The sequence below is a fragment of the Streptomyces sp. NPDC058697 genome (genome assembly GCF_042715345.1).
GTDB classification, from domain to species: domain Bacteria; phylum Actinomycetota; class Actinomycetes; order Streptomycetales; family Streptomycetaceae; genus Streptomyces; species Streptomyces liliifuscus.
Genome location: NZ_JBHXSU010000012.1, coordinates 170,773 through 284,370, shown reverse-complemented (window position 1 = coordinate 284,370; position 113,598 = coordinate 170,773). Strand labels below are relative to the sequence as shown.

The window sequence follows — 113,598 nt, the reverse complement described above, 5'->3', positions numbered from 1 at the left end:
CCTTAAAGGGGCGCGGGGAACTGCGCGACAAGCCCCCACCCACCCGCACCCGACAACGCACCTCCCGGGGTCTGGGGCGGAGCCCCAGGGGACGGGAATGGGTAGGGGCGGCGGGGGCGAGAAAACGCCCCGGCACGCGGACGCCCCCCGCCCTTCGTATATTCACCGGTAGCAGAGAAACCCGGCAAAACCCCCGGAGGGCCCCGTGGAGATCCTCGCCTTCGGCGTCCAAGCAGACGAGAAACCCCTCCTGGAGAAGGCCTTCCGGGCAGAGGGGAACCACGAGGTCCGCTGTCTGGACGTCTTCCTCAACGAGGACACCGCCCCCATCGCCACCGGCTACGAGACCGTCTCCACCAGCGTCAACTGCGAACTGGGCAACCACGTCCTGCAGACCCTCACGGCCGGCGGCACCCAGATGTTCGCCCAGCGCTCCACCGGCTTCAACAACATCGACCTCAAGGTCGCCGAACGACTGGCCCTGACGGTCGCCCGCGTCTCGTACTACTCCCCCCACTCCGTCGCCGAGTTCGCGTGGACCCTCGCGATGGCCGTCAACCGCAACATCGTCCGGGCCTCCATCCGCACCCGCGACTTCGACTTCCGTCTCGACGGCCTGATGGGCCGGGACATGCACGGCTGCACCGCCGGCATCCTGGGCACCGGAAAGATCGGCGAGGCGTTCACCCGTATCGCGCACGGCTTCGGCATGAACCTGCTCGGCTGGGACGTCGCCGAGAACCCCGCCTGCCTGGAACTGGGCATGAAGTACGTCCCCAAGCAGCAGCTCCTCGCCGAGTCCGACCTGGTCAGCCTGCACGTACCGCTGCTCCCGCAGACCCGGCACCTCCTCGACGCCGCGGCCCTGCGCACGATGAAGGACGACGCGATCCTGGTGAACTCCAGCCGCGGCGGCCTCGTCGACTCCCGGGCCCTCGTCGCCGAGCTGCGCGAGGGCCGCTTCACGGGCGTCGGCCTCGACGTGTACGAGGCGGAGGCCGGACTCTTCTTCCTCGACAAGTCCCTGGAGGTCGTGGACGACGACACCCTGGCCCGCCTCGTCACGTTCCCGAACGTCGTCGTCACGTCCCACCAGGCGTACTACACCGTGGACGCGGTGGAGGAGATCATCGACACCACGGTGCGGAACGTCCTCGACTACACGGCGGGCCGCCGCTCCGAGAACGTGCTGGTGCCCGCCCCCGCGACCACCTGAGCCACCAGTTCCCGTACGACGTCCGTGCCGCGCAGCGTCAGCACCGACTCCGGGTGGAACTGGACCCCGGCGAAGCCCGGCCCGCGCAGCGCGTGCACCTCGCCGGCCCCGCTGCGGCTGACCTCGACCCCGTGGGCCGCCAGCTCCACCGCCGCCTCGTCGTCGCACCGCGCCACGAAGCTGTTGTAGAAGCCGACGGTCTCCGTCCGCCCGAAGAGGTCGATGTCCGTCTGGGCGCCCTGGTAGGGGATCTCCTTGCGGACGGTCTCCAGGCCCAGCTCCGCCGCGATCAGCTCATGCCCGAGGCAGACCCCCAGCACGCCGTGCCGGTGGCTCCGGATCACCTGCGCGGTCAGACCGCGCAGGAAGGCCATCTTTGGGTCCGTCGTGTCCGAGGGGTCGCCCGGACCCGGCCCCAGCACCAGCGGACCCTGGTGCGCGAGCACCGCCTCCCGCAGCCCCGGCTCGTCGTACCGCCGGACGGTCACCTCAAGCCCCGACGAGCGCAGCAGATGCGCGAGCATCGCCGTGAAGGTGTCCTCCCCGTCCACGACCATCGCATGGCCCTCCAGCTCGGCCGACCGCTCCTGCATCCGCAGCCAGAACGGCGCCAGCGCCGCCCGCCGCCCGTCCAGCGCCGCCCGCACCCGCGGGTCGTCCGCGAGACTCACCCGTACGTCCGTGTTCCGCGGCCGGCCGGGGCGTACCCCCAGAGCCGCCAGCACCCCGGCCGCCTTCGCGTGTGTCTCGGCGACCTCGCTCGCCGGGTCCGACCCCCGTACGAGCGTCGCGCCGACCGGGACCCGCAGCCGGCCGCCCCCGTCGATGTCGGCGGTCCGGATGAGGATGGGGGAGTCCAGGGTCTGGGCCCCGCCCGAGTCGCGTCCGACGAGGGCCAGGGCCCCCGCGTAGTAGCCGCGCCCGCCGACCTCGTGCCGTTCGATCACCCGGCACGCGTTCTGCACCGGCGACCCGGTGACCGTCGCCGCGAACATGGTCTCCTTCAGCACCTCCCGCACATCCAGCGACGACCTGCCCCGCAACTCGTACTCGGTGTGCGCGAGATGGGCCATCTCCTTCAGCCGCGGCCCGATCACGACGCCGCCCATGTCACCGACCGTGCACATCATCTTGAGCTCCTCGTCGACGACCATCGACAGCTCCTCGACCTCCTTGCCGTCGGCCAGGAACTCCAGCAGGTCCTCGGGCGTGGGCCCCTCGGCGGGATAGCGGTACGTTCCGCTGATCGGGTTCATCACGACGGTCCCGCCGGACATCCGGACATGCACCTCCGGGCTCGCCCCGACCAGCGTCCGCTCTCCCGTGTGCACGACGAACGTCCAGTACGCGCCCCGCTCACCGACCAGCAGCCGCCGGAAGAGTGCCAGCGCGTCGGCCCGTCCGAACCCCGGGATCCCGCCCTCGTACGTCCGCCGGATGACGAAGTTCGCGCCCTCGCCCCGCCCGATCTCCTCGCGCAGCACCCGCCCGACGATCTCCGCGTACGCCTCGTCCTCGACGTCGAAGCCACCGTCCTCGACCCGCACCTCGTGCGCGGGCAGTTCCGACAGGGCCTGCTCCAGGGGGAGTTCGTACGACTCCTCGGGGGTGAGCACGGCGAGCGGGGTGCCGTCGTCGCGGACGTCGAAGCCGCGCTCCCGGATCTGGCGGTACGGGACGAGGGCGAGGCCCTCGGGGATGTCGGCCAGCCGCTCGTACTCGGTGACCGGGCCGAGCAGCAGCTCGACGGTGTCGTGATCATGGCCGGGCGTGCGGCGGCGCAGCAGGGCGAACGGGCGGGGATCGTCAAGCAGGTCGAGCAGATTCATGGGTCCGGGTTCCTTCTCGGCGTCTCGTGGGAGAGGAGTGGCGAGGAACGGTCCCGGTCGCGAAAACACCGAAGGCCGCCCCTCGGGCGGCCTTCGCGAAGTCTTGCGTACGCGCAGTCAGTGGGCCGCCGGATGAGCGGTCCACCACCAGTTCTGGATCGAGTGCGCGAACATGCGCCGCACCATACCCCATGCGAAACCCTGTGTGACGGCGTACATACGGCGTACGCGTCGGGGCTTTCGATCGAGCGCACCCTGTCTCAATTGATGAGCATGGGGATGGACGCCCGACATGACCCCGTAATGTTGAGGTCGTGACCGTGAACGCTAAGTCCAGCGCAAGCGCTGGCAACACCTGGCGAGACCTGCCCGCGGCGCAGCAGCCCGAGTACCCCGATGCCGAGGCTCTGCGCGATGTGATCGCGGACCTCGAGTCGTATCCGCCGCTCGTCTTCGCCGGCGAGTGCGACCAGCTGCGCGCCCGGCTGGGAGCCGTCGCCAAGGGCGAGGCGTTCCTGCTTCAGGGCGGCGACTGCGCCGAGGCCTTCGACGCCGTGTCCGCCGACCAGATCCGCAACAAGCTCAAGACCCTGCTCCAGATGGGGGCCGTCCTCACGTACGCGGCGTCCGTGCCGGTCGTGAAGGTCGGCCGCATCGCCGGCCAGTACTCCAAGCCGCGCTCCAAGGGCACCGAGACCCGTGACGGCGTGACCCTGCCGACCTACCGCGGCGACTCGGTCAACGGCTTCGAGTTCAACGAGAAGGCCCGCATCCCGGACCCCGAGCGCCTGAAGCGGATGTACAACGCCTCCGCCTCCACGCTCAACCTGGTGCGCGCCTTCGCCACCGGCGGCTACGCCGACCTGCGCCAGGTGCACGCCTGGAACCAGGACTTCGTGAAGACCTCGCCGTCGGGGCAGCGCTACGAACAGCTGGCGCGCGAGATCGACCAGGCGCTGAACTTCATGCACGCCTGCGGGGCGGACCCGGAGGAGTTCAAGACCGTCGAGTTCTACGCCTCCCACGAGGCGCTGCTCCTGGACTACGAATCGGCGCTGACCAGGGTCGACTCCCGTACGGGCCATCTGTACGACGTCTCCGGGCACATGGTGTGGATCGGTGAGCGCACCCGTCAGCTGGACGGGGCGCACATCGAGTTCGCCTCGAAGATCCGCAACCCGATCGGCATCAAGCTGGGCCCGACGACGACGGCCGAGGACGCGCTGCAGTACATCGAGCGCCTCGACCCGGACCGTGAGCCCGGCCGGCTGACCTTCATCGTCCGCATGGGCGCCGACAAGGTCCGCGACAAGCTGCCCGAGCTGGTCGAGAAGGTCACCGCCTCGGGCGCGACCGTCGCCTGGATCACCGACCCGATGCACGGCAACACGTACGAGGCGGCCTCCGGCCACAAGACCCGCCGCTTCGACGACGTGCTCGACGAGGTCAAGGGCTTCTTCGAGGTCCACAAGGGCCTGGGCACCCACCCGGGCGGCATCCACGTCGAGCTCACCGGTGACGACGTCACCGAGTGCGTGGGCGGCGGCGACGAGATCTTCGTCGACGATCTGCACCAGCGCTACGAGACGGCCTGCGACCCGCGCCTGAACCGCAGCCAGTCCCTGGACCTGGCGTTCCTGGTGGCGGAGATGTACCGGGACCAGTAGGAGATCAGCAGCCGTTTCGGTTGTTACAAGAGCGTGTATTGGGGCGCGGATCACATACGATCCGCGCCCCATCGCACTTTTGCGGCTCCGGCCCGGCGGGTAAGGTTAGGTTAGCCTCACCGATTATCGGGATGGCACGACGACCCAACGAATCCCGTCGGGAGGTGAACCGCGTGTACGTCTGCAACTGCTTCGGGGTGACCGAGGCGCAGGTGAAGAAGCACGCGGAGGGCGGTGCCTGTACTCCTCGGCAGATAGCGTCGGCCTGCAAGGCGGGCACCGACTGCGGCTCATGCGTACGACGCATTCAGGCACTGCTGGGCAGGGGTGACTGCCCCCGGCGTGAGCAGGCCGACCAGGGCATGCCCGTGCTCTCCGAAGTGGAAGCGCTGGAAGAGGCCGCTTAGCCGTCCGGCCGGTTCAGCTGTCCGGCTGCTCGATGAGCTGCGCGATGTAGAGCGCCTCGCCGAGCTTCTCCACCAGCTCCAGCTGGGTGTCCAGATAGTCGATGTGGTGCTCCTCGTCCTCGAGGATCGACTCGAAGATGTTCGCGGACGTGATGTCGCCCTTGGTCCGCATCACCTCGATACCGCGCTTGAGCCGGTCGATCGCCTCTACCTCGACCTGCCGGTCCGCCTGGAACATCTCCGTGACCGTCTGCCCGACGCGGACGTGGAACAGCCGCTGGTAGTTCGGCAGGCCGTCCAGGAAGAGGATGCGGTCGGTCAGGATCTCCGCGTGCTTCATCTCGTCGATGGACTCGTGCCGCGTGTACTTCGCCAGCTTCGTCCAACCGAAGTTCTCCTGCATCTTCGCGTGCAGGAAGTACTGGTTGATCGCGGTGAGTTCGGCGGTCAGCTGCTCGTTGAGGAATTCGATGACCTCGGGGTCGCCCTGCATCGCAGAGGCTCCTTCCAAGCGGGGGGAACTGGCAGGTTGCGCCGCATGATTGCACCGGCGTAGAAGATCGTCCAGTAAGTGCATGCTTAGTAAGTAAGTACTTGCTTAGTCCTGGTTGTACCGAGTTGTCAGAGTCGGTGCGTACCTGGTCATGCCCATCCTCCGGGGTCTGTCAGGATGGAGTCATGGGTCAGCCGGTGGGTCGTGAATCTGGAGAAGCAGCGCAGTCGGAGCTTCCGCCGGGGCAGCGACTTCAGCGGGGCTGGCCGGTCACGCACTACGGGCCCGTACCGAAGTTCCGTCCCGAGCGCTGGGAGTTCAGGGTCTTCGGCGCCACCGCCGACAGCGAGAAGCACTGCTGGACCCACGAGGAGTTCACCGCCCTGCCGTACGCCACGGTCGTGGCCGATCTGCACTGCGTCACCAAGTTCAGCATGATCGGTGCGGAGTGGGGCGGCATCCCGGCCCGGACGATCCTGGAGATCGCCCCGCCCGCGCCCACCGTCACCCATGTGATGGTCTGGGCCGAGTACGGCTTCAGCTCGAATCTGCGCCTCGACGACTTCGCGTCCGACCGCTCGATCTTCGCCACCCACAAGGATGGCGAACTGCTCACCGCGGAACACGGCTTCCCGCTGCGTCTCGTCGTGCCCCAGCTGTACGCGTGGAAGGGCCCCAAGTGGGTCCGCGGCGTCGAGTACATGACGGCCGACCGCCGCGGCTTCTGGGAGGAGCGCGGCTACCACAACGTCGGCGACCCCTGGCGCGAGCAGCGCTACTCGTACCAGGAGGTGCCCGGGGACGGGCCAGAGCTCTGAGCCCAGCCTCCTGAGCTGAGCTTCTGGAGGTTTCGCTCAGCCGGTTCCGGAGCTGCTCAGCCGTCCCGGAGCTTCTTCAGCCGCTCCACGTCCGCCGCGTGCCCCTCCTTGCCGCCGGGCGTCTCGATGATCAGCGGTACGCTCTCGGTGGCGGGGTGGGTCATCAGCGCACGGAACGGGTCCTCGCCGATGTGCCCGGCCCCGATGTTCTCGTGGCGGTCCTTGTGGGCGCCGGCCACGTCCTTGGAGTCGTTGGCGTGGATCAGTTTCAGCCGGCCCTCGCCGACCGTGTCCACCAGCAGGTCGAGCGTCTGGTGCATCCCGCTGGGCCCGGTGAGGTCGTGGCCCGCCGCGAAGATGTGGCAGGTGTCCAGGCAGACGCCCAGCTTCGGATGGGCGTCGAGCGCCTCGAAGTACGGTCCGAAGTCCCAGGTCCGTGAGCAGAGCGAAGAGCCCTGTCCGGCGGTCGACTCCAGCAGCAGGAACGGGTCGTCGTCGTGGGTCAGCTCGTCCAGCAGCGGCAGCAGGTGCTCGCGGACCTGCTTCAGCGCGACCGACCGCTCCCGGCCGCCCGTCGCCGACCCCGTGTGCACGACAACGCCCAGCGCCCCGATCGCCCGCCCGCGCCGCAGCGAATGCCGCAGCGACTCCACCGACTTCTCCACGGTCGCCTCGGTGTGCGAGCCGAAGTTGATCAGGTAGGGCGCGTGGACGTACGCGGGGATCGACTCGGCGGCGCAGGCCGCGCGGAACTCCTCGTCCTGGAGCGGGTTTCCGGGCGGAGTCGCCCAGCCGCGCGGGTTGGCGACGAAGACCTGGACGGTCTCTGCGGCAAGCTCGCGCGCGTACGAGAGGCCGACGGAGGCGAGGCCTCCGGCGACGGGGACATGGCCGCCGACGGGGTTGCGGGACTGCTGAGTGCTCACCCCTTCAGGGTGTCACGCGGTCCCGGTGGCCCGGTCGGCGGCCATGTTCCTGCGGGTGCCTGGGCGCGCCCGTCTGCGTCAGCGTCAGCGGATCTCGATCGTGATCGTCGATCCCTCGGGTGCCGTGTCGCCGCCGTCCACGGACTGGCTCTTCACCGTGTCGCCGAAGAGGCCGAGCAGGCCGCGGTCCACCTCGACCGTGAAACCGGCCGCTTCCAGCTCCTGCTTCGCGTCGTCGACGTTGTCGCCCACGACGTCCGGGACCTCGATCATCTCCGGGCCCTTGGACACCGTCAGCGTGACGGTGTCGCCGCCGCCCGCCTTGGTGTCGGGGTCCGGTGACTGCTTGGCGACCTGACCGGCCTCGTACTCGGACGTGACCTGCTCGGAGGCGACCTCCACCGTCAGGCCGGCGTCCTCCAGCTCCTGCTTCGCGTCATCGAGGTCGTCACCCACGACGTCGGGCACGTCCACCGGGCTGCCCTTGCTGACGGTGAGCGCGATCGCCGAACCGCCGCGGCGCTCGGTGCCCGCCCCCGGTTCCGTGCGGATCACGAAGCCCACCGGTACGTCTTCGCTGAAGCCCTTGGTGACCATGCCTGCCACCAGGCCCTCGTTCTTCAGGCGCTGCTTGGCCTTGTCCAGGGAGTAGCCCTCCAGGTCCGGCACGCGCACGATCTCCGGGCCCTTGGAGACCGTCAGTGTCACGGAGTCGTTGTCCCGGATCCGGGCGCCGGGCTTCGGGTCGCTGCTGATGACCCGGCCGGGCTTGACGGTGTCGCTGAAGCCGCGCTTGACGTTCTTCACATCGAGACCGGCGTCCGTGAGCTGTTTCCTGGCCTGTGCCTCGGTCTTCGAGAGCACCGCCGGGACATTGGTGAACTGGCCGGAGTTGATGTACCAGACGCCCGCGCCGAGGCCGAGGGCCAGCAGCACCACGGCGATGATCGCGAGCAGGCCGCGGCGGGGTGCCATCGAACGGCCGCCACGGCCGCGGCGCGGCGGTTCGGGCGGCGGGGACGGCAGGTAGCTCGTGCGGTGCAACTCGGCGTCGTCGTCGTTCACCGGGAGCGGCCGCTGCACCGACAGCGAGAGCGGGATCACGCTCGTACGGTCGTCCGCGTTCTGGTGGTCCGTGGTGACCGCCTGCGGCGGGACGGCGTCCAGCTGGTCGGCGCTCAGCGCGTTCCGGGCGTCCAGGACCTGCGAGAGCAGCGCCACGGCGTCGTACGGACGGAGGGCGGGGTTGCGTGCGGTGGCCGTCGTGACCAGCTCGTCGAGCTCGTAGGCCAGGCCCGGCACGGACGCGGACGGCTGGGGCACGTCCTCGTGGAGGTGCTTGTACAGCACCGTGGCGGGTGAGTCCCCGTAGTGCGGGCGGTCGCCGGTCAGCATCTCGAAGAGGAGGATGCCGCAGGCGTACACGTCGACCCGGGGATCGGTCGTGCCGTTCTCTATCTGCTCCGGCGCGAGATACGACACCGTGCCGAGGACGGCCCCCGTCGTGCTGGTGACCGTGTCCACGGCCCGTACGAGACCGAAGTCCGCCACCTTCACCCGGCCGTCGTCCCCTATCAGGACGTTCTCCGGCTTCATGTCGCGGTGTACGAACCCGGCGCGGTGCGCGGCGCCGAGGGCGGCGAGGACCGGCTCCAGGACGTCGAGCGCGGCCCGTGGCTGCAGCGCCCCGCGCTCGCGCAGCACGTCGCGCAGGGTGCATCCGGCCACGTACTCCATCGCCAGGTAGACGTAGCTGCCGTCCGTGCCCTGGTCGAATACCTGCACCACGTTCGGGTGGGCGAGCCTGGCCACCGACTTGGCCTCGCGGATGAAGCGGTCGACGAACGTGGCGTCGGCCGCCAGCGTCGGGTGCATCACCTTGAGCGCGAGCACCCGGTCCAGGCGGGTGTCCACGGCCCGGTAGACCGTGGCCATCCCGCCGACCGCGATGCGCGCGTCGACGCGGTAGCGGCCGTCGAGCACGTGCCCGACGAGCGGGTCCTGAAGGGTCGTATCCACGCAGGTGAGTGTACGAGCCGACACTGTCAACGCCGCCCGCACGGGCGAATCCGGGGCGGTACTGCAGCCGAGCTGTGACGGACGTCGCACGGTGGCCGATACCGTGCGGCGCCTGGATTCAGACAGGTGTTCAGGCCAAAAGTCAGAAAGCGGGCCTTTCCGGGTCCAATCGGGCGACACCCTCGACGGGGGACGACGCCTCGGCGAAATGGCGGCGCGGGATGCGCCCCGCGCGGTACGCGAGCCGGCCCGCCTCGACCGCGTGCCGCATGCCCTCGGCCATGAGCACCGGCTCCTGCGCCCGGGTCACGGCCGAGGCGAGCATCACACCCGCACACCCCAGCTCCATGGCGAGCGCCGCGTCCGACGCCGTACCGGCACCGGCGTCCAGGATCACCGGCACGCGCGCGTGCTCCACGATCAGCTGGAAGTTGTGCGGGTTGCGGATGCCGAGCCCGGACCCGATCGGCGACCCGAGCGGCATGACCGCGGCGCACCCCACATCCTCCAGTTTGCGGGCGAGCACCGGGTCGTCGTTCGTGTAGGGGAGGACCGTGAAGCCGTCGTCGACCAGGGTCTCGGCGGCGTCGAGCAGCTCTATCGGGTCGGGCAGCAGTGTGCGTTCGTCGGCGATGACCTCCAGCTTCACGAGGTCCGTGCCGAGCGCCTCACGCGCGAGCCGGGCCGTCAGGACGGCCTCCCCGGCGGTGAAACAGCCCGCCGTGTTGGGCAGCACGCGGATGCCCAGCCGTTCGAGCACGGACAGGACCGAGCCGTGGGCCTTGGGGTTCACGCGCCGCATCGCGACCGTCGTCAGCTCGGTGCCGGACGCGACGAGCGAGCGCTCCAGGACGTCGAGGCTGGGCGCGCCGCCGGTGCCCATGATCAGACGGGACGTGAAGGACGTACCGCCGAGGACGAAGGGATCGTCGGCCATGGGTCAGCCTCCTTGGATGGCGGTGAGGACTTCGACGCGGTCTCCCTCGGAGAGGAGCGTTTTCGACCACTGCGCGCGTGGGACGACGGTTTCGTTGAGTGCGGCGGCGACCCCGGAGGGAGCCGCGGTGAGCGCGGCGACGAGGGTGTCGAGGGCGGTGTCCGGGGCCAGCTGCCGCCGCTCCCCGTTGACGAAGATGCTCATGCTCATGCGCGCTGCTCCGAGAGTGCGGCGGCGCCGAACCGCCTGGGTGTGAAGGGGCGGGCCACGTCCGGGAGTTCACCGGTGGTCAGGGTGTGCGCCATGACGTCCCCGGTGACCGGCGTGAGGAGTACGCCGTTGCGGTAGTGGCCGGTCGCCAGCAGCAACCCGGGGAGCGCGGTCGGGCCGAGCAGGGGCGCGTTGTCGGGGGAGCCCGGGCGCAGTCCGGCACGCGTCTCGGTCAGCGGCAGCTCGGTGATGCCGGGGACGAGTTCGTGGGCGTCCCGCAGCAGCTCGTACACACCGCCGGCGGTCACCGTGGTGTCCCAGCCCAGCTCCTCGCTGGTCGCGCCGACGACCAGTTCGCCGCTCTCCCGCGGTACCAGATAGATGTGGCTGCCGCGCACGACCGCCCGCACGCTGCGGCTCAGGAAGGGCGCGAACCGCTTCGGCACGGTCAGCCGCAGCACCTGCCCCTTCACGGGACGCACCGGCGGCAGTACGTCGTCGGGGACGCCCGTCAGACGCCCGCTGAGGCTGCCCCCGGCGAGCACGACCCGGCCCGCCGAGAGCTCGGTGCCGTCCGCCGTCACGACTCCGGTGGCCCGGTCCCGTACGACGGTCAGGCGGTCCGCCCATGTCCGGTGGAAGGTCACTCCGGCCCGCTCGCAGGCCGTGACCAGGGCAGCTGAGAGGCGCCGCGGATCGACCTGGTGGTCGCTGTCGACCCGGAGCCCGCCGCGCACGCCCGGCGCGAGCATCGGCTCCAGCCGTCGGCACTCACGGCCGCTGAGCCACTCCGACTCCAGGCCCGACCGGAGTTGCAGGGCGTGAACTTCGCGCAGATGGGCGCGGTCGTCGGCGTCGAGCGCGACGGCCAGTGCGCCGCACCGCCGGTATCCGATGTCCTGGCCGGCCGCCTCGGTCAGCTCGGCCGCGAAGTCCGGATAGCGGCGCGCCGAGGCCAGGTTGAGGCCGAGCAGGGTCTGCTCGCCGTAGTGGAGTTCGGTGACGGCGGCCAGCATCCCGGCCGCGACCTGCGCGGCCCCGCCGCCGGGCTCCGGGTCCACGAGCGCGGTCGTGAACCCGCGCTGCGCGGCCCGCCAGGCCGTGACGAGGCCGATGATCCCGCCTCCGACGACCAGGACGTCCGAGGTGCGCGGGATATCGGGTGATGTGCGCGGTGCATCGGGTGCAACGGGTGTCTCCGGTGTACGCGACATGGGCGTCCAGCCCCTCCCTTCGCCGGCATGACCCGGATCAGGTTCGTACGGTCGGAGGCCGTTCCAGCCTCCCTCTCAGCCCGGTGCGTCCGGACTCCCGCGAGTGCTTTACGTTGGCCACCCTAGCCCTTCGCCCCAACAGCCTGTAAGGGAGCCTTCACGCATGGCCCGCTCGCTCGACGGTCTCCTCCTCTCGCCGGTCGCCGACCAGGCGCCGGGCCAGGTGGGCACCCGCACCCGGTTCGCCTATCACGAGAAGGACGGCGAGATCTGGGCCGAGTACGCGGGCGGCGACGTCGTGCGCGGCCACCTCGTGGGCACGCGCGAGGGCGACCGGCTCGACTTCCGGTACGTGCAGCTGAAGGTGGACGGCACCACCTCGTCCGGGCACTGCGTCTCCCTGGTCGTCGAACTGACCGACGGGCGGGTGCGCCTGGAGGAGACCTGGGAGTGGGAGTCCCAGGAGGGCAGCGGGACAAGTGTGGTCGAAGAGGTCAACAAGGGCTGACGCTGTGCAACAGCTCACCGATCGCGCCCCCTGACCGACGATTTCACCAGTGTCTATGGTGATCGTGTGAGTGAGCAGACGCAGGGACGGAGCCCGGCGGCGCGACGGAGCGCCGTGATCGTCGGGGCGGGCATGGCGGGCGTACAGACGGCCGTCGCCCTGCGGGAGCGGGGCTTCACCGGAAGCGTGACCCTGATCGGCGCGGAGCCCCACCAGCCGTACGACCGGCCCCCGCTGTCCAAAGCCGTGCTGCTGGGCAAGGCGGAGGGCTCCGCCTTCGACGTCGACTTCGAAGCGCTCGACGTGGAGCTCCGCCTGGGGCTCGAAGTGACCGGCGTGCACCCCTCGCGGCACGAACTCGACACGGTCGACGGCCCGGTTCCGTACGACGTCCTCGTCATCGCCACCGGCGCCGAGCCGGTCCAACTGCCGGGCGCCCAGGGCGTACCCGGTGTCCATCTGCTGCGCACCCTCGACGACGCCGAACGGCTGCGCCCCGTCCTCGCGCGGCAGCACGACATCGTGGTGGTGGGCGCGGGCTGGATCGGCGCCGAGTTCGCCACGGCGGCGCGCGAGGCGGGCTGCGCGGTGACCGTCGTGGAGGCCGCCGGCCGGCCGCTCGCCGGCGTGCTGCCCGCGGAGGTGGCCGCTCCGATGACCGCCTGGTACGCGGACAGCGGGGCGGTGTTGCGCACCCACGCGCGCGTGGAGCACGTCGAGCCCGGCGAGGTGGTGCTCGACGACGGCTCGCGGCTGCCCGCGGGCGCCGTCGTCGTCGGCATCGGGGCGCGGCCCGCGACGGCGTGGCTGGCCGGTTCGGGGATCGAACTCGGCGCCCGTCGGGAGGTGCTAGCGGACGACCATCTGCGCACCTCGGCCCCGGACGTGTATGCGGTCGGCGACTGCGCCTCGTTCCCGTCCGGCCGCTATGGCGAGCGCCTGCTGGTCCACCACTGGGACAACGCCCTCCAGGGCCCGCGCACGGTCGCCGCGAACATCGTCGGCGAGACGTCCGCCGCGTACGACCCCGTGCCGTACTTCTGGTCCGAGCAGTTCGGCCGCTTCGTCCAGTATGCGGGCCATCACGCGTCCGCCGACGCCATGGTGTGGCGCGGTGACCCGGCCGGACCGTCCTGGTCGGTGTGCTGGCTCCGCGGGGGCCGCCTGGTCGCGGTCCTGGCGGTGGGACGGCCTCGGGACCTGGCGCAGGGGAAGCGGCTGATCGAGGCGGGCACGGCGATGGACTCGGGGCTTCTGTCCGACCCCGCGTTGCCGCTCAAGAGCGCGATCGCGTAGACGCTCCGCCGGGCCGCACGGTCGGAGGTCATCCGGTGTCTGCGGGCCGTCCGTGGCCGGTCGCGCAGTTCCCCGCGTCCCTGACGGGTGCGGGCCTGCGTGAGGGGGCCTGCGTGACACGGTCGCACCGGCCCGGGTACCGACTGTCAGTCCGAGATGGCAGGCTTGTGCTCGTGACCGAGATTGACGCAAAGATCGATGCTCTCGTCCCCGCCTGGCTCACCCTCCCCGACATCGCCGAACAGCTCGGCGTCGAGGTGACCCGCGTCCGGCAGTTGGTCAAGGAAGGCCAGCTCATCGCCGTACGCCGTGGTGAGAACCGCGCGCTGCACGTCCCCGCCGCTTTCATCGACGGGGCCGAGCAGAAGGTCGTCAAGGGCCTGACCGGCACCCTGACGCTCCTGCGGGACGACGGCTTCACCGACGAAGAGATGCTCGAGTGGCTCTTCACCCCCGACGAGAGCCTGCCCGGTACGCCCGCGCAGGCTCTGAGCGAGAATCGCGGCACGGAGGTGAAGCGTCGCGCCCAGGCGCTCGCCGTCTGACCTGATCACGCCGTCCGGCGTACGGGCCGCGATCCTCACGGCCCGTACGCCACCGATACGACACGGGGGACCCACGCATGCCCGAATCCACCGCACGCGCCCGGCTCGCCGACGCCCGGGTGTACCTCTGCACGGACGCCCGCAAGCGCCAGGGCGACCTCGCCGAATTCCTGGACGCGGTCCTGGCGAACGGCGTGGACATCGTGCAGCTGAGGGACAAGGGCATGGAGGCGGCCGAGGAGCTGGAGCACCTCGCCGTCCTCGCGGACGCCTGCCGTCGGCACGGCACGCTGCTCGCGGTGAACGACCGGGCGGACGTCGCCCACGCCATCGGCGCGGACGTGCTGCACCTGGGCCAGAGCGACCTTCCGGTGCCCGCCGCCCGGGCGATCCTCGGCGACGACGTCCTGATCGGCCGCTCCACGCACGCCGACGCGGAGGCCGCTGCCGCCGCCGTCCAGGAGGGCGTGGACTACTTCTGCACCGGCCCCTGCTGGCCGACCCCCACCAAGCCCGGCCGCCACGCGCCGGGCCTCGAACTGGTCCGGTACACGGCAGCGTCGGCCACCGACCGCCCCTGGTTCGCCATCGGCGGCATCGACCTCGGCAACCTCGACGAGGTGCTCGAAGCGGGCGCCCGCCGCGTCGTCGTCGTACGGGCGATCACCGAGGCCGACGATCCGGCCGCGGCGGCGGCGGAGTTCGCGAAGCGCCTGCGTCACGCGTAGGTGCCCCGGGGTCGCAGTTGTCCGAGTGGTGGACAACAAATCGACAAAACGGGCAAATTTCCCGGATCCGGTTGGGGGACCGTCGCCCCCTGACTAACCTGCGGGTATGGCCCTCGGATCTGCTTCCACCAGGACGGACCGCGCACGCACGGTGCGTGACATGCTCGCGACCGGCAAGGCGACGTACTCGTTCGAGTTCTCCGCGCCGAAGACCCCGAAGGGCGAGCGGAACCTGTGGAACGCGCTGCGCCGGGTCGAGGCCGTGGCCCCCGACTTCGTGTCGGTGACGTACGGCGCGGGCGGTTCGACCCGGGCGGGCACGGTCAGGGAGACCCAGCAGATCGTCGCCGACACGACCCTGACCCCGGTCGCCCACCTCACCGCGGTCGACCATTCCATCGCCGAGCTGCGCAACATCATCGGCCAGTTCGCGGACGCCGGGATCCGCAACATGCTCGCAGTGCGCGGCGACCCGCCCGGCGACCCGATGGCCGACTGGGTGGCACACCCCCAGGGCCTGACGTACGCGGCCGAACTCGTCCGGCTCATCAAGGAGTCCGGCGACTTCTGCGTGGGCGTCGCGGCCTTCCCCGAGATGCACCCGCGCTCGACCGACTGGGACCGTGATGTCGCGCACTTCGTCGACAAGTGCCGGGCCGGCGCGGACTACGCGATCACGCAGATGTTCTTCCAGCCGGAGTCGTATCTGAGGCTGCGTGACCGGGTCGACTCGGCGGGCTGCGAGACCCCGGTCATCCCCGAGGTCATGCCGGTGACCAGCGTGAAGATGCTGGAACGGTTGCCCAGGCTGAGCAACGCCTCGTTCCCGGACGCCCTGAAAGAGCGGATCCTCACAGCCAAAGACGATCCGGCGGCTGTACGCTCCATTGGCATTGAGTTCGCCACGGAGTTCTGCGCGGGGCTGCTGGCCGAGGGAGTCCCCGGACTGCATTTCATTACGCTGAACAACTCCACCGCGACGCTGGAAATCTACGAGAACCTGGGCCTGCATCACCCACAGCAGGCCTAGACCGGTCGCATCGTCGTACGACACACTGCGTAGCGGCCACCTGGGAGAGGGGCGTACATGGGCTGGACGGTCCTCTACATCGCATTCGGCATCGTCGCGCTATGGCTGCTCGGCGAGGTACTGCTGCAGTACAAGGCGCGGCTGCGCTGGCGGCTGCTGGCCTTCGCCGGCTTCCTCGGGGTGGTCCTCGGTGTCCTGATTCCGAACGTACTGGTCATCGGCCTGGGTGCCGCGGCCTTCGCCGTCGGGCAGACGTACGTCACGCTCTCGTTCCGCAGCGGCTTCGCGGCCGGCTGGGCCGTCAACGGCCTCGGCGGCGGCCGCACGGGCGGGAGCAAGCGCCGCCGCGGCGAGGAGCGCAAGGACCCGACGCTGGAGGTCACCGACCTCCACGCCGCGGAGACCACGACGTTTCCCAGCCAGGACTTCGGCCAGGACGACCCCTACGGACGCGACGACTCGGTCTTCGGACAACGCCCCGAGACCGCAGCCGAGTCGACCTCCGTCTACGAACCGCAGCCGCTGCCCGACGACACGGGTCAGTACGGCGTCTACAGCGACGCGGCCTACGCCGCCGCCACCGACCCGGCGTACGCGGCTGCCGCACAGGCTCAGGGACAGCAGGCCCAGGGACAGCAGGGCCAGGACCCGCTCGGCCAGAACTACGCGTACGACGGCTACTCCGGCTACGACCAGCAGCAGTACGGCTACGACACCGGGCAGCAGCAGTACGCCGCCTACTCCGACCCGTACATCGGCACGCAGGCCTATGACGCCGCGTCGTACGGCCAGCCCTACGACGCCTCGCAGCAGCAGTACACGCAGCAGGGCTACACCCAGGACCCGTACGCCACCAACGGCGGTTACGCCCCCGAGACCCCGGCCGGCGGAGTCTGGGTGCCGCAGCAGCGCAACACCGAGGACCCGTACGGCGGCGAACTCCCGCCGGAGCAGTCGTATCCGTACGACGGCAACGGGAACAACAACGGCACCAACGGCACCAATGGCGGCAACGGACAGCAGGGCGGCGGCGGGTACGACGAGCAGTACCGGTTCTGAGTGAGCCGGTGCCGACCGGGGCTCAACGCGCCCCGGTCGTCGCCCTGTCACTGTCACTCACTGCGAGCCGCGGAAGTCCGGCCCCTCCACGACGAGTCCGGCGACCAGAGCGCCGGACATCCCCGCGTGCGGCAGTCCGCCGCCGGGGTGCGCCCAGCCGCCGACCGTGAACAGACCCGGTACGCGCGTGCTGTTGGCGGGCCGCAGCAGCGTGCCGTCCACACCGGCCAGCGCGGGAGCGGGCACGGCGCCGTCCTCGGCACCGGTCTCCCTCTCCGTGTCCACCGGGGTGCGGACCTCGCGCCACAGCACGCGCTCGCGCAGGCCCGGTATCGCCCGCTCGGCGGCCGCGACCATGCGGTCGGCGAAGGCGTCGGCGGCGCCCTCGGCGGTCCAGTCGTGGTGTGCCAGGGACGGCACCGTCGCCGTGAGCACCACTGACTCGTGGTCGTCGTCCGGGCGCAGCAGCGGATCGTCCGGCCGGTCCACCCACACGGTGGGCCGCTCCGCCGGCTTCCCGGCCCCGAAGAGGTTCCGCTCGTCGGCGGGGTCCGTCGTGTGAACCACCGTGCGGTGTACGGCGCCTGGCTCGCGCGGGCCGCGCAGGGCGAGGCAGACGACGACCTTGCCGCAGGTCAGGGACGCGGGGTGTGACTCGGGCACGTCACCCTCGTACAGACTGTCGCGACCCGTCAAGGTCTCCAGCAGCTCCGGCGGGCCGCCCACGACGAAGTCCGCCTCGGCGACGGTCCCGTCGCGCAGTTCCACGCCCGCCGCCCGGCCGTCCTTCTCCGTGACCGAGACGACCTCGGCGTCGAAGACGAACTCCACCCGGCGGGCCAGGCACCGCTCGTACACCGCGCGCGCCAACTCCCGGATTCCGCCGCGCAGATACCAGGCGCCGAAGGCGTGCTCCATGTACGGCAGGACCGCCGCGCTCGCCGGGGCGGTGTGCGGGTCGAGGCCGTACGCGAGCGCGTGGCTCTCCAGGAGGGCGGCGAGACGGGAGTCGGCCAGCTCCCACGCGCCTACCTCCGCGAGGGTTCGTGCCGTGCGGGTGCGCAGCAGCCGGCGCTGCCTCAGGGCCGGGTAGGGCTCGCGCTCGGCCAGCACCTGCCAGTTGGGCCACAGCGGCTCCTCCAGGAGCGGGCGGCGCGTCCGGTCCCAGGCCTCGCGCGCCCGGACCAGGAAGTCGCCCCAGCGCTCGCCCGCGCCCGACCCGAGGGCCTCGTCCAGGGCCGAGACGACCCCCGCGCGGGAGGCGTTGGGCAGCGAGACCTCCGTGCCGTCGGCGAAGACGTGCCGTGCCGCCGGGTCGACCTGGACCAGGTCGACGCAGGCCTCCAGGGGCTCCTTGCCCGTCTTGACGAACAGGTCGCGGTAGACCGCGGGCAGTTGGAGCAGCCCCGGGCCGGTGTCGAAGGCGAAGCCGTCACGCTCGAAGCGGCCCACCGCCCCGCCGTACGTCGCCGCGCGCTCGTACACCACCACCCGGTGGCCCGCGACGGCCAGCCGGGCGGCGGCCGCCATCGCGCCCATGCCTGCGCCGATCACCGCAATTCGTGCCATGCCAGGGACTTTATCGGCCGCCACTGACAGCCGGTCTCCGGGCCTGGGCGGCAGGGGTACGCCGACCGGTCGGCCAAGGGGCGACCGGGGCCATCCAGAGGCGACCGGGGCCCGCCAGGAGTCGGCTGGGGCCGACCAGGAGCCGCTGGGGTCGACCGAGAGCCGCTGGGGTCGACCGGGAGCGGGCTGGGGCCTGGAGCCGACGAGGAGTCGCAGGGGGCCGGTCAGGGCTGCCAGGTCCGCCGCCGGTCAGCCGCCCGGTGGGCGCCCACCCGTTCCGCGAGCCGTTTCTCCTCGCGGCGCTGGGCCCTGCGGCGCAGGAACCGTCTGATCCGCGAGACCAGGAAGCAGAGCACCACCAGACCGGTCACCAGCAGGACGCCCGCGATGATCGCCGCGGCCTGCGGGTTGAACATCGCGAAGGTGATGATCCCGGCGACCCCGAGATCCTCGGCGGTGCTCAGCACGAAGTTGCTGAACGGCTCCGGCGAGGTGTTGACCGCCATCCGCGTCCCGGCCTTGACGACATGGCTGGCCAGCGCCGACGAGCCGCCGATCGCCCCGGCCGCCAGCTCCGACAGCGAACCGCTCTGCCCGGCGAGCAGCGCCGCGACGACGGCCCCCGACACCGGGCGGATCACGGTGTGGACGCTGTCCCACACCGAGTCCACGTACGGGATCTTGTCGGCGACGGCCTCGCAGGCGAACAGGACGCCCGCCGCGATGAGGACGTCGGGGCGCTGCAGGGACTCGGGCACCTCGTCGGTCAGTCCGGTCGCGCCGAAGACGCCGAGGAGCAGCACCACCGCGTACGCGTTGACACCGCTGGCCCAGCCGCTGGTGAAGACCAGGGGGAGTACGGACACGGAGGCGATCGTAACCAGTCGGCAACGGCGCGTCCTGGGCCTGAGTGCGTACGGCTGAGTATCCGTACCTAGGGGGTGAGTTGAGTACGCGCACGGATGGGTGCCGACCTGCGTGAACGAGAGAGTAGAGGCACGGAAAGGGGCGCGGCTCCGGTACCGCCGACACGGGGCGGCGGAACGGTGCAGCGCCCTTGTCCGCTCCTTCCGCCGAGAAACTCGGCGGGAGCGAGACACGGGGGGACCCGGGGGAGACCGGAACGGGGGAACCAACGGGGAGTACGGGGAAACACGGGGGAGCACAAAAGGGGCGCCGGTCCGGCGTGGCCCGCGGGGGACGCGGCCACTTCGGACCGGCGCTTCACTTGTGTCCGAGCCCGTCCCCGCTGACCCTTCCCTGGAGCAGCCGGGACAGCGCCGAGTGGACGTCGTCCAGGGAGCGCTCCGGCTGGAACGCCTGCCAGTCCAGGGCTGCCACGAGCACCATGCCGACCAGCGCCGACGCCGTAAGCGGGGTGTCGATCTCGTCGCTCAGCTCGCCGTTGGCGATCCCGTCGCGCAGGACGTTCTCGACGACCGCGACGGCCTCCTGACGGACCACCAGCAGGGTGGACTGCCAGGCCCGGTTGGTGCGCCACAGCTCCGCCACGTACAGCTGCGTGAAGGCCGGGTAGCGGTCGATGAAGACGAGGCCCGCGCGGATCATCGCGTCCAGTGCGTCGACCTTGCTGCCGCCGTCCCGGGCGGTCTTCTCGGCCGCCTCCCGGAGGGAGGCGGTGAGGAGTCCCACTCCGTGCCGGAGGAGCTCTTCGAAGAGGACGGACTTGCTCGCGAAGTTGTAGTAGACGGTGCCCTTGGCCACGCCGGCGCGTTCGGCGATCTCGTCGACCGTCGTGGCCGAGAAGCCCTGTTCCGCGATGAGGGTCACCGCCGCCTCGTAGAGCTTCTGCCGGGTCGCCTGTCTCCGGCCGCCGCCGCTGTCCACCGTCCTGCTGCTTTCCATGGCCCCGATTGTCACAGGCTCAGCTCCGGGTGCAGCCGGTCGAGGGTCCATACCTGCCGTCGCCGCGCGGACACGGCGGTGAGCGCGAGGGCGCCGGCGGTGAACGCGGCGAGGACTGCGCACGCCTGCCAGACCGGGCCGAGGCCGCCGCCCGTGATGAGCCTCCTGAGGGCGTCGACCACGTAACTCATCGGCATGAAGGGGTGGATCGCGTTGAAGAACCCCGGACTGGTCTGCACGGGATACGTGCCGCCGGCCGACGTCAGCTGCAGCATGAGGAAGGCGAGGACGAGGATCCGGCCGGCCGCTCCGAAGCGGGCGTTCAGCCACTGCACGATCGCCGCGAAGCAGGCCGTCACCAGGAACAGGAAGCCCACCGTCCCGGCCGTCCGCGCCATTTCCAGTCCGATTCCCCAGTGCAGCACGGACATCAGCGCGACCGTCTGGAGTACTCCCAGGGCGGCCACCGGCAGCCAGCCCGCCAGCGCGATGCGCCAGGCGGAGGAGCCCGCCGCGAGCGCGCGCCGGTTGAGCGGCGGAATCAGCATGTAGGCCACCATCGCGCCCACCCACAGGGAGAGCGGAATGAAGTACGGGGCGAAACCGGTGCCGTAGTTGGGCGCCTTGTGCAGGTCCTTCGAGGCGAGCTGTACGGGGTCGGCCATGACCTCCGTGCGCTGGTCGCGGTCGCTCTTGTCGTAGTCGGGGATCCGGCCGGCGCCGTCGTGCAGTCCGCCGGCGAGCTTGCCCGAGCCGTCGACGAGCTTGTACATGCCCCCTTCGAGGTCACCCGCTCCCGTACTGAGTTCGCCGACACCGGTGTCCAGGTCTGCCGCGCCGGACTTGGCCGTGCCGAGCCCCGTGTGCAGTGTCTTCGCCCCCTTGGCGACCTTTCCGGCCCCCTTGTTGAGCGCGTTGACCTTGGAGACGGTCGTGGCGAGGTCCTCGGAGAGGTGCGGCGAGCGGTCGGCCAGCGCCTGGGCCTGCTTCTCCAGGGCGGCCAGATGCTTGTCGAGCGTGTCCAGGTCGCCGTCCTGGCCGGCCACCAGCGTGTTGACGTCGTCGGCGACCTTCGCCACGTCGGCGGCGGCCTCCTTCGCCTTCTTCAGCTCCGGGCAGGCGGCGTCGGGCAGCGGCAGGGTCTCGCAGCGCGCTTTGTAGACGCCGTTCAGTGTGTCGGAGGCCGTGCGGGCGTCCGTTGCGGCGGTCGGGGCCGTCTTCACCAGCGTGTCGAGGTTGCGGCGGATGGCCGCGGCGGAGTCCGCGACGAGCTGAGCCGTGTCGCCGATCTCCTTCTCGTTGCCCTTGAGGAAGGGCCCCACCTTGTCCGCGACGCCGTTGACCTTGTCCGCGAGCGTCTGCGTCCCCTCCGAGACCTGCCGCGAACCGTCCTCGAGATCGCCCGCGCCCTTGTCGAGCTTCTTCAGGCCGGCGGAGAGCTTGCCGCTGCCCGCCTCCGCGTCCTTGAGTCCGTCCGCCAGGTCCTTCGAGCCCTTCTTGGCCTTCCCGATCCCGCCCTTGAGCGTGTCGGCCCCCTTCGCGGCCTTCGCGGTCTCCCCGTGGATGTCGGAGAACGAGACGAAGATCTTGTCGAGGAACGACCGCGACGCCTTGGTCGAGGCGGCCGTACGCACCTCCGCGAAGACCGTCCGGGAGATCTGCCCGACGATGTAGTTGTTCGCGTCGTTCGTACGCACCTGGAGGGAGCCCGTCTCCGGCGAGTCGCCCGAACTGGACGCGATCCGCTTGCTGAAGTCGGACGGCATGGTCAGCGACAGGTAGTAACTGCCGTCCTCGACGCCCTCGCGGGCTTCGGAGGCGCTCACCTCGTGCCACTCGAAGGTCTTGCTGTCGCGCAGCCCCTTGGTGATCTCGTCACCCATCACGATCTTCTTGTCGGCCGCCGTCGCCCCCTTGTCGTCGTTCACGAGCGCCACGGGGATGCGGTCGAGACGGCCGTACGGGTCCCAGAACGACCACAGGTAGAGGGCGCCGTACAGCAGGGGCAGCAGCAGGAGCGCGACCAGGGCCGCGCGCGGGAGCCTTCCCCTGCCGAAGCGCCTGAGCTCAAGCGCGGCCAGCTTCGGCGAGCGCATCCGCGGTCTCCTTGTCGTCCTTGTGGTCCGTGTCGTCCTGGTCGTGCCGGTCCTTCTGGACCTTCCCGGCCTTCCGGGTCTTGCGGTCTTCTTCGCGGGCCGGTTCGTCGGCGGGCACCGTGGACACCACGACCGCGTCCTCGGGCGCCTCGCTGCACACCGCCACGACCGTGGTCCCGGCCTCGGTCAGGGAGCGCAACAGCGCCCAGACCTCGGCCCGTTCGGCCCCCGAGAGCTTCAGATCGGTGTCGTCGATGCCCAGCAGCCGGGGACGGCCGATCAGGGCGAGCGCCACGGACAGCCGCAGCGCCTCGACGCGTTCCAGGTCGCGCACCGCGGTACGGGACCCCTTGGGCAGGGCCTCCCGGTCGAGCCCGGCGGCGGCCAGCGCGCCGTCGACGCGCAGCCGCGCCTCCGTCACCCGCTCCGAGCGCGGCCGCAGCAGCCCGCGTACGGAACCGCCGAACCGCCGCTGGAGCAGGGCCCGTTCCCGCAGGTGCTCGGCGACGGACAGGGCGGGCTCCAGGTCGGTGACACCGGGCACGTGGGCCAGCGCGCTGAACCGGCGGACGGCCGCCATCTGCTTCGGCAACTCCGACTGCCCGACCCGCGCGTGCCCCTCGGTGGGCCTCATCCGCCCGGTGAGCGCGAGCAGCAGACACGTACGCCCCGAGCCAGACGGCCCCTCGATCGCGATCAGCGAGCCGGGCTCCGCGTCGACGCCGACACCGCGGAACGCCCACCCTCGGGGCCCCTTGAGCCCGAAGTCCTCGGCCCTTACGCCGAGTCCGTGCGGACCGTCCACAACTTCCCCCACCCTCCGAGTCCTTGAGCCGACCGGGTTTTTGAACTGACTGGTCAGTGCAAAAGCTATACCGAACCTCTGATCGAGGCAAAAGCCCAGGTCAGAACGGATTGTCAGTGGCATACCTCACGATGGACACATACGGCCACAGAGCCGTCACACAGACGACAGGAGGTTCGTCATGGCCACCTACCCCGCAGCCGCCGCCCGTCGGCGACGCGTCACCGGCCCTGCCCCCTCACTGACCGGCCCGGCGAGCGACGTGCACCCCGTGCTCCGCCGGGCCACGGCCCCGCCCGCCGCCCTCGACCTGCTAGCCCAGGCCCGTGCCGGACTCGACGAGGCAGCCCTGCTGGAAACGCCCAACGAGCGGTATGCCACGGCCCATCTCGCCGCCCTGCGCACCGCCGCCGCCGTGCTCGCCGCCCGCGGGCGCCCGGAGCCCAGCGCGAGGCGCCGGGCCAAGATCCGGAGCGCCTGGGAAGTGCTCCCCGAGATAGCACCCGAACTGGCCGAGTGGAGCGCGCTGTTCGCCGCCGGTGCCCGCCGCCGCGCCCGCGCGGAGGCCGGCATCCAGGGCGCGGCGACCACCCGTGACGCCGACGACCTGCTGCGTGACGTGGCGATGTTCCTCCGCCTCGTCGAGCGCATGCTGGTGCTCCAGCCGGTCCTGCCGCAGCCACGGCAGGAGCCCGAGCAGGAGTCCGACCGGGGGGCACCGGACGTGCCGGACGTGCCGGACGCGGGATGAACGGCGTCCGGGACCGCGGTCGAGGTGTCGCCGGGAGCCGCCGGAGACCGGGCCGGGTGGGCCTGTACAGGCCGTGTACGGGCCTGTACGGGCCTGTACAGGCCTTGTGGCCGGTCGGGGGTGCCCGGGGGTCCCCGGGCGGTCCCGGGCCGGTGTCGCGGCGCCGGCCCGGGACCGCCCAGGCCGTCCGGTGCGGCTCCCGTCCGGCGCGGCGCGGCTGCCCGCCGTGGCGCTCGCCGCCGGGCAGGCCGCCGCCCGGCAGGTCCGCCGGTTCGCCCGGCAGGGCGGGGCCGCAGGCGGGAGGCGTCCGGCGCGCGAGACGGAGGGCCGGTGACGGGGCGCGAGGCAATAGGGTTGGGACGCCTGCATCTCCCCGGCACCGGACAGGGCGGGGGAGAAATCCCCATCGCCCCATCGCTCCGCCGTACGCAAGGGCGGCGGCCGTGCCGAGGAGTCAACTGCCGTGTCGGACCCGATGCGCCCGCCCGCCTCCCACCACCGCCCCCAGCCGACATCGCTGCGCTCCGACCCCTCACGCCCCCGCGCCTCGCTCCGTACCGCCGTGGTCTGGGACGTTCTGAAGGACGCCCTCGACCGCCGGGTCAAGGCCGCGGGCCGGGAGTCGCTGGACGTCCTCGACACCGGAGGCGGCAGCGGCAACTTCGCGGTGCCCGTCGCCCGCCTCGGCCACCGCGTCACCGTCGTGGACCCCAGCCCGAACGCGCTGTTCGCGCTGGAGCGCCGGGCCGCCGAGGCCGGCGTCGCCGACCGCGTCCAGGGCGTCCAGGGCGACGCCCACGGCCTCTTCGACGTCGTCGAGCGCGGCGGCTACGACGCGGTGCTCTGCCACGGCGTACTGGAGTACGTGGACGACCCCGCCGAGGGTCTGCGCAACGCGGTCGGGGCCCTGCGCCCCGGGGGCGTGCTCAGCCTGCTCGCCGCCGGACTCGGCGGCGCGGTGCTCGCGCGCGCCCTCGCCGGCCACTTCACGGAGGCCCGGCACGCCCTCGGTGACCCGGACGGCCGCTGGGGCGAGGGTGATCCTGTACCGCGGCGCTTCACGGCCGACCAGCTCACCGATCTGGTCGAGGGCGCGGGCCTGCGCGTCGGTGCCGTGCACGGCGTACGGATCTTCGCGGACCTGGTGCCCGGCGTCCTCGTCGACACGGAACCCGGGGCCCTGGACGCCCTGCTCAAGCTGGAGGCCGCAGCGGCCGAACTCGCGGCCTTCCACTCCGTGGCGACGCAGCTCCATGTGCTCGGTGAGACTCGCGAGTCCAGCGAGACCTGAGCCGTCTCCCGTGAGGGAGCTGTGGAGGCGCGCCGCTGATCAGGGGCGCGACGGCAGATGGAGTACGCCACAGGCCCCCCGATCGGGCGCTCGGAGCCGTATGATCGAGGGAGACCGTCCGGCATGACGGGCCGGTCGCTGGGGAATCTACGCCTCAGTGGATCGGAACGCCATGGCGGGTTCCGGTTGGCGAATTGGCGCAGAGGGGCGGGTTTCACGGGGGCGATTCCCTGCCTATCCTGAAGGGGACCCCCGGTCGCCCCGGCGACTGCACGATGAGGAGGACGCCGTGCCGCTCTCGGAGCACGAGCAGCGAATGCTCGAGCAGATGGAGCGAGCGCTGTACGCCGAAGATCCCAAGTTCGCGACAGCGCTTGAGGGAAGCGGGCTGCGTACGTACACCCGGCGACGGGTCTACCAGGCGGTCGCCGGCTTCCTCGTAGGTATTGCGCTTCTCATGGCCGGAATGGTCGCACAGCAGATCTGGGTCAGCGTGGTGGGTTTTCTCGTCATGCTGGGCTGCGCGGTGCTCGCCGTCACCGGTTGGCGCAAGGCCCCCAAGCCGGGCGAACAGCCCGCCGCGGGTGCGCCGGGTGCGCCAAGCGCTCCGCAGGCCCGTCGTCAGGGCCGGCAGCGGCGCTCCATGATGGATCGCATCGAACAGCGCTGGCAGAAGCGCCGTGACGAAGGCGGCCAGTAAGCCTCCGGGCCCGGGCCGACAGACGCACACACGTAAGGGGTGACCACCTGAAGGTGGCCGCCCCTTCAGCGTGCCCGGCCGCAGCCGGGACTCAGGACCACCGCACACGCACACTCAGGCCACCGCACACGCACGTTCAAAGCGAAGGGGGTGTCCACCCGACCCGGGTGGACACCCCCTTCCGGCTTTGCCGAGCCGGAAGGGCTCAGCCGCTGCTCTGCCCCGACGGCCGTCCTGACGGGCGCCGCACGAGCGCCGTCCAGCGGGCCGTGGCCCGCGACTTCAGCGCGATCCAGCCATCGGACGCCGCCCACGCCACCCGTACAGCCGAGCGTGGTGCGAGCAGTGCGCGCAGACGCGTACCGCGGCTGACCGTGGCGTGCAGGCCTGCGGTCATCCGGCGTACGTCATCGGCGAGACCTGCGGTCGGCCGGGGATGTGGCGCGTACAGGACCTGCTCAACCGCGTCGGCGATCCGGTGGACGGAGGCCGCGGCCTCCGGTTCGAGATGCCCGATGCGGACGATCCGTGCCGCCGCCTTGCGGGGCGTCTGGGAGTCGTCGGGCGCTATACCGAAGTCCCACGCCGTATCGGTCACCTCCTGCCAGGCCGCCAACGTGGCGGCCGCGGCGTCCGCCTCGGTCCGTCCGTGCGAACCGAGCCGCACGGACCGGGCCCGCATCCGCCACAGCATCGGCAGCAGCGGTACCGCGAGCACGGCGAGCCCCGCCAGGGTGAACGCGAGGATCGCGAACCACGGCGGTCCGTCGTCCGTCGAACCGAACGCCGCCTGCGGAGACTCGCTGCCGCAGGGCTGCTCCAGCTTCTTCTCCGCCGCCGTGCAGCTCTCGCTGCTCGTCGGTTCGGCGGACGGCGCCGAGGACGAGGAGCGCGAGGGCAGGTCCGGGTTGGGGAGCGTGGTGCCCGGCGTGTCCGTGCGGGTGTACTCCGGAACCGTGCCCCGGTTCGGGGTCGGCTCGAAGCGGGTCCAGCCCACGCCCTCGAAGTACAGCTCGGGCCAGGCGTGCGCGTCCCGCAGGCCCACCGAATTCGTGCCGTCGGCCTGCGGCGAGCCCGGTGTGAAGCCCACCGCGACACGGGCCGGGATGCCCAGCGTGCGGGCCATCGAGGCCATCGCGAAGGAGAAGTGGACGCAGAAGCCCTCCTTGTCCCTCAGGAAGCGCGCTATGGCCTGCGATCCACTGCCGACCTGCACCTCCGTGTCGTAGGTGAAGCCGCCTTCCAGGGCGAACCAGTCCTGGAGCTTCACCGCGCGCTCGTAGTTGTTGGCCGAGCCGGCCGTGACCTCCCGGGCCGTCTCCGCCACCACCGGAGGCAGTGACCCGGGGACCTTGGTGAACTCGCGTCTCAGCGCCGCGGGTGCCTCCGGCGCGTTGGCGAGCTGCTCCGCGGTCGGCTGCACTATCAGGCTCTTGACCGTGTACTCCAGGCCGCGGGTGGTCTGCCCGTGGTCGCCCACGAGCGTGCGGCCCACGGGCTCGTACCGCCACTTGCCGCCGATCCCCACCGCGCTGGCGGGGTAGGGCATGGGCAGCCAGTCCTGCGCGTACCAGTCCGCCGCGGAGATCCTCGTCTGGATCTCGGTGCGCCGGACGTCGTCACTGAGGCCCGGCGGTGTCGGGAACGACCCGGGGACGTCGTCGACATGGCGCTTGGCCGGCTTCCACGCCGTGCCGTCGAACTCGTCGAGCGAGACGATCCGCAGATAGAGGTCCTGCGTGTCCTCGGAGTTGGTGCGGTACGACATGACCTCGCGGTCCTCGTCCACGTTCAGGCTGTCGCGGAGCGAGACCAGCGGGTTCACCGCGGAGATCGTGCCGCCACCGCCGGAACCCGTGCCGACGCCCGCTCCGGTGCCGTCCAGCAGACCGCCGTCGAGCGCGGGCAGGGCGAGCGGCACCACCAGGGCGATACCGAGCGCGACGGCACCGATGCGCCGCCCCGTGCGGATCGGCGCGACCGCGCCCGCCGAGTCGTCCGTCCCCGGAGTCCGGGGACCGCCGCCGAAGACCCGGCCCCACTGCGAGAGCCGGTCACGTCCCTCGGCCAGCAGCAGCACCAGATAGCCGGCCGCCGCCAGCACGAACCACAGCCAGCCGGCGCCACCGCCCTCCGAGAGACCCGCGGCGACCGAGTAGAGCGCGAGCAGCGGCAGTCCGGCCGGGGCCGCGCTGCGGAACGTCACCGCGAGGGCGTCCACCGCGAGCCCGATGACCACGACCCCGCCGACCAACATCAGCCGGATACCGGGGGACAGCGGAGCCGGGATCGAGTACCGCCCGACATCGTCCCCGCCGGCCTGCAGCAGCTCCCCGAAGTGGCGGAACGCGTCCGGGCCCGGCACGAGCCCCGCGATGGCCTGCTCGCGGGCGAAGAACAGCGTCAGCAGCGTCAGCGTCACGAGCGCCTGTACCGCGATCGTCACCGCCCGCGCCAGGGGCACCCGCCGGGTCGCCGCCCCCACCGCGGTCTGCACCCCGAGCAGGAACGCCGCCTGAAGGATCCAGGTCGCCGGATCGACCAGCGGCAGCAGAGCGCCGGCCGCCATCAGTGTCGCCGCCACGGCGCACAGCGCGAGTCGCGCGCGCCCGCTCATGAGCCACCGCCCCCTGCCGTGCTTCCCGTCGAAGCGACCCCGTTGCGCTGACGGTCCGCCTCCCGCCACAGGTCGGCCAGGCTCGTGCCCGGCGGTACGGCCAGGGCGGTCCAGCCCGCCTCGCGCAGCATCCGAAGCCGCTCCTCGCTCTCTTCGTCGGCCGCGCCGTGCACCCACGTCTCACTGTCCAGCAGGAAGGCCACCGCCCCGCCGCTGCGCTGACGCATCTTGGCGAGCACGGTCGCCTGCTCCTCGTCCAGGTCGCCGAGGAAGGCCACCAACAGCCCCTCGTTGCCGCCCCGCAGCACGTCGTACGCCCGGGACAGGCCCGTACCGTCGGAGTGGTCGATCACCGCGAGGGTGTCCATCATCAGCCCGGCGGCGTCCGCGGACTCCTGGCTGGCTCCGGCGAATCCGTCGGCGCCCTCGCCGGGCACCGAGGTGCCGGTGTCGGTCAACAGCCGTACCGAAAAGCCCCGCTCGAGCATGTGCACCAGCGTGGACGCCGTGCCCGAAACCGCCCATTCGAAGGCCGAGTCCGGGCCCGCGCCGTCGAAGGCGATGCCCCGGGTGTCCAGGAGCACCGTGCAGCGGGACCGCTGCGGCTGCTCCTCGCGGCGCACCATCAACTCGCCGTAGCGCGCGGTCAGACGCCAGTGGACCCGGCGCAGATCGTCGCCGTAGCGATAGCCGCGAGGTATCACGTCGTCCTCGCCGGCCAGGGCGAGCGAGCGCTGCCGCCCGTCGCCGTACCCCTTCGCCTCGCCCGTCAGCCGCACCGGCGGCAGCGCCTCCACGCGCGGGATGACGGTCAGGGTGTCGTACGTCGAGAAGGAGCGGGTCAGTTCGCACATCCCGAACGGGTCGCTGAGCCGCAGCTGCAGGGGCCCCAGCGGATAGCGGCCGCGCAGGTCCGAGCGCACTCGGTAGGACACCTCGCGACGGCCGCCCGCCTCGACCCGGTCCAGTACGAACCGGGGCCGCGGCCCCAGCACGTACGGAACCCGGTCCTGGAGCATCAGCAGGCCGGTGGGCAGCCGCGAGACGTTGTCCATCCGCAGATGGACCCGCGCCTCGGACCCCGAGGGCACCCGCCCGGGGGAGAGGCGACGGCTGCCGGCGACCCGGTAGCGCGTGCGGTACAGCACGGTCGCGCAGACCAGTGGCAGCACGGCGAGCAGCAGCCCGACCCGGAGCAGATCGCTCTGCCCCAGGACGTACGCGCAGATCGCGGCCGCGATGCCGGCGGCCAGGAAGGACCGCCCGCGCGTGGTGAGACCGGCGAGTGCCGTACGCAGCCCGCCCTTGTCCTCCTCGGCCTGCGCCGCCGGCATCCCCCCGGTGGTCATCACAGCCTCCGGGGCGGCTGCTGGCCGAAGGCGGACGAGCCCCGGCCCATCGACAGACCGCCGGGCGCCGGGGGCGCCGCGGGCACGGGCGTGCGCTGGAGGATCTCCAGGACGACCTGCTCGGCCGTACGACGGTTCAACTGCGCCTGGGCGGTGGGCAGCAGCCGGTGGGCCAGGACCGCCACCGCGAGGGCCTGGATGTCGTCCGGCAGCGCGTACTCCCGGCCGCTGAGGGCCGCGGACGCCTTCGCCGCGCGCAACAGGTGCAGCGTGGCACGCGGCGAGGCGCCGAGTCTCAGATCCGGGTGGTTGCGTGTGGCGCCGACCAGGTCCACGGCGTACCGCCGCACCGGGTCGGCGACGTGGACGTTGCGGACCGCGTCGATGAGCTTCACGATCTCGTGCGCGTGCGCCACCGGCTGGAGGTCGTCCAGCGGGGACACACCGCCGTGGATGTCCAGCATCTGCAGCTCGGCCTCCGCGCTGGGATAGCCGATGGAGACCCGGGCCATGAAACGGTCGCGCTGCGCCTCCGGCAGCGGGTAGGTGCCCTCCATCTCGACCGGGTTCTGCGTCGCCACCACCATGAACGGGCTGGGCAGCTCGTAGGTCGTGCCGTCGATCGTGACCTGGCGCTCCTCCATGGACTCCAGGAGCGCCGACTGTGTCTTGGGCGACGCGCGGTTGATCTCGTCGCCGATCACGATCTGCGCGAAGATCGCGCCCGGTTTGAACTCGAAGTCCCTGCGCTGCTGATCCCAGATGGACACACCTGTGATGTCCGAGGGCAGCAGGTCGGGCGTGAACTGAATACGCCGCACTGAGCAGTCGATGGACCGCGCCAGTGCCTTGGCCAGCATGGTCTTGCCGACGCCGGGGACATCCTCGATCAGAAGATGCCCCTCGGCGAGCAGTACGGTCAGCGAAAGCCGCACGACCTCAGGCTTGCCCTCGATCACTTCCTCCACCGAACTGCGGACTCTCTCCACAGTGGCGGTCAGATCTGTAAGGCTCGCTCGATCGTCATAGGTCGTCACCCGGCCCTCCTCGGCCCGTTCTTTCCCGGGCCGACGCTCTGCGATGCGGACCGGCCCACCCCGAAACACGGACACCACGCGCGAATAGTTCCGCGTGACGCCACACCCGCATTCTTGTTGCCGTTACCTGTTCGTGTCACTCGCCTGTGGATAACTGGCCGCGATATGTCACGGCCTGGGGCCTTTGAGAGGGTCCAACTCGCGTCAGGTGGGGTCTATCTCACGCAGCAGGCCCGTCTTCACATCGAACACGAAACCACGTACGTCGTCCGTGTGCAGAAGGAATGGGGAGGTGCGCACCCGCTGCATGGACTGCCGGACGTCCTGTTCGACGTCCCGGAAGGCCTCCACGGCCCACGCCGGGCGCTGGCCGATCTCCATCTCCAGGTCGTGCCGGAACTCCTCGGTGAGGGACTCCAGGCCGCAGCCGGTGTGGTGGATCAGCACGACACTGCGGGTGCCGAGCGCGCGCTGGCTGATGGTGAGGGAGCGGATCACGTCGTCGGTGACCACGCCGCCCGCGTTGCGGATGGTGTGGCAGTCGCCGAGCTCCAGGCCCAGCGCGTCGTGCAGGTCGAGGCGGGCGTCCATGCACGCCACGACCGCGACGTGCAGTACGGGACGGGCGTCCATGCCGGGGTCGGTGAACGCGGCGGCGTACCGCTCGTTCGCCTCCACGAGGCGGTCGGTGACGGTGCCGCCGTCGGACATGGCGTCTCCGGAGTCTGTGGGAACGGATGCGGAAGTCGTCATATCTATGACGGTAGTGGTCACACGCCGTCCGGGCCTGCTGTGAGAGGGGACAAAGAACATCAATGAGCGTTGTTGTGAGGTAACCCACAAGGGTGGATCGACTACGCCCGTACGGGTGGAAAAACCCGGTTTGGTGCTTCATCCGGGCCGAGAGTCGCGACGCGCAGGCCGGTTCGTTGACCGCGGGAGACCGTGGACTAAAGTGACGCGAAGCGGGAGACCGACGCTCTCCCTGCTGGACTGCTACCCCCGGAGGACCGGTGACGAGCCGGGATCTCCCCACGTGCGCGGCGCGTACGTACGGCTCGGCCTCCTCCCGCTCCCGGTCGGCTGACGCTTCCGGCGCCGGCAGGCCTCCCCTTCACGGAGCGGGCGGGGACCCGGCGGTGCGTGCGCGCCGTGCCGGACCTGAGAGGGCCCCTTGACCCAGAGCCGACATGTTCCGGTGATGCTCCAGCGATGCCTGGACATGTTGGCACCCGCGCTGGAGAGGCCGGGAGCGGTCGTCGTCGACTGCACGCTCGGCCTCGGAGGCCACAGCGAGGCCCTGCTCAGCCGGTTCCCGGAAGCCCGTCTCGTCGCCCTCGACCGCGACAAGGAGGCGCTGCGGCTCTCCGGAGAGCGGCTGGCCCCCTTCGGCGACCGGGCCACCCTGGTGCACGCGGTCTACGACGAACTCCCCGATGTGCTCGACCGCCTGGACCTACCGCGCGTCCAGGGAGTCCTCTTCGACCTCGGCGTCTCCTCCATGCAGCTCGACGAGGCCGACCGCGGCTTCGCGTACGCCCAGGACGCCCCGCTCGACATGCGCATGGACCAGACGACCGGCATCAGCGCGGCCGAGGTGCTCAACACCTACCCGGCGGGCGAACTCGTCCGGATCCTCCGGGCGTACGGCGAGGAGAAGCAGGCCAAGCGGATCGTGTCAGCGGTCGTGCGCGAACGCGACAAGGAGCCCTTCAGCAACAGCGCGCGGCTCGTCGAGCTGATCCGCGACTCCCTGCCGCAGGCCGCCAAGCGCACCGGCGGCAACCCCGCCAAGCGCACCTTCCAGGCACTGCGCATCGAGGTCAACGGCGAACTCACCGTCCTGGAGAGGGCGATCCCCGCAGCCGTGACGTCACTCGCGGTCGGCGGCCGGATCGCCGTGCTGTCCTACCACTCCCTGGAGGACCGGCTGGTCAAGCAGGTGTTCGCCGCGGGAGCCGCCAACACCGCACCGCCCGGCCTGCCGGTCGTCCCCGAGCGCTACCAGCCCCGGCTCAAGCTTCTGACGCGCGGTGCCGAACTCCCCACCGAGGAAGAGGTCGCGGAGAACCGCCGCGCCGCCCCGGCGCGGCTGCGCGGGGCGCAGCGCATCAGGGAGGACGCCGAGTGACGGGAGGGTGTGTGAGTTGGACGACCGAACTCACCGGACGCGTGGATCGAGAGCCCGGACCCATCAGTCGAGAACGCCGGCTCACCGGGAGGGTGAGTGAGTAGCAAACCCGAACTGAGAGGGCGGGCGGCCCGGCTCGCGCGACTCTTCCCCACGGGCCCCGGACAGGCCGCCCGCACCCCCTTCGTGCTCCTGGTCGTGCTGCTGCTCGGCGGCGGCCTGATCGGGCTCCTGGTCCTGAACTCCGCGGTCAGCGAAGGGTCGTTCCAGCTCGACGACCTCCAGAGGGACACCAAGAGCCTCACCGACGAGGAGCAGGCGCTCCAGCGGGACGTGGACGCCTACTCCGCCCCCGACGCCCTCCAGCGCCGCGCCCGCGAGCTGGGCATGGTGCCCGGCGGCGACCCGGCCTTCCTCAACCCCGACGGCAGCGTCCGCGGTGTTCCCAGCGCGGCCGCCGAGCAGTCGTCCGTGTCGGCCCCCGTGATCCGCCCGCCCGACGTGCTCCTCCCCGCGCCGGCTCCGACGCCCACCGAGAGCCAGGAACCGGCCGGGCCCCCGACGCCCGCCGAGGCCCCGGCGCCCGCCGCGCCCACCGCGGCACCCGAGCCGCTCGCGGAGACGGTCACGGAGCCGTCCCCCCAGCCCACGCAGCCCGCTACGAATCCCGGCAGGTGACGGAAGTGTCCGACAGGGAACCCCCGCGCCGCCGGGTGCCGTCGCCCGCCAGGCCCGTACGGCCAGGCAGTCAGCGTCGGCCGGGGCCGGGCGCACGCCCCGCCCGCCGTCCTGCTCCCTCCCGGGGCCAGGGCCCGCGCGCCATCCGCCTCGGCAGCCCCCGCCCGCGACTGCGCCTGGTCAGTCTCGCCCTGGCCCTCGTACTGATCGCCTTCGTCGTCCGGCTCCTCCAGGTGCAGGCCGTCGACGCGAGCGAGTACACGGCCAAGGCAGAGAAGAACCGGTACCTCAGCCGCACGCTGGCTGCCGAGCGCGGCGGGATCACCGACCGCAACGGCGTCGACCTGGCGATCAGCGTGGACGCCAACGACATCACCGCCGACCCCACGCTGTTCACGCGCAAGGCGACGAAGATCGGCGACGCCCCCGAGCAGGCCGCCGCCCTGCTCGGCCCGATCCTCGACAAGGACCCCGACGAACTCGCCGCGAAGCTCCGGACCAAGAACACCCGGTACGTCGTGCTCGCCCGGCGCCAGACCCCCCAGGTCTGGACGCAGATCAAGGACCTGAAGAGCACACTCGCGGAGAAGGCCGGCGAGGACGGGTCGGAGGTGAACGTCCTGGCGGGCGTCCTCCAGGAGCCCAGCAGCAAGCGGGTCTATCCGAACGGCGAGCTCGGCGCCGGGATACTGGGCTGGGTCAACGCCGACGGCAAGGGCGGCGGCGGCGTCGAGCAGCAGCTGAACAAGGAGCTGTCGGGCAAGGACGGCGAGATCCGCTACGCCCAGTCCGGCGGCCGCCAGGTGCCGACCGCGGGCTCCACCGAGAAGCCCGCCGTGGCCGGTTCCGAGGTCGAGCTGACCATCGACCGCGACATCCAGTGGGCCGCCCAGAACGCCATCGCCGAGCAGGTGAAGGAGTCCGAGGCGGACCGCGGGTACGTCATAGTCCAGGACAACAAGACCGGCGAGATCCTCGCGATGGCCAACTCGCCCGGCTTCGACCCGAACGACCTCTCCGGCGCCGACGGGAACACCCTGCACAACTGGGGCCTCGAAGACGCCTACGAGCCCGGCTCGACCGCCAAGGTCATGTCGATGGCCGCCGTCCTGGAGGAGAACGCCGCCACGCCCGCGACGCACGTGACCGTGCCCAACCGGCTGCACCGCGGTGACCGGCTCTTCCGCGACGACATCGACCACCCGACCTGGTACCTGACGCTCAACGGCGTCCTCGCCAAGTCCAGCAACATCGGCACCATCCTGGCGACCGGCCAGCTGGGCAAGACGCAGCAGGAGGCCAACCAGGTCCTCTACTCGTATCTGCGCAAGTTCGGCATCGGCGACTACACGGGTCTCGGCTTCCCCGGCGAGACGAAGGGCATCCTCGCGCCCGCCGGCCAGTGGTCGACCTCCCAGCAGTACACGATTCCTTTCGGCCAGGGCGTGTCGATCAACGCGATGCAGGCGGCCTCCGTCTACTCGACGATCGCCAACGGCGGCGTACGGATCGAACCGACGCTGGTCCGCGGCACGAAGGGTCCCGACGGTCGCTTCACCCCGGCCGCCAAGCCCAAGGAGACACGGGTCGTCAGTGAGAAGACGGCGAAGACCCTGGCGCAGATGCTGGAGTCCGTGGTGGACGACCGGGAGGGTACGGGCACCAAGGCGCGTATCCCCGGCTACCGCGTCGCGGGCAAGACCGGCACGGCCAACCGTGTGGATCCGGCCACCGGCCGCTACCACGGCTATACCTCTTCCTTCGCCGGATTCGCGCCCGCGGACAACCCCCGGGTGACCGTGTACTGCGCGATCCAGAACGCCACCAAGGGGAGCTACTTCGGCGGTCAGATCTGCGGGCCCGTCTACAAGGAGGTCCTGGAGTTCGCCCTGAAGACCCTCCAGGTGCCGCCCACCGGGGCCCAGGCCGCCAGACTTCCCGTCACTTTCACGCCCTGACCAACCCTGACCAGCCCCGACCACCCCCGGCCGGGCCGTCATCGGCACCGACCGGAACGCCATGCTCCAGCACCCCGGATCACCGACCAGGAACAGCTCGTGACAACGATCACTCCCGACCCCGGGAACCGCGGCACGCCGCACACTCCGCCACGCCCCTCGCTTCGCTCCGGCGGGGGTGTGCCCGGTACGCTCACCGCCGTGCCACACGCTGATCAGTCCCAAACCACCCAGAAGGGCGTTCCTGTGACATATCCGGGGCCGCCGCGACCGGTTCAGAACTCCGCCACACCCCTCGCGGAGCTCGTGGCGGTAGTCGCCGATCAGTTGGCGGCCCCCGCGCCGCAGGGCGTGCAGGGCGCCGTCGAGGTCACGGGCATCACCCATGACTCCAGGGCCGTGCGCCCCGGCGACCTCTACGCCGCGCTGCCCGGCGCCCGGATGCACGGCGCCGACTTCGTGACGCAGGCCGCCGGCCTCGGCGCCGTCGCCGTGCTGACCGACCCGACAGGTGCCGAGCGCGCGGCGGCCACCGGTCTGCCGGTCCTCGTCGTCGGGGACCCGCGCGGGCAGATGGGCGAGCTGGCCGCCTCGATCTACGGCCACCCCGGCCGCGACCTGCTCCAGATCGGCATCACCGGCACGTCCGGCAAGACCACGACGGCGTACCTCGTCGAGGGCGGACTGAAGACGGTCCGCAGCACCGGGCTCATCGGAACCGTGGAGATGCGCATCGGCGACGAGCGCATCAAGTCGGAGCGCACGACCCCCGAAGCGACCGACCTCCAGGCCCTGTTCGCCGTCATGCGCGAGCGCGGAGTGGACGCGGTCGCCATGGAGGTCTCCAGCCACGCCCTGGTCCTCGGCCGGGTCGACGGCTGTGTCTTCGACATCGCGGTCTTCAACAACCTCAGCCCGGAACACATGGAGTTCCACTCCGACATGGAGGACTACTTCCGGGCCAAGGCACAGCTGTTCACGCCCAAACGCAGCAGGCTCGGCGTGGTCAACCTCGACGACGAGTACGGACGCAGGCTCGCCAAGGAGGCCACGGTGCCCGTGGTGACGTTCTCCGCGGAGGGCCACCCGGACGCCGACTGGCGGGCCGAGGAGGTCCAGGTCGGCCCGATGGACTCGGTCTTCGTCGCGGTCGGCCCCAAGGGCGAGCGCATCACCGCCAAGTCGCCGCTCGCGGGCCCCTTCAACGTCGCCAACACGCTCGCCGCGATCGTCGCCCTCGCCGTCGCCGGGCTCGACCCGCAGACCGCCGCGGACGGCATCGCCGCCGTACCGGGCGTGCCGGGCCGGCTGGAGCGCGTGGACGCCGGACAGCCGTACCTCGCGGTCGTCGACTACGCGCACAAGACGGACGCCGTGGAGTCCGTGCTGCGGGCCCTGCGCAAGGTCACCGAGGGCGAACTGCACATCGTCCTCGGCTGTGGCGGGGACCGGGACAAGACCAAGCGGAAGCCCATGGGCGCCGCCGCGGCCCGGCTCGCCGACACCGCCGTACTGACATCGGACAACCCCCGCTCCGAGGACCCCCTCGCGATCCTCGCCACGATGCTCGCGGGTGCCGCCGAGGTACCGGCGTACGAGCGCGGAGAGGTCCAGGTCTTCGAGGACCGGGCCGCCGCGATCGCCGCGGCCGTCGCCCGCGCACAGCCGGGCGACACGGTGCTGGTCGCGGGCAAGGGTCATGAGCAGGGCCAGGACATCGCCGGAGTGGTCCGTCCCTTCGACGACCGCCAGGTGCTTCGCGAAGCTATCCAGAAGACCCAGGGATGAACTTGTGATCGCCCTCTCTCTCGCCGAGATCGCCTCAGTCGTCGGCGGGCAGACACACGACATACCGGATCCGTCGGTCCAGGTGACCGGACGGGTCGTCAGAGACTCCCGTGAGGTGGAGCCAGGCAGCCTCTTCGTCGCCTTCGTGGGCGAGCGCGTGGACGGTCACGACTTCGCGGCGAGCGTCGTCGAGGCGGGTGCGGCGGCCGTGCTGGCGTCACGGCCCGTCGGCGTGCCCGCGATCGTCGTGGACGACGTCCAGACGGCCCTCGGTGCCCTCGCACGGCATGTCGTCGAGCGGCTCGGCGCGACCCTCGTGGCCCTCACCGGCTCCGCGGGCAAGACCAGCACCAAGGACCTGATCGCCCAGGTGCTGCAGCGCAAGGCGCCGACGGTCTACACGCCGGGCTCGCTCAACAACGAGATCGGGCTGCCGCTCACCGCCCTCAGCGCCACCGAGGAGACCCGGTTCCTGGTCCTGGAGATGGGGGCCCGCGGTATCGGCCACATCCGGTACCTCACGGGTCTGACGCCCCCCAAGGTCGGCCTCGTCCTGAACGTCGGCACCGCCCACATCGGCGAGTTCGGCGGCCGGGAGCAAATCGCGCAGGCGAAGGGCGAGTTGGTGGAGGGCCTGCCCCCGGCGGACGCGGGCGGCGTCGCGATCCTGAACGCCGACGATCCCCTCGTACGGGCCATGGCCTCGCGGACGAAAGCACGCGTGATCCTCTTCGGAGAGTCCGGCGAAGCGGACGTACGGGCAGAGAACGTGACGCTCATGGAGAGCGGACAGCCCGCGTTCAGGCTTCACACACCCTCCGGGTGCAGCGACGTGACCATGCGCCTGTACGGTGAGCACCACGTGTCGAACGCGCTCGCCGCGGCCGCCGTCGCCCATGAGCTGGGCATGTCCGCAGACGAGATCGCCACCGCGCTCTCCGAGGCGGGCTCCCTCTCCCGCTGGCGGATGGAGGTCACCGAGCGCCCGGACGGCGTGACGGTCGTCAACGACGCCTACAACGCGAACCCCGAGTCCATGCGAGCCGCCCTGCGCGCGCTCGCGGCCATGGGCAAGGGGCGGCGGACCTGGGCGGTGCTCGGTCAGATGGCCGAGCTCGGGGACGAGGCGCTCGCCGAGCACGACGCGGTCGGACGGCTCGCCGTCCGGCTCAATGTCGGCAAGCTCGTCGCGGTCGGGGGCAGGGAAGCGTCCTGGCTGCAACTGGGCGCATATAACGAGGGTTCGTGGGGTGAGGAGTCGGTGCACGTGTCCGACACACAGGCGGCGATCGACCTGTTGCGCAGTCAACTGCGCCCGGGAGACGTCGTACTCGTGAAGGCGTCCCGGTCGGTCGGCCTGGAGCGGGTCGCAGAGGCGCTGGTCGAGGGCACCGAGGGTGAGGTTGCCGTCCGATGAATCAGATCCTCTTCGCGGGAGTCATCGGCCTCTTCCTGACTCTCGTGGGCACCCCTCTGCTGATCAAGCTGCTGGCCCGCAAGGGCTACGGCCAGTACATCCGTGACGACGGCCCGCGCGAGCACCACGCCAAGCGCGGTACGCCGACCATGGGCGGTATCGCCTTCATCCTGGCCACGCTCCTGGCGTACTTCCTCAGCAAGGTGATCACCGGCCAGCCGCCGCGGTTCTCCGGAGTGCTGGTGCTCGGCCTGATGACGGGCATGGGCCTGGTCGGCTTTCTCGACGACTACATCAAGATCGTCAAGCGGCGGTCGCTCGGTCTGCGGGCCAAGGCCAAGATGGCCGGCCAGCTGATCGTCGGCGTCTCCTTCGCGGTGCTCGCACTGCAGTTCGCGGACAACCGCAACAACACCCCGGCCTCCACCAAGCTCTCCTTCGTGCAGGACTTCGGCTGGTCCATCGGCCCGGTGCTGTTCGTGGTCTGGGCGCTGTTCATGATCCTTGCGATGTCGAACGGCGTGAACCTCACGGACGGCCTGGACGGCCTCGCCACCGGCGCCTCCGTGATGGTCTTCGGCGCGTACACCTTCATCGGTGTCTGGCAGTTCCAGGAGTCCTGTGCCAACGCGCAGACCCTGACCAACCCGGCCGCCTGTTACGAGGTACGAGATCCGCTCGACCTCGCCGTCGTCGCCGCGGCCCTGATGGGTGCCTGCTTCGGCTTCCTGTGGTGGAACACCTCGCCCGCCAAGATCTTCATGGGTGACACCGGTTCGCTGGCCCTCGGCGGCGCGCTCGCCGGCCTCGCGATCTGCTCCCGCACCGAGCTGCTGGTCGCGCTGCTCGGCGGTCTCTTCGTCCTGATCACCATGTCGGTCGTCATCCAGGTCGGCTCGTTCCGTCTCACCGGCAAGCGCGTCTTCCGAATGGCACCGCTCCAGCACCACTTCGAACTCAAGGGGTGGTCCGAGGTCCTTGTGGTGGTCCGCTTCTGGATCATCCAGGGCATGTGCGTGATTGTCGGACTCGGCCTCTTCTACGCAGGATGGGCAGCCCAGAAGTGACCACCGCGTCCGACTGGCAGAGCATGAACATCACCGTCGCCGGTCTCGGCGTGAGCGGCATCAGCGCCGCCCGCGCCCTGGCCGGCCTCGGCGCGTCCGTCACGGTCGTCGACGGGGGCTCCTCGGAGGAACACCGGGAGCGGGCCGCCTCCCTTGAGGGGGAAGGCATTTCGGTACGCCTCGCGGACGCCGAGACGCTTCCCGAGGGCACCGACCTCGTGGTCACCTCGCCGGGCTGGAAGCCGGCCGGCCCCCTCTTCCAGGCAGCCGCGGAGGCCGGCGTGGACGTCGTCGGCGACGTGGAGATCGCCTGGCGCCTGCGCGGCCCCGACGCCGCCCCCTGGCTCGCGATCACGGGCACCAACGGCAAGACCACCACGACCCAGATGCTCGCCTCGATCCTGGCCGCCGCGGGCCTCCGTACGGCCGCCGTGGGCAACATCGGCACCCCGATCGTCGACGTGGTCCAGGAAGGCGACGACGCCTACGACGTACTGGCCGTCGAGCTCTCCAGCTACCAGCTCCACTGGGCGCCCTCGCTGCGCGCCCACTCCGCCGCCGTCCTGAACATCGCCCCGGACCACCTCGACTGGCACGGCTCCATGGAGGCGTACGCCGCCGACAAGGGACGTATCTACGAGGGCAATCGGGTCGCCTGCGTCTACAACATGGCCGACAAGGCCACCGAAGACCTGGTGCGCGGGGCGGACGTCGAGGAGGGCTGCCGGGCGGTCGGCTTCACGCTCGGCACCCCGGGCCCGTCCCAACTCGGCGTCGTGGAGGGCATCCTGGTCGACCGCGCCTTCGTCGAGGACCGGCACAAGCAGGCCCAGGAACTCGCCGAGGTCGCGGACGTCCATCCGCCCGCCCCGCACAACATCGCCAACGCCCTTGCGGCGGCGGCCCTGGCCCGCGCCTTCGGGGTGCCCGCGGCTGCCGTACGCGACGGTCTGCGGGCCTTCAAGCCCGACGCCCACCGCATCCAGCACGTGGCCGACGTGGACCGGGTCGCCTACATCGACGACTCCAAGGCCACCAACACGCATGCGGCGGAAGCCTCTTTGGCGGCGTACGAGTCGATCGTGTGGATCGCCGGCGGGCTCGCCAAGGGCGCGACCTTCGACGAACTGGTCGCCAAGTCGGCAAAGCGACTGCGGGGCGTCGTCCTGTTCGGCGCCGACCGGGCCCTCATCCGTGAAGCGCTCGCGCGACACGCGCCGGAAGTACCCGTGGTCGACCTCGACCGGACCGACACTGGGGCGATGCTCGCGGCGGTTCGTGAGGCCGCACGGCTCTCCGAACCGGGAGACACTGTCCTACTGGCGCCGGCCTGTGCGTCCATGGACATGTTCACCAACTACAACAAGCGCGGCGACGCTTTCGCGGAGGCGGTTCGCGAACTCGGCGCCGTCGACGGCTGACCCGGGTCCGCCTCGCCCGGCGGCGCCGGGCACACCTGGGAGGGACGCGTGACACGGATCCGGCTGGGGCTTCGTCGGTGGCTTTCCGCCGATGGCACGGCACTGCGCCGGCCCGTCCCGCCCGCGGGGCCCGAACGGTCCGGGGGAATCCCGGGCGAACGGTCCGGGGAGATTCCCGGCGGGACGCCCTTCCACGGCATGGCAGGTGCCGCCGATGTCCAGTAGCCGTACCGGGCGTCCTCCCGTCCAGCGGGCGCCCCGCCGGCCCGCCGGCCCCCGCCCCCCTCGTGACAACCCCGTAGGACGCCTCTACACGCGCGTACGGCGGGCCTGGGACCGGCCGCTGACCGCCTACTACCTGATCCTCGGCGGCAGCCTTCTGATCACCGTCCTCGGTCTGGTGATGGTGTACTCCGCCTCGCAGATCACCGCGCTCCAGCTGTCGCTGCCCGGGTCGTACTTCTTCCGCAAGCAGTTCCTCGCCGCCGTGCTCGGGGGTCTGCTGCTGCTCGCCGCCTCACGGATGCCGTCCAAACTGCACCGGGCGCTGGCCTATCCGATGCTGCTCGGCTCGGTCTTCCTGATGATCCTCGTCCAGGTGCCGGGGATAGGAGTCGCGGTCAACGGCAACCAGAACTGGATCTCGGTCGGCGGCCCCTTCCAGCTCCAGCCCAGTGAGTTCGGCAAGCTCGCCCTCGTCCTGTGGGGCGCCGACCTGCTCGCCCGCAAACAGGACAAGCGGCTGCTGGCGCAGTGGAAGCACATGCTGGTGCCGCTCGTTCCGGTGGCCTTCATGCTGCTCGGGCTGATCATGCTCGGCGGCGACATGGGCACGGCGATCATCCTCACCGCGATCCTGTTCGGGCTGCTGTGGCTCGCGGGGGCGCCCACACGGCTCTTCGGGGGCGTGCTCGCCGTCGCCCTGACCATCGGCTTCATCCTCATCAAGACCAGCCCGAACCGCATGGCCCGCCTCTCCTGCCTGGGGGCCACCGAACCCCAGTCGGGCCCCGTGGACTGCTGGCAGGCCGTGCACGGCATCTACGCCCTCGCCTCCGGCGGGCTCTTCGGCTCCGGCCTCGGCGCCAGTGTGGAGAAATGGGGGCAACTGCCCGAAGCCCACACCGACTTCATCTTCGCCATCACCGGTGAGGAACTGGGCCTGGCGGGGACGCTGTCGGTGCTCGCCCTCTTCGCGGCTCTAGGCTATGCGGGTATCCGCGTGGCCGGACGCACGGAGGACCCCTTCGTGAGGTATGCCGCGGGAGGCGTGACCACCTGGATCACGGCCCAGGCCGTGATCAACATCGGTGCGGTGCTCGGCCTGCTGCCGATCGCCGGCGTCCCTCTCCCGCTGTTCTCCTACGGGGGATCCGCCCTGCTTCCGACCATGTTCGCCATCGGTCTCCTCATCGCCTTCGCGCGTGAGGATCCCGCTGCGCGGGCGGCGCTTGCGATGCGGCAACCCCGCTTTGGCAGAAAGCGGGCTGCGGTGAGAGGCTCCGCAGGGGCCGCGGGGCCTCGGAGATGGAACACGATGCGACGGCGCGCCGCGGCGCGTTCGTCCGGAGAGCGGTGAATTTCGGTGCATGTCGTACTCGCCGGTGGGGGGACCGCCGGCCACATCGAGCCCGCGCTCGCCCTCGCGGACGCCCTGCGCAGGCAGGACCCGACCGTGGGTATCACGGCCCTGGGCACGGAGCGCGGACTCGAGACCCGACTCGTACCAGAGCGAGGCTACGAACTCGCGTTGATCCCCGCGGTACCGCTGCCGCGCAAGCCCACCCCCGAGCTGATCACCGTCCCCGGACGGCTGCGCGGCACGATCAAGGCGGCCGAGCAGATCCTTGAGCGCACCAAGGCCGACGCGGTCGTCGGCTTCGGCGGCTATGTCGCCCTGCCCGCCTACCTCGCGGCCAAGCGCCTCGGTGTGCCGATCGTGATCCACGAGGCCAACGCCCGCCCCGGCCTCGCCAACAAGATCGGTTCGCGGTACGCCGCCAGGGTCGCCGTCTCCACACCGGACAGCAAGCTGCGCGACGCCCGCTACATCGGCATCCCGCTGCGCCGCTCGATCGCCACGCTCGACCGGGCCGCCGTACGCCCGCAGGCGCGCGCCGCGTTCGGGCTCGACCCCTCCTTGCCGACCCTGCTGGTCTCCGGCGGCTCGCAGGGCGCCCGCCGCCTCAACGAGGTGGTCCAGCAGGCAGCTCCGTACCTCCAGCAGGCCGGTATCCAGATCCTGCACGCGGTCGGCCCGAAGAACGAACTGCCGCAGGTCCACCAGATGCCGGGGATGCCCCCGTACATCCCGGTACCGTACGTGGACCGGATGGACCTCGCGTACGCCGCGGCCGACATGATGCTCTGCCGCGCGGGCGCGATGACCGTCGCCGAACTCTCCGCCGTCGGGCTCCCCGCCGTCTACGTCCCGCTGCCCATCGGCAACGGCGAACAGCGGCTCAACGCCCAGCCGGTGGTCAAGGCCGGCGGCGGACTGCTGATCGACGACGCGGAACTGACACCGCAGTGGGTGCAGAGCAACGTCCTGCCCGTGCTCGCCGATCCGCACCGGCTGTTCGAGATGTCCCGCGCCGCCTCCGAGTTCGGCCGCCGGGACGCCGACGACCTGCTCGTCGGGATGGTGTACGAGGCGATCGCGTCACGCCGTTAGCGCGTGGCAGAAGGCAGGGGAGCGTGGCCGGACCGACCACCGCCGAACGCGGCGAACGGCAAGACCGACAGGATCCGGCCTCCGGCCCGCCCCGGCCACCTCTTCTCAAAAGGCTCCCGAAGCCTCGTAGGCTCATCATTCCGGTCGTCTGCCTCGCCCTGCTCGCCGCGGGCGGTCTCTGGGTGCTCTACGGCTCGCAGTGGCTGCGCGTGGAGCGCGTATCGGCTTCGGGGACACGGGTCCTGACGTCCGATCAGGTCGTCGAGGCGGCCGACGTTCAGGTCGGATCGCCGTTGATTTCAGTCGACACCGATGTCATTGAGGCAAGACTCCGCCAGAAATTGCCCCGAATTGACTCGGTTGACGTCGTGCGTTCCTGGCCCCATGGAATCGGGCTGAAAGTGATCGAACGCACTCCGGTTCTCATTGCCGAAAAGGGCGGAAAGTTCGTCGAAGTGGACGCCAAGGGCGTGCGTTATGCCACGGTTTCGCGCGCCCCGAAGGGCGTTCCCGCGCTGGAATTGACGGTGTCCCGGTCCGCGGGTCTGCGCCGCTTCGGGACCGACCGGCTGATGCGCGAGGCGGTGCGCGTCGCGGGTTCCCTTCCGGCCGCGGTCGCGCGTGACACCCAGGTCGTCAAGGTCCGTTCGTACGACTCCATCTCGCTGGAGTTGAGCGGCAACCGCACCGTGTTGTGGGGAAGTGGCGAGAAGAGCGGCGTCAAGGCCCGTACGCTCAGCGCTCTCATGAAAGCCGCTCCAGAGGCGCGGCACTTCGATGTCAGCGTTCCCACCGCCCCTGCGTCATCGGGGAGTTGACGCGCATCCGCGCAGGCCAGCACCCTGGTTGGGCAGCGCTACGGCTGATCACATAGGGTGAAAAGAAAAACGGGAGGTTCGGCGTGTTCGTTGAACGTGCGCCACTTGTCGACTTAGTGTCCTGTTCGGAAGAGTCCAAGGAACAGACACACTGGTAACCCTAAACTTCAGCGTTAGGGTTCGGGTCGGCGTTCGGACCGTCCCATTCGGCATCAGTCGTCGGATCGCGAACGTGCGAGGCGGCGACACGTAACTCGAGGCGAGAGGCCTTCGACGTGGCAGCACCGCAGAACTACCTCGCAGTCATCAAAGTCATCGGTGTCGGCGGCGGTGGTGTCAATGCCATCAACCGGATGATCGAGGTCGGTCTCAAGGGTGTCGAGTTCATCGCCATCAACACCGACGCCCAGGCGCTGTTGATGAGCGACGCCGACGTCAAGCTCGACGTCGGCCGCGAACTCACCCGCGGACTCGGCGCCGGAGCCAACCCGGCCGTCGGCCGCAAGGCGGCGGAGGACCACCGCGAGGAGATCGAGGAGGTCCTCAAGGGGGCCGACATGGTCTTCGTGACAGCCGGCGAAGGCGGCGGCACCGGCACCGGCGGCGCACCCGTCGTGGCCAACATCGCCCGCTCGCTCGGCGCGCTCACCATCGGCGTGGTCACGCGTCCGTTCACCTTCGAGGGACGGCGCCGCGCCAACCAGGCCGAGGACGGCATCGCGGAACTCCGCGAAGAGGTCGACACCCTCATCGTCATCCCCAACGACCGGCTGCTGTCCATCTCGGACCGCCAGGTCTCGGTCCTCGACGCCTTCAAGTCGGCGGACCAGGTCCTGCTCTCCGGTGTTCAGGGCATCACCGACCTCATCACCACGCCCGGTCTGATCAACCTCGACTTCGCCGACGTCAAGTCCGTGATGTCCGAGGCGGGTTCGGCTCTCATGGGCATCGGCTCGGCCCGCGGCGACGACCGCGCGGTGGCCGCGGCCGAGATGGCGATCTCCTCGCCGCTCCTGGAGGCGTCCATCGACGGCGCCCGAGGCGTGCTGCTCTCCATCTCCGGCGGCTCCGACCTCGGCCTGTTCGAGATCAACGAGGCCGCCCAGCTGGTGAGTGAGGCGGCGCACCCCGAGGCCAACATCATCTTCGGCGCGGTCATCGACGACGCGCTCGGCGACGAGGTCCGGGTCACCGTCATCGCGGCCGGCTTCGACGGCGGACAGCCCCCGTCCAAGCGGGACACCGTCCTCGGCTCCTCCTCCGCCAAGCGCGACGAGCCCACACCGGCCCGGTCGGGCGACAGCCGCCCGTCCTTCGGCTCGCTGGGCAGCGTCACCCCGAAGGAGGCCCCGGAGCCCGCTCCGGAGCCGGTGAGCAACGAACTGCCGTCGGTCTCCCCGCCGGTTCCGCCGTCGCGGACGTACTCCGACAGCGCGGCCGAAGAGCTGGACGTGCCGGACTTCCTCAAGTGATAGGACAGCGCTCCGTAGTGGGCACTGAGAGCGGCGCGCACTTCGCCTTCACCGACCGGTGGGGCGGGGTGAGCGCCGTTCCGTACGAGGAGCTCAATCTCGGCGGAGCGGTCGGCGACGAGCCCGCCGCCGTACAGACCAATCGGCTGTGGGCCGCCAAGTCCCTGGGGCTCGACGCGAGTCGCGTGGTCTGGATGAACCAGGTGCACGGCAGCGATGTCGCCGAGGTCGACGGGCCGTGGACCGACCCCCGGGTCACCCCGCCGGTCGACGGTCTGGTGACCGCGACCCGGGGTCTGGCCCTCGCCGTACTCACCGCCGACTGTGTCCCGGTCCTGCTGGCCGACCCCGTCGCCGGAGTGGTCGCCGCCGCACACGCGGGGCGGCCCGGCATGGTCGCCGGGATCGTGCCCGAGACGATCGACGCGATGGAGTCGCTGGGCGCGGACCCCGCGCGCATCGTCGCCCGCACAGGCCCCGCCGTCTGCGGCCGCTGCTACGAAGTGCCGGAAGCGATGCGCGCCGAAGTGGCCGCCGTCGAGCCCGCGGCGTACGCCGAGACGAGTTGGGGCACGCCGGCGGTCGACGTGGCCGCGGGGGTGCACGCGCAACTGGAGCGGCTCGGGGTGCGCGACCGGGAGCAGTCACCGGTGTGCACGCTGGAGTCCGATGATCACTTCTCGTACCGCCGGGACCGCACCACGGGTCGGCTCGCGGGCTATGTGTGGCTGGACTGATGGGGCATGACGGACCGTAAGGCTCAACTCGCCGTAAACCTGGCGAAAGTGGAAGAGCGTATCGTGGCGGCGTGTGTGGCCGCCGGGCGCAAGCGCGAAGAAGTGACCCTGATCGTGGTCACCAAGACCTACCCGGCCGACGATGTGCGGATCCTGTCGGAACTCGGTGTGCGCCACGTCGCCGAGAACCGCGACCAGGACGCGGCACCCAAGGCCGCGGCCTGCTCCGATCTGCCCCTCTCCTGGCACTTTGTCGGCCAGTTGCAGACCAACAAGGTGCGTTCCGTGGCCGGTTACGCGGATGTCGTGCAGTCCGTCGACCGGGCCCGGCTGGTCACCGCCCTGTCGAAGGAGGCGGTGCGGCGGGAGCGCGAACTGGGGTGCCTCATCCAGGTCGCGCTCGATGCCGAAGAGACTGGACGGGGGGAGCGCGGTGGTGTAGGGACCGGTGGTATCGAGGAGTTGGCCGGCCTCGTGGCCGAGGCTCCGGGACTGAGGCTCGACGGACTGATGACCGTCGCCCCGCTCACGGGACCGTACGCGGGGCGTGAACTGGCGGCGTTCGGGCGGCTGATGGATTTGTCGACTGACCTGCGCAGCGCCCATCCGGCTGCGAACATGGTCTCGGCAGGGATGAGTGCGGACCTCGAACAGGCCGTGGCAGCCGGAGCGACACATGTGCGCGTCGGTACTGCGGTACTCGGAGTCCGCCCCAGGCTCGGGTAACGTCGCCAAGAAGTCGGACCACAGCAGAAAATATGGTCATTACCACCATAGGTGGGCATAACGACCTCGTGGATCGCGGGCACTTGGCAACAGTCAGCCGATCCACCACAGAGCGGAGGACTCAGAGCATGGCCGGCGCGATGCGCAAGATGGCGGTCTACCTCGGCCTCGTGGAGGACGATGGGTACGACGGCAGGGGCTTCGACCCCGACGACGACTTCGAGCCCGAGCTTGATCCGGAGCCCGAGCGGGACCGCCGACGGCATGAGCCGTCGCATCAATCACACCAGCCGCATCAGTCCCAACGGGACGAATCGGTACGAGTGGTACAGCCGCCCGTGCAGCGGGATCCCGTGTCACATTCCGCTTCGCTCACCGCGGAATCCGGGCGTCCCGCGCGAATCGCCCCCGTGGCGTCCATCACACAAGAACGTCAAAGCATGGAGAAGAACGCACCGGTGATCATGCCCAAGGTCGTGTCGGAACGAGAGCCGTACAGGATCACCACACTGCACCCCCGGACCTACAACGAGGCCCGTACCATCGGGGAACACTTCCGTGAGGGCACTCCGGTGATCATGAATCTGACTGAGATGGATGACACAGACGCGAAGCGACTTGTCGACTTTGCGGCCGGTTTGGTGTTTGGTCTTCACGGGAGCATCGAGCGGGTGACGCAGAAGGTGTTCCTGTTGTCGCCTGCTAACGTCGATGTCACGGCGGAGGACAAGGCTCGCATCGCAGAGGGCGGGTTCTTCAACCAGAGCTGAGACGCAGGACCGGACAAGGCACGGAAACAGGGGAGAGGGAAGCACGGATCATGAGCGTGGTTGCGCAGGTTCTGTACGTCGCGCTGATGTGTTTCCTCATCGTGCTGATCTTCCGGCTGGTCATGGACTACGTCTTCCAGTTCGCCCGCTCATGGCAACCCGGCAAGGCGATGGTGGTCGTTCTGGAGGCCACCTACACTGTCACTGATCCACCGCTCAAGCTTCTGCGGCGGTTCATCCCGCCGCTGCGTCTCGGGGGCGTGGCGCTCGACCTGTCCTTCTTCGTACTGATGATCATCGTCTACATCCTGATCTCCGTTGTGAGCCGGCTGTGAACGATACGGTCTTGCCGAACGCCGACGATGCCGACGACTACGTTGAGGTGAAGAGATGCCGTTGACCCCCGAGGACGTGCGGAACAAGCAGTTCACGACCGTCCGCCTCCGAGAAGGCTATGACGAGGACGAGGTCGATGCCTTCCTCGATGAGGTCGAAGCCGAACTGACCCGCCTGCTCCGCGAGAACGAGGACCTGCGCGCCAAGCTGGCCGCCGCCACACGCGCCGCCGCGCAGAACCAGCAGCAGGGCATGCGCAAGCCGCCCGAACAGCAGGATCCGCAGCAACAGCAAGGGCCCCCGCAGGGCATGCGAGGTCCCGGCGCTCCCGTGCCCGCCGGCATATCGGGTCCGCCGCAGCAGCAGATGGGCGGCCCCATGGGTGGCCCGCCCCAGCTGCCGAGCGGTGCGCCGCAGCTTCCCGCGGGCCCCAGTGCCCAGGGTGGCCAGCAGGGTCCCGGCCCGATGGGTCAGGGTCCGATGGGCCAGGGCCCCATGGGTCAGGGTCCCGGTCAGATGCAGCAGATGCAGGGTCAGATGCAGCAGCAGATGCCCCAGCAGATGGGCGGCCCGATGGGCGGTCCCATGGGTGGACCGATGGGCGGCCACGGCGGCCCGCAGATGGGTCAGCCCGGTCAGGGCCCCGGTGGCGACAGTGCCGCCCGTGTGCTCTCGCTCGCGCAGCAGACCGCCGACCAGGCGATCGCCGAGGCCCGTTCCGAGGCCAACAAGATCGTCGGCGAGGCCCGCAGCCGCGCCGAGGGTCTGGAGCGCGACGCCCGTGCCAAGGCCGACGCTCTTGAGCGGGACGCGCAGGAGAAGCACCGCGTGGCGATGGGCTCCCTGGAGTCCGCCCGCGCCACGCTGGAGCGCAAGGTCGAGGACCTGCGCGGCTTCGAGCGCGAGTACCGCACGCGTCTGAAGTCCTACCTGGAGTCGCAGCTGCGCCAGTTGGAGACCCAGGCCGACGACTCGCTGGCCCCGCCGCGTGCGCCGGCTGCCGCGTCGCTTCCGTCGTCGCCGAGCCCGTCCATGGCTCCGGCCGGGGCGAGCGCGCCGTCCTACGGCGGCCAGCAGATGGGTGGCCCGGCTCCGGTCCCGCCGTCCTACGGCGGTCAGCAGCAGATGTCGCCGGCCATGACCCAGCCGATGGCGCCGGTCCGGCCGCAGGGCCCCTCGCCCATGCAGCAGGCGCCCTCGCCGATGCGTGGCTTCCTGATCGACGAGGACGACAACTGACGGCCTCCCGTACGCCTTAGGCGTCGGCAGCGTTCAGGGCGGAGCCCCGGATAACTATCCGGGGCTCCGCCCTTTTGCGTGGGCGTGTGCGGCCCCTTCGTATCGTGCGTAGGCGTGTGCGCGTTCGGACGACGCGGGCAGCTGTACGCGGGCACGCAACGCCGAAGGCCCGGTCCCGCCAAGATCTTTGGCGGGACCGGGCCTTCGGGGCTGTTGCTACGCCTTGCGGAGGCGGAACGTCAGCGACAGGGACTCGTCCGTGAACGGGGCGCCGTACGTGTCGTCCGTCTCACCCTGGCCGAAGTCCGTGGCGAGGACCTCGTCGGCGATCAGCGCGGAGTGCTCGGTGAGCGCCGCGATCACCTTCGGGTCCGTGGACGTCCAGCGCAGGGCGATCCGGTCGGCCACGTCGAGGCCGCTGTTCTTGCGGGCCTCCTGGATCAGGCGGATCGCGTCACGGGCCAGGCCGGCCTGACGCAGTTCCTCGGTGATCTCCAGGTCCAGGGCGACCGTCGCGCCGGAGTCCGAGGCGACGGACCAGCCCTCGCGCGGGGTCTCCGTGATGATCACCTCGTCCGGGGCGAGCGTGATGGTCTCGCCGTCGACCTCCACCGACGCCGTGCCCTCGCGCAGGGCCAGGGCCAGCGCGGCCGCGTCGGCCTCGGCGACGGCCTTGGCCACCGCCTGTACGCCCTTGCCGAACCGCTTGCCCAGCGCACGGAAGTTCGCCTTGGCCGTCGTGTCGACCAGCGAGCCGCCCACCTCCGAGAGGGAGGCCAGCGCGCTCACGTTCAGCTCCTCCGTGATCTGCGCGTGCAGCTCGCGGTCGAGGGCCGCGAACCCGGTGGCGGCCACCAGCGCGCGGGACAGCGGCTGGCGCGTCTTCACACCCGACTCCGCGCGCGTGGCACGGCCCAGCTCCACAAGACGGCGTACGAGCACCATCTGCCTGGACAGCTCCGGGTCGATGACGGACAGGTCCGCCTCCGGCCAGGACGTCAGGTGTACGGACTCGGGGGCGCCCGGGGTCACGGGCACCACCAGGTCCTGCCAGACCCGCTCGGTGATGAACGGGGTCAGCGGGGCCATCAGGCGCGTCACCGTCTCGACGACCTCGTGCAGGGTGCGCAGCGCCGCCTTGTCGCCCTGCCAGAAGCGGCGACGCGAGCGGCGTACGTACCAATTGGACAGGTCGTCGACGAACGCCGAGAGGAGCTTGCCTGCGCGCTGGGTGTCGTACGCCTCCAGAGCCTGTGTCACCTGGTCGGTGAGCGCGTGGAGTTCGGACAGGAGCCAGCGGTCGAGAACGGGCCTCTCCGCGGGCGCCGGATCGGCCTCGCTGGGCGCCCAGTTGGACGTGCGGGCGTACAGGGCCTGGAAGGCGACCGTGTTCCAGTACGTGAGGAGCGTCTTGCGGACGACCTCCTGGATGGTGCCGTGGCCGACGCGGCGGGCCGCCCAGGGGGAGCCGCCGGCGGCCATGAACCAGCGGACCGCGTCCGCGCCGTGCTGGTCCATCAGCGGGATCGGCTGCAGGATGTTGCCCAGGTGCTTGGACATCTTGCGGCCGTCCTCGGCGAGGATGTGGCCGAGGCACACCACGTTCTCGTACGACGACTTGTCGAAGACGAGCGTGCCGACCGCCATCAGCGTGTAGAACCAGCCGCGGGTCTGGTCGATGGCCTCGCTGATGAACTGCGCCGGGTAGCGGGACTCGAAGAGTTCCTTGTTCTTGTACGGGTAGCCCCACTGCGCGAACGGCATCGAACCCGAGTCGTACCAGGCGTCGATGACCTCCGGCACGCGCGTGGCCGTCTTCTCGCACTGGGGGCACGCGAAGGTGACCTCGTCGATGAAGGGGCGGTGCGGGTCGAGGTCCGACTGGTCCGTGCCCGTCAGCTCCGTGAGCTCGGTGCGGGAGCCGACGACCGTGAGGTGGTCGTCCTCGCAGCGCCAGATCGGCAGCGGGGTGCCCCAGTAGCGGTTGCGGGACAGCGCCCAGTCGATGTTGTTGTTCAGCCAGTCGCCGTACCGGCCGGTCTTGACCGAGTCCGGGTACCAGTTGGTCTTCTCGTTCTCCTGGAGGAGGCGGTCCTTGATGGCCGTGGTGCGGATGTACCAGGACGGCTGCGCGTAGTAGAGGAGCGCGGTGTGGCAGCGCCAGCAGTGCGGGTAGCTGTGCTCGTACGGGATGTGCCTGAAGAGGAGGCCGCGCTGCTGGAGGTCCTCGGTGAGCTTCTCGTCGGCTTTCTTGAAGAAGACGCCGCCGACCAGGGGGACTTCCGGGGAGAAGGTGCCGTCGGGCAGCACCGGGTTCACCACGGGCAGGCCGTACTCACGGCAGACCTTGAGGTCGTCCTCACCGAAGGCGGGGGACTGGTGGACCAGGCCCGTGCCGTCCTCGGTCGTGACGTACTCCGCGTTCACCACGTAGTGGGCGGGCTCGTCCTTCGGGAACTCGACGAGCTCGAACGGACGTTGATAGGTCCAGCGCTCCATCTCGGCGCCGGTGAAGGACTGGCCGGTGGTCTCCCAGCCCTCGCCGAGTGCCTTCTCGACGAGCGGCGCGGCGACGACGAGCTTCTCGTCACCGTTCGTCGCGACCACGTAGGTGACGTCGGGGTGGGCGGCGACCGCGGTGTTGGACACCAGGGTCCACGGGGTCGTCGTCCACACCAGGAGGGCGGCCTCGCCCGCGAGCGGACCGGAGGTGAGCGGGAAACGGACGAACACCGAGGGGTCGACGACCGTCTCGTAGCCCTGCGCCAGCTCGTGGTCGGAGAGGCCCGTGCCGCAGCGCGGGCACCAGGGGGCGACGCGGTGGTCCTGGACCAGCAGGCCCTTGTTGAAGATCTCCTTGAGCGACCACCACACGGACTCGATGTACTCGGGGTCCATCGTGCGGTACGGGTCGTTCAGGTCGGTCCAGTAACCCATGCGGGTCGTGAGCTCTTCGAAGGCGTCGGTGTGGCGGGTCACGGACTCGCGGCACTTGGCGTTGAACTCGGCGATGCCGTACGCCTCGATGTCCTTCTTGCCGTTGAAGCCGAGCTCCTTCTCGACCGCCAGCTCCACGGGGAGGCCGTGGCAGTCCCAGCCGGCCTTGCGGGCCACGTGGTAGCCGCGCATGGTGCGGAAGCGCGGGAAGACGTCCTTGAAGACGCGCGCCTCGATGTGATGGGCACCGGGCATGCCGTTGGCCGTGGGCGGGCCCTCGTAGAACACCCACTCCGGGCGGCCCTCGGACTGCTCCAGGGTCTTGGCGAAGATCTTCTGCTCGCGCCAGAAGTCGAGCACGGCGTGCTCGAGGGCGGACAGGTCGACCTGGGCGGGCACCTGGCGGTACTGCGGCTGTGTACTCGGCTGCGTATTCAACGAGCTTCCTCCGGCGGACTTTCTGCCTTCCGTCCGGAGGGACGAGAGCTGTGTTGTCACCTACGCCGTGTGCGGCGCGCTCCCGCGGTACCACCCTCCTTGGCTCTCCGCCGCTTCCTACGCGCCGGTGAGCCCCCTCATTGGGGTCGCGATGCCGGGTCTACCGGCCGCTGCCTTTCGTGCCTCTCGGCTGCGGCTTTCTTCCGGCGGCTCCGGGGTGATCTTCACGTCGTGCCGGCCCCCGGGCTCGCACCGTCCCCGGGTCGCTCCTGGCTGCGTACGCCGCTACTCGTCCCCATCCACGCTTCTCGCTCCGCCCAGTGTACGGCGCCGGGCGGACAGCGGCCGACCGGTTTTTCCCGGGCCCGCGGGCGAGGGGTGGCGGCGCGCCGGGGAGGCGCCCGGACTGACCCGAATGCCGAGGCGGCCGTGTTCGCATCCTGGGACGGCCGACTCGGCGGATTACCCGGCGGGGAGCTGGGCACAACGCTTGCAGGCTCGCCGCGCGGTACGGGCGGGGCGGGCGAATCGGGCGGCGTGCCCCGTTGCCGCGGGACTCAAGTCGATTTATCGTCCCAGCACGATTCGCGAGCAAGATCACAATATGTGAAGGGGCCGCGGCCATGGTGGCGAAGAAGACCGCCGTACAGCAGTCGGCGTCCGGCAGATCCATGGGGGCGGAGCGTTCCGCGAAGGGCACGGCGAAGCAGGGCGAGGCCCAGGGCGAGGCCAAGAAGACGGTCGGCGGTACGAAGGCGGCCGGCGGCACCGGGACGGGCGGCGGCACTGGGGTGGCCGGTGGCGCTGGGGCGGGCGGTGGCACTAAGACGGCCGGTCGGAAAACGGTCGCTACGAAGGCAGGCGCTACGAAAGCGGGCGCTACGAAGGAAGCCGATACCAAGGCGGGCGCCGCGAAGAAGGCCGCGGCGAAGAAGGACGCCGTGGGGACCGCTGCTCCGGAGAAGGCCGTTTCGGAAACGGCCACCAAGAGAGCGGTCACGAGGAAAGCGGTCACCAAGAAAGCGGTCGCCAAGAAGTCGGCCACTACGAAAGTCGCCACCAAGGAGTCGGCCACCAGGAAAGTGGCTGCTCCGAAGAGGGTCGGCGCGGGGGCGGCCGTCTCGAAGAGGGCAGTCGCGGCGGCGGCCTCCACGGAGGGGGCGATCGCTGAAACGGCCACTACGAAGAGGGCCGGTACCAAGAAGGCCTCCACCAAGAAGGCCTCCACCAAGAAGGCGGCCGGCAAGGCGGTTCCTGCGAAGAAGGCCGCCAGGAAGAGTGCCGCCGGCAAGGGGGCGGGTGAGGCGGGCCTCTCCGCCGCGGAGCCCCCGCAGAAGGCGGGCAGGAAGGGCACACGTACGGCCAAGAAAGCGGTCGCTGCAGCGGCCGAGGGCGCGGCGGAGGCCGCGAAGACGACGGGAGCCACGACGGTGGTTGCGAAGAAGACTCCTGGCACGGCCACGGCCACGGCGGCGGGCAAAGGCGGCGCGGTACCCAAGGCGCGGCTCGCCGCGGCGGAGCCCGGTGAACTCGCGGTACGCCCCGGTGAGGACCCCTGGACCCCCGAGGAGGTCGCGGAGGCACGCACGGGGCTGATGTCGGAGGCACTGCGGCTGCGTGCCGAGATCACGCACTCCGAGGAGTCCCTGGTGGGCCTGATGCGCGACTCCGGGGACGGCGCGGGCGACGACCAGGCCGACACCGGCACCAAGAACATCACGCGCGAGAGCGAGATGGCGCTCGCGGCCAACGCCAGGGAGATGCTGGAGCAGGACGAGCGCGCCCTCGAACGCCTGGACGCGGGCACCTACGGACTCTGCGAGAGCTGTGGCAACCCCATCGGGAAGGCCCGGATGCAGGCCTTCCCGCGCGCCACCCTGTGCGTCGAGTGCAAGCAGAAGCAGGAGCGCCGTTACTGACCGGCCAATGATCCGGTACTGATCGGCCCGGTGCGCCTCCTGAGCACATGGGCGCGGTGGGCCGTGCCGTACTCTCGTCCTCAGTCAGGCACCTAGGTTGAGGGACTCACGTGGCAGAGGCGGAGCGGATCATCGGTACGCCGGATATCCCGGAGGCGGCTGGCGCCGAGCCGGAGCAGACCGACCAGAGCGCGGCGGCGGGCGAGCGGTCCGACGCCCAGGGGGCACAGGACCCGGCCGGAAGCGAGGGCTCCGACTCCGGTTCCGAGGAGGCGGCGGCCCCGGCCGGGCACTCCAGGGGCAAGCGCCGGATCGCCGTGCTGTTCTCGGTGGCCGTCCTCGCGTACGCGCTGGACCTGATCAGCAAGATGATCGTGGTCGCGAAGCTGGAGCACCACGAGCCGATCGAGATCATCGGCGACTGGCTGAGGTTCGAGGCGATCCGCAACGCGGGCGCGGCCTTCGGCATCGGCGAGGCCTTCACCGTCATCTTCACGGTGATCGCCGCGGCCGTGATCGTGGTGATCGCCCGGCTCGCCCGCAAGCTCTACAGCCTTCCCTGGGCGATCGCGCTCGGACTGCTGCTCGGCGGTGCGCTCGGCAACCTCACCGACCGGATCTTCCGTGCGCCGGGCGTCTTCGAGGGCGCGGTCGTCGACTTCATCGCGCCCAAGCACTTCGCGGTCTTCAACCTCGCCGACTCCGCGATCGTCTGCGGCGGCATCCTGATCGTGCTGCTGTCCTTCCGCGGGCTCGACCCGGACGGCACCGTCCACAAGGACTGAGGGCCGAGGTCCGGGGATCGAGGACCGGCCCACGGGGCTGTCGGGGGGGCACGGTTGTTCGGGCTCTGGTCAGGGGTGTCGGACCTGTCCGGCATACTCGACGGGTGAGCACCAGTCCCGAGATCCGTACCCTGCCCGTGCCCGACGGCCTGGAGGGCGAGCGTGTCGACGCCGCCATCTCCCGCATGTTCGGCTTCTCCCGCACGAAGGCCGCCGAGCTTGCCGCGGCGGGGAAGGTCACGGTCGACGGCTCGGTGGTCGGTAAGTCCGAGCGGGTGCACGGCGGCGCCTGGCTGGAGGTCGAGATGCCGCAGGCGCCCGCGCCCGTGCAGATCGTCGCCGAGCCCGTCGAGGGCATGGAGATCGTGCACGACGACGACGACGTGGTCGTGATCGTCAAGCCGGTCGGTGTCGCCGCGCATCCCAGCCCCGGCTGGTCGGGGCCGACCGTCATCGGCGGGCTCGCCGCCGCCGGGTACCGGATCTCGACCTCGGGCGCCTCGGAGCGCCAGGGCATCGTGCACCGCCTGGACGTGGGCACCTCGGGTCTGATGGTGGTCGCCAAGTCGGAGTACGCGTACACGTCGCTGAAGCGCCAGTTCAAGGAGCGCACGGTCGACAAGCGCTACCACGCGCTCGTCCAGGGGCACCCGGACCCGACCAGCGGCACCATCGACGCCCCCATCGGCCGGCATCCGAACCACGACTACAAGTGGGCGGTCACGGCCGAGGGCAAGCCCTCCGTGACGCACTACGACCTGATCGAGGCCTTCCGCGCGGCCTCGCTGCTCGACATCAAGCTGGAGACCGGGCGCACGCACCAGATCCGCGTCCACATGTCGGCCCACCGGCACCCCTGCGTCGGCGACCTGACGTACGGCGCTGACCCGACGCTCGCCAAGCGGCTCGGGCTCACCCGGCAGTGGCTGCAGGCCGTGAAGCTCGGCTTCGAGCACCCCGGGGACGGCCAGTGGGTCGAGTTCGAGAGCGGCTACGCGGAGGATCTGCAGAAGGCGCTGGACCGTGTCCGGGAGGAAAGCTACGCATGAGTTCGTCGTCCTACGTGGTGCGTGTGGCCGAGGACCCCGCCGACCGTGAGGCCTGCTTCGCGGTGCGCAAGGAGGTCTTCGTCGTCGAGCAGGGAGTCCCTGAGGACCTCGAGTACGACGCGTACGACGCCGATGCCGTGCATGTGGTCGCGGTGCGCGAGGACGGGCTGCCGTTCGGCGCGGGGCGGCTGCTGTACGGCGAGGTGGCGGCCGCCAAGACCGGCGGTGAGCCCGGTGTCGGGTCCCTGGGGCGGCTCGCGGTCCTCAAGTCCGCGCGTGGGCTCGGTGTCGGGGTCGCGCTCGTGCGGGGCATCGAGGACGCGGCACGCGCGCGTGGGCTGACGGCGGTGGATCTGCATGCGCAGACGCATGCGCTCGGGTTTTATGAGCGGTTGGGGTATGTGGCTTACGGGGCGGAGTTCCTCGATGCGGGGATCGCGCACCTGGGGATGCGGCGGGGGCTTTAGGGCGGCTGGGGTTCGGTTGTGGATTGGCTGCGGGGTGGTGGGGGCTGGTCGCGCAGTTCCTCGCGCCCCTAAAGATTGCGCAGTTCCCCGCGCCCCTAAAAGCTGAAAAACTGCGCCGTTCCCCGCGCCCCCACAGCTAAAAGACTGCGCCGTTCACCGCGCCCCCACAGCTAAAGGACTGGGCCGTTCACCGCGCCCCTGACAAGCTGCGCCGTTCCCCGCGCCCCTTGGTGGGGCGCGTCTGTTGTTCAGTGGCACGCTTGGGGTCTGGCCTGTCTTGATCGTCTAGACCCTGTCGGAGTGCTGACCGTGGATCAGTTGGCCCTGTTGTTCGTGATGTTGCTCGGGGCTGTGCTGAGTGTCCCGTTGGGGGACCGGCTCGGGCTTCCGTCGCCGGTGCTGATGACGCTGCTCGGAATCGTGCTGGCCGTCCTCGATTTCGTACCGAACGTGGATATTCCGCCCGAGCTGATTCTGCCCGCGTTGCTGCCGCCGCTGCTGTACGCCGCCGTACGACGTACCTCCTGGCGGCAGTTCACGGCCAACAAACGGCCGATCTTCCTGCTCGCCGTGGCGCTGGTGTTCGTCACCACCGCCGTGGTGGCCGTGGTCGCCCACGCGATCGTGCCCGGGCTGCCGATCGCCGCCGCCGTGGCGCTCGGTGCGCTGGTGGCGCCGCCCGACCCGGTCGCGGCGACCGCCGTCGCGGGCAAGCTCGGGCTGCCGCGCCGGCTGGTGTCGATCCTGGAGGGCGAGGGGCTGTTCAACGACGTGACGGCCATCGTGCTGTACCACGTCGCCATCGCCGCGGCCGTCAGCGGCACCTTCTCGCTGCCGAGTGCCGCGCTCGACTTCCTGCTGTCCGCCGTCGTCGCCGTGGCGATGGGTTTCGGGCTCGGGTGGGGCACCAACCGGCTGATGGACTACCTCGGGGACCCGACGCTGCAGATCGGGCTGACCCTGATCGTGCCGTACGCCTCGTACGTGCTGGCCGAGGAGTTGCACGGGTCCGGGGTGCTTGCGGTGCTCACCACGGCGTTGTTCCTGGCGGAGTACGCGAACGACGCCGACGACGTGATGACGCGGCTGGCCGGGCACACGTTCTGGGACATCGTCGACACGCTGGTCACCGGGGTGGCGTTCGGACTCATCGGGCTCGAACTGCACAACGCGATCAGGACGGCGTCCGGGCGGTGGGGGGAGATGCTCGGGTGGGCCGCCGCGATCGTGGGGGTCGTCGTGTTCGTACGGCTGGCGTATCTGCTGCCCGCGACCTGGCTGACGAAGCGGTTGCACGCGAAACGGGACCACGACGAGGACATCCCGACGAGCTGGCGGGAGACCGTCGTCATGTGGTGGGCCGGGATGCGCGGAGTGGCCTCCGTGGCCCTCGCGCTGGCCATTCCGCTGGAGACGGACAGCGGGGCGCCGTTTCCCGACCGGGACGAGATGGTGTTCATCGCGTTCGGCGTGATCATGGCGACGCTCGTGGTGCAGGGGCTGAGTCTGCCGTGGCTGGTCCGGAAGCTGGATGTGCGGGCCGACACGGATCGGGAGCAGGAGTTCGAGAAGGCGCTGGCCCTGCGGGCGGCGAAGGCGGCGAAGCGGCGGCTGCGGGAGATCGAGGAGGTCGAGGAACTGCCGGAGGAGCTTTCCGAGCAGTTGTTGCGGCGGGCCTTCGACATCGGGTTCCGGATCAGTCCCGACATGGGGGAGGACGAGCGGCGGGAGGGGCACGAGCATCGGGTTCGGCGGATCAAGAGGGTTCGGCGGATTCAGGGGGAGATGTTGTCCGCGGCTCGCCATGAGGTGTTGGCGGCGCGGAGTGAGGCCGGGGCCGATCCTGAGGTGGTGGACCGGGTGTTGCGGCATCTGGATGTGCGGAGCCTTCGGTGATCGCGGGGTTCTTTCCCGCCCGCGCCGCCCGTTTCAACCCCGCCTGGAAAGTGCTGGTTTCTTGTGGGGGCTCGTGTTCGTCGGCGGGTGTGCGTTCGTTGTGGCTGAGCGCGCCGTTCCCCGCGCCCCTTTGGGGCGCCTAGCCCCGGCCCGTCCTCGGTGGTTCCACCGCTCGGCCCCGTGTTGTTCGTGGGGGCCTGTCCTCGTTGCCGTTCGGGTGGGTGCCCGGGGGGAGGATCGCGTCGGCCGTGTTGACGCGGGGCAGGGCGTAGGGGTGGTTGGCGGTCAGCCAGCGGATCATCTGTTCGCGGACGGTGACGCGGACCGTCCAGATGTCGTCGGCGTCCTTCGCAGTGGCCAGGGCGCGCACCTCGATGGTGCTGGGGGTGGCGTCGGTGACGGCGAGGCCGTAGTCGCGGCCGTCCCAGGCGGGGCACTCGCGGAGGATGTCGCGGAGCTTGTCGCGCATCTCCTCGACGGGTGCGCTGTGGTCCACGTGGAAGAAGACCGTGCCGGTCATCTGCACACCGCCGCGGGACCAGTTCTCGAACGGCTGGGACGTGAAGTACGAGACCGGCATGGTGATCCGGCGCTCGTCCCAGGTGCGGACGGTCAGGAAGGTCAGGGTGATCTCGTCGACCGTGCCCCACTCGCCGTCCACCACAACTGTGTCGCCGATCCGCACCATGTCGCCGAAGGCGATCTGCAGCCCGGCGAACATGTTGCTGAGTGTGGACTGCGCGGCCACACCGGCGACGATGCCGAGGATGCCGGCCGAGGCGAGCAGCGAGGCGCCGGCCGCGCGCATCGCGGGGAACGTCAGCAGCATCGCGGCGACCGCGACCACACCGACGATCGCCGACACCACACGCTGGATCAGCGTCACCTGCGTACGGACTCGGCGGACGCGGGCCGGATCGCGGTGGGCGTTGGCGTAGCGGGAGTACGAGGAGTCGACGATCGCCGTCGCGATACGGATCACCAGCCAGGCCGTGGAGCCGATGAGGACCAGCGTCAGGATCTGGCCGATCCCGGCGGAGTGATCGACGGCGATCTCGGCCTGGTCGTACGACCCTCTCAGCAGCGCCGTGCACATCACGACCTGCAGTGGCAGGCGGCAGCGGCGCAGCAGGCCCCACAGAGGGACCTCCTGGTGGCGTTGGACGGCACGCTTCAGCAGCAGGTCGGCGATCCAGCCGACCAGCAGCGTCAGTACGAGCGAGCCGCCGACGACGATCAGCGGGCGCAGCACGTTCTCCATGCCCTCGACCGTAACCGGACAGGGGCCGTCATGAACATGTGGTCTCGGCCCCATCGTCCGTAGCCGTCACCCGGTCCCGCCCGGCCCCGGCATTGTCGGTGGCGGCTGGCACCATGGGCTCATGAACATCATGCTCTTCCATTCGACCTACGGGCTTCGGCCCGCGGTGCGTGACGCGGCGGACCGGCTGCGCGCGGCGGGACACGAGGTGTGGACGCCCGATCTCTTCGACGGGCGTACCTTCGAGACCGTCGAGGAGGGCAGGGCCTTCAAGGACGAGCTCGGCAAGGAGGAGCTGCTGAAGCGCGCGATCCTGGCCGCGGCTCCGTACTCGGACCGGGGGATCGTGTACGCCGGGTTCTCGCTCGGCGCGGCGACCGCCCAGACCCTCGCGCTCGGCGACAGCAAGGCCCGCGGGCTGCTGCTCCTGCACGGCACGTCCGACCTCGCGCCGAACGCCTCGGTGGACGATCTGCCGGTCCAGCTGCACGTCGCGGAGCCGGACGCCTTCGAGCCCGACGACTGGCTGAGCGCCTGGTATCTGCAGATGGGGAAGGCGGGCGCCGACGTGGAGATCTACAGATACGCGGGCGCCGGGCATCTCTACACCGACCCCGGTCTGCCGGACTACGACAAGGAGGCCGCCGAGGCCACCTGGCAGGTGGCGCTCGGCTTCCTCGACAGCCTGTAGCGCGGCCGCGGTCCGGCGGGCGCTATGACGGGCTCCGTCGGTGCCGGATCAGACCGGGTCGTACACCCGCTCCACCTTCTGCGTGCCGCTGCGCGTGCGGTAGGAACGGGCCCAGGACGCGGTCGCGTTCGCGGACGTGCGGCTGGACAGCACGTAGTAGTCCATCTGCGCCCGCTCGGTGGTGAGGTCCAGGACGCCGTAGCCGTGGCGGTCGGTGTCGACCCAGTGGACGTGCCGGTTGGCGGCCCGGATCAGCGGTGAGGCGAGGGCGGAGACCGTGCCCTCCGGGACCTTGACGAGGTCGTCGAGGTTGTCGGAGGTCACCGACGTGACGACGAACTCGGTGGCGGCGGACGCCGACAGCGGATACGTACCGGCGTTGTACGGCACGTCGTTGGCCCAGGCCATGTGGATGTCGCCGGTGAGGAAGACCGTGTTGCGGATCGCGTTGTCCCGCAGATGCGTGAGCAGTTCGCGGCGGTCGTCGGTGTAGCCGTCCCACTGGTCGGTGTTGAGAGCGAGGCCCTCCTTGGGCAGTCCGAGCAGCTCGGCGAGCGGTTTCAGGAGTTCGGCGGAGAGCGAGCCGAGGGCGAACGGCGCGATCATGACGGAGTTGCCGACCAGCCGCCAGCTGGTGTCGGAGGACTTCAGACCCGCCTTCAGCCAGTCGAGCTGGGCCCGGCCGGTGAGCGTACGGTCCGGGTCGTCCACCGAGCCGTTGCCGACCTTCACCTGCTGCGAGCGGTAGGAGCGCAGGTCGAGCAGTGAGAGATCGGCCAGCTTGCCGAAGCGCAGCCGCCGGTAGGTGGTCCCCTCGATCGCGGGCCGCACCGGCATCCACTCGAAGTAGGCCTGCTTGGCGGCCGACTGGCGGGCGGACCAGGCACCCTCCGCAGCCTCGGTGTGGTTCTCGGCACCGCCCGACCAGGCGTCGTTGGCGATCTCGTGGTCGTCCCAGATCGCGATGGCGGGGGCGGCCGCGTGCAGGGCCTGAAGGTCGGGGTCGGTCTTGTAACGGCCGTGCCGGGTGCGGTAGTCGGCGAGGCTGACTATCTCGTGCGCGGGGGCGTGCGGGCGTACGACGGTGTCGCGCGTCCCGTACTCGCCGGTGCCGTACTCGTAGATGTAGTCGCCCAGATGCAGCCAGGCGTCCAGGTCGCCGCGCGCGGCCAGGTGCCGGTAGGCGGAGAAGTAGCCGGCTTCCCAGTTGGCGCAGGACACCACGCCGAAGCGCATCCCGGCCACGGCCGCGTCATGGCCCGGGGCGGTGCGGGTGCGGGCGGCCGGTGAGTCCGTGCCGCCGCTGGAGAAGCGGAACCAGTAGGCCGTGGCGGGCTTCAGACCGCGGATGTCGGCCTTGACGGTGTGGTCGGAGGCGGCGGTCGCGGTGGTGGAGCCCTTCGCGACGACGTTCGTGAACGCCTTGTCCGTGGCCACCGTCCAGCCGACCTGGACGTCCGGGCCGAGACCGGAGCCGGGTGTCGCCTCGGGTGTGGGTGTCACGCGGGTCCACAGCAGGACGCCGTCCGGCAGGGGGTCACCGGAGGCGACGCCGTGCAGGAAGGCGGGGGCCTCGGCGGCGCGGGCCGGCAGTGCGGCGGCGAGCGGGGCTCCGAGCACGGCGGTGGCCGCGGCCGCCTTGACCACCGTACGGCGGCTCGGGGCGGGGGAGTCGGGGCTGGAGAGGGATCTGAGTCGACTGGTCACGGCCGATCAGATTACTGACGGGTAGCGCTTTCGGTAAGGCAGAAAACGTGAAGGGCGGGCGAACCCGGAAGAGTTCGCCCGCCCTTTCGCCGTGCGTAACTTGCGTCGCGCGCGTTGCTCGCGCTACTTGGTGACGCCCGCGTCCTTGAGGGACTTCTCCCAGTCGGCGACGGTGCTCGGGTTCTTGATCACCTTGTCGTTGATCTTGATGGTCGGCGTCGAGTCGACATCCTTGGCGGTGTCGAAGGTCTTGCTCATCCTCATCGCCCAGGCGTCGTACGTGCCCTTCTCGACGGCGTCCTGGAACTTCTTGTTGTCCTTCAGCGCGTCCACCGTGTCCGCCACCTTGATCAGGTAGCTGTCCTTGGAGAACTCGTCCGTCGTCTCCTCGGGGTGGTACTTCGTCGAGTACAGCGCGGTCTTGTACTCCAGGAACGCGTCGGTGCTCACGTTCAGCGCGGCGCCGAGCGCGCTCAGGGCGTTCTTCGAGCCGTCGCCGCCGAGGTTGCCGTCGAGGAAGGTGCCGAGGGTGAAGGACAGCTTGTAGTCGCCGTCCGTCATGCCCTTGTTGACGGTCTCGCCGACCGTCTGCTCGAAGGAGGCGCAGGCCGGGCAGCGCGCGTCCTCGTAGAGGTGGACCGTGTTCTTGGTCTTGGAGTCGCCGGCCACGATGGTCGTGCCGTTCGTGCCACTGGTGTTGGCGGGGGCGACGACCTTCGCGTCGGCGGCCGCGTCCCACTTCGAGGGCTCGTTGTTCTGTACGACGGCGTAGCCGATGCCGCCGGCTATCGCGAGCACCGCGACGATCGAACCGGCGACGATGGCCTGCCGCCTGACCTTCTCGCGCTTGGCCTGACGCTCGCGCTCGACGCGCAGCCGCTCACGGGCCGCCGACTTCGCCGCCTGGCTGTTCCTCTTGCTCATGATGGTGTTCTCCGTGGTGATGACAGGTTGATGGGGACTGGCGTGCTCAGGCGAATACGGCCGAGCACGGCGGTCCACGCCGTCCCAGGGAGTGCACGAAGAGGCGCGTACGCGTGGCGGCGACCCGGTGCGTGGGGCGCGGCAGCCGGCGTACGGGAGTGAAGTGGACGGTCACCGCGGCGACCGCGATCAGCAGGGGCCGGAAGGTGGCCGCGGCCACGGCGTCCAGGAGCTGGGCCAGGGCCCGCTCGCCGCGCCGCAGCCAGGCGGCCGCGAGCAGGCCCACACCGATGTGCGCGCCGAGCAGCAGCCAGGCGGCGGCCGGGTCGGCGTTCGCGAGCAGGGCCGCGGCGGGCTGGGTTTCGCCGCCCGTGACCCGCGCCAGCGGGGTGCCGACCTCGCCGCCGCACAGCACGTCGAAACCGACCGAGCGCAGCGGGCCCGCGACCGGGCCGCCCGCCTTGCCGTAACAGGCGTGCTGGCCGGCGGTGAACAGCGTGTCGGCGGCCAGCTCCAGCGGGATCAGCAGGGCGGCGATCCGCCCGAAGCCGCGCTCACGGCCCGCCAGCGCGTACGCGACGACGAAGACGGCACCCGCGATCACGGCCACGGTGGTCAGCGGCAGCGGGACCTGGGACAGCAGCACGTGCGACGCGGTGCTGAGTGTCACGACGAGTGCCGTGAACAGCGCCGCGCGCACGGCTCTGAGCTGGGTCCCGGATATGTCCATAGCGGTGGAGAGTGTCCCACGTACTCCTGTAAGAGGTCCCTAAAGGGTTCCTGTGCGTTGTGCGATGCCTACAGACCCGGAATCCGGCCGTTACGGAAAAGGTCCACGAAGATCTGGTGGTCGGCACGTGCCCGTGCGCCGTACTCGTGCGCGAAGTCGACAAGGAGGTCGCCGAAGCTGTCCTCGTCGCCCGCGATCGCCGCGTCGATGGCGCGCTCCGTGGAGAACGGCACCAGCTCCGAGTGGCCGCTCTCGTCGTCCGCCGCCGCGTGCATGGTGGCGGTGGAGCGGCCGAGGTCCGCGACGACCGCCGCGATCTCCTCCGGGTCGTCGATGTCGCCCCAGTCCAGGTCCACCGCGTACGGCGAGACCTCGGCGACGAGCTGGCCCGCGCCGTCCAGCTCGGTCCAGCCCAGCCACGGGTCCGCGTGCGCCTGGAGGGCGCGCTGGGAGATCACCGTGCGGTGGCCCTCGTGCTGGAAGTACTCACGGATCGAGGAGTCCGTGATGTGCCGGGAGACGGCCGGGGTCTGGGCCTGCTTGATGTAGATCACCACATCGTTCTCCAGGGCGTCGCTGTTGCCCTCCAGAAGGATGTTGTACGACGGCAGGCCCGCCGAGCCGATACCGATGCCGCGCCTGCCGACCACGTCCTTCACGCGGTACGAGTCCGGGCGGCTCAGCGAGGACTCCGGCAGCGTCTCCAGATAGCCGTCGAAGGCGGCGAGGACCTTGTAGCGGGTCGCCGCGTCCAGCTCGATGGAGCCGCCGCCGGGCGCGAAGCGGCGCTCGAAGTCACGGATCTCGGTCATCGAGTCCAGCAGCCCGAAGCGGGTCAGCGAGCGGGCGTCGCGCAGGGCGTCCAGGAGCGGGCCCTGGGCGGTGTCCAGCGTGAAGGGCGGTACCTCGTCGCTCTTGGCGCCCGTCGCCAGGGCGTGGATGCGCTCGCGGTAGGCCGCCGCGTACGTCCGGACGAGGTCGGTGATCTGTTCGTCGCTCAGCGCCTTCGCGTAGCCGATCAGGGCCACCGAGGCCGCGAGGCGCTTGAGGTCCCAGGTGAAGGGGCCGACATACGCCTCGTCGAAGTCGTTCACGTTGAAGATCAGGCGCCCCTGGGCGTCCATGTACGTGCCGAAGTTCTCCGCGTGCAGGTCGCCGTGGATCCACACGCGCGAGGTGCGCTCGTCCAGGTACGGACCGCCCCGCTTCTCCTGCTCCAGGTCGTGGTAGAAGAGGCCGGCCGTGCCGCGGTAGAAGGCGAACGCGGAGGCCGCCATCTTCCGGAACTTCACGCGGAACGCGGCCGGGTCTGCGGCCAGCAGTTCGCCGAAGGCGGTGTCGAATACGGCGAGGATCTGTTCGCCGCGTTGCTCGGCGCTGAGCTGCGGAACCGACATCGCTTGGTGCCTCCTGGTGCAGGTGGTGCATGACGAGTGGGACGGAAAGTGCCGTCCGCCGGAGCGGATGCCTCCGTCATTCTCCAACGGACGAAGGTACGCGGGAGTGCCCGTTCTCCCCTCACGAAGGTACGGGGGAGACCGCTCCGAGTGTCAGTGCTCCGGCATAGACTTCGACGCTGTCCCCCGGACTGTGCGCAGCCTGTTGGGGAGCTCGTCGACGCCAGTTCTTCTTGGAGGCCGAAGCCGTGTCAAAGCCGCCGTTCACGCACCTGCACGTCCACACCCAGTACTCGCTGCTGGACGGTGCCGCGCGGCTGAAGGACATGTTCGACGCGTGCAACGAGATGGGCATGACCCATATCGCGATGTCCGACCACGGCAACCTGCACGGGGCGTACGACTTCTTCCACTCGGCCAAGAAGGCGGGCGTCACGCCGATCATCGGCATCGAGGCGTACGTCGCCCCCGAGTCGCGGCGCAACAAGCGGAAGATCAAGTGGGGTCAGCCGCATCAGAAGCGGGACGACGTCTCCGGCTCCGGTGGTTACACACACAAGACGATCTGGGCGGCGAACCGGACCGGGCTGCACAACCTGTTCCGGCTGTCCTCGGACGCGTACGCCGAGGGCTGGCTGCAGAAGTGGCCGCGGATGGACAAGGAGACCATCTCCCAGTGGTCCGAGGGGCTGATCGCCTCCACGGGATGTCCCTCCGGCGAACTGCAGACCCGGCTGCGCCTCGGCCAGTTCGACGAGGCGGTGAAGGCGGCCTCGGAGTACCAGGACATCTTCGGCAAGGACCGGTACTTCCTGGAGCTGATGGACCACGGCATCGAGATCGAGAGCCGGGTCCGTGACGACCTGCTGCGGGTCGGCAAGAAGCTGGGCATCCCGCCACTGGTGACGAACGACTCGCACTACACGTACGCGCACGAGGCGACCGCGCACGACGCGCTGCTGTGCATCCAGACCGGCAAGAACCTCTCCGATCCGGACCGCTTCCGGTTCGACGGGACCGGTTACTACCTGAAGTCGACGGACGAGATGTACGCCGTCGACTCGTCGGAGGCCTGGCAGGAGGGGTGTGCGAACACCCTCCTGGTGGCCGAGCAGATCGACACGACGGGCATGTTCGAGGCGAAGAACCTCATGCCGAAGTTCGACATCCCCGAAGGCTTCACCGAGGTCACCTGGTTCCAGGAGGAGGTGCGCCTCGGGATGGAGCGCCGCTTCCCCGGCGGCGTCCCCGACGACCGCCAGAAGCAGGCCGAGTACGAGATGGACGTCATCATCCAGATGGGGTTCCCGGGGTACTTCCTCGTCGTCGCCGACTTCATCATGTGGGCCAAGAAGCAGGGCATCGCGGTCGGCCCGGGCCGTGGTTCCGCGGCCGGTTCGATCGTCGCGTACGCCATGGGCATCACCGACCTCGACCCGATCCCGCACGGTCTGATCTTCGAGCGGTTCCTCAACCCCGAGCGTGTCTCCATGCCCGATGTCGACATCGACTTCGACGAGCGCAGGCGCGTCGAAGTGATCAGGTATGTGACGGAGAAGTACGGGGCCGACAAGGTCGCGATGATCGGCACGTACGGAAAGATCAAGGCGAAGAACGCCATCAAGGACTCGGCGCGCGTGCTGGGTTATCCGTACGCGATGGGCGACCGGCTCACCAAGGCCATGCCCGCCGACGTCCTCGGCAAGGGCATCGACCTGAACGGCATCACCGACCCCAAGCACCCGCGCTACGGCGAGGCGGGCGAGATCCGGGGGATGTACGAGAACGAGCCGGACGTGAAGAAGGTCATCGACACCGCGAAGGGCGTCGAGGGACTGGTCCGGCAGATGGGTGTGCACGCGGCCGGCGTGATCATGTCCAGCGAGCCCATCGTCGACCACGCCCCGATCTGGGTGCGGCACACCGACGGAGTGACGATCACACAGTGGGACTACCCGCAGTGCGAGTCGCTCGGCCTGCTGAAGATGGACTTCCTCGGCCTGCGCAACCTCACGATCATGGACGACGCCATCAAGATGGTGAAGGCCAACAAGGGCATCGACCTGGAGATGCTCGCCCTCCCGCTCGACGACCCCAAGACCTTCGAACTGCTCTGCCGCGGTGACACCCTCGGCGTCTTCCAGTTCGACGGCGGCCCGATGCGCTCGCTGCTCCGCCAGATGCAGCCCGACAACTTCGAGGACATCTCCGCCGTCTCGGCCCTCTACCGGCCGGGCCCGATGGGCATGAACTCGCACATCAACTACGCGGAGCGCAAGAACAAGCGCCAGGAGATCACGCCGATCCACAAGGAGCTGGAGGAGCCGCTCGAGGAAGTCCTTGCGGTCACCTACGGCCTGATCGTCTATCAGGAGCAGGTCCAGAAGGCCGCCCAGATCATCGCCGGGTACTCGCTCGGCGAGGCCGACATCCTCCGCCGCGTGATGGGCAAGAAGAAGCCCGACGAACTGGCCAAGAACTTCGTCCTCTTCCAGAAGGGCGCCCGGGACAAGGGTTTCAGCGACGAGGCGATCCAGGGCCTGTGGGACGTGCTGGTCCCCTTCGCCGGCTACGCCTTCAACAAGGCGCACTCCGCCGCGTACGGACTGGTGTCGTACTGGACGGCCTACCTGAAGGCGAACTATCCGGCCGAGTACATGGCCGCGCTGCTCACCTCGGTCAAGGACGACAAGGACAAGTCGGCGGTCTATCTCAACGAGTGCCGGCGCATGAAGATCAAGGTCCTGCCGCCGAACGTCAACGAGTCCGAGCAGAACTTCGCCGCGCAGGGCGACGACGTGATCCTCTTCGGCCTCTCGGCGGTGCGCAACGTCGGTACGAACGTCGTCGAGTCGATCATCCGCAGCCGCAAGGCCAAGGGGAAGTACGGCTCGTTCCCCGACTATCTCGACAAGGTCGAGGCGGCCGCGTGCAACAAGCGCACCACGGAGTCGCTGATCAAGGCCGGCGCGTTCGACACGATGGGGCACACCCGCAAGGGCCTCACCGCGCACTTCGAGCCGATGATCGACAACGTGGTCGCGGTCAAGCGCAAGGAGGCCGAGGGTCAGTTCGACCTCTTTGGCGGCATGGGCGAGGACGACAGCAGCGAGCCCGGCTTCGGGCTCGACGTCGAGTTCACCACCGACGAGTGGGACAAGGCCTACCTGCTCGCCCAGGAACGGGAGATGCTCGGCCTGTACGTCTCCGACCACCCGCTCTTCGGCCTGGAGCACGTGCTCTCCGACAAGGCCGACGCGGGCATCGCCCAGCTCACCGGCGGTGAGCACTCGGACGGCGCGGTCGTCACCATCGGCGGGATCATCTCCGGTCTGCAGCGCAAGATGACCAAGCAGGGCAACGCCTGGGCGATCGCCACCGTCGAGGACCTCGCGGGCTCCATCGAGTGCATGTTCTTCCCGGCGACCTATCAGCTGGTGTCGACCCAACTCGTCGAGGACGCGGTGGTGTTCGTCAAGGGACGTCTCGACAAGCGCGAGGACGTGCCCCGGCTCGTCGCGATGGAACTCCAGGTCCCGGACCTGTCGAACGCGGGCACCAACGCGCCCGTGATCCTCACCATCCCGGCGCTGAAGGTCACCCCGCCGATGATCAGCAGGCTCGGCGAGATCCTCAGCCATCACAAGGGCGAGAGCGAGGTGCGGATCAGGCTCCAGGGCCCGAGCAAGACCACGGTCCTGCGGCTCGACCGGCACCGGGTGAAGCCGGACCCCGCGCTCTTCGGTGACTTGAAAGTGCTGCTCGGGCCGTCCTGCCTGGCGGGCTGAACCGAACATCGAGGTACGAGAGGGGCGCATCCGTGACGGATGCGCCCCTCGTCGCGTACGGGGCTTCAGCAGCCCTCAACCAGCTTCGCGCGGGCCTCAGTTGTGGCCGAAGCGCTTCTGGTGCTTGCGGGCAACGTCGGCGGGGCTGCCCTGGGCCTGCGACATCGGCGACTGCTGCGCCTCCGCCGAGGACCGGTCCGCCTGCTCCTGCGCGCGCTCGGCCTGCGAGGAGCGGTCCTGCTGCCCGCCGTGCTTGCGGTTCTTGTTCTTGGCCATGGTGATCTGCCTCCTACGGGGGTTCTCGGGGCCAGGGCCGGGACCAGACTCACATAGCGCGACAACAAGCGCATTTCGGAGAATTACCGTGCGTAATAAGCCCTGTCGGTGAGTGATATCCCGATCCGCCACGCCGAAGATCGAGTTCCGGCCGTTAACCTCCGCAGGGTCGGGCAGACTCGAAGGAAGCCCGAAGCAAACCTCCCGGAAAGAGGGTGGATCGCGTGGACCGCTGCATTGTCCTGGTGGACGCCGGGTACCTGCTCGGGGCTGCTGCCAGTCTCCTCGCCGGGGATTCCTCCCGCTCCCGGATCACCGTCGACCACGCCGCCCTCATCCAGGGCCTGCGCGAGCGCGCCGAGTCCGACACGGAACGGCCCCTGTTGCGCATCTACTGGTTCGACGGCGCCCCCGACCGCGTACCGCAGCCCGAGCACCGCAGACTGCGGGTGATGCCGCGGGTCACGGTGCGCCTGGGCGCGCTGACCCGCAGCGACGGGCGCTGGGCGCAGAAGGGCGTGGACGCCGCCATGCACGCCGAGCTCACGGAGCTGGCGCGCAACCGTGCCTGCTCGGACGTCGTGCTCGTCACCGGGGACGGGGATCTGCTGCCCGGCATGATGGCCGCGAAGGAGCACGGGGTCGCCGTGCATCTGTGGGCCGTGCAGGCTGCCGACGGCGACTACAACCAGTCCGAGGACCTTGTCGCCGAGGCCGACGAGCGGCGTGTCCTGGACCGCATCTGGATCACCAAGGCGGTACAGGCCAAGGATCTCGGCGGGGTCTGCGCGCCTCCGCCCGTTCCGCGTCCCGAGATCGCCGCGATCCTCTCCGCGCCGCTGCCCGAGTCCGCGCTGAGCTCCTCGGGGGAGCGGCCCTCGCGGGATGCCGAGCATGCGCAGGCCGCGTCCAATGAGAACGGCACGGAGGAGAGGGCGCCGGCCGCCAAGGGGGGCGTTCCTACGCCCAAGGATCTGGCCGCGTTGCGGGCGCCCGGGGCGACGCATGCGCATCCGCAGCCCGCCAACGCGACGCTTCGGTGGTCCTCCGACAAGGGGTGGGTCGACCGGCCCGGTACCGCCGCGGAGTCCGCGGAGGCGGCGCTGCTGCCGACGCTCGCGCAGCTCACGTCGGCCGAGCAGCGGTGGGCCGATCGTGAGGAGGACATCACGACGGTGGGCGGGGATCCGTACGAGGTCGGGCAGGTGTTCGCTCGGCGGTGGATGGGGCGGTTGTCGGACCAGGCCCAGTTGCAGAAGCTGTCGACGATGTATCCGCGGGTGCCGCATCGCATTGACGGGGAGTTGTTGCGGTATGCGGCTCGGTTCGGGCTGCTTGCGCACAAGGACGATCAGATCGATGAGCATGATCGGTATGCGATTCGGGCGGGGTTCTGGCGGGAGATCGATGTGCGGACCGCGGCGGAGCATGCTCCCGCAGGGGAGTAGGGGGTTGGCTGAGGTTGTGTGTTGTCTGCGGCTGGGTGGGGGCTGGTCGCGCAGTTCCCCGCGCCCCTGAAGGGGCCTTGGCCTTGCGTCTTTGACCGCGGGTTTGTGGGGGTTGGGCGCGCAGTTCCTCGCGCCCCCTGTGGGGGCCGATATTGGGGGTATGCCCGCCCCGGGCGTCGTCGGGGGGTTGGGACCCCGTACCCTCAGTCCTCGTGAGTACGCGCGCCGCACAGGGAGTCCGGGATGGGCACGGTGGGGATGTCGTGTGCGCGGTGCGGGATCTGACGAAGACCTATCCGGCGGTGCGGGGGCGGCGCGGAGCGCCCGGGACGCCCGAGGTGCGGGCCACCGACGGGGTGCGGCTCGACATCCGGCGAGGTGAGATCTTCGGGCTGCTCGGGCCGAACGGAGCGGGCAAGACCACCCTCGTACGGCAGCTGACCGGGCTGATGCGTCCCGACCGCGGCAGTGTCGAGATCCTCGGGCACGACATCGTGCGCCACCCCGAGCGGGCGGCGCGGATCCTCGCGTACCTGGGACAGGAGTCCACCGCGCTCGACGAGCTGACCGTGTCGCTCGCCGCGGAGACCACCGGGCGGCTGCGCGGCCTGGACGTACGCAGCGCGCGGGCCGAGCGGGACACGGTCCTGGAGGAGCTGGGGCTCACCGCGCTCGCCTCCCGGCCGCTCAAGAAGCTGTCCGGCGGGCAGCGGCGGCTTGCTTGCTTCGCCACCACGCTCGTCGGCGCCCGCCCGTTCCTCGTCCTCGACGAGCCGACCACCGGCATGGACCCCATCGCCCGCCGTGCCGTCTGGGGAGCCGTCGACCGGCGCCGGGTCGAGCACGCCACGACGGTCCTCCTGGTCACCCACAACGTCATCGAGGCGGAGACGGTCCTCGACCGCGTCGCCGTCCTCGACCGGGGCCGTGTCATCGCCTGCGACACCCCCTCCGGGCTCAAGGAGCAGGTCGCCGGCGAGGTGCGCCTCGAACTCGTCTGGCGCGAGCGAGCGCCCCTCGACGTGCCCGAGGTCGCCGCCCTGCGCGACCGGGCCGTAGAGTCGGGCCGTCGCTGGTCGCTGCGGCTCGCCCCCGAGGAGGCCCGCGCGGCCGTGGCGGCCGTCACCGGCGGCGCCGCCTTCGCGGCCCTGGACGACTTCACGCTCGCCACGCCGAGCCTGGAGGACGTGTACCTGGCGCTGGGCGGCAGCGCAGGAAACGTACGGGGGTTGGTCAAGGCATGAGCGTGCGGGCCTCCACAGCCGTACGGAACAGGTACAGGACGACAGCCGAAGCGAACAGGAGCCGCTCGACGTGAGTGTCGTACCCGCCGAGGTCCTGCCCGGCGCAGCCCGTGCGGACGGGGGCCGGCCCGGTGATGGCACGGACACCGAGGACGGAGTCCGTGCCGTAGCAGGGCTCGGGCCGCGCGCGCGGCTCTGGCCGGCTCTGGCCGCCGTCTACCGGGCGCAGCTCTCCCGGGCCCGGGTGGCCCGGATCCCGCTGCTGTTCGTGGCGACCTTCCAGTCCGTCGGGATCATGGTCCTGATGCGCGGGGTCGTGGACGGCGGGGACGAGGCACACGCCGTGGTGGCCGGTTCGTCGGTCCTCGTGGTCGCGTTCGTGGCGCTCAACCTGCTCGCCCAGTACTTCGGCCAGCTGCGCGCCAGCGGCGGCCTCGACCACTACGCGACGCTGCCCGTGCCGCCCGCCGCCGTCGTGCTCGGCGCGGCCGCCGCGTACGCCTCCTTCACTGTGCCCGGGACCCTCGTCACCGCCGTGGTCGGCTGCATGCTCTTCGGGCTGCCGCTGACCCATCTGTGGATCCTCATCGCCGTCATCCCGCTCGCGGGCGCCGCGCTCGCCGGGCTCGGGGCGGCGCTCGGACTGCTCGCCCCGCGGCCCGAACTCGCCACACTGCTCGGACAGTTGGGCATGTCCGCCGCGCTGCTGCTCGGCGTACTGCCGCCGGACCGGCTGCCGATGGTCGTCCAGTACGCGCGTGACCTGCTGCCTTCCACATACGGCGTCGAGGCCTTCGTGCTGACCTTCGGGGCGGACCCCGACTGGGCTGTCGTCCTGCTCGACCTCGCGGTGTGCGCGGGTGTCGGCGTCGCCTCGCTGGCCGTGGCGACCTGGGCCTACCGCCGGGCGGCCGTCCGGTGACGCGGCTGACAGGCGGGCCTGGCACGATGTCGGTGTGACCGCACCGCTGACTCCGCCTCCACAGCCGAACCACCAGCCTCCGCACCACGTCTGGCAGGCGCCGCCCCCCGGGTACGCGCCCGTTCATGAGGAGGACGGCCCCGGGATGAAGACCGAACTGCGGGAGGCCGCCGTCATCACGGTCGCGACGGCGATCGGCGGCGTACTGCTCGGGCTGCTGTGGTGCTGGCTGGCCCCGCGTGTGCCGCTGGTCTCGGACGGCGCGGCGGTCTACCCCAAGGATGTCGAGGGGGAGCAGGTCATCGGCGTGGACGGCACCTTCTCCCTGCTCGCGGTCGGCTTCGGCCTGGTCACCGCGGTGGTCGTCTTCCTGCTGCGGCGTCGTGGCGGCATCCCGCTGATCGTCGCGCTCACCGTCGGAGGCATCCTCGCCTCCCTGCTCGCCTGGCGCCTGGGCATCTGGCTCGGCCCCACCCAGGACGTGATCGCCCACGCCAAGGAGGCGGGCAAGGGCGTCACCTTCGACGCCCCCCTCGAACTCAACGCCAAGGGCGCCCTGCTCGCCTGGTCCGTCTCGGCCCTCCTGGTCCACCTGGGCCTGACGGCCCTGTTCGCCCCGAGGGACCCGGACCCGTACGACCAGCCCCAGTACCCGCCGAGCGGCCCGTAAGGGGCGCGGGGAACTGCGCGACAAACCCCCACGCACCCGCAGACGAAAATCGCTCCCCGCGGAACGCCGGAGCGCCTACGCCGGGCGATGCCCGTGGTTCGACCGCCCCTTCTTGACCCGCCACTTCCGCTTACGCGTCTTCTTCGACATGCCCTCGGTACTTAACCGAAAACAGGCCCCCCGTCGAGGGTTCACGCACGCCCGACGGCGGCAACCACCGCATTCGTGAGCTTCGCCAGATCCCCCGGCGCAAGCTCCACCTCAAGCCCCCGCCGCCCCGCGGACACACAGACGGTGGCGTGGGCCGAGGCCGACGCGTCCAGCACCGTACGCAGCCGCCTGCGCTGCCCGAGCGGCGAGATCCCCCCGCGCACGTACCCGCTGGAGCGCTCCGCGGCGGCCGGATCGGCCATCGCGGCCCGCTTGCCGCCCACCGCCGAGGCCAGCGCCTTGAGGTCGAGCGAGCCGGCCACCGGCACGACGGCGACGGTGAGCTCACCGTCGACGTCCGCGACCAACGTCTTGAAGACCCGGTCCGGAGAGACGCCCATCGCCTCGGCCGCCTCCTCTCCGTACGAGGGATGCGACGGATCGTGCTCGTAGGCGTGGACCGTGAACTCGACGCCCGCCGCGGTGAGCGCCACGGTCGCGGGCGTCCCGCCCGGCTGCTGCTGCTTCTTCGACTTCTTGGCCAAGACCCGTGCCCTTCGCCCTCGCCGGTCCACTTGCCCTTGCCGGTCCGTGTCGGTTGAGATCCGCGTCAGTTGAGACTCGTCGGGCCACGCGTCAGCTCCGACGCGGGCAACGACGGAAGGTTGCGGATGATCGCGGTCTCCGCCCGCAGCAGCGTCAGCTCCTCGCGGAGCCGGGACGCCGTGTCCGGCGCCTGGAGCAGCCGCTGCTTCGCCGGTACGTCGAGCATGGCGGCGGCCGCGACCAGGTACGAGACGACGGCCGGCTCGTCCGGCAGCTCGGCCCCGGTCGACAGGGACCGTTCCCGGGCCCCCGCGAGCCGCTTCTGATACTGCCTGAAGGCCCGCAGCACCCCTTCCGCCAGCGCGCCGGCCTCCTCGCCGGGGTCTTCCTCCAGCTCCTCCAGTTCGGCCGTCAGAAAGGCACCGGAGGCGTCCACGGAGAGCAGCCGTACCCGGGTCGTACCGGTGGCCAGCACCTCGAAGCTGCCGTCGGCCCGTTCCCGGATGGTCGCCGCGTCCGCGACACAGCCCACCTCGTGGAAGGCCTTCGCCGGGTCGTCGCCGAAGCCGGCCGCGGGCCCGCGCTGGGGTACGGCGGTCCGGTCCGGCATACCGGGCGCGGTGGACGCGACCTCGTGGCCGTCGCGGATGGCGACGACGACGAACCGGCGCGGATCGTCCTCGGGGGTCTTCAGGAGTTCGCGCATCATCGCGCGATAGCGCTCCTCGAAGACGTTCAGAGGCAGTACGAGCCCGGGGAACAGCACCGAGTTCAGGGGGAAGAGGGGGAGCCGGACGGTGGTCACGACGAGAAAGCCTAATGGTCACCGGAGGGCGCACGTCCGCCGTGCTCACTCCGTGGATACGGAAGATCCCCGTTGCGTAGTTTCAGGGGCATGCCCGAGGCCACCTCGATCCGTATTCCGTCGCGCAGTTCGAGGAACTGGCCGAGCGGGTCGTCCGAGACCCGGTCCCACGGGAACGAGGTGGCGTACGGCCCGATCCGGTGCAGCTCCGCCAGCGCGTCCTGCCAGCGTTCGAGGCGGATCAGCACGTAGGTGAGCAGGTTGCGGACCTCCGCGGGCCAGGGGTCGGCGGTCGCGTACTCCCCGGAGACGGCGATCGCGAGGTCGGCCGCCGTGTCGAGGCGTTCGCGCGGCACGGCCGCTCCGCCGCCCTCGGTCAGATACGCGAAGGCCGCGCGCACCGGCAGGGCCTGGACGAGGGAGCCGGGCAGGGCGTCCTGCGCGGCCCGCTCGGCGAAGTCGAAGCACTCGCGGTGCGAGCCGTACCAGGCCGCGGACAGGTACTGGAGGGCGGCCACATGGCAGCCGTAGTGGTGCGGGGAGCGGCGTACGGCCTCGGCCCACAGCCCCTCGAACGCGGTGTGCGGGGTGTTCGTGCCCCGGGCGTGGTCGAGCGCGATGCGCCAGGGCACCGGGTCGCGCGGGTCGCCCTCGGCGGCGGCGGAGATCAGCGGCCCGACCTGGCGCAGCAGCTCGGCGCGGGCCGGCGACTCCCAGCTCCGGCACACCGCCAGCTCGGCCTTGACCAGCAGCGCGTCCGGGTCGTGCGGGGCGTCGGAGCACCAGTCGTCGAACCACTCCGTGCGGGAGCGCGCGAAGGCGGCGAGCCGTGTCGCGTACCGGTCCCGGTTCTCCCACTCGGCGGCCTCCCGGGTGGTGGACAGCAGCTTCGCCGCGGTCCCGTACTCGCCGCGGCCCGCGGCGACGAGCGCCGGTCCGAGCCGCTCGTCGGGCGCGTCGAGCAGTACCTCGTCGTCGGCGGACAGACCGGCGGCGAGGCGCGAAGTGTTCCGTGCCATCCGTGCGGTACGGAGGAGCGCGCGCAGCAGTGCCATGGTGGTGCCCATTGAAAACCCGCAGGTCGGACGGGTGCCAGGGGGTACGCGGTGACGCTTTTGTAACCGTATTTTGGTTGCGTGCGGAATGGTCAAGGCCGGGTAAAAGGTGACTGTTGTTCATGTGTCCGGCGGCTGTGCGCGACCCGGGTGAGAGGCCTGCTCAGCCCCTGCCCGGGCCCTGCTCAGACCCTGCGCAGCATGCGTGTCGCGCCCGCGGCCACCGTCGTGGCAAGGATCCAGCCCAGCAGGATCACCACCGCTGACAGCCACTGCCAGCCGCCGCGCAGCTGCCAGTAGCCGACCTGGCCGAGATCGATGACCGGGAGCAGCAGGTCCAGGGCGAACAGCGAGGGGTTCCACGGCGGATGTTCGCCGCGTTTGAGCGGCGGATGGTCGGCATGTGCGAAGGCTATGGAGGTCGCCGCCCACAGCACGGCCATCCATACGGCCGCCCGCCCCGGCCGGTACCCGTAGGCGACCGTCCAGTCCTGCGCGTACCCCCAGAGCTTGGCGGCGATCGGCAGGTTCTCGCGGCGGTGGCGCTGCTTGGCGAGCAGCACCTCGCGGGCGTCCACGTCCTCGCCGCCGTTGCGCAGCACGGTCGCCAGCCGCTCGTACGGCTCCGGGTTGTACTCCGGCGTCGCCGCGGCCACCCACTCCAGGCGCCGGGCGAGCGGGAACGGGCCGCGCGGCACGAGGTACTCGTACTGGAAGCCGCCCATCTGCAGCTGGCCCGCGCCCGGCCAGCTGGTGGCCTGGTCCATCAGGTTGACCACCTTCGCGCCGTTCAGCACGACCCTTCCGCGCTGCGGGCGCTCGCCGAGGAAACGCAGTTCGGGCACCTGGACGCGGCGCAGTGAGATCTCCTGGCCGTCCCGCAGGATGAGGCGGGCCTGCTCGAAGTCCACCGCGTCCCCGAACCGGCCGTCGTCGAGCCGGATCCCGCCCTCGCACTCGAACCGCTGGACGCGGGTGCCGCGCGCCGGGGTGCGGCCGCTGGTGTGGAGGGGGTCGCCGACGCTCGCAGGCGTCAGGTACAGCGTGCGCTCGACGGTCAGCTGCGGTGCGTTCAGCGCGCGGCGGCTGCCGTACGGATTGGCCAGGCGGCTGCCGCGCAGGCTGAGCGAGACGCCGACCTTCGCGCCGCGCAGGCTCAGCTCGCCGTGCGACTCCAGCATCTCGGCCTGGAGGTCCTGCCCGACGGTCATCCCGTCGCCTGTGAGGGAGCGCCCGCGCCGGTCCCGGTAGACGATCGCCTGGTTGAGCAGCAGATCCGTGCCGATGTGCGCGTCGGTGAGGCGGACGCCGTTGTGGAAGCGGCAGCGCGGCAGATGCAGATCGCCCTCGGTGTGCACCCGGGCCGCCTCAAGACGGGGCACCGCGCAGTCCACCAGGCGCACGGTCGTGAACCGGGCCTCCGGCAGCAGGACCTCCTTCTCGAACCGGCAGCCCTTGATCTCGACGTACGGCTCGATCGTGCCGCCCGCGAGGTCGAGCACGTCGACGATCTGGACCCCGGTCAGCTTCAGGGAGGCGACGCGGCCGTCGAGCGCGGGCGGTCCGTCCAGCAGCAGCCAGGCCACTATCCGGGCCCGTACACAGCGCTCGGGACCCCATGGATGGCCGCCGTGCGGATCATCGACGGTCGTGTTCCCGGCGCGCAGGTCGTACACGCTGCCGTTGCGGAACGCCTGCCACATCCCGGCTTCGGCGGCGGTCAGGTCATCGGGCAGTTCTCCGGCGCGGACGCCGGCCCCCTGGGTCACGGTCTTCCCTTTCTCCCCCGCTACTCGCGGGTTTCGTACAGTCGTTCCTGTGATGCCCGCTGGGTGACAGCCTGAACGCCGACGGTGAAGGCGATCTTCCGGAACCCGCGCCAACAACGAAATCGGGCCACGTGCCGACCGGTGATCCGGGGCCCGTATCAGCGATTGATACGGCCGTCCGACGCCCGATCCGTGTCTGAGAGAATTGGTTCGTGATCTCCCGAATCGATCTGCGTGGCGACGCCCTCCCCGAGGGCTCCGCTCTGCGCGACCTGCTGCCCCGAGCCGACTTCGACGTTTCGGCCGCCTTGGAGAAGGTGCGGCCGATCTGCGAGGCCGTGCATCATCGGGGAGACGCGGCGCTGATCGACTACGCGGAGAAGTTCGACGGCGTACGCCTGGAGTCCGTCCGCGTCCCGGCGCGGGCGCTCACCGACGCGCTGGAGCGGCTCGATCCGGCCGTCCGGGCGGCCCTTGAGGAGTCGATCCGCCGCGCCCGAATCGTCCACCGCGAGCAGCGCCGCACCACGCACACCACCCAGGTCGTGCCCGGCGGCTCGGTCACCGAGAAGTGGGTGCCGGTCGACCGGGTCGGGCTGTACGCGCCCGGCGGCAGGTCCGTCTACCCGTCGTCCGTGATCATGAACGTGGTCCCGGCGCAGGAGGCGGGCGTCGAGTCGATCGCGCTGGCCTCGCCCGCCCAGTCCGAGTTCGATGGTCTGCCGCACCCCACGATCCTGGCCGCCTGCGCGCTGCTCGGGATCGACGAGGTGTACGCGGCCGGTGGCGCGACCGCCGTCGCGATGTTCGCGTACGGCACCGAGTCCTGCCCGCCCGCCAACATGGTCACGGGCCCGGGCAACATCTGGGTCGCCGCAGCCAAGCGCTACTTCGCGGGAAAGATCGGCATCGACGCCGAGGCCGGTCCGACCGAGATCGCGATCCTCGCCGACGAGAGCGCCGACCCGGCGCACGTCGCCTCCGACCTGATCAGCCAGGCCGAGCACGACCCGCTGGCCGCCGCCGTCCTGGTCACCGACTCGGTCGCGCTGGCCGACGCGGTGGAGAAGGAGCTGGAGCCGCAGGTCGCGGCCACCAAGCACATCGAGGACCGGATCGTCCCGGCGCTCAGCGGCAGGCAGTCCGCGATCGTGCTGGTGGACGGCGTGGACGAGGGCCTGCGGGTCGTCAACGCCTACGGCGCCGAGCACCTGGAGATCCAGACGGCCGACGCGAGCGCGGTCGCGGGCCGGGTTCGCAACGCCGGTGCGGTCTTCGTCGGTCCCTGGGCGCCCGTCTCGCTGGGCGACTACGCGGCCGGCTCCAACCACGTGCTCCCGACCGGCGGCTGCGCCTGCCACTCCTCGGGCCTGTCGGTCCAGTCCTTCCTGCGCGGGATCCACATCGTCGACTACACGCGCGACGCCCTCGCGGAGGTGGCCCACCACGTGGTGGCGCTCGCCGAGGCCGAGGACCTCCCCGCCCACGGTGCCGCCGTCAAGGCAAGGTTCGACTGGAAGGTGCCCAGCAAGTGACCGGCATCGACGACCTCCCCGTACGCGACGAGCTGCGCGGCAAGTCCCCGTACGGCGCGCCCCAACTCGACGTCCCCGTACGGCTGAACACGAACGAGAACCCGTACCCGCTGCCCGAGCCGCTCGTCGAGCGGATCGCCGAGCGGGTGCGCGAGGCCGCGCGGAACCTCAACCGCTACCCCGACCGGGACGCGGTCGAGCTGCGCACCGAGCTGGCCAAGTACCTGACGAAGACCGGCAAGTACGCGGTCGGAATCCAGAACGTCTGGGCGGCCAACGGCTCGAACGAGGTCATCCAGCAGCTGCTGCAGACCTTCGGCGGGCCCGGCCGCACGGCGATCGGCTTCGAGCCCTCGTACTCGATGCACGGCCTGATCTCGCGCGGCACCGGCACCGGATGGATCTCCGGCCCTCGCAACGAGGACTTCACGATCGACGCCGCGGCCGCCGAGCAGGCGATCACCGAGAACAAGCCCGACGTCGTCTTCATCACCACTCCCAACAACCCCACGGGCAACGCGGTTCCGCCCGAGACGGTTCTCGCGCTGTACGAGGCCGCGCAGGCGGCGAAGCCGTCGATGGTCGTCGTCGACGAGGCGTACATCGAGTTCAGCCACGGCGACTCGCTGCTGCCGCTGCTCGAAGGTCGGCCGAATCTCGTCGTCTCGCGGACCATGTCGAAGGCGTTCGGCGCGGCCGGGCTGCGCCTCGGCTATCTCGCCGCGCACCCGGCGGTCGTGGACGCCGTCCAGCTCGTACGGCTGCCGTACCACCTGTCGGCCGTCACGCAGGCGACCGCGCTGGCCGCCCTGGAGCACACCGACACCCTGCTCGGATACGTCGAGCAGCTGAAGACCGAGCGGGACCGGCTGGTCCTCGAACTGCGGGCGATCGGCTTCGAGGTGACCGAGTCGGACGCCAACTTCGTCCAGTTCGGGCGGTTCGACGGCGAGAACGGCTCGCACGAGGCCTGGCGGAAGATCCTCGACCGGGGCGTCCTGGTCCGGGACAACGGCGTACCGGGGTGGCTGCGGGTCAGCGCCGGAACCCCCGCCGAAAACGACGCGTTCCTCGACGCGGTACGTGAACTGAAGAAGGAGCAGAGCGCATGACTCGCGATGGGCGTGTTGGAAGAGTCGAGCGGGTGACCAAGGAGACGTCGGTCCTCGTCGAGATCGATCTCGACGGAACCGGCAAGGTCGATGTGTCGACAGGGGTCGGCTTCTACGACCACATGCTCGACCAGCTCGGCCGGCACGGTCTGTTCGACCTGACCGTGAAGACCGAGGGCGACCTGCACATCGACTCGCACCACACCATCGAGGACTCCGCCCTCGCGCTCGGCGCCGCCTTCAAGCAGGCGCTCGGCGACAAGGTGGGCATCTACCGCTTCGGCAACTGCACGGTCCCGCTGGACGAGTCGCTCGCCCAGGTGACCGTCGACCTCTCCGGCCGCCCCTACCTCGTGCACACCGAGCCCGAGAAGATGGCGCCGATGATCGGCGAGTACGACACGACGATGACCCGGCACATCTTCGAGTCGTTCGTCGCGCAGGCCCAGATCGCGCTGCACGTGCACGTGCCGTACGGGCGCAACGCGCACCACATCGTGGAGTGCCAGTTCAAGGCGCTCGCCCGGGCCCTGCGGTACGCCTCCGAGCGCGACCCGCGCGCCGCCGGAATCCTTCCCTCCACGAAGGGCGCGCTGTAAAGCCATGAGCGGCCTCTCCACCGTACTGATCGTCGTCGGGCTCTTCCTGCTCGGCGGCGTCTACTCCTTCATCAAGCAGCAGATGCCAAAGAGTCTCATCGTGCTGCTGTCGATCGGCGCCGGCATGTGTCTGGTCGCGGGCGTCCTGAGGCTGGAGGTGTGGAATTGAGCTCCCCTTCCAAACGAGTAGTCGTCTTTGACTACGGCTTCGGGAACGTGCGCTCGGCGGAACGCGCCCTCGCGCGCGCGGGTGCCGACGTCGAGATAACGCGTGACTTCGACAAGGCCATGAACGCGGACGGCCTGCTGGTGCCCGGCGTGGGCGCCTTCGCCGCCTGTATGCAGGGGCTGAAGGACGCGCGCGGCGACTGGATCGTCGGGCGGCGGCTCGCCGGTGGCCGGCCGGTCATGGGCATCTGCGTCGGTATGCAGATCCTCTTCGCGCGCGGCATCGAGCACGGCGTCGAGACCGAGGGCCTCGACGAGTGGCCCGGCTCGGTCGAGCCGCTGCAGGCCGACATCGTGCCCCACATGGGCTGGAACACCGTCGAATCACCGGCGGGCTCCCAGCTCTTCGCGGGCCTTGAGGCCGACGCGCGCTTCTACTTCGTGCACTCGTACGCCGTCCACGACTGGAACCTCGAAGTCGCCAACCCGGCGATGCGCGCCCCGCTCGTCACCTGGTCGACGCACGGCAAGCCCTTCGTGGCGGCCGTCGAGAACGGCGCTCTGTGGGCCACGCAGTTCCACCCCGAGAAGTCCGGCGATGCCGGAGCGCAGCTGCTCACCAACTGGATCGGAACCCTGTAGACCATGGCCAAGCTCGAACTCCTCCCCGCCGTCGACGTCCGTGACGGCCAGGCGGTCCGCCTCGTCCACGGCGAGTCCGGCACGGAGACCTCGTACGGCTCTCCTCTGGAGGCGGCCCTCGCCTGGCAGCGGGCGGGTGCCGAGTGGCTGCATCTCGTGGACCTGGACGCCGCGTTCGGCACGGGCGACAACCGCGCCCTGATCGGCGAGGTCACGAAGGCGATGGACATCAAGGTGGAGCTGTCCGGCGGCATCCGCGACGACGCCACGCTCGCCGCGGCCCTCGCCACCGGCTGCACCCGGGTGAACCTCGGCACGGCCGCCCTGGAGACCCCCGAGTGGGTCGCCAAGGTCATCGCCGAGCACGGCGACAAGATCGCGGTCGGCCTCGACGTACGCGGCACGACCCTGCGCGGCCGTGGCTGGACCCGCGACGGCGGCGACCTCTACGAGACGCTGGAGCGCCTCAACAAGGAGGGCTGCGCGCGGTATGTCGTCACGGACATCGCGAAGGACGGCACGCTCCAGGGCCCGAACCTGGAGCTGCTGAAGAACGTGTGCGCGGCGACCGACCGCCCGGTGGTGGCGTCCGGCGGGGTCTCGTCGCTCGACGACCTGCGTGCCATCGCCGAGTTGGTGCCCCTCGGTGTCGAGGGCTCGATCGTCGGGAAGGCCCTGTACGCGAAGGCGTTCACCCTGGAAGAGGCCCTGGAGGCGGTGGCCAAGTGAGCGATCTGCGACGCGTCTCGACCGGAGCCCCCTGGGAGGAGGCCTTCGGGTACTCCCGCGCGGTGGAGCTGCCGAACGGGCTGGTGCTGGTCTCCGGCTGCACGTCGATAGTGGACGGCGAGATCGCCGGAGGCGGCCCGTACGAGCAGGCGGTCAACGCGTTCAACGTCGCGCTGGCGGCGCTGAAGCAGCTGGACCTCGGCCGCGAGGACGTCGTACGGACGCGTATGTACCTCACCCACGCCCGCGATGTGGAGGACGTCGGACGCGCCCACAAGGAGCTGTTCGACTCCGTCCGGCCCGCCGCATCCATGATCATCGTCTCCGGTTTCGTGGACCCCAGCCTGGTGGTCGAGGTCGAGGTGGAGGCGTACCGAGAGGCACCCGAGTCATGACCCTGGCCGTACGAGTCATCCCCTGCCTGGACGTCGACAACGGCCGGGTCGTCAAGGGCGTCAACTTCCAGAACCTGCGTGACGCGGGCGACCCCGTCGAGATGGCCAAGGTGTACGACGCCGAGGGCGCCGACGAGCTGACGTTCCTGGACATCACCGCGTCCTCGGGCAACCGCGAGACCACGTACGACGTGGTGCGGCGCACCGCCGAGCAGGTCTTCATCCCGCTGACGGTGGGCGGCGGTGTGCGCACCTCCGAGGATGTCGACAAGCTGCTGCGGGCGGGCGCGGACAAGGTGGGCGTCAACACGGCGGCCATCGCCCGCCCCGACCTGATCCGCGAGATCGCGGAGCGGTTCGGGCGGCAGGTGCTGGTCCTCTCGGTGGACGCGCGCCGGACGGAGTCGGGTTCCTTCGAGGTCACCACCCACGGCGGCCGCAAGGGCACCGGCATCGACGCCGTCGAGTGGGCGCACCGGGCCGCCGAACTGGGCGCGGGCGAGATCCTGCTCAACTCGATGGACGCCGACGGCACGAAGGACGGCTACGACATCGAGATGATCGAGGCCGTACGGAAGCACGTCACGGTGCCGGTGATCGCCTCCGGCGGCGCGGGCCGGCTGGCCGACTTCCCGCCGGCCGTCGCCGCGGGCGCGGACGCCGTGCTCGCCGCGTCCGTCTTCCACTTCGGCGATCTGCGGATCGGCGAGGTGAAGCAGGCGCTGCGGGAGGCGGGGCATCCGGTGCGGTGACGCCCCGGAGACCCGGTCTCGCGTAGGAGAGGTTCGGTAAGCCCCGGTCACCTGGTGGCCGGGGCTTACTCGTGGCGGGATGCGAAGGGAAAGTTGCGCAATTTATATTGCGCAACTTTTCTTTTGTATCTACGGTGGTGTGCATGAGCGGCACGGAGAACCTCCCGATCACGGACCTGGGCACCCTCAAGGCGCTGGCCCACCCCCTGCGGATGCAGCTGTACCGAGGGCTGTGCGTGGCCCGTACCGCCACCGCGTCCCAGCTCGCCGAGCAGGTCGACGAAGCGGTCTCACTGGTCAGCTACCACCTGCGCAAGCTCGCCGAGCACGGGCTGATCGAGGCGGCCGAGCCCCAGAGCGGGGACGCCCGCGAGCGCTGGTGGCAGCCCTCGTCGCAGGGCGTGAGCATCCGGGACAAGGACTTCCGGGACGCACCCGAGAGGGCCTCCGCGCATCTGGCCGCCACCAGGCTCTTCCACGAGCAGCGGGCCGACATGTACCGCCGCTACCTCGACGAACGCCTCGCCTGGGGCCCCGAATGGAACACCGCCGCACCGGACAACGAGTCGCTGCTGCGGCTGACCTCCGCCGAACTGGCCGAACTCGGCGAGGAGTTGCTCGCCCTCGCCAGGAAGTACGACGAGAAGGGCCGCGCCGCCGAGGCGGCCGGCGCGACCGAGGGGCGCGAGAACGTCGCGCTGCATGTGTACGGATTCCCGTTCCGCACCTGAGAGTTCGCAGCCCTGGGAGGGCATCCCCGTATGTCCACGACGTCCATACCCCCGGCCGCCGTCTCCGACGGGCCGGCCCACCGGGACCCGAACGTTCTGCGGTGGCTGGGCGCGTACGCCGCGTCCATGGTCGGCGACAACGTCTACTACCTCGCGCTGACCTGGGCCGCCGTCCAGGCGGGCACGCCCGCGCAGGCGGGGATCGTGGCGGCCGTGAGCGCCGTGCCGCGGGCCCTGCTGATGCTCGGCGGGGGAGTGCTGGCCGACCGGTTCGGTCCCAGGAAGGTCGTCATCGGCAGTGACGCCGTGCGGTGCGCGGCCGTGCTCGCGGTGGCCGCGCTGCTCTTCGCCACGACCCCCGGGCTGTGGCCGCTGGCACTGCTCGCCCTCGTCTTCGGCACGGTCGACGCCGTCTTCATGCCCGCGGTGGGCGCCTTGCCGGCCCGTATCACCGGCCGTGGCCAGCTCACCCGTGTCCAGGGCATGCGCGGCCTCGCCATCCGCTTCGCCAACGTCGTGGGTGCGCCGCTCGGCGGTCTGGGCATCGCGCTGGGCGGGCCGGCCGCCGCCTTCGGACTGGCCGGGCTGCTGATCGCGGTGTCGGTGCCCCTGCTGGTCTCCCTGCGGGTCGCCGATCTTCCCGGGGACGACAGGGCCACCGAGCGCCCCACCGCTTGGAGCGACCTCCGCGACGGGCTGCGGTACATCCGTGGCCACCGCGTCCTCGCCCCGCTGATCGTCGCCATCGCCCTCGGGGACCTCGGTTTCGTCGGCCCGCTCAACGTGGGTCTTACCCTGCTCGCCGACGAGCGCGGCTGGGGTGCCTCAGGGGTGGGCTGGGTGCTCGCCGGGTTCGGCGTGGGCGCGGGCGCCGCCGCGCTGCTGATCGCCGTACGCGGGGGCCTTCCGCACGCCGGACGCGTCATGGCGGTGACGATCCTGGCGGGCTCGGTCGCGGTCGGCGCCCTGGCCTACGTGCCGAACGTCGTCGCGGCAGCGGGCGTCGCCGTCCTCATCGGCCTGCTCACGGGCCTCAGCGGCGCCCTGTGCGGCGCACTGCTGCAGACCCGGTCCGACCCCGCCTACCTGGGCAGGGTCAGCTCCGTGGCCGGCATCGTCAGCCTCGGTCTCGCCCCGCTCGGCATGCCGGTGTCCGCCGCTGCGATCGGCGTGTGGGGCACGGGCCCGGTCTTCGTGGTCAGCGCGGCCGTGTGCGGCCTCGGCGGGGTACTGGCGCTGTGCGTCCGTGACCTCCGCCGGGCCGAACTGCCGAAGTAGCCGAACACCGAAGCAGCTGTCAGATGCCCAGCTGCTTCGCCTCGTGCAGCTTCGCGATCGCGTCCTTGTCGCCCTCCAGCTCCACCTCGGCCGCGTTCTTGCGGCCGTACAGGAACAGCAGCAGCTCCGAGGGCTCGCCGGTGGCCGTCACGACCGGGGTGCCCCGGTGGGCGACCGCCGTCTGGCCGTCCGGGCGGCGCAGGACCAGGCCCGTGGGGGTGCCGCGGCCCATCAGGCGGGCCGTGCGTTCCAGGCGGGACCAGAGGGCGTCCTGGAAGACCGGGTCGAGCTCGCGCGGGACCCAGTCGGGCTGGGCACGGCGTACGTCCTCGGTGTGGACGTAGAACTCGATCGCGTTGGACGCCTCGTCGATCTGCTTGAGCGAGAAGGGCGAGAAGCGCGGCGGCCCCGTACGGATGAGCTGGATCAGCTCCTCGTACGGCTTGTCGGTGAACTCGGTCATCACCCGGTCCAGGCGTGAGGCGAGCTGCTTGATCAGGATGCCTCCCGCGGCATCCGGGCGGCGCTCGCGCACGACCACGTGCGCGGCGAGATCACGGGTGTTCCAGCCCTCGCACAGAGTGGGGGCGTCCGGGCCCTCCGTCTCCAACAGATCCGCGAGGAGAAGTCGTTCACGCTTGGCATGGGTCGACATGCCTGCCAGCCTACGACTGCCTCCGGGGTCCGCCCAGTGGACAAGGGCACAGGAGTGTCGGACCGGCGCGGCACAATGGGCGTCATGACCAGCACGCCCCCGCCCAGCAGGCCCAGCGGCCTGGATCCCGAGATCGCCGCACGCCTCAGGCGCAGCGCCGACGGGCTCGTCCCCGCCATCGCCCAGCAGTACGACACCGGAGAGGTGCTGATGCTCGGCTGGATGGACGACGAGGCGCTGCATCGCACGCTGACGACCGGCCGGTGCACCTACTGGTCGCGCAGCCGCCAGGAGTACTGGGTCAAGGGCGACACCTCCGGTCACTTCCAGTGGGTCAGGTCCGTCGCCCTCGACTGCGACGCGGACACCGTGCTGGTCAAGGTCGACCAGGTCGGCGCCGCCTGCCACACCGGTGACCGCACCTGCTTCGACGCCGACGTGCTTCTCAAGGACGCCGGGGGCGCCGAGCGCGCAGTGGACACCCCGGACGCCGGTTCCGGCGTACCGGCCGTGGATCAGTAAGGTCAGCCGCCATGGACCTAGAGACCTTCCGCAAGCTGGCCACCGACCGGCGTGTCATCCCCGTCAGCCGCAAGCTCCTCGCGGACGGCGACACGCCCGTCGCGCTCTACCGCAAGCTCGCCGCCGAGCGCCCCGGCACCTTCCTCCTGGAGTCCGCGGAGAACGGCCGCTCCTGGTCCCGCTACTCGTTCGTGGGCGTCCGGTCGGCGGCGACCCTGACAGCCCGCGACGGCCAGGCCCACTGGCTCGGCACCCCGCCCGTCGGCGTCCCCGTCGACGGCGACCCCCTCGCCGCCCTGCGCGCCACCATCGATACGCTGCACACGCCCCACGACCTCGCCCACGACCAGGGGCTGCCGCCCTTCACCGGCGGCATGGTCGGCTACCTCGGCTACGACATCGTCCGCCGCCTGGAGAAGATCGGCCCCGGCGAGCGCGACGACCTGAAGCTGCCCGAGCTCACCATGCTGCTCACCAGCGACCTCGCGGTCATGGACCACTGGGACGGCTCGGTCCTGCTGATCGCCAACGCGATCAACCACAACGACCTCGACACGGGCGTCGACGAGGCGCACGCGGACGCGGTGGCCCGCCTCGATGCCATGGAGGCGGACCTCTCGCGGTCCGTCTCGCAGCCCCCGGCCGCGCTTCCGCCGTCCGAACTTCCCGAGTACACCGCGCTGTGGGGCGGCCCCGACTACCAGGTCGCCGTCGAGGACATCAAGGAGCGCATCCGGGCCGGCGAGGCCTTCCAGGTCGTCCCCTCCCAGCGCTTCGAAACACCGTGCACGGCAAGCGCGCTGGACGTGTACCGGGTCCTGCGGGCCACCAACCCGTCCCCGTACATGTACCTCTTCCGCTTCGACGGCTTCGACGTCGTGGGCTCCTCCCCGGAGGCCCTGGTCAAGGTCGAGGACGGACAGGCGATGGTGCACCCGATCGCGGGCACCCGGCCGCGCGGCGCCACCGTCCAGGAGGACCAGGCCCTCGCCGACGAGCTGATCGCCGACCCCAAGGAGCGTGCCGAGCACCTCATGCTCGTCGACCTGGGGCGCAACGACCTGGGGCGGGTCTGCGAGCCCGGCTCCGTCGAGGTCGTCGACTTCATGTCCATCGAGCGGTACTCGCACGTCATGCACATCGTGTCCACGGTCACGGGCCGGGTGGCCGAGGGGCGTACGGCCTTCGACGTACTGACCGCCTGCTTCCCCGCGGGCACCCTCTCCGGCGCCCCCAAGCCCCGCGCGATGCAGATCATCGACGAACTGGAGCCCTCGCGGCGCGGGCTGTACGGCGGCTGCGTCGGCTACCTCGACTTCGCGGGCGACTCCGACACCGCCATCGCCATCCGGACGGCCCTGCTCCGGGACGGCACGGCGTACGTGCAGGCCGGCGCCGGAGTCGTCGCCGACTCGGACCCCGTCGCCGAGGACACCGAGTGCCGCAACAAGGCGGCGGCCGTCCTGCGCGCGGTCCACACGGCGAACCGGCTCGGCCGACCGTAGGGCGCACATCGTCCCGGACCGCGGGAAACGGCCCTACAGCCGGACGTACGCGGACAGTGGGACGTGGGTCACGTGAACCCCGGGTGACGGTTCGCCCGGGGTTCAGGCGATAGTGGAGTACGTGACTGCTGTTCCGCACCCCCGATCCGAAGCCCCCGGACCCGCCAGGTCCGGCCGCCGAAGCCTCGCCCTCGCCCTGCTGTTCGGCGCGCTCGGCGCGGTCGTCGCGCTGCTCGCCTCGCGGCAGGGCTGGTCGGAGGGCACCGCGACGGTGGCCGGCGGCGACTTCCCGCTGAGCGCCAAGGGCGGCGATGTGACGGGCGTGCCCGCGTCCCTCGCCATAGTGGGCCTCGCCGCTCTCGTCGCCGTCTTCGCCGTCCGCCGCGCCGGCCGTTTCCTGGTCGCCGGGCTCCTCGCGCTCTCCGGCGCGGGCACCGTCGTCTCGGCGCTCCTCGGTGCCTCCGACACCTCCGCGCTCGACGAGAAGGCGGCGCAGGCCTCCGGCGACAGCGGGGCGACCGTGGACGCCATGACCCACACCGCCTGGCCGTACGTGGCCGCGGTGGGGGGTGCGCTGCTGCTGCTCGCCGGGCTCCTCGCCCTGCGGTACGGGCGGCTGTGGCCTGCCATGTCGGGGCGGTACGAGCGGGATGGCACGCCGCGGCCCCGCAAGACCCGGGCCCCGGCCGACCCGGAGCGGCCCGAGGAGATCTGGAAGGCGCTGGACCGGGGGGAGGACCCCACGGGCGCGTGAGCGCTTCGCTGGGTTCCGTTGAAAGCGCGGTTCGGATGGTGCGGGTCCGTTGTGGCTGGTCGCGCAGTTCCCCGCGCCCCTTGCGGGGCGCAGACGTTCCGCGTGCCTGAAGGGGTGCGGTACCCCCGCGCAGGCCGCACTCGCGCGTGCGGGACAATGGACGGCGAGTGTCCGACTCACACGCGCACAGCAACACAGATCATGAGGAGCTAAGTCATGGCGGGCAGCAACCACGGTCACACTCCGGCCGCCTGGACCGGTGTCACCATCGCGATCATCGGGTTCTGCATCTCCGGTGCCTTCATGGTGATGGCCAGCCCGCTGGGCTTCTGGGCCGGCATGGTCGTCGTGGCCCTCGGTGGCGTCGTCGGCATGGCCATGAGCGCGGCGGGCCTGGGCAAGCAGAAGGCCGCCCCCCGGACCCACCAGGTGGCGTCCGCGTCCGCCGAGAGCTGACCTTCACGGCGTGCTGGGAGGCGGGGCCGGCTTCGAGTGCCGGGCCCGCCTCTTTCGCGTACGGACGCGCTCCCTCGCGTACGGCATGTGTGCGGTGGGCGCCCCGGCGCGGCAGAATGCGTGGGGTGAACGCCGAGACCCGGAGGGTGACGCCCGCTCCAGGACCCGTGCCGCAGGGGTCCGTGGCGCGGCGGCTCCTCGTGCCCGGCGGGATCCTCGCGGCCGTGGCCGGCGCCTTCGCGTACGTGGGAGCGGTCGACCCGAACGAACCGGGGCACTACCCCGCCTGTCCGCTGCTCCAGTACGCCGGCGTGTACTGCCCCGGCTGTGGCGGACTGCGCAGCGCGCACGCCGTCGCGCACGGGGACCTCGTGGCGGCGCTCGGGGCCAACGCGGTCGCCGTCGCCGGGTATCTCGTGTTCGCCGTCGTGTGGACCGTCTGGGTGATCCGTACGGTCCAGGGACGGCCGCTGCGCATCGATCCCCGGCCGTCCGTCCTGTGGGGCCTGGGCGCGTTGCTGCTGGTCTTCACGGTTGTCCGGAACCTGCCGTTCGGTGGCTGGCTGCATCCTTGATCAATCGGTGAACGTCCAGGTAGTGGGACCGGCGTCAACCGGATGCGAGGCCTAAGCCCTCCTCCGGATACCATCGCAGTGACCATCGGTTTCGTCCGAAGCGGGACGGACCCGGGTCAACCGCAGAAGCGCTACAACTGTCAACCGTCTGGGAAGGGGGCCGCTCGCGTGAGTGTGCTCGACGAGATCATCGACGGAGTCCGTGCCGACCTCGCGGAGCGGCAGGCGCGCGTCAGCCTCGACGAGCTCAAGGAGCGCGCCGCGAAGGCTCAGCCCGCCAAGGACGGTGTCGCGGCCCTGCGCGGCGACGGCGTCAAGGTCATCTGCGAGGTCAAGCGCTCCAGCCCGTCCAAGGGCGCGCTCGCCGCGATCGCCGACCCCGCCGCGCTCGCCGCCGACTACGAGGCGGGCGGCGCGGCCGTCATCTCCGTCCTCACGGAGCAGCGCCGCTTCGGCGGTTCGCTGGCCGACCTGGAGGCCGTCCGTGCCCGGGTCGACATCCCGGTGCTGCGCAAGGACTTCATCGTCACCTCCTACCAGCTGTGGGAGGCCCGGGCGTACGGCGCGGACCTCGCGCTGCTCATCGTGGCCGCCCTCGACCAGCCCGCCCTGGAGTCCCTCATCGAGCGCGCCGAGTCCATCGGGCTCACACCGCTCGTCGAGGTGCACGACGAGGACGAGGTCGAGCGGGCGGTGGACGCCGGCGCGAAGGTCATCGGCGTCAACGCGCGCAACCTCAAGGACCTCAAGGTCGACCGCGGCACCTTCGAGCGCGTCGCACCCGAGATCCCCGCGCACATCGTGAAGATCGCCGAGTCCGGCGTCCGCGGTCCGCACGACCTCATCGCGTACGCCAACGCCGGCGCCGACGCCGTGCTGGTGGGCGAGTCCCTGGTCACCGGCCGGGACCCGAAGACGGCCGTCTCCGACCTGGTCGCCGCGGGAGCCCATCCCGCGCTGCGGCACGGACGGGGCTGACCCTCCGGATGTACGCCGGCCGTTCCCTCGCCGCCACGACCACCCGTCCGGGCCCCGGCCCCGACGGTGGTCCGGCGCGCGTACGGTCGGCCGCCGCGGGCCCCTCGGTGGCCCGTGGCCCCTACGCACGGCTCGCCCGCGGCTGCCGTCCGCGCGGCTGCCGGGCGCCTGCGCGGCGCGTGCATGGGCGCCGGGTGCGGTATGTCATCGGGGACGAGCCCGGGCAGGTCAATGGGATGCGATGGCGTCGGTGCGTGTCACCTGCGGTGAGCTGAGCCGCGTCCGAGCGTTCCGCTGGTAGTCCGGTGATGAATCTGCCGGCCGGTGGGGGCTGGGCGCGCAGTTCCCCGCGCCCCTTTGGGGCGCTGCCTCATCGAAGGTGTCACGCGATCCACGTGATCCCATTCCGACCGATACCGGGGCCCACGCCCCTGCGAGGTAACCGCATGTCCAGTGAGTTCTTCATTCCCGACCCCGAGGGTCAGGTCCCCAGCGCCGAGGGGTACTTCGGCGCGTTCGGCGGGAAGTTCATCCCGGAGGCGCTGGTCGCCGCCGTGGACGAGGTCGCCGTGGAGTACGACAAGGCGAAGTCCGACCCCGAGTTCGCCCGGGAACTGGACGACCTGCTCGTCCACTACACCGGCCGCCCCAGCTCCCTCACCGAGGTGCGGCGCTTCGCCGAACACGCCGGTGGCGCCCGGGTGTTCCTCAAGCGCGAGGACCTGAACCACACCGGCTCCCACAAGATCAACAACGTGCTCGGGCAGGCCCTGCTCACCCGGCGCATGGGCAAGACCCGGGTCATCGCCGAGACCGGCGCGGGCCAGCACGGCGTCGCGACGGCCACCGCCTGTGCGCTGTTCGGCCTCGAATGCACCATCTACATGGGCGAGATCGACACCGAGCGCCAGGCCCTGAACGTGGCCCGGATGCGCATGCTCGGCGCCGAGGTCATCGCCGTGAAGTCCGGCAGCCGCACGCTGAAGGACGCCATCAACGAGGCCTTCCGCGACTGGGTCGCCAACGTCGACCGCACCCACTACCTCTTCGGGACCGTCGCCGGACCCCACCCCTTCCCGGCCATGGTCCGTGACTTCCACCGCGTCATCGGCGTCGAGGCCAGGCGGCAGATCCTGGAGCGCGCGGGCCGTCTCCCCGACGCGGCCGTCGCCTGCGTCGGCGGCGGCTCGAACGCCATCGGCCTCTTCCACGCCTTCATCCCGGACGCGGACGTGCGCCTCATCGGCTGCGAGCCCGCCGGACACGGCATCGAGACCGGCGAACACGCGGCCACCCTCACCGCGGGCGAGCCCGGCATCCTGCACGGCTCGCGGTCGTACGTCCTCCAGGACGAGGAGGGCCAGATCACCGAGCCGTACTCGATCTCGGCCGGACTCGACTACCCGGGCATCGGCCCCGAGCACGCGTACCTCAAGGACAGCGGCCGCGGTGAGTACCGTGCCGTCACCGACGACGCGGCGATGCAGGCCCTGCGCCTGCTCTCCCGTACCGAAGGCATCATTCCGGCCATCGAGAGCGCGCATGCGCTCGCGGGTGCGCTGGAGGTCGGCAAGGAGCTGGGGCCCGACGGGCTGATCGTCGTCAACCTGTCCGGGCGCGGCGACAAGGACATGGACACGGCCGCCCGTTACTTCGGCCTGTACGACGAGGGCGCCGACGCCGTCGTCGAGGCGGACGCCGACAGCGACAGCGCGGAGATCGAGGGGGACGCCAAGTGAGCGGCAACATCCAGCTGTTGAGCGACACCCTCGCCGGTGCGAAGGCCGAGGGGCGGTCCGCGCTCATCGCGTACCTGCCGGCCGGCTTCCCGACCGTCGACGGCGGGATCGCGGCCGTCAAGGCCGTCTTCGAGGGCGGCGCGGACGTCGTCGAGGTCGGTCTGCCGCACAGCGACCCCGTCCTCGACGGACCGGTCATCCAGACCGCCGACGACATCGCCCTGCGCGGCGGCGTCAAGATCGCGGACGTCATGCGCACGGTCCGCGAGGCGTACGAGGCGACCGGTAAGCCCGTCCTCGTGATGACGTACTGGAACCCCATCGACCGCTACGGCGTCGAGCGCTTCACCGCCGAGCTGGCCGAGGCGGGCGGCGCGGGCTGCATCCTGCCCGACCTGCCCGTGCAGGAGTCCGCGCTGTGGAGGGAGCACGCCGAGAAGCACGGCCTCGCGACCGTCTTCGTCGTCGCGCCCAGCAGCAAGGACGCCCGGCTCGCCGAGATCACGAAGGCGGGCTCCGGCTTCGTCTACGCGGCCTCGCTGATGGGCGTCACCGGGACGCGCGAGTCCGTGGGCGCGCAGGCCCAGGACCTGGTGCGGCGCACCAAGGCCACCACCGACATCCCGGTCTGTGTCGGCCTCGGCGTCTCGAACGCCGAGCAGGCCTCGGAGGTCGCCGGCTTCGCCGACGGCGTCATCGTCGGCTCGGCCTTCGTGAAGCGGATGCTGGACGCCCCGGACGAGGCCGCGGGCCTGGACGCCGTACGCGCCCTCGCCGCCGACCTCGCGAAGGGCGTGCGCGGCACGGTGTGACCCATGTCCGTTCGAGCACGTAACGGACAATCCGCTCACTCGAACGGGTGGACCTGGGGCCGGGGAGGCGCGGTGCGCCTCCCCGGTTCGTTCTGCGGGATGTGAGCGAGAAGAACCGTGACGGAAAGCGCACCGCCCGCGAGCGGCTGGCGGAAGAGCGAGCGAAGCAGAAGACGGCCGAGAAGCGCCGGCGCGTGCTGATCGTGGGCGGTGCCGTCGTCTGCGTGCTGGCACTGGCCGCGGTCGGCGGCGTCCTGGCCGCGAACGCGGGCAAGGACAAGACCGACACGGCGGGCCCGGTGACGGCCCCCTCGGGGGCGAACGGCGACGACAGCCTCGCCATCCCCGTCGGCAAGGAGAGCGCCAGGTCGACCCTCACCGTGTGGGAGGACTTCCGCTGCCCGGCCTGCAAGAGCTTCGAGGACGCCTACCGCTCGACGATCCACGAGCTGACGGACGCCGGACAGCTCAAGGTCGAGTACCACCTGGCGACCCTGATCGACGGGAACATGGGCGGCAGCGGCTCCCTGCGCGCGGCCAACGCCGCGGCGTGCGCCCAGGACGCCGGGAAGTTCACCGCGTACCACGACGTGCTGTTCGAGAACCAGCCCGCCGAGACGGACGACGCGTACGCGAAGAACAGCAAACTGATCGAGCTGGCCGGCAAGGTCGACGGACTGGACACCGGCACGTTCAAGAAGTGCGTCGACGACGGCGCGCACGACAGCTGGGTCGCCAAGTCCCACCAGGCCTTCCAGGGCGGCGGCTTCAGCGGCACACCGACGGTGCTGCTGAACGGCAAGAACATCTACCAGGACCAGTCGATGACCCCGGCCAAGCTGAAGCAGATGGTGCAGCAGGCCGACAAGGCGTGAGGACGGTGGGCCGCGCGGGCTTTGCGGGTGTCACATCCGCACCGGAGGCCCCGTGGGTCCCGTCGGTCTCGTTATGGAGCCGTAGCCCGGGCGGGTTGCCGTACGTGCCGCCCGGCAGGGTAGCGTCGACCCTGCCATGGAATTTGCCTATATCCCCAGCCCGTCGCGCGGTGTGCTGCACCTCGGCCCCATTCCGCTGCGCGGCTACGCGTTCTGCATCATCATCGGCGTCTTCGTAGCCGTCTGGCTCGGCAACAGGCGATGGATCGCGCGCGGGGGCCGACCAGGCACCGTGGCGGACATCGCCGTGTGGGCCGTGCCGTTCGGTCTCGTCGGCGGGCGGCTCTACCACGTCATCACCGACTACCAGCTGTACTTCAGCGAGGGTCAGGACTGGGTCGACGCCTTCAAGATCTGGGAGGGCGGCCTCGGAATCTGGGGGGCCATCGCGTTCGGCGCGGTGGGTGCCTGGATCGGCTGCCGCAGCCGTGGGATCCCGCTGCCCGCGTGGGCCGACGCCCTCGCGCCCGGCATCGCCCTCGCACAGGCCATCGGCCGCTGGGGCAACTGGTTCAACCAGGAGCTGTACGGGCGGGAGACGGACCTCCCCTGGGCGCTGCACATCACGTCCACGACGGACGGCCGGGTGCCGGGCTACTACCACCCGACCTTCCTGTACGAGTCGCTGTGGTGCATCGGTGTCGCGGTCCTCGTTATCTGGGCCGACCGGCGCTTCAAGCTCGGCCACGGCCGCGCCTTCGCCCTGTACGTGGCCGCGTACTGCTCGGGCCGCTTCTGGATCGAGTCCATGCGGGTCGACGAGGCCCACCACTTCCTGGGGCTCCGCCTCAACGAGTGGACCTCGATCGTCGTCTTCCTCCTCGCCGTCCTCTACTTCGTGCTGTCGGCCCGGTTCCGTCCGGGACGCGAAGAGGTCGTCGAACCGGCCGCGTCCGACGGGGACACCGACGACGACGGCGCCGCGGTGAAGCTGGACAAGAAGTCCGAGGACGATGACTCCGACAACGAGTCCGAAAGCGACTCCGAGTCCAAGAAGTCCGGCGCCGAGAAGTCCGAGGACGAGGACGAGGACAAGGGCGAGAAGGAGACGGCCGAGACCGAGGCGAAGGACGAAGCCGAGTCGGCCAAGAAGGCCTGACCTCAGTGGTCTGACCTCTGTTCGTACGTGGAGGGGGCGCCCCGAGTGATCGGGGCGCCCCCTCCACGCATGTGTGCACGACTAGCGGCGGCGGGCCAGTGCCAAGGTGCGGTGGGCCGCGGCCACCACCGCCGCGTCGATGAAGCGGCCGTCCGGGAGGGCCTGGGCGCCGGGGTGGGTGGCCGCGGCCTTGACGATTGACTCGGCCGATTCGATGTCCTCCGGGGTCGGGAGGTAGGCCGTCTCGATCACCGGGAGCTGGCGGGGATGGATGGCCGCGCGGCCGAGGAAGCCCAGCGCGCGGCCGTGGGCGCAGGACGCGGCCAGACCGGCGAGGTCGCGTACGTCGGGATGCACGGACTGGGGCGGTGGGGACAGGTCCGCCGCCCGGGCGGCCAGAACCACTCGGGAGCGGGGCCAGTCGAGGCCCGCATCCTCGCGTACACCCAGGTCGGCCCGGAGGTCGGCCTCGCCGAGCGAGATGCCGCGCAGGGCGGGATGGGCCGTGGCGATCGCGTAGGCGTTCTCGACGGCGAGGGCCGATTCCAGGAGGGCGTACAGGGGGATGTGCGGCGCCCTGTACGCCGTACGTACGACCTGGGCGGGGGCCGTGACCTTGGGCAGGCGGATGCCCGCGAGGCTCGACAGGGCCGGGAGCGCGGCGAGGGTCCGGAGGTCGGCGGCGGACTCCGGGCTGTCCAGGGCGTTGACGCGGACGTGCACCGGGACCGGGAGCGGGGACGGCCCGGACAGGAGGTCGGCGGTGGCGGCCCGGGCGTACTCCTTGCGGTCGGCGGCCACCGCGTCCTCCAGGTCGACGACGACCACGTCGGCGCCGGCGACCAGGGCCTTCGCCACCACTTCGGGGCGGTCGCCGGGGACGTACAGCCAGGTGAGAGGGAAGGCGTCGGTCGCTCCCGCGCCGGGGGTTTCCGTGGTCACAGGGCGCCCTCCGATCTGAGCGTGGTGATCTCGGCCTGCGTCAGGCCGAGTTCGGCGAGGACGGTGTCCGTGTCGGCGCCGTGCGGGCGGCCCGCCCAGCGGATTCCGCCGGGGGTGTCGGTGAGGCGGAAGAGGACGTTCTGCATGCGCAGCGGGCCCAGTTCGGGGTCGTCGACGGTGGTGACCGTGTCGAGGGCGGCGTACTGAGGGTCCGTCATGACGTCGCGTACGTCCTGGATGGGGGCCACCGCCGCCTCCGCCTTCTCGAACTCCGCGATGACCTCCTCGCGGGTGTGCTCGGCGATCCATGATCCGACCGCCTCGTCGAGGACGTCGGTGTGACGGGCTCGTTCCGCGCCGGTGGTGAACCAGGGTTCGGCGGTCAGGTCGGGGCGGCCGACCAGGCGCATCACGCGCTCGGCGATCGACTGGGCCGAGGTCGAGACGGCGACCCAACTGCCGTCCGCTGTGCGGTAGGTGTTGCGGGGCGCGTTGTTCTGGGAGCGGTTGCCCGTGCGGGGCTGGACGTGGCCCAACTGGTCGTACCAGAGCGGCTGCGGGCCCAGGACCGTGAGGATCGGCTCGATGATCGCCATGTCGACGACCTGCCCGCGGCCCGTGCGGTCGCGGGCGGCGAGGGCCGTCATCACCGCGTACGCCGTGGCCAGGCCCGCGATCGAGTCGGCGAGGCCGAAGGGCGGGAGGGTCGGCGGGGCGTCCGGTTCGCCGGTGATCGCGGCGAAACCGCTCATCGCCTCGGCGAGCGTGCCGAAGCCCGGCCGGTGCGCGTACGGGCCGAACTGGCCGAAGCCGGTGACGCGGGCCAGGACCAGGCGGGGGTTCGCGGCCGACAACTCCTCCCAGCCGAGGTCCCACTTCTCCAGGGTCCCGGGGCGGAAGTTCTCGATGATCACGTCGGCGGAGGCGGCCAGGCGGAGGAGCGTCGTGCGGCCGCCGTTGGTGGAGAGGTCCAGTGTCATCGTGCGTTTGTTGCGGCCGAGGAGTTTCCACCACAGGCCGATGCCGTTCTTCGACGGGCCGTGGCCGCGGGACGGGTCAGGTCTGCGGGGGTGCTCGACCTTGATGACCTCCGCGCCGAAGTCGCCGAGCATCGTGGCGGCGAGGGGGCCGGCGAAGAGGGTCGCGAGGTCGAGGACGCGGAGGCCGGTGAGGGGTGCCGGTGCGGTCACGGCGGTGTGGGTCATGGGTGGGGGGACTCCTGGTGGGGTGGGGCTGGGGAGTTGGTTGCGCAGGGGCAGGGGCAGGGGCAGGGGCAGGGGCAGGGGCAGGGGAGGGGGAGGGGTCCAGCGTTCGGTCAGGCGGTCGGTCGGGTCGCCAGTTGGGCTGTCAGGTCGGCGAGCGTGTCGAAGCCCGTGCCGTTGAAGTCGCCGATGGACGTGGCCAGTCGGTTCTTGAGCGGGGTCGTCCAGCGGGACGGGATCGCCTCGGGACCGCCCGCGAGCAGGCCCGTGATCGAGCCGGCCGTCGCGCCGTTCGAGTCCGTGTCCCAGCCGCCCGACACGACACGGCAGATGGAGGCCGTGAAGTCGCCGTCCGCGTGGGTGAGCGCGGCGGCGAGCAGGGCCGTGTTGGGGATCGCGTGGACCCAGTGGTACGCGGCGTGGTTGGCGTGCAGTTCGTCGACGACCGTGTCGAAGTCCCGGTGTTCCCGGGCCAGTTGGACCGCGTGGCGGACGGCTCGGGCGAGGCGGGAGTCGGGCGGCACGACTCTGAGGCCCGTGCGCAGGCAGGCGTGGATGTCGCTCGTGCCGGTGGCCGCCTCGGCGATGGCGGCCGCTGTGAACATCGCCGCGTAGACGCCGTTGGCGGTGTGGGTGAGGGTGGCGTCCCTGTGGGCCTGTTCCGCCGCCGTTGCCGGGGCGCCCGGGTTCGTCCAGCCGTGGGCGTCCGCGCGGATCAGGGCGCCGATCCATTCGCGGAACGGGTTGCGGTGGTGGGCCGTTCGCGGGGGTTCGATGCCGGCGAGGAGGTTGCGGTAGGCGACGCGTTCCGCGGTGAACGTGCGGCCCGCTGGGAGTTCGTCCAGCCAGAGGCGGGCCGCGTCCGTGGTGGTGAAGTGCTTGCCGTGGCGTTGGAGCAGCAGGAGGTTGAGGAGGGGGTAGTTGAGGTCGTCGTCCTCCGGCATGCCGTCGATGTTCTCGGCGAGGGAGGTGGTCGCGGAGCGGCGGTTCCAGGGGTGGGTGGCCTTGAGGTGCGGGGGGAGGCCTCGTTCTGTGAACCAGGTGGTGAGGGGCCAGTTGTCGGTGGCCCTGGCCAGTGCTCTGATGCCGTCCAGGGGGAGTTTTTCCACTGGCTTGCCCAGTAGGCAGCCTGCGGCTCTGCCCAGCCAGGCGGCCTCCAGGCGGGGGTGGAGTGTGGCTGGGGTCAGGGATGTTTCTTCTTCCCCAAGCCCACCCCTTCCCGAAGGTGGGGGCGCTGCCCCCACGCCCCCGGAGCTTCGGCTGAGGTCCGCTGTGCCCACCCTCCCCCACTCTCGGCTTCGCTCGAGCGGGGGGACCCCCATCGCCCCAGCGGAACGATTGCCCACAGCGGTAAGCGCGGTGCCGTCAGCTGTTGTGGGCCAGTTGGGGCATAGCGCTCGGATCTTGGACAGGTCCGTTGGCTCTTTTTCTGCCAACTCGCTTGGTAGGTCTGCCAGTTCGTCCAGGAGGTCCTTGGCCAGGGCCCGTAGGTAGGGGGACGCCGGTTGGGGGGAGGCGCCTGCTCGTTGGGGGGACCGGGGGCCGCCCGCTCTGTGCCAGCGGGCGGCGATGGCCTTCGGTTCTCGGCCGTCCTGGCTTGCCTGGTTGAGCTCGTGGCCCAGGAGGTCCTCCGGCTGGACCCAGGTCAGGCGGAGGGGGGTCATGACAGCTCCGCGTAGGCCGTCTCGTGGGTGCGGCGGCGGGTGGTGTCGCGGGTGAAGATCTCGCGGGTCACCTCTGTGAGTGTTGTCGCGGGAGACTGCAGGTCCAAGCGGCTGGACTCCGCCACCGTCTTCGCCCAGTCGGGCGGGATCTCCGAGCCGAGGGCGCCCGCCAGGGCCCCGGACATCGTGGCGATCGAGTCGCAGTCGCGGCCGTAGTTCACCGAGCCCAGGACCGCGTGCCGGTAGTCGCCGTGGGAGATCAGCAACATGGCGAGGGCGACCGGGAGTTCCTCGATGGAGTGGATGCGGGAGGGGCGACGGGCACCCAGGGACGGGGCCCGGTAGTCGGGGCCGACCGTGTCGTAGGGCGCCACCGACTGGCGGAGCGGGACCAGCGCCGACTCGAAGTCCGAGTAGCGCGACGCCGTGTCGCAGACGGTTTCGATGGCCGCCCGTGTGCCGTCCTTCGCCAGGGACAGACAGGCGTCGACGACCGAGTCCGGGGTCGCGCCCGGTGTGCAGGCCGCCGCCACCCCCGCCGCGAACACGCCCGCCGCCTCTCGTCCGTACGACGACTGATGGGCGCCCGCGATGTCGAGGGCCTCGGCGTACGCGCCCGCCGGGTTGGCCGCGTTGACCAGGCCGACCGGGGCCATGTACATCGCGGCACCGCAGTTGACGATGTTGCCGGCGCCGGCCTCGCGGGGGTCCACATGGCCGTAGTGGATCCTTGCCACCAGCCACTTCTCCGCCAGGAAGATCCGGTGGAGGGGGAGCGCCTCGGCCTCCAGTTCCGGGATCCAGCGCGGTGTCGTCATAAGGTCCGGGACCAGGTGGTCGGCGACGGCGTACGCGTCCAGGTGGTCGCGGACCTTCGCGTACACCCGTACCAGGGCGTGCGTCATCAAGGTGTCGTCGGTGACGTGGCCGTCGCCCTTGTGGTACGGGGCGATGGGGCGGGCCGTGCGCCAGTCGTCGCCGTTCCAGGGGCCGACGATGCCGTGGACCCGGCCGCCGTGGCGTTCGGCGATCTGCTCGGGGGAGTAGCCCTCGACGGGGCCGCCGAGCGCGTCGCCGACGGCGGCTCCCACGAGGCTGCGGGTGATCCGTTCTTCCAGAGTTGCGGGTGCGGTGGGCGTCATGTCCGAATCATCCACCTGAGAGGGCCAGTTCCGTGGCTGCCAGCAGTTCGGCGAGTTCCACCAGGTCCGTGCCGGTCAGCCGGGGCAGCGCGCAGCCCGAGAGCGTGCGGCACGCGTCGCGCCAGGAGTCAGGGATCGCCGTGCCGCCGCCGATCGCGCCGGTCAGCGCGCCGACGAGAGCGGGGGCCGAGTCCGCGACCCTGGACAGACACGCGGCCGCGGGTACCGCCTCGGCGATCCGGCCGTGCGAGGCGGTGGCGAGTGCGAGGGCCACCGGGACGGTCTCGGCGGCGGCGATGCCGTAGCTGTAGACGTGGTCGACGATCTGGTGCTCCAGGAGCGGTACGAGACTGAAGGCGCTGTCGGCCTCGCGGGCGAGCGTCAGCGCGTGGCGGGCGTTGCGGCCGATCTCCGTGGACTCCGGGAGTTCGGCGAGCGCGGCAGCCACGCAGGTGTCGGCGTCTTCGCCGGCCAGGGCGAGCGCCAGCGCCGCCGCCATCGCACGGGCGCCGTGCACGCCGTCGCCGTCCTGGGTGTAGCGGGCGTCGAACTCGGCCAGTTCCGCGGCAAGTTGGGGATCTCCGGCGTGGGCCACGGCCAGCACGCAGGCCCGTACGCAGGCCGCGTCGTCGAAGTAGTGGGGGTTGTCGTGGCCGGTGGCGGGCGGGCGCAGGCCGGTGGCGAGGTTGCCGAGCCCGGCTCGTACGGAGATGCGGGCGCGCAGGGGGAGTACGGCCGACTCGACCTCGGGGGCGCGGTCGGCTGCGGCGGCGACCTCGCTGGCGATGGCGTTCCAGGAGAGGTCGATGGCCGCGCGCATGCGGCGTTCTCGGCTCAGGTCGCCGAGTGCGCCGGGGTCGGTGGCGCGTAGGACCGCCTCTGCTGCGAATGCCGCCCACTCGGCGTCGTCCGAGGGGCCGAGTCTCAGTGGTTCCGGGGGTTGGTTCAGGGCGATGGGGACGGGGAGGGTGGTGGTGGCGTTCTGTTCGGCGAAGGTGTCCAGTTCTCGGGTGAGGCGTCTGGTCCACTCGGGCATGCGGGCGGCTCTGTGCCTGGCGGCGGGCCAGCCTGCGGCGTCGCCTGCGGCTAGGCCCAGTAGGAGGCCTTCGATTCGCCGTGGCGCGTTCGGGTGGTGGGCGATGTGCGGGTGCGTTGTGGCTTGTCGCGCAGTTCCCCGCGCCCCTGATGGGGCGGGGGTTCCGAGTGTGATGTGCGGGGCCGTGGGGGTTGAGCGCGCAGTTCCCCGCGCCCCCGGTGCAGGCGCCCCTGAGGGGGCGCCTGCACCAGAGCCATTGATCAGTTCCGGTTTCATTGCGGTACCTCGTCCTCGTCCGGGGTCAGGAGGTCCGCCACGTCCAGGATGTGGTGGCCCTGCATGGATGGGAGGCAGCTGCCTTTTGCCGGGCCGATCGCCGCTGACCAGGTGGGAGGGATCGACGAGGCGCCCTTCGTCGCGCCGGCCAGGGCGCCCGCCACCGCTGCCGTGGTGTCGGCGTCGCGGCCCATGTTCACCGCGGTCAGGACCGCTTCCGTGAAGTCGCCGTCGGCCGCCGCGTACGCGCCGAAGGCCAGGGCGACGGCCTCGGGGGCGAGGTCGGTCCAGGGGTAGCCGCCGATGACGACGGCGGAGCGGACGGCGCGTTCGCCGCGGTGGGCGCAGGCGACGGCGCGGCGCAGGGAACGGGCCGTCCAGGAGTCGTCGGGGATCACCGCCAGGGCCGAGGCGACCACCACCATCGTCGGGGCGCCCGCCATCGCGGCGGCCACGCCCGCCGCTACCGCCTGGCCGCCGTAGATGCCCTCGCCGTCGTGGCTCACCGAACCGTCGATGGCCACCAGGCGGGCTGCCTCCGCGGGGCGGCCCGCCGCGAAGACGCCGAAGGGGGCCGCGCGCATGGCGAGGCCGTCGCTCCAGGCGTGCCGGTGCTGGGCGGAGATCGGGGCGGCCAGGCCCCGCCGCAGGTTCTCCAGCGTGCCCCGCTCGCTGAAACCGGCGCCCCGGAACGGACCCTCGTCCAGGTCGGCGATCCAGTGGTGCCAGGCCGCTTCCACATGCCGGGGCGTGAGCGCCGAACCGTGCCGGGCCAGGAGCAGCCCGGAGAAGATCGCGTACTCCGTGTCGTCCGTGCCGGCCGGGGTGTCGGTCACGTATCCCGTGATGCGGCCCCAGCGTGCGCGGATCTCGGACGGCTTCATGTTCTCGGCGGGCGCCCCCAGCGCGTCCCCGACGGCGAGTCCCAGCAGCGCGCCGCGCGCCCGATCGCGGAGACCGGCGGCGTCCCCGGGGGCCGGGACCGAGGGAACGCAGGCAATAGAAGCCATGACGGTGCCTCTCCATCGCGGGGTCCCGGAAGGTCCGAGGGACCCTTTGCGGATCTGTCCCCACCAAGTGGTTCGGCGGAGCCTCGCGCGGCTCAGCGTCACCCGGTCGACATCTGTGCGCAGGTCTCTACGGATGAGCGAAGGTGGTGAAAGCCCAGGTAAGTACGGCCTTCCTTGCTGGTAGGGGTGAAATTTCAGGCGTAGCTTGGGTGTTGTCCAAGAGTGGAAACAGTCTAAGTTTCAGTTCCAGCAACACTTCGGGAGACCCGGGCATGGCCATCATCGAGACCGAGGCGGCGCTTCACGAGGCGCACCGCGACAACCACACCCACCGGGACGTCAGCGGCGGCTGGCTGCGCCCCGCCGTCTTCGGCGCGATGGACGGTCTGGTCTCCAACCTGGCGTTGATGACGGGTGTGGCGGGCGGTGCCGTGTCCCATCGGACGATCGTGATCACGGGGCTCGCGGGGCTGGCGGCCGGCGCCTTCTCCATGGCGGCCGGCGAGTACACCTCCGTAGCCTCGCAGCGCGAACTCGTCGAGGCCGAACTCGACGTCGAGCGGCGGGAGTTGAGGAAGTACCCGAAGGACGAGGAGCGTGAGCTCGCCGAGCTGTACCAGGCGCGGGGCGTCGAGCCCGGTCTCGCCCGTGAGGTCGCCCGGCAGTTGTCGAAGGATCCCGAGCAGGCCCTGGAGATACACGCCCGCGAGGAGCTGGGCATCGATCCCGGTGACCTGCCTTCGCCGACCGTCGCCGCCGTGTCGAGCTTCGGCTCGTTCGCCCTGGGCGCCCTGCTCCCCGTACTTCCCTATCTGCTGGGCGCGACCGCTCTGTGGCCCGCTCTGCTGCTCGCGTTCCTCGGGCTCTTCGCTTGCGGTGCGATCGTGGCCAGGGTGACCGCTAAGTCCTGGTGGTACAGCGGACTGCGGCAGCTCGCGCTGGGCGGTGCCGCGGCCGGTGTGACGTACGCCCTGGGCAGTGTGTTCGGTACGGCCGTAGGATGACCGGCGCGCCGCCGAGTCGAGCAGCTATGCAAGGGACTGCATAAGTAGTCGTTACTCGGCGGTTTCGAATCCTTAACCACTGGGCATGAGCCGTAAGCGCTGCGGGCAATGACGCCTGCACAGCATTTGAAGCGTTGGGCGACGTTGCCTGCCGCGATCGGGCCGACGGTCATTGATCTGTCCGAAAAGGTCCCCTTGTTCAGCCGCCACGAGCGGCCTCCGCCGCGACCCGCGGCGTCCGCATGTTGGAACGCCGTATCCGGTTCCCGAGAACGGCTCCATCATGTAACCTGCACGAAATTTTGCACCTTTCGCAGAGGGCCAACGTCGTCCCTCGGCACTTGCATATGCCACGACGACGACGGGAGAGCCGATGCGTACGCCGCGCCAGCCGTCCCAGCACTCCGCGAATGGCCAGAACTGGTCCTTCATGGATGCTCGCCCTGCCGCGCAGGGGATGTACGACCCGCGCAACGAGCACGACGCCTGTGGCGTCGGCTTTGTGGCCACCCTCACCGGTGAGGCGAGCCATGCGCTGGTCGAGCAGGCGCTGACCGTGCTCCGCAATCTGGAGCACCGCGGCGCGACCGGCTCGGAGCCCGACTCCGGCGACGGGGCCGGGATCCTCTCCCAGGTGCCCGACACCTTCTTCCGCGAGGTGGCCGGATTCGAACTGCCCGAGGCGGGCTCTTACGCGGTCGGTATCGCCTTCCTTCCGGAGGACACCGCCGCCGAGGCCGTCTCACGGATTGAGACGATCGCCGCCGAAGAGGGTCTGACGGTCCTCGGCTGGCGCGAGGTCCCGACCGCCCCCGAACTCCTCGGCGCCACCGCCCGCTCGACGATGCCCCTCTTCCGTCAGCTCTTCGTGACGGAAGGTTCCAGCCAGGGCATCGATCTCGACCGCAGGGCGTTCGTGCTGCGCAAGCGCGCCGAGCGTGAGGCCGACGTGTACTTCCCGTCGCTCTCCGCCCGGACCATCGTCTACAAGGGCATGCTGACCACCGGCCAGCTGGAGCCCTTCTTCCCGGACCTGTCCGACCGCCGCTTCGCCTCCGCGATCGCGCTCGTGCACTCCCGGTTCTCCACGAACACCTTCCCGAGCTGGCCGCTCGCCCACCCGTACCGCTTCGTCGCGCACAACGGCGAGATCAACACGGTCAAGGGCAACCGCAACTGGATGGTGGCCCGCGAGTCCCAGCTCGTCTCCGACCTGTTCGGTGACAAGGGCCTCGACCGCGTCTTCCCGATCTGCACGCCCGACGCCTCCGACTCCGCGTCCTTCGACGAGGTGCTCGAACTCCTGCACCTGGGCGGCCGTTCCCTCCCGCACTCCGTGCTGATGATGATCCCGGAGGCGTGGGAGAACCACGACTCCATGGACCCGGCCCGCCGCGCCTTCTACCAGTTCCACTCCACGATGATGGAGCCCTGGGACGGCCCGGCCTGTGTCACCTTCACCGACGGCAAGCAGGTCGGCGCCGTACTCGACCGCAACGGTCTGCGCCCCGGCCGCTACTGGGTCACCGACGACGGCCTCGTCGTCCTCGGCTCCGAGGTCGGCGTCCTCGACATCGACCCCGCAAAGGTCGTCCGCAAGGGCCGCCTGCAGCCCGGCCGCATGTTCCTCGTCGACACCGTCGAGCACCGCATCATCGAGGACGACGAGATCAAGGCCGGCCTCGCCGCCGAGAACCCGTACGCGGAGTGGCTGGAGGCCGGCGAGATCGAGCTCTCCGACCTGCCCGAGCGCGAGCACATCGTGCACACGCACGCCTCGGTCACCCGTCGCCAGCAGACCTTCGGCTACACCGAGGAAGAGCTGCGCGTCATCCTCGCGCCGATGGCCAAGTCCGGCGGCGAGCCCCTCGGCTCCATGGGCACGGACTCGCCGATCGCGGCCCTGTCCGAGCGCCCGCGGCTGCTCTTCGACTACTTCACCCAGCTGTTCGCGCAGGTCACCAACCCGCCGCTGGACGCCATCCGCGAGGAGCTCGTCACCTCCCTGCGCTCCTCCCTCGGCCCCGCCGGCAACCTCCTGGAGCCGACCGCCGCGTCCTGTCGCAGCGTCACCCTGCCCTTCCCGGTGATCGACAACGACGAGCTGGCCAAGCTCATCCACATCAACGCCGACGGCGACATGCCGGGCATGAAGGCCGCGACGCTCTCCGGCCTGTACCGCGTCTCCGGCGGCGGCGACTCCCTCGCCGCCCGCATCGAGGAGATCTGCACCGAGGCCGACGCCGCCATAGAGAACGGCGCCCGGCTGATCGTCCTCTCGGACCGGCACTCCGACGCCGAGCACGCGCCGATCCCCTCGCTGCTGCTCACCGCGGCCGTCCACCACCACCTCATCCGCACCAAGCAGCGCACCCAGGTGGGCCTGCTGGTCGAGGCCGGCGACGTCCGCGAGGTCCACCACGTGGCCCTCCTCATCGGCTTCGGCGCCGCGGCCGTCAACCCGTACCTCGCGATGGAGTCCGTCGAGGACCTCGTCCGGGCGGGCACGTTCCTCCCCGGCATGGAGTCCGAGCAGGCCATCCGCAACCTGATCTACGCGCTCGGCAAGGGCGTCCTCAAGGTCATGTCCAAGATGGGCATCTCGACCGTCGCCTCCTACCGCGGCGCCCAGGTCTTCGAGGCCGTCGGTCTCGACACGGCCTTCGTCCAGAAGTACTTCATCGGCACGGCCACCAAGATCGGCGGCGTCGGCATCGACGTCATCGCCAAGGAGGTCGCCGCCCGCCACGCGAAGGCGTACCCGGCCAGCGGCATCGCGCCCGCGCACCGCGCCCTCGACATAGGCGGCGAGTACCAGTGGCGCCGCGAGGGCGAGCCGCACCTGTTCGACCCGGAGACGGTCTTCCGCCTCCAGCACTCCACGCGCACCCGCCGGTACGACATCTTCAAGAAGTACACGGACCGCGTGAACGAGCAGTCCGAGCGGCTGATGACGCTCCGCGGCCTGTTCGGCTTCAAGTCCGGCCGCGAGCCGATCTCCATCGACGAGGTCGAGCCGGCGAGCGAGATCGTCAAGCGCTTCTCCACCGGCGCCATGTCCTACGGCTCCATCTCCAAGGAAGCCCACGAGACGCTCGCCATCGCCATGAACCAGCTGGGCGGCAAGTCCAACACCGGTGAGGGCGGCGAGGACGCGGACCGGCTGTACGACCCGGCGCGCCGGTCCAGCATCAAGCAGGTCGCCTCCGGCCGGTTCGGCGTGACCTCCGAGTACCTGGTCAACGCGGACGACATCCAGATCAAGATGGCCCAGGGCGCCAAGCCCGGTGAGGGCGGCCAGCTGCCCGGCCACAAGGTCTACCCGTGGGTCGCCAAGACGCGTCACTCCACCCCGGGTGTCGGTCTGATCTCCCCGCCGCCGCACCACGACATCTACTCCATCGAAGACCTCGCCCAGCTGATCCACGACCTGAAGAACGCGAACCCGCAGGCGCGGATCCACGTCAAGCTGGTCTCCGAGGTCGGCGTCGGCACGGTCGCCGCGGGTGTCTCGAAGGCGCACGCGGACGTCGTCCTCATCTCCGGCCACGACGGCGGCACGGGCGCCTCCCCGCTCACCTCGCTGAAGCACGCGGGCGGCCCCTGGGAGCTCGGCCTCGCCGAGACCCAGCAGACGCTGCTGCTCAACGGTCTGCGCGACCGCATCGTCGTACAGACCGACGGCCAGCTGAAGACCGGCCGTGACGTCGTCATCGCCGCGATGCTCGGCGCCGAGGAGTTCGGTTTCGCGACCGCGCCGCTCGTCGTCTCCGGCTGCGTCATGATGCGCGTCTGCCACCTGGACACCTGCCCGGTCGGCATCGCCACCCAGAACCCGACCCTGCGCGACCGGTACACCGGCAAGGCCGAGTACGTCGTGAACTTCTTCGAGTTCATCGCCGAGGAGGTCCGCGAGATCCTCGCCGAGCTGGGCTTCCGCACCATCCAGGAGGCCGTCGGCCACGCCGAGAACCTCGACGTGGAGCGCGCGGTCACCCACTGGAAGGCGCAGGGCCTGGACCTGTCCCCGCTGTTCTACGTGCCGGAGCTGCCCGAGGGCACCCCGCTGCACCAGGTCATCGAGCAGGACCACGGCCTGGAGAAGGCGCTCGACAACGAGCTGATCAAGCTCGCCGCCGACGCGCTGGCCGCGGACTCCGCGACCGGTGCCCAGCCGGTGCGCGCCCAGGTCGCGATCCGCAACATCAACCGCACGGTCGGCACCATGCTCGGCCACGAGGTGACGAAGAAGTTCGGCGGCGCGGGCCTGCCCGACGACACCATCGACATCACCTTCACCGGGTCGGCCGGCCAGTCCTTCGGCGCCTTCCTGCCGCGCGGTGTGACGCTGCGCCTGGAGGGCGACGCCAACGACTACGTCGGCAAGGGCCTCTCCGGCGGCCGGGTGATCGTCCGTCCCGACCGGGGCGCCGACCACCTCGCCGAGTTCTCGACGATCGCGGGCAACACCATCGCGTACGGCGCGACCGGCGGCGAGCTGTTCCTGCGCGGTCGTACGGGCGAGCGGTTCTGTGTCCGCAACTCCGGTGCCACGGTCGTCTCCGAGGGCGTGGGCGACCACGGCTGCGAGTACATGACCGGCGGTCACGCGGTCGTGCTCGGCGAGACGGGCCGCAACTTCGCGGCCGGTATGTCGGGCGGCATCGCGTACGTCATCGACCTGAACCGCGACAACGTCAACGTCGGCAACCTCGGCGCGGTCGAGGAACTCGATGACACCGACAAGCAGTGGCTGCACGACGTCGTGCGCCGCCACGCCGAGGAGACCGGCTCCACGGTCGCCGAGAAGCTCCTCGCCGAGTGGGCCGTGTCGGTGGACCGCTTCAGCAAGATCATCCCCAGCACGTACAAGGCAGTGCTCGCCGCCAAGGACGCCGCCGAGCGAGACGGTCTCACCGAGACCGAGATCACCGAGAAGATGATGGAGGCGGCGACCAATGGCTGATCCCAAGGGCTTTCTCAACCACGGCCGCGAGGTCGCCAGGACCCGTCCGGTGGACGTGCGTCTCAAGGACTGGAACGAGGTCTACGTTCCGGGCTCGCTGCTCCCCATCATCTCCGAGCAGGCCTCGCGCTGCATGGACTGTGGCATCCCGTTCTGCCACAACGGCTGTCCGCTCGGGAACCTCATCCCCGAGTGGAACGACTACGCGTACCGCGAGGACTGGTCCGCCGCCTCCGAGCGCCTGCACGCCACCAACAACTTCCCGGAGTTCACGGGCCGGCTGTGCCCCGCCCCGTGCGAGTCGGCGTGTGTCCTCGCCATCAACCAGCCCGCCGTGACCATCAAGAACGTCGAGGTCTCGATCATCGACAAGGCGTGGGACAGCGGCGACGTCGCACCCCAGGCCCCCGAGCGGCTCTCCGGCAAGACGGTCGCGGTCATCGGCTCCGGCCCGGCCGGCCTCGCCGCAGCCCAGCAGCTCACCCGGGCCGGCCACACCGTCGCGGTCTACGAGCGCGCGGACCGTGTCGGCGGCCTCCTGCGCTACGGCATCCCCGAGTTCAAGATGGAGAAGCGGCACATCAACCGCCGCATCGAGCAGATGCGCGCGGAGGGCACCCGCTTCCGTACCGGCATCGAGATCGGCCGCGACCTCAAGGCGACGGACCTGCGCAAGCGGTACGACGCCGTGGTCATCGCGGCCGGCGCGACCGTCTCCCGCGACCTGCCGGCCCCCGGGCGCGAGCTGAACGGCATCCACTTCGCCATGGAGTACCTGCCGCTCGCCAACAAGGTGCAGGAGGGCGACTACGTGGCGCCCCCGATCACCGCCGAGGGCAAGCACGTCGTCGTCATCGGCGGCGGCGACACGGGCGCGGACTGCGTGGGCACCGCCCACCGACAGGGCGCGGCCTCCGTCACACAGCTGGAGATCATGCCCCAGCCGGGCGAGGACCGTGCTCCGCACCAGCCCTGGCCGACGTTCCCCATGCTCTACAAGGTCACCTCTGCGCACGAGGAGGGCGGCGAGCGGGTCTACTCCGTCTCCACCACCCACTTCGAGGGCGACGAGGACGGCAACGTCCAGTGGCTGCACCTCGTGGAGGTCGAGTTCATCGACGGCAAGCTGACGCAGAAGCCGGGCACCGAGCGCAAGATCCCCGCCCAGCTCGTCACCCTCGCCATGGGCTTCACGGGCACCGACCAGGAGAACGGCCTGGTCTCCCAGTTCGGCCTCGACCTCGACGAGCGCGGCAACGTCGCCCGCGACGCCGACTTCGCGACCAACGTCCCCGGCGTGTACGTCGCCGGTGACGCCGGCCGCGGTCAGTCCCTCATCGTGTGGGCCATCGCGGAGGGCCGCTCGGCCGCCCGCGGCGTCGACCGCTTCCTGACCGGGGAGAGCGAACTGCCCGCCCCGATCCGCCCCACGGACCGCTCCCTCATGGTCTGACGCTCCACCTCAACAGACGTCCCGTACAAAGGCGTACGGAACAAACCACGGCGCTCGCCCCCGTCCCCGACCGGACACCGGCGGGCGCCGCGGCGTGTCCCGGGGCGCCTTCGCGGGCTCAGGCGGGCGGGCCGACGGCCCGGAGCCGGACGGTCACCGGTGCCTCCTCGCGAGGCACCGGCAACGACTCCACGGCCAGCGCGTCGCCGGTGTCCACCGCGCCGCTCCCGGACCGGTCGAGATGCGCGTCGACGACGACCCGCCGCCCCGGTCCCCACTGTGCCGACAGCCGGAAGGGCACGCTCACCGTGCCCTTCCCGTCGTACGTGAAGTGCTCCACCGCCGTCGCGGCGAGCTCGTGCGAGGGCGCGTCCGCGAGCGTGACGTCCAGGACACGCACCCTCAGCACCGCGTCCCGGAAGGGGCCGAGACCGGGCGTGACCAGCACCTGCCCGCTGACCGTCGTCACCCTCGGCCCCTTCCGCCGCTCAGGAGTTGAGCACCGCGTACCGGGCCTCGACGTCGACCGGCCCGCCCGTCAGGTTACGGATCTCGATGAAGTACTTGATCAGGTTGGACGCCTGCCGGTCGACCTGCACCTTCCACTCGACCTGCGCGTTGCCGTCCACCATGGGCCAGGTCGGTACGACCGTCCAGTCGACCCGCCACGCCTCCGGCCAGCTGTGCGTGAACCACCGGCGGCTCGTGTTCGCCGGAACCTGGCCGCGGAACTGCACTCCCAGAATCACGACTCTCCCCCTTCCGGGGCCTCGGGTGCGGCCCCGCCGTCCTTGAGACCCTCGGCCGCGGGGAGGTTCCCCACGGCTCCGCCGTTCTCCGCCGCGCCCAGCGGCGCGTATCCGGCGCCCGCGAACGAGGGGCCGCCGATGCCGCTGCCCGTCCCGGCGACGGCCAGTCCCGCCGGTGTGGTGGCCGCGCCGCTCGGATCCGGCGCGGGCCCCGCGTCGATCGCGTCGGCCCAGGCCTCGGGCAGGGCCTGAATTCCTGTCGGTTGCACGTGATCTCCCCCTGTCAGGTGGCGTTGGCGCCCCAGCCGAGCACGTCGTAGCGGGCCTGGATGTCGACCGGCCCGCCGGTCAGATTGCGGATGTTCAGGAAGTACTTGAGCAGCCCGCCGGACTGCCGGGTCACCTGGACGAAGCTCTCGATCTGCGCGTCCCCGTCCACCACGGGCGCGGTCGGCACGACGGTCCAGACGATGTACCAGTGCGACGGCCAGCTGTGCGTGAACCACCGGCCGACCTGCCCGGCCGCGACCCGCCCGGTGAACTGCGTACCGGAGAACCGCGCCGTCGGCTCCAGGCTCGCGTACATCGTCCGCACGGCCAGACAGTCCCCCGGGCTCAGCCCGGTCCGCTGGCCGATCTCGACGGTCTGCCGGGGCACGATGGTGTCCTGGTTGTTGTTGGAGAACGCCCAGCGCGGGTAGTGCATGATCGAGTGGTAGTCGTACGCGCCGACGTCGTCGCCGTCGGTGATGTGCTGGTTGAAGTTGTGGGCCATGCCCTGCTCGATGTTCTGCCAGTTGATGGTGACGAAGGTGTCCCGGTCCTCCCGGCTCTGCTCGTGCCACAGCCCGACGGCGTGCCCGATCTCGTGGATCGCGGCGCCCAGTTCACAGCCCGCGCCCAGCGTGATCTGCTGGACGTTCCCCCGCCTGCCCACGGACGAACTGCAGCCGGAGCCGGAGCGGAAGGTGATGAAGTCCGGGTACTGCGCCTGGTTGGCGGCGGTGCGCCGTACGAAGCGGATGCGGGTGTTGCGCTGCCAGTGGTCGATGGCCCCCGTCACCCGGGCCTGGTCGGGCAGCGCCGCGTCGATC

Annotated in this window: 104 protein-coding genes and 1 riboswitch (1 of these 105 only partly in view); of the genes, 65 read left to right on the top strand and 39 right to left on the bottom strand. The window is 70.7% G+C overall.

Annotation, left to right across the window (positions count from 1 at the left end):
- The first annotated feature begins 205 nt into the window (after nt 1-205).
- Nucleotides 206-1,216, top strand: a complete 1,011-nt coding sequence (locus ACFWXQ_RS27630; RefSeq protein ID WP_383948727.1) for a 2-hydroxyacid dehydrogenase — start codon at nt 206-208, stop codon at nt 1,214-1,216.
- Here ACFWXQ_RS27630 and ACFWXQ_RS27625 read toward each other — a convergent pair.
- Nucleotides 1,159-3,045: an anthranilate synthase family protein gene (locus tag ACFWXQ_RS27625; protein ID WP_383948724.1), complete on the bottom strand. Its 1,887-nt coding sequence runs from the start codon at nt 3,043-3,045 to the stop codon at nt 1,159-1,161. The two genes, ACFWXQ_RS27630 and ACFWXQ_RS27625, sit on opposite strands and share 58 nt — an antisense overlap.
- A gap of 117 nt (nt 3,046-3,162) precedes the next feature.
- Entirely contained in the window at nt 3,163-3,219 is a 57-nt protein-coding gene (locus tag ACFWXQ_RS27620) for a trp operon leader peptide (protein WP_076973970.1), read from the bottom strand.
- Nucleotides 3,220-3,359: 140 nt separating this feature from the next.
- Between ACFWXQ_RS27620 and ACFWXQ_RS27615 the strand changes: the two genes are divergently transcribed.
- Nucleotides 3,360-4,712: a class II 3-deoxy-7-phosphoheptulonate synthase gene (locus ACFWXQ_RS27615; protein ID WP_383948721.1), complete on the top strand. Its 1,353-nt coding sequence runs from the start codon at nt 3,360-3,362 to the stop codon at nt 4,710-4,712.
- A gap of 164 nt (nt 4,713-4,876) precedes the next feature.
- A complete protein-coding gene (locus ACFWXQ_RS27610; protein ID WP_383948718.1) occupies nt 4,877-5,119 on the top strand; it encodes a bacterioferritin-associated ferredoxin in 243 nt (80 codons plus the stop codon).
- A gap of 13 nt (nt 5,120-5,132) precedes the next feature.
- On the opposite strand, the gene bfr is transcribed toward ACFWXQ_RS27610, so the two are convergent.
- The gene (gene bfr / locus ACFWXQ_RS27605; RefSeq protein ID WP_143637901.1) at nt 5,133-5,612 is read right to left on the bottom strand and encodes a bacterioferritin; all 480 of its coding nucleotides are present in this window, start codon (nt 5,610-5,612) and stop codon (nt 5,133-5,135) included.
- A 185-nt stretch (nt 5,613-5,797) separates the two neighbouring features.
- On the opposite strand from bfr, the gene ACFWXQ_RS27600 reads away from it, so the two are divergent.
- Nucleotides 5,798-6,430: a sulfite oxidase-like oxidoreductase gene (locus tag ACFWXQ_RS27600; RefSeq protein ID WP_383948714.1), complete on the top strand. Its 633-nt coding sequence runs from the start codon at nt 5,798-5,800 to the stop codon at nt 6,428-6,430.
- 56 nt (nt 6,431-6,486) lie between these two features.
- Here ACFWXQ_RS27600 and ACFWXQ_RS27595 read toward each other — a convergent pair whose 3' ends face one another.
- From ACFWXQ_RS27595 to thiO, 5 genes are all read right to left on the bottom strand, one after another.
- Nucleotides 6,487-7,356 carry a deoxyribonuclease IV gene (locus tag ACFWXQ_RS27595; RefSeq protein ID WP_383948712.1) on the bottom strand — a complete coding sequence of 290 codons (870 nt, stop codon included), beginning with the start codon at nt 7,354-7,356 and terminating at the stop codon, nt 6,487-6,489.
- Nucleotides 7,357-7,440: 84 nt separating this feature from the next.
- Complete coding sequence (gene pknB / locus ACFWXQ_RS27590; protein ID WP_383948709.1) at nt 7,441-9,375, bottom strand: Stk1 family PASTA domain-containing Ser/Thr kinase; 1,935 nt, start codon at nt 9,373-9,375, stop codon at nt 7,441-7,443.
- Nucleotides 9,376-9,517: 142 nt separating this feature from the next.
- Nucleotides 9,518-10,312 (bottom strand): thiazole synthase, encoded by a 795-nt coding sequence (locus ACFWXQ_RS27585; RefSeq protein WP_189840284.1) that lies wholly within the window; start codon nt 10,310-10,312, stop codon nt 9,518-9,520.
- Between the two features lie 3 nt (nt 10,313-10,315).
- Nucleotides 10,316-10,516 (bottom strand): sulfur carrier protein ThiS, encoded by a 201-nt coding sequence (thiS, locus tag ACFWXQ_RS27580; protein ID WP_383948733.1) that lies wholly within the window; start codon nt 10,514-10,516, stop codon nt 10,316-10,318.
- Between the two features lie 2 nt (nt 10,517-10,518).
- Entirely contained in the window at nt 10,519-11,736 is a 1,218-nt protein-coding gene (gene thiO / locus ACFWXQ_RS27575) for a glycine oxidase ThiO (RefSeq protein WP_383948706.1), read from the bottom strand.
- A riboswitch (TPP riboswitch) is annotated at nt 11,734-11,847 on the bottom strand. (Overlaps the previous gene by 3 nt.)
- A 52-nt stretch (nt 11,848-11,899) precedes the next feature.
- Here thiO and ACFWXQ_RS27570 point away from each other — a divergent pair.
- The 6 genes from ACFWXQ_RS27570 to ACFWXQ_RS27545 all read left to right on the top strand — a co-directional run bounded on the left by ACFWXQ_RS27570 (nt 11,900) and on the right by ACFWXQ_RS27545 (nt 16,902).
- Complete coding sequence (locus ACFWXQ_RS27570) at nt 11,900-12,244, top strand: hypothetical protein (RefSeq protein ID WP_383948703.1); 345 nt, start codon at nt 11,900-11,902, stop codon at nt 12,242-12,244.
- Nucleotides 12,245-12,310: 66 nt separating this feature from the next.
- Complete coding sequence (locus tag ACFWXQ_RS27565) at nt 12,311-13,540, top strand: NAD(P)/FAD-dependent oxidoreductase (protein WP_383948700.1); 1,230 nt, start codon at nt 12,311-12,313, stop codon at nt 13,538-13,540.
- A gap of 173 nt (nt 13,541-13,713) precedes the next feature.
- Entirely contained in the window at nt 13,714-14,085 is a 372-nt protein-coding gene (locus tag ACFWXQ_RS27560) for a helix-turn-helix domain-containing protein (RefSeq protein ID WP_143637890.1), read from the top strand.
- A 77-nt stretch (nt 14,086-14,162) separates the two neighbouring features.
- Nucleotides 14,163-14,813, top strand: coding sequence for a thiamine phosphate synthase (gene thiE, locus ACFWXQ_RS27555; RefSeq protein ID WP_383948697.1), 651 nt, complete (start codon nt 14,163-14,165; stop codon nt 14,811-14,813).
- Nucleotides 14,814-14,919: 106 nt separating this feature from the next.
- Nucleotides 14,920-15,843, top strand: a complete 924-nt coding sequence (gene metF, locus ACFWXQ_RS27550; protein ID WP_383948694.1) for a methylenetetrahydrofolate reductase [NAD(P)H] — start codon at nt 14,920-14,922, stop codon at nt 15,841-15,843.
- Nucleotides 15,844-15,900: 57 nt separating this feature from the next.
- The gene (locus ACFWXQ_RS27545; RefSeq protein WP_383948691.1) at nt 15,901-16,902 is read left to right on the top strand and encodes a hypothetical protein; all 1,002 of its coding nucleotides are present in this window, start codon (nt 15,901-15,903) and stop codon (nt 16,900-16,902) included.
- A 57-nt stretch (nt 16,903-16,959) separates the two neighbouring features.
- Here ACFWXQ_RS27545 and ACFWXQ_RS27540 read toward each other — a convergent pair whose 3' ends face one another.
- From ACFWXQ_RS27540 to ACFWXQ_RS27520, 5 genes are all read right to left on the bottom strand, one after another.
- The gene (locus tag ACFWXQ_RS27540) at nt 16,960-18,471 is read right to left on the bottom strand and encodes a phytoene desaturase family protein (RefSeq protein ID WP_383948688.1); all 1,512 of its coding nucleotides are present in this window, start codon (nt 18,469-18,471) and stop codon (nt 16,960-16,962) included.
- 224 nt (nt 18,472-18,695) lie between these two features.
- Nucleotides 18,696-19,337: a DUF4126 domain-containing protein gene (locus ACFWXQ_RS27535; protein ID WP_383948685.1), complete on the bottom strand. Its 642-nt coding sequence runs from the start codon at nt 19,335-19,337 to the stop codon at nt 18,696-18,698.
- Nucleotides 19,338-19,695: 358 nt separating this feature from the next.
- Nucleotides 19,696-20,337 (bottom strand): TetR/AcrR family transcriptional regulator, encoded by a 642-nt coding sequence (locus ACFWXQ_RS27530; protein ID WP_383948682.1) that lies wholly within the window; start codon nt 20,335-20,337, stop codon nt 19,696-19,698.
- 11 nt (nt 20,338-20,348) lie between these two features.
- On the bottom strand, nt 20,349-22,433 hold the full coding sequence (locus tag ACFWXQ_RS27525; RefSeq protein ID WP_383948679.1) for a YhgE/Pip family protein: 2,085 nt from the start codon (nt 22,431-22,433) through the stop codon (nt 20,349-20,351).
- On the bottom strand, nt 22,405-23,238 hold the full coding sequence (locus ACFWXQ_RS27520) for an ATP-binding cassette domain-containing protein (protein WP_383948730.1): 834 nt from the start codon (nt 23,236-23,238) through the stop codon (nt 22,405-22,407). The genes ACFWXQ_RS27525 and ACFWXQ_RS27520 overlap by 29 nt, the downstream gene beginning before the upstream one ends.
- Before the next feature lie 181 nt (nt 23,239-23,419).
- Between ACFWXQ_RS27520 and ACFWXQ_RS27515 the strand changes: the two genes are divergently transcribed.
- From ACFWXQ_RS27515 to ACFWXQ_RS27500, 4 genes are all read left to right on the top strand, one after another.
- On the top strand, nt 23,420-23,989 hold the full coding sequence (locus ACFWXQ_RS27515; RefSeq protein ID WP_383948677.1) for an SAV_6107 family HEPN domain-containing protein: 570 nt from the start codon (nt 23,420-23,422) through the stop codon (nt 23,987-23,989).
- Between the two features lie 190 nt (nt 23,990-24,179).
- Nucleotides 24,180-24,323 (top strand): hypothetical protein, encoded by a 144-nt coding sequence (locus tag ACFWXQ_RS27510; RefSeq protein ID WP_386269397.1) that lies wholly within the window; start codon nt 24,180-24,182, stop codon nt 24,321-24,323.
- A gap of 129 nt (nt 24,324-24,452) precedes the next feature.
- On the top strand, nt 24,453-25,280 hold the full coding sequence (locus ACFWXQ_RS27505) for a class I SAM-dependent methyltransferase (RefSeq protein WP_383957399.1): 828 nt from the start codon (nt 24,453-24,455) through the stop codon (nt 25,278-25,280).
- Nucleotides 25,281-25,569: 289 nt separating this feature from the next.
- On the top strand, nt 25,570-25,980 hold the full coding sequence (locus ACFWXQ_RS27500) for a DUF3040 domain-containing protein (RefSeq protein WP_383957397.1): 411 nt from the start codon (nt 25,570-25,572) through the stop codon (nt 25,978-25,980).
- Between the two features lie 205 nt (nt 25,981-26,185).
- Here ACFWXQ_RS27500 and ACFWXQ_RS27495 read toward each other — a convergent pair whose 3' ends face one another.
- The 4 genes from ACFWXQ_RS27495 to ACFWXQ_RS27480 all read right to left on the bottom strand — a co-directional run bounded on the left by ACFWXQ_RS27495 (nt 26,186) and on the right by ACFWXQ_RS27480 (nt 31,736).
- A complete protein-coding gene (locus ACFWXQ_RS27495) occupies nt 26,186-28,597 on the bottom strand; it encodes a DUF3488 and DUF4129 domain-containing transglutaminase family protein (protein WP_386269395.1) in 2,412 nt (803 codons plus the stop codon).
- On the bottom strand, nt 28,594-29,946 hold the full coding sequence (locus ACFWXQ_RS27490; protein WP_383937066.1) for a DUF58 domain-containing protein: 1,353 nt from the start codon (nt 29,944-29,946) through the stop codon (nt 28,594-28,596). The genes ACFWXQ_RS27495 and ACFWXQ_RS27490 overlap by 4 nt, the downstream gene beginning before the upstream one ends.
- Nucleotides 29,946-30,983 carry an AAA family ATPase gene (locus ACFWXQ_RS27485; protein ID WP_383937067.1) on the bottom strand — a complete coding sequence of 346 codons (1,038 nt, stop codon included), beginning with the start codon at nt 30,981-30,983 and terminating at the stop codon, nt 29,946-29,948. The genes ACFWXQ_RS27490 and ACFWXQ_RS27485 overlap by 1 nt, the downstream gene beginning before the upstream one ends.
- Before the next feature lie 204 nt (nt 30,984-31,187).
- Nucleotides 31,188-31,736, bottom strand: a complete 549-nt coding sequence (locus tag ACFWXQ_RS27480; RefSeq protein WP_383937068.1) for a beta-class carbonic anhydrase — start codon at nt 31,734-31,736, stop codon at nt 31,188-31,190.
- Nucleotides 31,737-32,157: 421 nt separating this feature from the next.
- Between ACFWXQ_RS27480 and rsmH the strand changes: the two genes are divergently transcribed.
- The 16 genes from rsmH (at nt 32,158) to ACFWXQ_RS27400 (ending at nt 50,215) form a co-directional block, all read left to right on the top strand.
- Nucleotides 32,158-33,114: a 16S rRNA (cytosine(1402)-N(4))-methyltransferase RsmH gene (gene rsmH / locus ACFWXQ_RS27475; protein WP_326761040.1), complete on the top strand. Its 957-nt coding sequence runs from the start codon at nt 32,158-32,160 to the stop codon at nt 33,112-33,114.
- Nucleotides 33,115-33,210: 96 nt separating this feature from the next.
- Nucleotides 33,211-33,792 carry a septum formation initiator family protein gene (locus ACFWXQ_RS27470; RefSeq protein WP_383937070.1) on the top strand — a complete coding sequence of 194 codons (582 nt, stop codon included), beginning with the start codon at nt 33,211-33,213 and terminating at the stop codon, nt 33,790-33,792.
- 5 nt (nt 33,793-33,797) lie between these two features.
- A complete protein-coding gene (locus ACFWXQ_RS27465) occupies nt 33,798-35,750 on the top strand; it encodes a penicillin-binding transpeptidase domain-containing protein (RefSeq protein WP_383937072.1) in 1,953 nt (650 codons plus the stop codon).
- 99 nt (nt 35,751-35,849) lie between these two features.
- Entirely contained in the window at nt 35,850-37,538 is a 1,689-nt protein-coding gene (locus ACFWXQ_RS27460) for a UDP-N-acetylmuramoyl-L-alanyl-D-glutamate--2,6-diaminopimelate ligase (protein ID WP_383937074.1), read from the top strand.
- A 4-nt stretch (nt 37,539-37,542) separates the two neighbouring features.
- Nucleotides 37,543-38,955 carry a UDP-N-acetylmuramoyl-tripeptide--D-alanyl-D-alanine ligase gene (gene murF / locus ACFWXQ_RS27455; RefSeq protein ID WP_361920433.1) on the top strand — a complete coding sequence of 471 codons (1,413 nt, stop codon included), beginning with the start codon at nt 37,543-37,545 and terminating at the stop codon, nt 38,953-38,955.
- Entirely contained in the window at nt 38,952-40,022 is a 1,071-nt protein-coding gene (mraY, locus tag ACFWXQ_RS27450) for a phospho-N-acetylmuramoyl-pentapeptide-transferase (protein WP_200398828.1), read from the top strand. Before murF ends, mraY begins: the two co-directional genes overlap by 4 nt.
- Nucleotides 40,004-41,443, top strand: a complete 1,440-nt coding sequence (gene murD / locus ACFWXQ_RS27445) for a UDP-N-acetylmuramoyl-L-alanine--D-glutamate ligase (RefSeq protein WP_383937077.1) — start codon at nt 40,004-40,006, stop codon at nt 41,441-41,443. The genes mraY and murD overlap by 19 nt, the downstream gene beginning before the upstream one ends.
- A gap of 214 nt (nt 41,444-41,657) precedes the next feature.
- The gene (gene ftsW, locus ACFWXQ_RS27440; RefSeq protein ID WP_055612096.1) at nt 41,658-43,022 is read left to right on the top strand and encodes a putative lipid II flippase FtsW; all 1,365 of its coding nucleotides are present in this window, start codon (nt 41,658-41,660) and stop codon (nt 43,020-43,022) included.
- A gap of 6 nt (nt 43,023-43,028) precedes the next feature.
- Entirely contained in the window at nt 43,029-44,117 is a 1,089-nt protein-coding gene (gene murG, locus ACFWXQ_RS27435) for an undecaprenyldiphospho-muramoylpentapeptide beta-N-acetylglucosaminyltransferase (RefSeq protein ID WP_055612097.1), read from the top strand.
- 23 nt (nt 44,118-44,140) lie between these two features.
- A complete protein-coding gene (locus ACFWXQ_RS27430) occupies nt 44,141-44,935 on the top strand; it encodes a cell division protein FtsQ/DivIB (RefSeq protein ID WP_383937079.1) in 795 nt (264 codons plus the stop codon).
- 275 nt (nt 44,936-45,210) lie between these two features.
- Nucleotides 45,211-46,407, top strand: a complete 1,197-nt coding sequence (gene ftsZ / locus ACFWXQ_RS27425) for a cell division protein FtsZ (protein WP_383937081.1) — start codon at nt 45,211-45,213, stop codon at nt 46,405-46,407.
- Nucleotides 46,404-47,144, top strand: a complete 741-nt coding sequence (gene pgeF / locus ACFWXQ_RS27420; protein WP_383937083.1) for a peptidoglycan editing factor PgeF — start codon at nt 46,404-46,406, stop codon at nt 47,142-47,144. The genes ftsZ and pgeF overlap by 4 nt, the downstream gene beginning before the upstream one ends.
- 6 nt (nt 47,145-47,150) lie before the next feature.
- On the top strand, nt 47,151-47,870 hold the full coding sequence (locus tag ACFWXQ_RS27415; RefSeq protein WP_383937085.1) for a YggS family pyridoxal phosphate-dependent enzyme: 720 nt from the start codon (nt 47,151-47,153) through the stop codon (nt 47,868-47,870).
- Nucleotides 47,871-47,998: 128 nt separating this feature from the next.
- Nucleotides 47,999-48,640, top strand: a complete 642-nt coding sequence (locus ACFWXQ_RS27410; RefSeq protein ID WP_200398834.1) for a cell division protein SepF — start codon at nt 47,999-48,001, stop codon at nt 48,638-48,640.
- Between the two features lie 50 nt (nt 48,641-48,690).
- A complete protein-coding gene (locus ACFWXQ_RS27405) occupies nt 48,691-48,975 on the top strand; it encodes a YggT family protein (RefSeq protein ID WP_055612103.1) in 285 nt (94 codons plus the stop codon).
- A 55-nt stretch (nt 48,976-49,030) separates the two neighbouring features.
- Nucleotides 49,031-50,215: a DivIVA domain-containing protein gene (locus ACFWXQ_RS27400; protein ID WP_383937087.1), complete on the top strand. Its 1,185-nt coding sequence runs from the start codon at nt 49,031-49,033 to the stop codon at nt 50,213-50,215.
- Between the two features lie 216 nt (nt 50,216-50,431).
- On the opposite strand, the gene ileS is transcribed toward ACFWXQ_RS27400, so the two are convergent.
- Nucleotides 50,432-53,590: an isoleucine--tRNA ligase gene (gene ileS, locus ACFWXQ_RS27395; RefSeq protein ID WP_383937089.1), complete on the bottom strand. Its 3,159-nt coding sequence runs from the start codon at nt 53,588-53,590 to the stop codon at nt 50,432-50,434.
- Nucleotides 53,591-54,213: 623 nt separating this feature from the next.
- On the opposite strand from ileS, the gene ACFWXQ_RS27390 reads away from it, so the two are divergent.
- From ACFWXQ_RS27390 to ACFWXQ_RS27370, 5 genes are all read left to right on the top strand, one after another.
- Nucleotides 54,214-55,509, top strand: a complete 1,296-nt coding sequence (locus tag ACFWXQ_RS27390) for a TraR/DksA C4-type zinc finger protein (protein WP_383937091.1) — start codon at nt 54,214-54,216, stop codon at nt 55,507-55,509.
- Nucleotides 55,510-55,619: 110 nt separating this feature from the next.
- A complete protein-coding gene (lspA, locus tag ACFWXQ_RS27385) occupies nt 55,620-56,294 on the top strand; it encodes a signal peptidase II (RefSeq protein WP_383937093.1) in 675 nt (224 codons plus the stop codon).
- Between the two features lie 104 nt (nt 56,295-56,398).
- Nucleotides 56,399-57,343 carry an RluA family pseudouridine synthase gene (locus ACFWXQ_RS27380; RefSeq protein ID WP_328693617.1) on the top strand — a complete coding sequence of 315 codons (945 nt, stop codon included), beginning with the start codon at nt 56,399-56,401 and terminating at the stop codon, nt 57,341-57,343.
- Nucleotides 57,340-57,810 carry a GNAT family N-acetyltransferase gene (locus ACFWXQ_RS27375; protein ID WP_383937095.1) on the top strand — a complete coding sequence of 157 codons (471 nt, stop codon included), beginning with the start codon at nt 57,340-57,342 and terminating at the stop codon, nt 57,808-57,810. The genes ACFWXQ_RS27380 and ACFWXQ_RS27375 overlap by 4 nt, the downstream gene beginning before the upstream one ends.
- Before the next feature lie 309 nt (nt 57,811-58,119).
- The gene (locus ACFWXQ_RS27370) at nt 58,120-59,706 is read left to right on the top strand and encodes a Na+/H+ antiporter (RefSeq protein ID WP_383937164.1); all 1,587 of its coding nucleotides are present in this window, start codon (nt 58,120-58,122) and stop codon (nt 59,704-59,706) included.
- Between the two features lie 139 nt (nt 59,707-59,845).
- On the opposite strand, the gene ACFWXQ_RS27365 is transcribed toward ACFWXQ_RS27370, so the two are convergent.
- The gene (locus tag ACFWXQ_RS27365) at nt 59,846-60,967 is read right to left on the bottom strand and encodes a mechanosensitive ion channel family protein (protein ID WP_383937097.1); all 1,122 of its coding nucleotides are present in this window, start codon (nt 60,965-60,967) and stop codon (nt 59,846-59,848) included.
- Nucleotides 60,968-61,088: 121 nt separating this feature from the next.
- Here ACFWXQ_RS27365 and ACFWXQ_RS27360 point away from each other — a divergent pair, with 121 nt between their 5' ends.
- The gene (locus ACFWXQ_RS27360) at nt 61,089-61,658 is read left to right on the top strand and encodes a dienelactone hydrolase family protein (protein ID WP_383937099.1); all 570 of its coding nucleotides are present in this window, start codon (nt 61,089-61,091) and stop codon (nt 61,656-61,658) included.
- 48 nt (nt 61,659-61,706) lie between these two features.
- Here the strand turns inward: ACFWXQ_RS27360 and ACFWXQ_RS27355 are convergent, their stop codons facing one another.
- The 4 genes from ACFWXQ_RS27355 to ACFWXQ_RS27340 form a co-directional block, all read right to left on the bottom strand.
- The gene (locus ACFWXQ_RS27355) at nt 61,707-63,365 is read right to left on the bottom strand and encodes an alkaline phosphatase D family protein (RefSeq protein ID WP_383937101.1); all 1,659 of its coding nucleotides are present in this window, start codon (nt 63,363-63,365) and stop codon (nt 61,707-61,709) included.
- A 123-nt stretch (nt 63,366-63,488) separates the two neighbouring features.
- Entirely contained in the window at nt 63,489-64,289 is an 801-nt protein-coding gene (locus ACFWXQ_RS27350; protein ID WP_383937104.1) for a DsbA family protein, read from the bottom strand.
- A gap of 46 nt (nt 64,290-64,335) precedes the next feature.
- Complete coding sequence (locus ACFWXQ_RS27345) at nt 64,336-65,019, bottom strand: hypothetical protein (protein ID WP_383937106.1); 684 nt, start codon at nt 65,017-65,019, stop codon at nt 64,336-64,338.
- Between the two features lie 68 nt (nt 65,020-65,087).
- A complete protein-coding gene (locus ACFWXQ_RS27340; protein ID WP_383937107.1) occupies nt 65,088-66,416 on the bottom strand; it encodes a DUF2252 domain-containing protein in 1,329 nt (442 codons plus the stop codon).
- A 248-nt stretch (nt 66,417-66,664) separates the two neighbouring features.
- Between ACFWXQ_RS27340 and dnaE the strand changes: the two genes are divergently transcribed.
- Nucleotides 66,665-70,204 (top strand): DNA polymerase III subunit alpha, encoded by a 3,540-nt coding sequence (gene dnaE, locus ACFWXQ_RS27335; protein ID WP_383937109.1) that lies wholly within the window; start codon nt 66,665-66,667, stop codon nt 70,202-70,204.
- 96 nt (nt 70,205-70,300) lie between these two features.
- Here the strand turns inward: dnaE and ACFWXQ_RS27330 are convergent, their stop codons facing one another.
- Nucleotides 70,301-70,480, bottom strand: a complete 180-nt coding sequence (locus ACFWXQ_RS27330) for a hypothetical protein (RefSeq protein ID WP_383937110.1) — start codon at nt 70,478-70,480, stop codon at nt 70,301-70,303.
- A 224-nt stretch (nt 70,481-70,704) separates the two neighbouring features.
- Between ACFWXQ_RS27330 and ACFWXQ_RS27325 the strand changes: the two genes are divergently transcribed.
- The 4 genes from ACFWXQ_RS27325 (at nt 70,705) to ACFWXQ_RS27310 (ending at nt 74,764) form a co-directional block, all read left to right on the top strand.
- On the top strand, nt 70,705-71,928 hold the full coding sequence (locus ACFWXQ_RS27325) for an NYN domain-containing protein (RefSeq protein WP_383937112.1): 1,224 nt from the start codon (nt 70,705-70,707) through the stop codon (nt 71,926-71,928).
- Nucleotides 71,929-72,140: 212 nt separating this feature from the next.
- Entirely contained in the window at nt 72,141-73,172 is a 1,032-nt protein-coding gene (locus ACFWXQ_RS27320; RefSeq protein WP_383937114.1) for an ABC transporter ATP-binding protein, read from the top strand.
- A gap of 70 nt (nt 73,173-73,242) precedes the next feature.
- The gene (locus ACFWXQ_RS27315; RefSeq protein WP_383937116.1) at nt 73,243-74,094 is read left to right on the top strand and encodes an ABC transporter permease; all 852 of its coding nucleotides are present in this window, start codon (nt 73,243-73,245) and stop codon (nt 74,092-74,094) included.
- A gap of 34 nt (nt 74,095-74,128) precedes the next feature.
- The gene (locus ACFWXQ_RS27310; protein WP_383937118.1) at nt 74,129-74,764 is read left to right on the top strand and encodes an AAA family ATPase; all 636 of its coding nucleotides are present in this window, start codon (nt 74,129-74,131) and stop codon (nt 74,762-74,764) included.
- A gap of 191 nt (nt 74,765-74,955) precedes the next feature.
- On the opposite strand, the gene ybaK is transcribed toward ACFWXQ_RS27310, so the two are convergent.
- The 4 genes from ybaK to ACFWXQ_RS27290 form a co-directional block, all read right to left on the bottom strand.
- The gene (gene ybaK, locus ACFWXQ_RS27305) at nt 74,956-75,459 is read right to left on the bottom strand and encodes a Cys-tRNA(Pro) deacylase (protein WP_383937120.1); all 504 of its coding nucleotides are present in this window, start codon (nt 75,457-75,459) and stop codon (nt 74,956-74,958) included.
- Between the two features lie 65 nt (nt 75,460-75,524).
- Nucleotides 75,525-76,265, bottom strand: coding sequence for an LON peptidase substrate-binding domain-containing protein (locus tag ACFWXQ_RS27300; RefSeq protein ID WP_383937122.1), 741 nt, complete (start codon nt 76,263-76,265; stop codon nt 75,525-75,527).
- 11 nt (nt 76,266-76,276) lie between these two features.
- A complete protein-coding gene (locus tag ACFWXQ_RS27295) occupies nt 76,277-77,332 on the bottom strand; it encodes a hypothetical protein (RefSeq protein WP_383937123.1) in 1,056 nt (351 codons plus the stop codon).
- A gap of 173 nt (nt 77,333-77,505) precedes the next feature.
- Entirely contained in the window at nt 77,506-79,089 is a 1,584-nt protein-coding gene (locus tag ACFWXQ_RS27290) for an oxidoreductase (protein WP_383937125.1), read from the bottom strand.
- A gap of 212 nt (nt 79,090-79,301) precedes the next feature.
- On the opposite strand from ACFWXQ_RS27290, the gene hisD reads away from it, so the two are divergent.
- From hisD to ACFWXQ_RS27240, 10 genes are all read left to right on the top strand, one after another.
- The gene (gene hisD, locus ACFWXQ_RS27285) at nt 79,302-80,624 is read left to right on the top strand and encodes a histidinol dehydrogenase (protein ID WP_383937127.1); all 1,323 of its coding nucleotides are present in this window, start codon (nt 79,302-79,304) and stop codon (nt 80,622-80,624) included.
- Nucleotides 80,621-81,736 carry a histidinol-phosphate transaminase gene (locus ACFWXQ_RS27280; protein WP_383937129.1) on the top strand — a complete coding sequence of 372 codons (1,116 nt, stop codon included), beginning with the start codon at nt 80,621-80,623 and terminating at the stop codon, nt 81,734-81,736. Before hisD ends, ACFWXQ_RS27280 begins: the two co-directional genes overlap by 4 nt.
- Entirely contained in the window at nt 81,733-82,335 is a 603-nt protein-coding gene (gene hisB / locus ACFWXQ_RS27275) for an imidazoleglycerol-phosphate dehydratase HisB (RefSeq protein WP_383937131.1), read from the top strand. Before ACFWXQ_RS27280 ends, hisB begins: the two co-directional genes overlap by 4 nt.
- Nucleotides 82,336-82,339: 4 nt before the next feature.
- Nucleotides 82,340-82,504 carry a hypothetical protein gene (locus ACFWXQ_RS27270; RefSeq protein ID WP_383937133.1) on the top strand — a complete coding sequence of 55 codons (165 nt, stop codon included), beginning with the start codon at nt 82,340-82,342 and terminating at the stop codon, nt 82,502-82,504.
- Nucleotides 82,495-83,145 (top strand): imidazole glycerol phosphate synthase subunit HisH, encoded by a 651-nt coding sequence (hisH, locus tag ACFWXQ_RS27265; RefSeq protein WP_383937135.1) that lies wholly within the window; start codon nt 82,495-82,497, stop codon nt 83,143-83,145. The genes ACFWXQ_RS27270 and hisH overlap by 10 nt, the downstream gene beginning before the upstream one ends.
- Before the next feature lie 3 nt (nt 83,146-83,148).
- A complete protein-coding gene (gene priA / locus ACFWXQ_RS27260) occupies nt 83,149-83,874 on the top strand; it encodes a bifunctional 1-(5-phosphoribosyl)-5-((5-phosphoribosylamino)methylideneamino)imidazole-4-carboxamide isomerase/phosphoribosylanthranilate isomerase PriA (RefSeq protein WP_200398859.1) in 726 nt (241 codons plus the stop codon).
- Nucleotides 83,871-84,269, top strand: a complete 399-nt coding sequence (locus ACFWXQ_RS27255; RefSeq protein WP_189840331.1) for a RidA family protein — start codon at nt 83,871-83,873, stop codon at nt 84,267-84,269. The genes priA and ACFWXQ_RS27255 overlap by 4 nt, the downstream gene beginning before the upstream one ends.
- The gene (gene hisF, locus ACFWXQ_RS27250; RefSeq protein ID WP_383937138.1) at nt 84,266-85,021 is read left to right on the top strand and encodes an imidazole glycerol phosphate synthase subunit HisF; all 756 of its coding nucleotides are present in this window, start codon (nt 84,266-84,268) and stop codon (nt 85,019-85,021) included. Before ACFWXQ_RS27255 ends, hisF begins: the two co-directional genes overlap by 4 nt.
- 143 nt (nt 85,022-85,164) lie before the next feature.
- A complete protein-coding gene (locus ACFWXQ_RS27245; RefSeq protein WP_383937140.1) occupies nt 85,165-85,752 on the top strand; it encodes an ArsR/SmtB family transcription factor in 588 nt (195 codons plus the stop codon).
- 30 nt (nt 85,753-85,782) lie between these two features.
- The gene (locus tag ACFWXQ_RS27240) at nt 85,783-87,030 is read left to right on the top strand and encodes an MFS transporter (protein WP_383937142.1); all 1,248 of its coding nucleotides are present in this window, start codon (nt 85,783-85,785) and stop codon (nt 87,028-87,030) included.
- A gap of 19 nt (nt 87,031-87,049) precedes the next feature.
- Here ACFWXQ_RS27240 and ACFWXQ_RS27235 read toward each other — a convergent pair whose 3' ends face one another.
- Entirely contained in the window at nt 87,050-87,685 is a 636-nt protein-coding gene (locus ACFWXQ_RS27235) for a TIGR03085 family metal-binding protein (RefSeq protein WP_383937144.1), read from the bottom strand.
- Nucleotides 87,686-87,769: 84 nt separating this feature from the next.
- Between ACFWXQ_RS27235 and hisI the strand changes: the two genes are divergently transcribed.
- From hisI to lgt, 11 genes are all read left to right on the top strand, one after another.
- Nucleotides 87,770-88,207 carry a phosphoribosyl-AMP cyclohydrolase gene (gene hisI, locus ACFWXQ_RS27230; protein ID WP_383937146.1) on the top strand — a complete coding sequence of 146 codons (438 nt, stop codon included), beginning with the start codon at nt 87,770-87,772 and terminating at the stop codon, nt 88,205-88,207.
- An 11-nt stretch (nt 88,208-88,218) separates the two neighbouring features.
- Nucleotides 88,219-89,712 carry an anthranilate synthase component I gene (locus tag ACFWXQ_RS27225; protein WP_383937148.1) on the top strand — a complete coding sequence of 498 codons (1,494 nt, stop codon included), beginning with the start codon at nt 88,219-88,221 and terminating at the stop codon, nt 89,710-89,712.
- Between the two features lie 112 nt (nt 89,713-89,824).
- Nucleotides 89,825-90,466, top strand: coding sequence for a TIGR02234 family membrane protein (locus ACFWXQ_RS27220; RefSeq protein ID WP_383937150.1), 642 nt, complete (start codon nt 89,825-89,827; stop codon nt 90,464-90,466).
- 216 nt (nt 90,467-90,682) lie between these two features.
- Entirely contained in the window at nt 90,683-90,922 is a 240-nt protein-coding gene (locus ACFWXQ_RS27215) for an HGxxPAAW family protein (RefSeq protein WP_200398865.1), read from the top strand.
- 116 nt (nt 90,923-91,038) lie between these two features.
- Nucleotides 91,039-91,497: a DUF2752 domain-containing protein gene (locus ACFWXQ_RS27210; RefSeq protein ID WP_383937153.1), complete on the top strand. Its 459-nt coding sequence runs from the start codon at nt 91,039-91,041 to the stop codon at nt 91,495-91,497.
- A 168-nt stretch (nt 91,498-91,665) separates the two neighbouring features.
- Nucleotides 91,666-92,475, top strand: a complete 810-nt coding sequence (gene trpC / locus ACFWXQ_RS27205; RefSeq protein WP_383937155.1) for an indole-3-glycerol phosphate synthase TrpC — start codon at nt 91,666-91,668, stop codon at nt 92,473-92,475.
- An 8-nt stretch (nt 92,476-92,483) separates the two neighbouring features.
- Nucleotides 92,484-92,750 (top strand): tryptophan biosynthesis modulator TrpM, encoded by a 267-nt coding sequence (gene trpM / locus ACFWXQ_RS27200; RefSeq protein ID WP_383937157.1) that lies wholly within the window; start codon nt 92,484-92,486, stop codon nt 92,748-92,750.
- 171 nt (nt 92,751-92,921) lie between these two features.
- Nucleotides 92,922-94,214 (top strand): tryptophan synthase subunit beta, encoded by a 1,293-nt coding sequence (gene trpB, locus ACFWXQ_RS27195; protein WP_383937160.1) that lies wholly within the window; start codon nt 92,922-92,924, stop codon nt 94,212-94,214.
- Entirely contained in the window at nt 94,211-95,026 is an 816-nt protein-coding gene (gene trpA, locus ACFWXQ_RS27190; RefSeq protein WP_383937162.1) for a tryptophan synthase subunit alpha, read from the top strand. The genes trpB and trpA overlap by 4 nt, the downstream gene beginning before the upstream one ends.
- Before the next feature lie 101 nt (nt 95,027-95,127).
- The gene (locus tag ACFWXQ_RS27185; RefSeq protein ID WP_383937166.1) at nt 95,128-95,901 is read left to right on the top strand and encodes a DsbA family protein; all 774 of its coding nucleotides are present in this window, start codon (nt 95,128-95,130) and stop codon (nt 95,899-95,901) included.
- 136 nt (nt 95,902-96,037) lie between these two features.
- A complete protein-coding gene (gene lgt / locus ACFWXQ_RS27180) occupies nt 96,038-97,060 on the top strand; it encodes a prolipoprotein diacylglyceryl transferase (protein ID WP_386269372.1) in 1,023 nt (340 codons plus the stop codon).
- 81 nt (nt 97,061-97,141) lie between these two features.
- On the opposite strand, the gene ACFWXQ_RS27175 is transcribed toward lgt, so the two are convergent.
- The 6 genes from ACFWXQ_RS27175 to ACFWXQ_RS27150 form a co-directional block, all read right to left on the bottom strand.
- Nucleotides 97,142-98,002 (bottom strand): HpcH/HpaI aldolase/citrate lyase family protein, encoded by an 861-nt coding sequence (locus ACFWXQ_RS27175; RefSeq protein WP_383950796.1) that lies wholly within the window; start codon nt 98,000-98,002, stop codon nt 97,142-97,144.
- Nucleotides 97,999-99,207: a CaiB/BaiF CoA transferase family protein gene (locus ACFWXQ_RS27170; RefSeq protein WP_383950799.1), complete on the bottom strand. Its 1,209-nt coding sequence runs from the start codon at nt 99,205-99,207 to the stop codon at nt 97,999-98,001. Before ACFWXQ_RS27170 ends, ACFWXQ_RS27175 begins: the two co-directional genes overlap by 4 nt.
- A gap of 110 nt (nt 99,208-99,317) precedes the next feature.
- The gene (locus ACFWXQ_RS27165; RefSeq protein ID WP_386269369.1) at nt 99,318-100,868 is read right to left on the bottom strand and encodes an ADP-ribosylglycohydrolase family protein; all 1,551 of its coding nucleotides are present in this window, start codon (nt 100,866-100,868) and stop codon (nt 99,318-99,320) included.
- Nucleotides 100,865-102,010: an ADP-ribosylglycohydrolase family protein gene (locus ACFWXQ_RS27160; RefSeq protein WP_383950804.1), complete on the bottom strand. Its 1,146-nt coding sequence runs from the start codon at nt 102,008-102,010 to the stop codon at nt 100,865-100,867. The genes ACFWXQ_RS27165 and ACFWXQ_RS27160 overlap by 4 nt, the downstream gene beginning before the upstream one ends.
- 7 nt (nt 102,011-102,017) lie before the next feature.
- On the bottom strand, nt 102,018-103,322 hold the full coding sequence (locus ACFWXQ_RS27155; RefSeq protein ID WP_383950807.1) for an ADP-ribosylglycohydrolase family protein: 1,305 nt from the start codon (nt 103,320-103,322) through the stop codon (nt 102,018-102,020).
- On the bottom strand, nt 103,319-104,332 hold the full coding sequence (locus ACFWXQ_RS27150) for an ADP-ribosylglycohydrolase family protein (protein WP_383950810.1): 1,014 nt from the start codon (nt 104,330-104,332) through the stop codon (nt 103,319-103,321). Before ACFWXQ_RS27150 ends, ACFWXQ_RS27155 begins: the two co-directional genes overlap by 4 nt.
- Nucleotides 104,333-104,604: 272 nt before the next feature.
- Here ACFWXQ_RS27150 and ACFWXQ_RS27145 point away from each other — a divergent pair, with 272 nt between their 5' ends.
- The 3 genes from ACFWXQ_RS27145 (at nt 104,605) to ACFWXQ_RS27135 (ending at nt 111,755) form a co-directional block, all read left to right on the top strand.
- Nucleotides 104,605-105,336 (top strand): VIT1/CCC1 transporter family protein, encoded by a 732-nt coding sequence (locus tag ACFWXQ_RS27145; protein WP_383950812.1) that lies wholly within the window; start codon nt 104,605-104,607, stop codon nt 105,334-105,336.
- 373 nt (nt 105,337-105,709) lie between these two features.
- Nucleotides 105,710-110,302, top strand: coding sequence for a glutamate synthase large subunit (gene gltB / locus ACFWXQ_RS27140; RefSeq protein WP_383950815.1), 4,593 nt, complete (start codon nt 105,710-105,712; stop codon nt 110,300-110,302).
- The gene (locus ACFWXQ_RS27135) at nt 110,295-111,755 is read left to right on the top strand and encodes a glutamate synthase subunit beta (RefSeq protein WP_383950818.1); all 1,461 of its coding nucleotides are present in this window, start codon (nt 110,295-110,297) and stop codon (nt 111,753-111,755) included. Before gltB ends, ACFWXQ_RS27135 begins: the two co-directional genes overlap by 8 nt.
- 118 nt (nt 111,756-111,873) lie before the next feature.
- Here ACFWXQ_RS27135 and ACFWXQ_RS27130 read toward each other — a convergent pair whose 3' ends face one another.
- The 4 genes in view from ACFWXQ_RS27130 to legP are tightly spaced (at most 19 nt apart) and all read right to left on the bottom strand, a layout consistent with a single transcriptional unit that may run on beyond the window.
- Nucleotides 111,874-112,224, bottom strand: coding sequence for a YbaY family lipoprotein (locus tag ACFWXQ_RS27130; RefSeq protein ID WP_383950821.1), 351 nt, complete (start codon nt 112,222-112,224; stop codon nt 111,874-111,876).
- Between the two features lie 19 nt (nt 112,225-112,243).
- Entirely contained in the window at nt 112,244-112,504 is a 261-nt protein-coding gene (locus ACFWXQ_RS27125) for a hypothetical protein (RefSeq protein ID WP_383950824.1), read from the bottom strand.
- Nucleotides 112,501-112,773 carry a hypothetical protein gene (locus tag ACFWXQ_RS27120; protein WP_383950827.1) on the bottom strand — a complete coding sequence of 91 codons (273 nt, stop codon included), beginning with the start codon at nt 112,771-112,773 and terminating at the stop codon, nt 112,501-112,503. Before ACFWXQ_RS27120 ends, ACFWXQ_RS27125 begins: the two co-directional genes overlap by 4 nt.
- 14 nt (nt 112,774-112,787) lie before the next feature.
- On the bottom strand, nt 112,788-113,598 hold the 3' portion of the coding sequence (gene legP, locus ACFWXQ_RS27115; RefSeq protein ID WP_383950829.1) for a Dot/Icm T4SS effector Zinc-dependent metalloprotease LegP. The gene runs 278 nt beyond the window's last position; only the last 811 of its 1,089 coding nucleotides appear in the window; its start codon lies off the right edge, out of view — the gene reads right to left on this strand; its stop codon occupies nt 112,788-112,790.

Excerpts from the sequence above, each read along its gene's own strand:
- ACFWXQ_RS27625 (WP_383948724.1), bottom strand. The coding sequence starts at position 3,045 with ATGAATCTGCTCGACCTGCTTGACGATCCCCGCCCGTTCGCCCTGCTG.
- bfr (WP_143637901.1), bottom strand. The coding sequence starts at position 5,612 with ATGCAGGGCGACCCCGAGGTCATCGAATTCCTCAACGAGCAGCTGACC.
- ACFWXQ_RS27600 (WP_383948714.1), top strand. The coding sequence starts at position 5,798 with ATGGGTCAGCCGGTGGGTCGTGAATCTGGAGAAGCAGCGCAGTCGGAG.
- ACFWXQ_RS27585 (WP_189840284.1), bottom strand. The coding sequence starts at position 10,312 with ATGGCCGACGATCCCTTCGTCCTCGGCGGTACGTCCTTCACGTCCCGT.
- thiS (WP_383948733.1), bottom strand. The coding sequence starts at position 10,516 with ATGAGCATCTTCGTCAACGGGGAGCGGCGGCAGCTGGCCCCGGACACC.
- thiO (WP_383948706.1), bottom strand. The coding sequence starts at position 11,736 with ATGTCGCGTACACCGGAGACACCCGTTGCACCCGATGCACCGCGCACA.
- ACFWXQ_RS27570 (WP_383948703.1), top strand. The coding sequence starts at position 11,900 with ATGGCCCGCTCGCTCGACGGTCTCCTCCTCTCGCCGGTCGCCGACCAG.
- thiE (WP_383948697.1), top strand. The coding sequence starts at position 14,163 with ATGCCCGAATCCACCGCACGCGCCCGGCTCGCCGACGCCCGGGTGTAC.
- metF (WP_383948694.1), top strand. The coding sequence starts at position 14,920 with ATGGCCCTCGGATCTGCTTCCACCAGGACGGACCGCGCACGCACGGTG.
- ACFWXQ_RS27545 (WP_383948691.1), top strand. The coding sequence starts at position 15,901 with ATGGGCTGGACGGTCCTCTACATCGCATTCGGCATCGTCGCGCTATGG.
- ACFWXQ_RS27540 (WP_383948688.1), bottom strand. The coding sequence starts at position 18,471 with ATGGCACGAATTGCGGTGATCGGCGCAGGCATGGGCGCGATGGCGGCC.
- ACFWXQ_RS27530 (WP_383948682.1), bottom strand. The coding sequence starts at position 20,337 with ATGGAAAGCAGCAGGACGGTGGACAGCGGCGGCGGCCGGAGACAGGCG.
- ACFWXQ_RS27525 (WP_383948679.1), bottom strand. The coding sequence starts at position 22,433 with ATGCGCTCGCCGAAGCTGGCCGCGCTTGAGCTCAGGCGCTTCGGCAGG.
- ACFWXQ_RS27515 (WP_383948677.1), top strand. The coding sequence starts at position 23,420 with ATGGCCACCTACCCCGCAGCCGCCGCCCGTCGGCGACGCGTCACCGGC.
- ACFWXQ_RS27495 (WP_386269395.1), bottom strand. The coding sequence starts at position 28,597 with ATGAGCGGGCGCGCGCGACTCGCGCTGTGCGCCGTGGCGGCGACACTG.
- ACFWXQ_RS27490 (WP_383937066.1), bottom strand. The coding sequence starts at position 29,946 with ATGACCACCGGGGGGATGCCGGCGGCGCAGGCCGAGGAGGACAAGGGC.
- ACFWXQ_RS27480 (WP_383937068.1), bottom strand. The coding sequence starts at position 31,736 with ATGACGACTTCCGCATCCGTTCCCACAGACTCCGGAGACGCCATGTCC.
- mraY (WP_200398828.1), top strand. The coding sequence starts at position 38,952 with ATGAATCAGATCCTCTTCGCGGGAGTCATCGGCCTCTTCCTGACTCTC.
- murD (WP_383937077.1), top strand. The coding sequence starts at position 40,004 with ATGGGCAGCCCAGAAGTGACCACCGCGTCCGACTGGCAGAGCATGAAC.
- ftsW (WP_055612096.1), top strand. The coding sequence starts at position 41,658 with ATGTCCAGTAGCCGTACCGGGCGTCCTCCCGTCCAGCGGGCGCCCCGC.
- ACFWXQ_RS27415 (WP_383937085.1), top strand. The coding sequence starts at position 47,151 with ATGACGGACCGTAAGGCTCAACTCGCCGTAAACCTGGCGAAAGTGGAA.
- ACFWXQ_RS27410 (WP_200398834.1), top strand. The coding sequence starts at position 47,999 with ATGGCCGGCGCGATGCGCAAGATGGCGGTCTACCTCGGCCTCGTGGAG.
- ACFWXQ_RS27405 (WP_055612103.1), top strand. The coding sequence starts at position 48,691 with ATGAGCGTGGTTGCGCAGGTTCTGTACGTCGCGCTGATGTGTTTCCTC.
- ACFWXQ_RS27400 (WP_383937087.1), top strand. The coding sequence starts at position 49,031 with ATGCCGTTGACCCCCGAGGACGTGCGGAACAAGCAGTTCACGACCGTC.
- ACFWXQ_RS27390 (WP_383937091.1), top strand. The coding sequence starts at position 54,214 with ATGGTGGCGAAGAAGACCGCCGTACAGCAGTCGGCGTCCGGCAGATCC.
- ACFWXQ_RS27375 (WP_383937095.1), top strand. The coding sequence starts at position 57,340 with ATGAGTTCGTCGTCCTACGTGGTGCGTGTGGCCGAGGACCCCGCCGAC.
- ACFWXQ_RS27365 (WP_383937097.1), bottom strand. The coding sequence starts at position 60,967 with ATGGAGAACGTGCTGCGCCCGCTGATCGTCGTCGGCGGCTCGCTCGTA.
- ACFWXQ_RS27360 (WP_383937099.1), top strand. The coding sequence starts at position 61,089 with ATGAACATCATGCTCTTCCATTCGACCTACGGGCTTCGGCCCGCGGTG.
- ACFWXQ_RS27350 (WP_383937104.1), bottom strand. The coding sequence starts at position 64,289 with ATGAGCAAGAGGAACAGCCAGGCGGCGAAGTCGGCGGCCCGTGAGCGG.
- ACFWXQ_RS27345 (WP_383937106.1), bottom strand. The coding sequence starts at position 65,019 with ATGGACATATCCGGGACCCAGCTCAGAGCCGTGCGCGCGGCGCTGTTC.
- ACFWXQ_RS27340 (WP_383937107.1), bottom strand. The coding sequence starts at position 66,416 with ATGTCGGTTCCGCAGCTCAGCGCCGAGCAACGCGGCGAACAGATCCTC.
- ACFWXQ_RS27330 (WP_383937110.1), bottom strand. The coding sequence starts at position 70,480 with ATGGCCAAGAACAAGAACCGCAAGCACGGCGGGCAGCAGGACCGCTCC.
- ACFWXQ_RS27295 (WP_383937123.1), bottom strand. The coding sequence starts at position 77,332 with ATGGGCACCACCATGGCACTGCTGCGCGCGCTCCTCCGTACCGCACGG.
- hisB (WP_383937131.1), top strand. The coding sequence starts at position 81,733 with ATGACTCGCGATGGGCGTGTTGGAAGAGTCGAGCGGGTGACCAAGGAG.
- ACFWXQ_RS27270 (WP_383937133.1), top strand. The coding sequence starts at position 82,340 with ATGAGCGGCCTCTCCACCGTACTGATCGTCGTCGGGCTCTTCCTGCTC.
- priA (WP_200398859.1), top strand. The coding sequence starts at position 83,149 with ATGGCCAAGCTCGAACTCCTCCCCGCCGTCGACGTCCGTGACGGCCAG.
- hisF (WP_383937138.1), top strand. The coding sequence starts at position 84,266 with ATGACCCTGGCCGTACGAGTCATCCCCTGCCTGGACGTCGACAACGGC.
- ACFWXQ_RS27245 (WP_383937140.1), top strand. The coding sequence starts at position 85,165 with ATGAGCGGCACGGAGAACCTCCCGATCACGGACCTGGGCACCCTCAAG.
- ACFWXQ_RS27240 (WP_383937142.1), top strand. The coding sequence starts at position 85,783 with ATGTCCACGACGTCCATACCCCCGGCCGCCGTCTCCGACGGGCCGGCC.
- ACFWXQ_RS27235 (WP_383937144.1), bottom strand. The coding sequence starts at position 87,685 with ATGTCGACCCATGCCAAGCGTGAACGACTTCTCCTCGCGGATCTGTTG.
- hisI (WP_383937146.1), top strand. The coding sequence starts at position 87,770 with ATGACCAGCACGCCCCCGCCCAGCAGGCCCAGCGGCCTGGATCCCGAG.
- ACFWXQ_RS27225 (WP_383937148.1), top strand. The coding sequence starts at position 88,219 with ATGGACCTAGAGACCTTCCGCAAGCTGGCCACCGACCGGCGTGTCATC.
- ACFWXQ_RS27215 (WP_200398865.1), top strand. The coding sequence starts at position 90,683 with ATGGCGGGCAGCAACCACGGTCACACTCCGGCCGCCTGGACCGGTGTC.
- ACFWXQ_RS27210 (WP_383937153.1), top strand. The coding sequence starts at position 91,039 with ATGCGTGGGGTGAACGCCGAGACCCGGAGGGTGACGCCCGCTCCAGGA.
- trpM (WP_383937157.1), top strand. The coding sequence starts at position 92,484 with ATGTACGCCGGCCGTTCCCTCGCCGCCACGACCACCCGTCCGGGCCCC.
- trpB (WP_383937160.1), top strand. The coding sequence starts at position 92,922 with ATGTCCAGTGAGTTCTTCATTCCCGACCCCGAGGGTCAGGTCCCCAGC.
- lgt (WP_386269372.1), top strand. The coding sequence starts at position 96,038 with ATGGAATTTGCCTATATCCCCAGCCCGTCGCGCGGTGTGCTGCACCTC.
- ACFWXQ_RS27170 (WP_383950799.1), bottom strand. The coding sequence starts at position 99,207 with ATGACCCACACCGCCGTGACCGCACCGGCACCCCTCACCGGCCTCCGC.
- ACFWXQ_RS27165 (WP_386269369.1), bottom strand. The coding sequence starts at position 100,868 with ATGACCCCCCTCCGCCTGACCTGGGTCCAGCCGGAGGACCTCCTGGGC.
- ACFWXQ_RS27160 (WP_383950804.1), bottom strand. The coding sequence starts at position 102,010 with ATGACGCCCACCGCACCCGCAACTCTGGAAGAACGGATCACCCGCAGC.
- ACFWXQ_RS27155 (WP_383950807.1), bottom strand. The coding sequence starts at position 103,322 with ATGAAACCGGAACTGATCAATGGCTCTGGTGCAGGCGCCCCCTCAGGG.
- ACFWXQ_RS27150 (WP_383950810.1), bottom strand. The coding sequence starts at position 104,332 with ATGGCTTCTATTGCCTGCGTTCCCTCGGTCCCGGCCCCCGGGGACGCC.
- ACFWXQ_RS27145 (WP_383950812.1), top strand. The coding sequence starts at position 104,605 with ATGGCCATCATCGAGACCGAGGCGGCGCTTCACGAGGCGCACCGCGAC.
- gltB (WP_383950815.1), top strand. The coding sequence starts at position 105,710 with ATGCGTACGCCGCGCCAGCCGTCCCAGCACTCCGCGAATGGCCAGAAC.
- ACFWXQ_RS27135 (WP_383950818.1), top strand. The coding sequence starts at position 110,295 with ATGGCTGATCCCAAGGGCTTTCTCAACCACGGCCGCGAGGTCGCCAGG.